The organism is Priestia sp. JSM ZJ58 (assembly GCF_044383985.1).
Lineage (GTDB): Bacteria > Bacillota > Bacilli > Bacillales > Bacillaceae_H > Priestia > Priestia zanthoxyli.
In genome coordinates this window covers 4,019,992-4,135,334 of sequence record NZ_JBISEM010000001.1, presented here as the reverse complement: position 1 = coordinate 4,135,334, position 115,343 = coordinate 4,019,992, and the positions used below count along the sequence as shown (strand labels likewise).

The window sequence follows — 115,343 nt, the reverse complement described above, 5'->3', positions numbered from 1 at the left end:
AACGTTATTAGCAGGTGATTTAGCCGAACAGCCTCTTGAAGAGCAGCAGCATCATGAAGAGCTTTTGAACGCTCTTCAAAAGCATGAGCCAGTTACAGAATCCAGCGATTATAAAGAGGAAGTGTATAGACGCTTAAATTGGTCTTATGATTATCGTGTAGCTTCCGTTCATCGTTCAAAGCAATCTGTTTCTGAACTAAAAAGGCAGCAGCAGCTGACGGATGCAGGTGCAAGCAGTGATCTTGTTCGGGGAGCTAAAGCACCTCTTGAAAACCGTCCGCTGTTTCTTCAAGAGAAATCTCTCACAGGAGCTGAAAGAGGAACAGCTACACATGCCGTTATGCAGCAGCTTCCATTAAATAAAGCTTATACCCTCGAAATGGTTCAAGACTTTATTCAATCAATGGTTACCAAAGAATTGTTGACGCAACAGCAAGCGGATGCCGTTGATGCAAATGATGTAGCAGACTTTTTAGACAGTGACATTGCACAAGATATTCGAACGGCTCGCACGGTTTATAGAGAGATGCCTTTTAGTTTAGGTGTCTCCGCTAAAGAAATCTATGATCATTGGGAGCAGGAAGACGAAACGATTTTAGTACAAGGTATTATTGATTGTTTATATGAAACGGAAGAAGGCCTCGTTTTACTTGATTTTAAAACAGATAATATTTCGGATCGTTTTCAAGGGGATTTTGAACGAGCAAAACCATTTCTAATTGAAAGATACCGCATTCAGTTAGAGCTTTACGCAAAGGCCATTGAGCGGATTGTGAAACAACCTGTTCAGCATCGCTATCTTTACTTTTTAGATGGTGGACATGCTGTTGAAATATAAGAAAAGAAGAAGGCGATGGTCTTCTTCTTTTTCACCAATAAGGAGAGAGTAACATGCGTTTATTACATACAGCGGATTGGCATTTGGGGCGAACGTTAGAAGGTCGAAGTCGTCTAGCTGAGCAAGCACAGTTTTTAGATGAACTGGCAGACATTGTGGAAGAAGAAAAGATAGATGCTATTCTCATGGCGGGAGATGCCTTTGATACGGTGAACCCTCCAGCAGCGGCAGAGCAGCTCTTTTACGAAAGTATGTCTAGATTGAGCAACAATGGAAAACGTCCAATTATTGTTATTGCAGGTAATCATGATAACCCAGATCGGCTGTCGGCGGCTTCTCCATTAGCCGTTCATCAAAATATTACACTTCTTGGTTTGCCTACTACCGATGTAGAAAGCATTCACATTCCTACATCAGATGAAATATTAAAGGTTGCGGCTCTTCCTTACCCATCTGAATCAAGGTTAAAGGAACTGTTAGCAGAAGAAAATGATGAGCTGGCTCTTCGAAATTCATACGATGCCAGAGTAAAAGGTATTTTCGATAAAATGAGTGAGCAGTTCACAGCAGATACCGTTAATATTGCCATGAGTCATATTTACGTAGCTGGCGGAAGTTCAACGGACTCAGAACGTCCAATTGAAGTAGGAGGAGCTTATACGGTGGCGGCGACTAGTTTACCTGCTAATGCTCAATATGTAGCTCTAGGACATTTGCATCGCCCGCAAATGATCAATCGCGCCCACACTCTGGCAAGGTATTCCGGTTCACCTCTTGCTTACAGCTTTTCGGAGTCAGGATACGCAAAGTCGGTTACCATTTTAGATGCTCAGCCAGGAAAAGAGGTTGAAATGACGGAAATTCCATTATCTAGCGGAAAGCCTTTGACGCGTTGGAAAGCGAAAAACGGATTGGCAGAAGTATATACGTGGCTTGATGAACAGAAAGATGCGCAGGCATGGGTTGATTTAGAAGTTCACGTAGAAGATGCACTTTCACTAGAAGAAATCCATCGACTTCGCAAGCTTCATCCAGGCTTTATTCATATTCGTCCGGTATTCAAAGCAGAAGAACTAGCAAATGAAACACGTTCACAGCGCGAAGTGCCAATCGAAGAACTGTTTACAAAGTTCTACAGCAGGCAAACCGGCGGAGGGGCACCTGATGATGAGTTAGTCAAACTGTTTTTAACCTTGATTAACGATGAAGAAGTATCGGGAAAGGAGGATGAAAAATGAAACCTATTAACTTGACCGTTTCGGGGCTTCACAGTTTTAGAGAAAAACAAACTGTCGACTTTGAAGCGCTGTGTTCAGGCGGTGTGTTTGGAATATTTGGTCCTACTGGAAGCGGGAAATCCTCCATTTTGGATGCCATTACACTAGCTTTATACGGAAAAGTAGAGCGTGCAGCCAATAATACACAAGGAATTTTAAATCACGGGGAAAATGAACTGAAAGTATCGTTTACGTTCGAGCTGGAAAACGCTAGTCATAAAAAACGCTATACTGTTGAACGAAGCTTTAAACGGACAGATGAGCTGCGTGTGAAATCAGCTTCCAGTCGATTGATTGAAATTGAAGATGAAACGTACGTATTAGCGGATAAAACAAATGATGTAAACCAGCAGGTACAGGAACTTCTTGGTTTAACAATTGATGATTTTACAAGAGCTGTTGTATTACCACAAGGAAAATTTGCAGAGTTTTTATCATTAAAAGGGACGGAGCGCCGTCAAATGCTTCAGCGTCTTTTTAATCTCGAGCAGTACGGAGATCAGCTTAGTAAGAAAATACGCTATCAAGTTCAGCAGCTAAAAACAGACCTAGATAAAATCACGGCAGAACAAACGGGATTAGGTGAAGCTTCAACAGAGAAAGTAACAGAAGCCGAGCAGCTTGTAAGTGATAGCATTGTACTTTTGGAAAAACGAGAAAAAGAAGCGGCTGATTTGCAGGAACGATACGATCAGCAGGCGTCTCTTTGGAAAGCGCAGCAGGAAAAAACACTGTTAGAAGAAAAACTAGTGCATGCTTCTAAGCAGGAAGAGGAGATTAAACAAAAGCAAGATTTGCTGACGAAAGCGCAGCAGGCAGAGCGTCTTTTTCCTTATTTAGAAACATTTGAACAAGCTGAAAAACAGCAGAAGCTTTATAAAGATAAAGTAGAAAAATTAAAAGTGCAAATTGTTCAGCAAAGTGAGGAATATAAGCGATCCAATAGCTTATATGAGCAGGCTCGCTTACAAAAAAATGAACAGCAGCCCAAATTGGTTGTTCAAAAAGAACAGCTCCAACAAGCTTCTGATCTTCAAAAACAAATTAAAGATGGGCAGCAAGAAGTAAAAGAAGCGGAAGTTTCTCTTCAGCAAAAGCAGCAGGCACTTCAAACGAAAAATGATGAATTAATAGAAGCGGATAAGCGGTATCAGCAAGGTCTGAATCTTCAAAAAGAGTTAAAAGAAGCATTAACAAAAGTGGAGATTCAACCTGATTATCGGCAGGCTGTTCAGCAAGCATTCTACCGTTATCAAGTATGGAATAATGATAAAAAAAATCTAGATGAAGGCCAAAAAACGTATAAAGAAAAAGCGGAACAGCTTCAGCATTTGCATACACAAAAACAAACACACCAAGAGAGATATCAGCAAACAATAGAACGAAGCAAAGAGTTATTTTCAGATATTCAAGGCTTGTATCACACTGTATGTGAGCGGGAAAAAGAGTTTCAGCAGCTTTTTAAACAGGCGGATCATTTAATGAGTGATCTAAAAAGACGCAAGGAAAAAGAATGGTCACATCGTCTGGCTCATCAATTAGCTGAGCAGCTGACTAAAGGAGAGCCTTGCCCAGTTTGTGGCTCTGAGCATCATCCTAACCCCGTGTTAAACCAAAAAGAAGAAAATAGTACAGTAGAATCAGCGGATCAGTTCGAAGATCAAGTCAATCAGTTGCGTGAACAGCGATTTAGCTATTCGTCGCTTAAAATGCAGCTTGAACAGCTAGCTAAACCTCTTGTTGAAAAAATACCTGATTTAGCTGGGTTTATGAATGAAGCTGGCCAAGTCCCTGCTTTAGGAGAAATGAGTACAGATGCCTTTGGCCAGTATGCTAAGAAAATAGAAGTTGAAATCAAATCTCTTGAGCAGGATTATTTGCAGGTAAGTGAAAAACAGCAGGCAATTCTAGGGCAGGTACAAAAGGTCCAGCAAAGTCTTGAAAAGATTGAATTAGAGCTTGCTCATTATCAAAAAGAACAAATTGAATTAGAAGGAAAAGTCAATCAGCAAAAACAAGCGTTACAAGCAGGAAAAGAAGCTTTTCAACAAGATTATCCTTCCTTTGTATTTGAAGAGATGGAAAAAATTAATGAACAGCTAAACGAGCGAGAAAAAGAAGAGCAGACAATAAAGGCTCGAATTGAAAAAAGCAGCGTATTTTTTGAAAATCAGCAAAAGAAAATCGAACGTCTAAAAGAAGAAAAATATGCGGGCGAAAAAGAATTTACAGAATTAAAAGCAATGCTGTCTCATAAACAATCTCTTGTTCACTCGCAAATTGAACGCTTGCGTACGCTTACAGATCAAGAAGATATTGAACAAGCGCTGCAAAAAACAGTTCACTTACTTGCGGAGTTAGAGACGAATGAACAGCAGGCGTATCAACATTGGCAGACTGTTCAAAAAGCGTATCAAACGCTGCAAATGGATGAAAAAGCAGCGAGCGAATCTCTAGAAACAGCTCATATCCAGTATAAAAAAGCAGCTGGAAAATGGGAAGAAGCGATAGGGAGTTCTTTATTCAGCGAAGAAAAAGAAGTTCAGCAAGCTTTGTTATCACATGATGAGATGAAATTGTTGGATGAAACTGTTCAGGCTTATTGGGACAACATAAAACAGATGAAGTCATCAATTGAACAGTTAAATATCCAGCTGAATCAGCAGTCCATAGAAGAGCAGCAATTTGAAGAAACTCAGCAGCTGCTTCATGATATAAAAGCCGCTGTAAAAGAAGCCGTTCAGCTCAAGGGAGCAGCTGAGCAAACGTTAAAAAGCGTCAAAGAACGGCATGAGCGATTTTTAGTGCTTGAACAGGACCGTGAAGAAAAACAAGCGTTATTTGAACAGTATCAAAAGCTTCAAACAGTATTTAAAGGAAATGCTTTCGTCGAATATATTGCTGAAGAACAGCTGATGTCCGTTAGCCGAGATGCTTCAGAGCGTCTGGGTATATTAACACGTCAGCGCTATGCGATTGAAGTTGATTCACAAGGCGGCTTTATCATGAGAGATGATGCAAATGGAGGCGTAAAACGTCCGGTTTCAACTTTATCGGGAGGGGAAACATTTTTAACTTCCCTCGCTCTGGCCCTTTCATTATCTGCACAAATACAGCTAAGAGGAGAATATCCACTGCAGTTTTTCTTTTTAGATGAAGGATTTGGAACGCTTGATGGAGAGCTTCTTGATACCGTGGTTACGGCGCTTGAAAAACTTCAGTCCAATAATTTATCAATTGGAGTCATCAGTCACGTACAAGAACTTCGAGCTCGGCTGCCAAAACGTTTGATTGTTGAGCCGTCCGAGCCTTCTGGCAAAGGAACTAGTGTAAGAGTAGAAACTTTATAGGGAAGGAAATCTATATGAAGAAAAAAGACAGGCGAATAGGAACATGCGAATTATGCGGAAGGCAGGATGTCTTGACGACCGTACATCATTTAACGCCAAAGGAAATGGGCGGAGTGTTTGAACCGACGGCAAACTTATGTATTCCGTGTCATAAACAAATTCATGCGTTATACACAAATGATGAATTAGCCATTCGTCTTAATACGATTTCTTTATTACAAGCTGATTCTAAAATTAGCTCTTTTATTAAATGGATTCGTAAACAGCCTTCTTCTAAATTACCTAAAACCAAAAAATCAAACAGCCGAAAATCTAAGTGAATGAAAAACCCCTTATCTGCTTTAGTAGCAAAGATAAGGGGTTTTTTTAAGCATTTGCCGCTATATTTTGATCGAATAAATCTGGATCTAACGTATTTGTTCCTGAAATGCCGTTATTTGTATTAACAAAGTTACCTGTATTTAAAGAGCCTGAGCCTGAGGCTGTTTTAGCAGCGCTTTTTGGAGAAACATAAAACGTATCTCCAAACGTTACGACACCGCCCCCGACGCTCGTGATACTAACGGGTCCGATTATTGCTGGCATGAGGTTCACACCCTTTTTTTCGTGATATTAGTTTAGTATATGAGCAGTTTCTTAAAAGGTTCACTCACTGCCGCTAGCTTCTGAAGCAGCTTTCTTTGAAGCTCCTGTTTCAGCTTCCTTTGAAGGTTCATCGTTGATCAGTTCACGAATATGCTTAATGCGGGCTTCTGCATACACATTGCAGGTCGAGCCAACATGAATAACTGACGAGAATGAGCACCCTTTTATATCAATTCTGTTAACGCGGATTAAAGGTATTTCATTCCACGTTTGAACGGGAATAGGTTCGTAGTCACCATGGGGAATAGGCTCACTAAAGATAGCATAATCATCAAAATTTCCTTCTCTGCCGTAGAAAAACGGATACTGTCTCCGATCAGCTAACGCTTTATTAAGTAGGTGAATTTCTGTTGAATCTCCAATTTGGCAAAAAGAGCTCGCCGACAAGGAATTAATTTCTATATAATTAACAGAAGATGTGCGTGAAAGCATACATAAGCTCCTTTATGATAACGATAGTGGAACATAAGGACCGATAATCAAAGATTCCGCTGGTGTATCAAATGTTGAAGAGAGAGAGATGTAATTTGCATCACCAATTAAAAAAAGAGAGGAAGAAGATACGCCTGTAATACTAACGTCTCCAACAAGCAATTCACGGTTTACAACGTTAAAGTTCATGAAGGGGGTCCACCTTTCTTTAAGGATTCAGGTAAATACGTTAAAAATGCGTCAATTCCTTTTTTCATATCTTCATAAAGTTTACCGATAATTTGCGGTTTAATTTGTTCAAAATTCCGTTCCATTTCCTCCGGCTGAACTTGCTGTATATAAAAAGTAATCCGCTGCTGCAGCTGCTTTTTAATATCTTCTAAAATAAACTCGTAGTACGATTCATCAATCATCATCGAGCGCTCATCAAGCACATGTTGAACCATAGAAAATCCATATTGATTAAGCTCATTTAAAATCGTTTCATGAATATCAGAGGCCCACTGCTTTTCTAGCTGGCGATTCAATGGTTTTAAGCTGGGATTTTGCGGTCCAGGACCTCCGGGTTGTCCCGGCTGCTCACCTTGAGGCGGCTGCCCTTGTGGCTGAGCTCCTTGCGGAAATGTTACTTCTGGTTTCTCATTAATAATGATATCTTCTAAATTATCGGGTGTAAGAGGATTCAATCCAATATTTAATGTTCCATCTAAAGAATCAATTTTTAACTGTTCAAATTTATATTCAATTTTATCAATTTTAATAGGTGGCTGTTCACCTAACTCTTTTATTTTTTGCTGAAGTTCTTGTACGTTTTTTTCAAGCTGAGCAATGCGTCCTTCTTGCTGCTGAATATACGAAGACATTTGCTGAACATACTGATGAACCTGCTGAATATAGTTCATGTTATCCACCTTCAATCACCTCGATTCCCTTATCTCCCGATAAAGAAAATAGTTATATATATACATATGGCGATGAAGGCTGTAACATGTCAGTCGTTGTCTCGAGCTGGTGGAGTTAGCGACTGTGAAAAAGGTGCTGGGGCTGCTCCTGCGCCTGTTCCGGGAGTAAAGGTAGAGGGAGAAACAGATCCAAGAATGCCTTTTTTTGTTTCGGTAGGTGCAGCGCCTGTAAATCCTCCTGTATTAAAGAGATTTGAGTTCGGTTTAATAACACCTACGCTTCCAATTTGAAGTACCGAAGAGTTACTTACGGCACTGATTTTCATACTTTGAATACAGATACTTTGATTCACGTAAAAGTTCATAAGCATCCTCCTGTATGAGCTTCATTTCTATTATAGATTTCCAGCAACATTTTGGTCATTTACGTCATTGTCTGACGTATTGGTTGAGCTCTGCTGATTCACAACATATAATCCGTCACCTGTATTAAACGAACCTGCGCCAGCATATGTTTTAGCAGTGGAAATAGGGGCTATTGTATAAACATCTCCAATATGAAAGACGCTGGCTGAACCAACACTGTTAAGATTAACAACACCAACAATGGCAGGCATAGGCAAACACCCTTTTAATTTAGTCTAGTAACAGCATATGAAGCCTAGATAAAAAGGTGATTAATGCTTTTTCCTTATCTATATGCAGAGGAGAGGTAAAACATTAAAAAGAGGAATGGAAATAGTAAACATTGAAGAAAAACTTTTGCGTTCGATATAATGTGAAGGCAATAATGAAATCATGTAAGGTGTGAAAGAATGAAACGTTTTAAAATGAATGCAGCTGATAAAGAACAGCGTATTGAAGCGGCGGATGTATTAAAAGGAATTGCGCTTATCGGTATTTTGCTCATAAACATGCCGAATTTTTATTCGCCTGCTTCGTATTACGACAATAATTTGATGAATGGTTCAAGAATGAGTTATGTTGCTAATGGATTAGTTGATATAGTAATAGGACAGACAGGATACGCGCTGCTTGCTATTTTGTTTGGATTTGGTTTTATGAAAATGTTCCAGCGTACATACGAAAGGCAAATAAGCTTTACTCCTTTTTATGTACGAAGAATGACAGCTTTGCTTCTCGTGGGAGCTATTCATGCTGTATTTATTTGGCATGGTGATATGATTGTGATATACAGCTTCTTTGCTTTGATTATGCTGTTTTTTCAAGAAGCAAAGAAAGAAGTGTTATTAGCATGGGGAACCGGAATATTTAGTATTTACGCTGTGATTATGATTGTTATTTTAACGGTAGCGGCTTTTGCTAATGAAGGAGAGACAGCGGCAGGAATTCACCAGCCTATTATTGACCAAGCGCTTCAAGTATATGGACACGGAAATTTTGCGTCAATATTTCATCAGCGCTTGCTGGATTGGTACTACGCTTATAATTTAAATACGGTTCCTTTTCTGTTTTTATCGCTATTTCCACTGTTTTTATTAGGCGGCTTTATAGCAAAAAGCGAATGGTTTAAAGAAATAGAAGAATATATAGTTGAGACAAAGTGGATTTGTCTTATTTCATTCATCGTATATGGAGCATCATCTGTATTGCCTTATGCTTTAGATCACAATGTAGCTACATCTTATATTCACGATACAATTGGAGGAACGGCAGGAGCAATTTTTATTGTAACGTTGGTTACATTAGCTATGCGAAGTGTATCTATTCAAAAAGTCATGCAGCCATTTGCTTTTTTGGGAAGAATGATTTTAACTAATTATATTGTCCAGTCTATTGTATGTACATTTCTTTTTTACTCATATGGATTAGGATACTATGGGCATATTTCAATTGTAGAAGGATTGGCTATTGCGGGGATTATCATTTTTATTCAACTGCTGGGAAGCTGGATATGGATGAGCCTATTTTCAGATGGACCGTTTGAAAAACTCATTCGGTATGCTACATATGGACGCAGCCTCTAAAAATCCTTTTCCTTCCTTATATTATTGGTGAAGGAAAGGTTTTCATGATATGATATTTTCAGAAAGGACGTGAGATGAATGGCTCCACTACATATTCATGTAACGCTTTGGACATTATTGATTATCTCGTTTGTGGTTTCGTTGATTTTACATCGAGCAGGTAAAGCTAAAGGTCAAAAAATCTTACATATGGTGGCGAGACTTCTATACTTATTAGTATTAGTATCAGGTCTGCATATGTTAGCAGCTTGGTACCATTTTCAAGGCGCAGCGCTCATTAAAGGAATTGCCGGAGTGTTAGTGCTTGTGGGAATGGAAATGGTCCTTGTTCGTACTGAAAAAAGAAAACGTACAGGCGTTGCTTGGGCAGTTCTTGTAATTGCGCTTATCTTAGTATTCTATTACGGATATGTCGTACTAGGATAAGAAAAGAGGATAGGGCAAGAGTATTTTAGTTCAAAAAAAATCGAAGTATTAATCAGAATTCTGATTAATACTTCGGTTTTTTTTTCGTTGTCATGGTGAAAGTAAATTTAATGCGTGTAGGTGCTTCTAGCTGTTGATTGGAGGGCAAGGCGAAGACTCCTGCGGGAAAAGTGGCACAGGTGAGACCCCGCAGGAGCGTAAGCGACGAGGAGGCTCATCGGCCGCCCGCGGAAAGCGAAGCCTTGCATGGAAATCAATAGCGGTTTAAAAGCAATCAATACGAACTCATATATCCAATTTTTTCTTTTTAGATTAGGTTGATGAAGTTATGTCTCAAACTCTTTTCTTTTACTTTAATCTAAAAAAAGATTCATTGAACGTTCTCCATCGTTAACGGTATATTCAAATCGGTCTAGGTATTGCGTGCCTCGTTCGAATAAATGCTGAACGGCACAAATTTTTTCCTCATTGTCATAAATGATAAAATTAGCACCTTTTGTATCACCGTCTGTCGGTAAAAAACATAATGTGTTGTGACAGTAAATACAATCATAAAGAGAGAATTTTAATGAATTTAAGTGCTGAGTGAATGATAAAAAGGTCTCTTTCGGTAGTGATTGAAGAAGCTGTTCGTATGCATAAGGTAGCTTTTTAGTCAGTCTTAGCTTATCTCCATTTCGCAATAAATACGTTCCATCGTGAAGCTTTATTTGACGGTCATCAACCATAATGGCTTTTTCCCAGCGTGTATCAATAAGAAGTTCTAATGTCTCATCCATTACTTCATGAAGCATGGAAGCTTCGTCACTTTCATCTTCAAAGAAAATCCACTGTGAATCAACACATTCAACCGTACCAATCACGAAGGAACGCGGCTGATTGTTCATAGCTTGTTGTTTAGAATAATGATTCATAATCAAACCTCCGTGTGAAATTTATCCATATTTTTTTATTGCCTAAAAAAGCTCTCTTTATAACTGAAAAGTAAAAATAAAATATAAGGACAATTCAACTGTAACTACTGCGTGCATACAATGGCATTATTTCATTCATAAACAAGAGCGTGAAAGAAAGGATGATAAACGATGTGTGGTATAACGGGTTGGGTCGATTTAAAGCGATCGCTTTTAAATGAAACAGCAACAATAACAAAAATGGCTGACACTTTATCGAAAAGAGGTCCTGATGACACCAACGTATGGACACAGCAGCATGTTGCTTTTGGGCACAAACGCTTAGTTGTAGTAGATCCTCAAGGCGGAAGACAGCCGATGACGCGAGAAAAAAATGAACAGCTCTACACGCTTTGCTATAATGGAGAGCTTTACAACACGGAAGATATTCGGAAAGAATTACTAAAAAGAGGTTATCAATTTCAGGGACATTCAGATACGGAAGTACTTCTAACATCTTATATAGAATGGAAAGAATCATGCGTAGATCATTTTAACGGTATCTTTGCTTTTTCGATCTGGGATGAAGCCAATGAAAAGTTATTTATAGCACGCGACAGAATGGGAGTGAAGCCCTTATTCTATCGATCTTATGAAGGTGGAATTCAATTTGCATCAGAATTAAAGGCGATATTAGCTCATCCTGAGGTAAAAGCAGAAGTAGGATTAGATGGATTAGCAGAAGTGTTTGGCTTAGGACCTTCTCGTTCTCCCGGCCACGGCGTATTTAAAGAAATAAATGAATTGCGTCCGGCTCACGCGCTCACGCTTACGCGTAACGGGTTGAAGATTTGGCGATACTGGAACGTAAAAAGTGAGCAGCATACAGATAATTTAGCTGAAACAACAGAAAAAGTTAAATTTTTAGTGCAAGACGCGATTGTAAGACAGCTAGTGTCGGATGTCCCGGTTTGTACATTTTTATCAGGTGGAGTGGACTCAAGCGCCATTACAGCAATTGCTGCAAATGCGTTCAAAGAAAGCGGCAAGGGCTCCCTTCATACGTATTCTATCGACTATGAAGACAATGATAAATTTTTTAAAGCAAATGAGTTTCAGCCAAATTCTGATGGAACTTATATCAAGCTCATGTCCGATACGTTTCAAACAAATCATCATCGCTGCATTATTTCAACGGAGGACCTTGTGCAGCATTTAACAGAGGCTGTAGAGGTGAGAGATCTTCCTGGAATGGCTGATGTAGATTCATCGTTGCTTTGGTTTTGCCGTGAAATCAAACAAGATTTTGTCGTGAGCTTATCAGGAGAATGTGCAGATGAAATTTTTGGAGGATATCCGTGGTTTCACCGAAAACACGATTTGTCTTCGGATACTTTCCCGTGGATGCGCTCATTAGATGCTCGAATTGATTTGCTGCAAAGTTCATGGAGAAAGAAATTACAGTTAGAAGATTATGTACGTGCAAGATATGAAGAAACGTTAAAGGAAGTGCCTGAATTAGAAGGTGAATCGTTAGAAGATGCGCAGCGGAGAAAGCTGTTTTATTTAAATCAGGTTTGGTTTATGACAACTTTATTAGATCGTAAAGATCGTATGAGCATGGGAGCGAGCTTAGAAGTACGCGTACCTTTTGCAGATCATCGCCTTGTGGAATATGCATGGAATATTCCATGGGAGATGAAAATGACGGGCAATAAAGAGAAGGGGATTTTACGCAAAGCGCTTGAAGGAATTTTGCCTCATGACGTTCTTTATCGCAAGAAAAGCCCTTACCCTAAAACGCATAACCCAGCTTATACAAAAGCTGTAACTGTATGGCTTCAATCTCTTTTACAAGATAAACAGTCACCTCTTTATGAATTTTTTGATAAGCAGCAGTTAAAGCATATTATTGATACAGGCGGAGAAGGATTTAAAGCGCCGTGGTTTGGTCAATTAATGACAGGGCCTCAGCTGCTAGCTCATCTAGCTCAAATTCACGTCTGGTTTACTCACAATAATATTCAAATTGTTGAATGACAGGACCCTCTCAGTACAGAGGGTTTTTTTATAAAATCAGTCATCCATTTCTCTTTTTTATACGTTTAAGTAGAGAAGAAGACCGCAGTCTATTTTTGTATAACTTTACATAGATATAAAATAAAAGCTTGAAAGCACCGAATAAAGGGAAAGTGTACTGAAACCCTGGAAAAATGGTACAAACGTCATATTTTCATGGTTTAGTTATTGGTAATTTTATGATTCGAATAAAGACAAGCAGTTTATCGTTGTGTTTAATAATAAAGCTTTGTATAATGTTTGTATAACTATTGTATAAGATTAGGAGTGTATGTATGCAAAAAAACGTAATCGTGATTGGAGCAGGTCCAGGAGGACTAGCGGCAGCAATGCTGTTAGCAAGTCATGGCTATAAAGTAGATGTATATGAAAAGCAAGGATACGTGGGCGGGCGAAATTCAGCGATTAAAATGTCAGGTTATACGTTTGATATGGGTCCTACATTTTTGAGCATGCCACAGATTTTTGAAGAATTATTTCAAGCTGCTAATCGCAATGCGCATGACTATATGGACTTAAAACGTCTAAATCTCATGTATGAGCTTATCTTTGATGATGCACAGATTCAGATGACGGATAACCATAAAAAGATGAAAGAAGAAATCGAACGTTTATACCCAGGAAACGGGGAAGGCTATGAGCGCTTTATGAAAGACACCGAAGCAAAGATGGCGGCTTTGCTGCCTTTATTGCAAGGGCAGATGGATCGTTTTCATCACTATTTAAAGCCTGAAGCAATTCGAGCACTGCCGCATTTATCCTTAGGTAAAACGCTCTATGATGTACTTGGCAAGTATTTCACTGATGAGAAATTGAAATTAGCTTTTACTTTTCAATCGAAGTACTTGGGAATGTCCCCTTGGGAATGTCCAGGAGCCTTTTCTATTTTATCGTTTATGGAACATGCCTACGGTATCTTCCATCCGATAGGAGGAGTAAATCAGCTATCTCAAGCAATGGCAAAAGTAGTGGAAGAACATCAAGGGCACATCCACTTAAACCAAGGTGTTCAAAAACTATGGATTGAAAATAAGAGAGTAAAAGGAATTATTCTAGAAAATGGAGAGCGAATAGGGGCAGACGACGTCATTATCAATGGAGATTTTGCTCATGCCATGACGAATTTAATAGATGAAGGTACGCTTAAAAAATATGCAGTTAAAAAACTTGAAAAGAAAAAATACTCTTGTTCCACTTTTATGATTTATCTAGGCATAGACAAACAGTACAAAGATCTGCCTCATCACACGATTGTGTTCGCTGAAGATTATAAAAAAAATGTAGAAGAGATCACAAAAACGTTAGCTCTTTCAGAAGACCCTTCCATCTACATTCAAAACCCAAGTGTAACAGACCCAACTTTAGCACCAGAAGGAAAGTCTGCTCTTTATATTTTAGCGCCGGTTCCAAATAATTTCAGCGGTGTAAACTGGGATGAAAAACAAAAAGCTTTTCGAGATGCAGTATTAAAAATTGTAGAAAAGAAAACGGGTTTCAAAGATTTAGAGAGTCATATTGAAGTTGAAAAAATCATTTCACCAAAGCAGTGGGAAGAAGACGTGCTGGTCTATAAAGGAGCGACATTTAACCTTGGACATCAGCTCACTCAAATGATGGTACTGCGTCCGCATAATAAATTTGAAGAATTAGAAAATTGCTGGCTAGTTGGAGGAGGAACTCATCCAGGGAGCGGTCTACCAACTATTCTGGAATCATCCCGCATTACGACAAAGCTCATCTTAAAAAGAGACGGACAATTACTGAATGAGCCGTTTAAAACCATGAAGGAAATGGAGAGTGCATTATGAGAACAGCAATTGTTGGAGGCGGAATAGGCGGTTTAATTACCGCTTTGTTATTAAGCAAACGAGGTTTTTCTGTTGATATTTTCGAAAAAGAAAACAAGCTGGGCGGCCGGCTGGCGTTTGTAGAAAAAGACGGTTATAAAATTGATGAAGGTCCCACGATTGTCTTGCTGCCTTTAATGCTTGAACGTATTTTAGATGAAGCGGGCATTTCTGCTTCTCAATATGAACTAATACGCTGTGATCCACTTTATGATATTCATTTTCCAGACGGTACGACCTATACAAAAAAAGCGACTGAAAAAGATCAGTTAGAGGAGATTAGCCGTTTGTTTCCAGGCGAAGAGCAAAACTACCGGCGTTTTATGACTGAATTAAAAAAGCGATTTGAACTAGGAAGTAATGCATTTTTGGAAAAAACATTTGTAAATAAACGAGATTTTTGGACATGGCAAAACATTAAGGCATTAAAAAAAATGAATGCAAATAAATCAATGAGAAAATTTGTTTCAACGTATTTCCATGATGAACGTCTAGTAGATGCCTACTCGCTGCAATCTCTCTATATTGGAGGGAATCCTTATTCGGCACCAGCTATTTATTCCCTTGTTCCTTACAGTGAGCATGCTCATGGCATCTATTACGTAAAAGGGGGATACGCAAGTCTTGTGCCACTTCTTGAAAAGGCGCTGATAGAGCAAGGTGTAAGCATTCATTTGAATAAGGTGGTTCAAGAGCTTTCTATATCAGGAGACAAGACAGAAGGGGTTATTGTTGACGAAAAACTTCACCCATTTGATCAAGTGATTTTAAATGGCGACTTTCCTAATATGGCGAAAATTGCTCAAAAAAAAGAAAAGAAGTATGTGCCTTCGTCCAGCTGTCTGCTGCTTTATCTTGGTTTGAAGAGAAAATATGATCATCACAATGTGCATCAATACTTTATGGGCAATGATTTGGCTAAACATATGGAAGCAGTGTTTAAGCATAAAACGATTCCTGAAGATCCCGCTATTTATACATTTAATCCCTCTGTTATTGATCCATCCCTAGCTCCCGAAGGAAAAAGTGTGCTATATGCACTTGTACCGGTTCCATCAGGTGGCCACATTGATTGGAGCAATCAGCAAGATTTTGTTGATGGAATCATTCGAACTTTGGAAGAAAAAGGGTTTGGGGAGCTGCGTAAAGAAATAGAATGGGTAAAAGTACGCACGCCAAATGATGCTCAAGCATTTGGACTTTACGAAGGCGGAAGCTTTGGTATTGCTCCTGAGCTGTTTCAGTCAGGCGTATTCAGACCTCAGTACCAGCCGTACGAATATAAAAATGTTTTTGCGGTGGGAGCATCTATACATCCAGGCGGAGGCGTGCCAATTGTTATGCAAGGAGCAAAAATGTTGGCTGATCATCTTATTGAACAATCGTCTATTCAAACGGTTGCAAAGCTCTCTTAAGATCTTGTGAAGCCATAAGGAAATGATGGTTTATCCTTTAATAGAGAAAGGGGTCCTATATGATGAACATTTCGTTAGACAAAGCGTACACTCAGTGTGAAGAAATTATTAAAGAAAACTCAAAAACGTTTTACAAAGCTTTTTCCATGCTGCCGTCAAAACAAAGAAAGGCAGTATGGGCGGTATATGCATTTTGCCGTCAAGTCGATGATATTGTAGATGAAGGAAGTAATCCTGAAATAGAGCTGCAGCAATTCGAAGGAGAATTTGCTCGGTTTAAAAATGGAGAACTATTAAACGAAAGCGCCATGTGGGTAGCTCTGCGCAATGTATTTGAACAATATGAAATGAATGTTCAAGCATTTGACGATATGATTACCGGTCAGCGAATGGATTTAGTAAAAAAAGAATACGATACGCTTGATGAAGTGAAAACATACTCCTATCATGTAGCGAGTACGGTAGGGTTAATGCTTTTACCGATTTTAGCTCCAACTACTCATAAAGAATTAGAAGAAGAAGCAGTTGCGTTAGGCATTGCGATGCAGCTGACCAACATTTTAAGAGACGTGGGGGAAGACTTAGAGCGAGGGCGCATTTATTTACCGAAAGACCTTATGAATTCTTACGGATATACGCGCACGCTATTAGAGAACCGGTGGGTCACTTCTGAATTTATAGAAATGTGGGAGCACCTGGCCAAAGAAGCAGAAATGTATTATATAAAAGGGCTTCAGTCGATTCATAAATATCCCGTGGCTTCTCGTTTACCTCTTACAGGAGCGGCGCATTTATACCGAGCAATTCTTGATAAAATTCGAAAAGAACATTATGAAGTATTTACAGAAAAGCATTTTGTCACAAGTCAAGTGAAAAAGCAAATTATGACATCTATTTCTACGGGGTAACGCAAAGGAGCTACTTTTCCTTTGCGTTACTTTTTTTTGAAAAGATATGAAAGCGTTAACTATTATGTAAATAAGAAAAAAGTCTCATTTTTATCACATATTAACTTGAATATTCAGAAAATTACCTATATGATAATATACATAACATTAAATGTTAATAAAACTAACATGAAAGAGGGGTTACAATGAAAAAAGTGGAAGCTATCATTCGTCCAGAAAAATTTCAAGCACTGCGCGTAAAATTAGAGGAAGTAGGAATAAACGGATTAACAGTCTCAGAAGTGGCAGGCTGCGGTCAGCAAAAAGGAGAGCAGGGACTGTTCAGGGGACAAAGTTTTGAAATCAAACTAGTACCTAAAGTCAAGGTAGAAATGATTTTAGAAGCAGAACAAGTTCATGAAGTCATTAAGATCATTCAATCAATTTGTTCTACGAACCAAATAGGCGACGGAAAGGTTTTTGTCTATCCGGTAGAGGATGCTGTACGAATTAGAACAGGAGAAGCAGGTGTAGAGGCTATTTTATAAAAAGAGAGTGTTATTTTAATAGAGGGGGAGTTAAGCGTTGAAAAAGAAAATTAGTGCGGTTTTGTTTATTAGTTTGTTGGCGGCAACACGCGTTAATGCAGCTGATCCAACTGTCGAATCAGTCAGTGCATCAATTGACATGATGTGGGTAATGTTTGGGGCAGTGCTTGTGTTTTTAATGCACGCAGGGTTTGCGATGGTTGAAACAGGCTTCACTCGTTCGAAAAATTCGCTTAATATCTTAATGAAAAATATGCTAACGGTAGCTGTATCTTCCGTATTGTATTTTGTGATTGGTTTTGCCCTTATGTTTGGAAATTCAAAAGGAGGATTTATCGGTTCAAGCGGTTTCTTTTTAAATGGAGAAAGCGATCAAATGAGCTTTTTCGTCTTCCAAATTGTTTTCGCAGCAACGTGCGCTACGATTATTTCAGGAGCGGTAGCGGAACGTATGAAACTATCCAGCTATATGATGCTCACGATTGCTATGGTAGCTGTGATTTATCCAGTTGTAGGTCACTGGGTATGGGGAGGAGGGTGGTTGTCCAAACTAGGCTTCGTAGATTTTGCAGGATCGACAGTTGTTCATTTGACCGGGGCTCTTGGTGCGGCTGTAGCAGTTACTTTTCTAGGAGCACGTCTTGGAAAGTATGGAAGCGATGGAAAAGTCAATGCTATTCAAGGGCATAACATTCCGCTTGGCGCATTAGGTGTATTTATCCTCTGGTTTGGCTGGTTTGGATTTAATGGAGGAAGTACATTAGCAGCCGATCCTGCTCTTGTCCCGGGAATCATTGCAACAACATTAATGTCTGGGTCATGCGGAGTCCTGTCTTCTGCTTTATACACAAAGTTTCGCTACAAACGTATTGATGCTAGCTTAACATTAAACGGTGCCTTAGCTGGACTTGTAGGGATTACAGCTGGAACAGCAAACGTATCGATCCCGGGCGCGATCGTCATTGGGCTGATTGCAGGAATTATTCTAGTAGAAGCTGTGCATTTTATCGATAGCAAAATGAAGTTAGACGATCCAGTTGGCGCTATTACTGTTCATGGAATTTGCGGTATTTGGGGGACGTTAGCAGTGGGGCTGTTTGATACAGCTAACGGTTTATTTTATGGTGGCGGCGTACAGCTATTAGGTATTCAAGCTCTTGGAATTATAGCTGTGATGGGCTGGACAATTGGAACGGTTGGGTTATTCTTATTTGTTCTCACGCGTTTTTCTTCCATTCGAGTATCAAGCGAAGAAGAAATTGCTGGTTTAGATTTTGCTGAACACGGTTCATCCGCATACGAATTTCGTGAAAGTTTTGTAGCGACAGGAGACGGCAATCTTCATCCTGAATTTGGTGTTGGATTGATTGATCGATTAAATAAAGTGGGTAAAGTATCGGATAAACCTCATATATCGAACGTAAATGAGACGATATAGCAGTATATAGATAGAAAAAAGTGATTAAAAGTAAAAACTTTTAATCACTTTTTTTGTTTTTATCAACTTATTTAACAATAATGTAAGCGTTAACGTTATAATGGAAACAAAAGTGAGTTTGAAACAGTTCGTCTATAGGAGGGGAATAGATGAAATGGAAAAGGACAAGTATGCTACTTATACTATTATTGCTTTTTGGAAGCAGCGCCTCAGCGCAAGATCATAAAGATATACGTGATGAGGTGATATACTCATTGATGATTAACCGTTTTTATAACGGAAGTGAACAGAATGATCGAAATGTTAACTATGAACGCTCAGATGCCTATTATGGAGGCGATTTACAGGGAGTAGCACAAAAGTTAGACTATATTCAAGAGATGGGATTTACCGCTGTTTTATTGACTCCTTTTATGGAAAATGATGAGACAGGCTATCATGGATATGCGGTGACCGACCATTATAAAATAGACGATCATTTTGGAACGTTAAAAGACTTACAAAATCTTGTGAAGAAAGCACATGAGCGCAATATAAAAATTATGGTCGAATTTCCTTTGACAATCAGTAACAATCATACCTGGATAGCAGATAAAGGAAAACAAACATGGATAAGTAATGAATCCGGTACGGATAACGAAGTAATTAAAGCATTGCCTCACCTTAACTTAAAAGAAAGCGCCGTGCAGAAATACCTTATTAAAAATGCTGCCTGGTGGAGCAAACAAACAGATATTGACGGATATTACGTTAAAGATATCGATCAAGCTCCTTCTGCATTTATTTCATCTTTTTCTCAGACGTTAAAAAGCATGGATCCTTCCTTTCTATTAATAGGAGAAATAAACGGGCATTCATTAAAAAAAAGTGAGCAGGCTGATTCATTAGGAATGGATTTGCTTGTAGATAGAACGCTAGCCGAAGCCACTGCTGCTACGTTTAGCGGTACTAATCGTCCGCAGAAAATGTTGTATGACAAGTGGGAAAAAGGAAGTAATTTGCCTTTAGCCAATTTTTTAGATGATGTTCATAGCACACGTTTTACAGCAAAAGCATTAAAGAGTGAAAACCATCCTGGAGCCCGAACAAAGCAAGGGCTTTCCTACCTTTATACTTCGCCGAGTGTACCGATCGTTTTTTATGGAACAGAAATTGCGCTGAATGGGGGAAAGGGAGCAGAAAATTATGGCATGATGAATTTTTTAGCTAATCCCGATATTATAGATCATTTAAAAAAACTGGCTGAACTTAGAGCAAAATCGCCTTCTCTTCGAAAAGGAAGCTTTACCCTTGTGTCTGAGCAAAAAGGTGTGGCCGTATACAAGAGAAGGTATAAGGACGAAACGACGTTTGTTGTGATTAATAATACAAAGGAAACGTCGGCCATTAATGTACCGCTTAAAAAAGTTGGAAAAGAAAATGAATTAAGAGGGTTAATAACGGAAGGAATTATACGACCAGTTGACGATGTATACAACATTTCATTGGAGCCTGAGACGACAAATGTATATAAAGTAGTGAAAAATTCAGGGGTTAATATTGGATATATCGCAGCGGTTGCCGCTGTTTATACGGGATTCGGCATCTTTTTGTACAAAGCATCGTCAAAAAGAAGAAAAGAAAAGAAAATTTCTCAATCTCATAAAAAGGACAGCGCGTCGTAGTTGTCAAACTATATTGGATAAGTAGTAATGAAGAAAACATAATTAAGAGGTGGAATTATGGGTGTAACAATAAAAGATGTGGCAAATTTAGCAAATGTAGCCCCTTCGACGGTATCTCGCGTCATTGCAGACAGCTCAAGAATTAGTGAAAAAACAAAACAGCGCGTGCGATCGGCTATGAAAGAACTTGGTTATCACCCAAATATTATTGCGCGAAGTCTAGCAAATCAAACGACAGAGGCAGTCGGCCTAGTGATGCCGAGCTCAGCAGACAAGGTGTTTCAAAATCCATTCTTCCCAGAAGTGCTAAGAGGAATCAGCACCGGAGCTCACGAAAACAAAAGAGCGATTTATATGTCCACTGGAGAAACGGAAGAAGAGATTTTTGCAGAAGTTGTTCAAATGGTACAGGGAAGACGAGTGGATGGATTAATTTTGCTGTACTCCAAAGTTGATGATCAAGTACTTTCTTATTTGCAAGAACAGAGCGTTCCGTTTGTAGTTATTGGAAAGCCGTTTAAGCATAGTGAAAGCATCACGTTTGTTGATAACGACAATTTTAAAGCTGGAAAAGAAGCGACGGAATATTTAATTGAATCTGGTCATGAGCGTATTGCTTTTATTGGTGGAAGTCTTGAATTAGTCGTTACCATTGACCGTTTAACAGGCTATGATAAAGCGATTCAAAAAGCAAACATTCCTTACCGGGATGAGTATGTGATTCATGAAGAATTTCTACAGAAGGGAGGAAAAGAAGCTGTTTGCGAACTTTTATCTCTAAAAGAACGTCCAACGGCTCTAGTAGTAGCAGATGACTTAATGGCATTAGGCGTTTTAAATACATTGGATGAAATGGGAATTTCGGTTCCTGAAGACATCTCTATTGTCAGTTTTAATAATGTCTTAATCGCTGAAATGGCTAGACCAGCTCTTACATCAATTGATATTAATATTTTTGAACTTGGTTATCAGGCTGTAAGCTGCTTGATTAAGCAGATTGAAACGCCATATGCTGTTGCAGAACAAGTGCGCGTTCCTCACAAAATGATTAAAAGACAGTCCTGCAAAACCATTCAAATGACGAAAAGATAACGTAATACACAAATAGAAAGAGGCTGAGACAAAAGTAGTGTAGTTGAAGGAAGATCCGAACGAGTTTGATTCTTGATGGAGAATCAAACTCGTTCGGATTTTTTCGTTTTTAGATTGAATTGATTTAGGTATGTCTCAACATCCTCTTTACGCAAAAAAAATTGGCATTTTAAGCGCCAAAAAAATATACATATGCCAATTATTTTTTCTTTTATCAAAAAGAAAGAATGATATTAGTAGTGAAAGCCTTGATGATAAAGAGGCTGTAAAGTTTTATTAAAAGTTGGCACGCTATTTGCATAACTATAAATTAAACAAAGATTTGCATACTAGGAGGCATATATCATGGTAGTTTCTTATTCTCATGAACCATTTACAAATTTTAAGGACGAAAACAATAAACAGGTATTTCAAGAAGCATTAACATATGTGAATACACAGCTTGGCAAGACGTATCCACTTGTAATCAACGGTGAAAAAGTGGAGACCGAAGAGAAAATTACGTCTGTTAACCCAGCAAACATAAAAGAAGTAATTGGATATGTATCTACAGTAAATAAAGATCTAGCAGAGCAAGCAATACAGTCAGCTCTAAAAGCTTTTGAAACGTGGAAAAAGTGGAAAGTAGAACACCGAGCAGATATTCTTTTCCGCGCAGCGGCCATCATTCGTCGAAGAAAGCATGAATTTTCTAGTTATCTTGTAAAAGAAGCAGGAAAGCCTTGGAACGAAGCAGATGCTGATACAGCAGAAGCAATTGATTTTTTAGAGTACTATGCACGTCAAGTCCTGACATTAAAAGACGGTTCCCCAGTACAGAGCCGAGACGGTGAGTATAATCAGTACAATTATATTCCGCTTGGCGTAGGTATTATTATTTCACCATTTAACTTCCCGTTAGCTATTATGGCTGGAACCGCAGTAGCAGCTATTGTAACCGGAAATACGATTTTATTAAAACCAGCTGATGCCACTCCTGTAGTAGCAGCGAAATTTGTAGAAGTAATGGAAGAAGCAGGATTACCAAAAGGCGTATTAAACTTTATTCCTGGTGCTACACCTGAAATTGGTGACTACTTAGTGGAACATCCAAAAACACGCTTTGTTTCATTTACCGGCTCGCGTGCAGTGGGTTGCCGCATTTACGAAAGAGCAGCAAAAGTACAGCCGGGGCAAAAATGGCTAAAACGTGTTATAGCTGAAATGGGCGGAAAAGACACGGTGGTTGTAGACAAAGATGCTGATCTTGATTTAGCAGCTTCTTCAATCGTATATTCTGCATTTGGTTTTGCAGGGCAAAAGTGCTCCGCAGGTTCTCGTGCTGTTGTGCATCAAGATGTATATGATGAAGTGCTTGAAAAAGCAGTTGCGCTAACAAAAACATTAACTGTTGGCAACCCGGAAGAAGTTTCGACTTATATGGGACCTGTTATTCACGAGGCTTCGTACAATAAAGTATTATCGTATATTGAAATTGGAAAAGAAGAAGGGCGTCTCGTTGCGGGAGGAGAAGCAGACAATTCAACTGGATACTTTATTCAGCCAACTATTTTTGCGGATGTAGATGAAAAAGCTCGTCTCATGCAAGAAGAAATTTTTGGTCCGGTAGTAGCATTCTCTAAAGCGCGAGATTTTGATCATATGATGGAGATTGCAAACAATACAGAATATGCATTAACAGGCGCTTTATTATCAAATAACCGCGAGCATATTGAACGCGCCCGTGAAGAGTTCCATGTTGGAAACCTGTATTTTAACAGAGGATGTACAGGAGCGATTGTAGGATACCAGCCTTTTGGCGGATTTAATATGTCAGGAACGGATTCAAAAGCAGGGGGACCGGATTATCTAGTTCTTCACATGCAAGCAAAAACAACATCTGAAACATTTTAATTGGAAAATAAGGAGGAATAAATATGACAACTGAAACACAAAAAACGGTGAAAATTATTGAGCAAACAGAAAAGTTTGGGGCACATAACTATCATCCGCTGCCGATTGTAATTGAAAAAGCAGAAGGCGTATGGGTACACGATCCAGAAAATAATAAATATATGGATATGCTAAGCGCGTATTCCGCTGTTAACCAAGGACATCGTCATCCGAAAATTATTGAAGCATTAAAACGTCAAGCTGATAAAGTAACGTTAACGTCACGAGCGTTTCATAATGATCAGCTTGGTCCATGGTATGAAAAGATTTGTAAATTAACAAATAAAAATATGGCTCTTCCAATGAATACGGGAGCAGAAGCGGTTGAAACAGCCATTAAAGCTGCACGCCGCTGGGCTTACGATGTGAAAGGTGTTGCTGAAAATCAAGCACAAATCATCGCATGTGTGGGCAACTTCCACGGTCGTACAATGACAGCTGTTTCATTATCATCTGAAGCAGAATATCAACGTGGTTTTGGACCGATGCTTCCAGGACTTCAAACGATTCCTTACGGTGATTTAGAAGCGTTAAAAGCTGCTATTACACCGAATACGGCCGCATTTTTAATTGAGCCAATTCAAGGCGAAGCAGGTATCGTTTTACCTCCAGAAGGCTTCTTAAAAGCTGCAGCTGACTTATGTAAAGAAAACAATGTGCTATTTATTGCTGACGAAATCCAAGTCGGCTTAGCGCGTACAGGCAAGATGTTTGCTTGTGATTGGGAAGACGTAGAACCAGATATGCTGATTTTAGGTAAAGCGCTTGGAGGAGGAGTTTTCCCTATTTCTTGCGTAGTCGCTAACGAAGACATTTTAAGTGTCTTTAACCCTGGCTCTCATGGTTCAACATTTGGAGGAAACCCGCTTGCTTGTGCCGTATCATTAGCTGCTTTGGAAGTAATTGAAGATGAAGAACTTCCAGCGCGTTCATTAGAATTAGGTTCTTATTTCAAGCAGAAGCTCCAAAGCTTAAGCAATCCAGTTATTAAAGAAGTGCGCGGCCGAGGCCTGTTCATCGGGGTAGAATTACACGAAGAGGCTCGTCCTTATTGTGAAAAATTAAAAGACCAAGGTTTGCTTTGTAAAGAAACGCATAGTACGGTTATTCGTTTTGCTCCGCCCCTAACGATTTCAAAAGAAGAGTTGGACTGGGCAATTGAACGAATTGAAAAAGTATTTGCTGAGTAATCGGTTTAAAATAAATAAAAATAGTACGATATGTATATATCGTACTATTTTTGTTCATATGCAGCTAAATAACGTTTTTATTTGATAGGCAGGAGGAATAGAAGTGTATACCCAACTCTCACAGCTAAGCATAGAAGAGCAAGTTGAATGTTTAACAAAAGCGTTAGTGAAAATCAAAAGTATCAATGGGACAAGCGGCGAAGTAGAGATTGCTGATTTCATTAAAAACACGCTTCAAAGTTTTCCTTATTTCAAAGAAAATCCCCTTCACGTTTGGGAACAGAAAATTAATGGCGATACGCTAGGTAGAAAAAATGTATTTGCTTTTATTCAAGGCAGCAAAAAAAATGCTCAAACAATGATTTATCACGCTCACTTAGATACGGTTGGCATTGAAGATTTTGGTCCATTAAAAGACATAGCGTTAGATCCAGAAGAACTTCAGCACTATTTCTCTATGCATAACATTAATGAAGATGTACAGCGAGATGCTCGTTCAGGTGAATGGATGTTTGGAAGAGGAGCCGTTGATATGCAAAGTGGAATTGCTGTACATTTAGCCAATGTGCTGCATTTTACTAAGCATCGAGATCAATTAGAAGGAAACGTCCTTTTTATGGTCAACCCAGATGAGGAAAGTCAGCATGCTGGAATTATTTCTGCTGTTTCTGAACTGAACCGTTTGAAAAAAGAGAAAAATCTTTCATATGTAGCAGCGATTAATACCGACTTTATTACACCTCTTTACGATGGAGATTCCACGCGCTATATTTATACAGGAGCTGCTGGGAAACTGCTTCCATGTTTTTATATTTACGGAAGGGAGGTACACGTAGGAGATACGCTTGCTGGTATAGATCCTAATTTGATTGCATCTGAGATTACGGGAAGCATCCATAACAATATTAATCTAGCTGAAAATATTGAAGGAGAGCTGGTACTGCCACCTTCCTGTCTGTATCAACGAGATAATAAAGAGGCTTATAATGTGCAAACCGCCGTAAGCAGTCATTTGTATTTTAACTATTTCATCTATGAACGAACGGCAAAAGAAGTGATGAGTCAATTAATTGGATTATCAATCGAAGCATGTGAAAAAGTAGAGAAAAAACTTTCTGATTATTACGAACTTTTTGCGCGAAGAACGAATTTACCAAAGCGAAACTTGTCTTGGCAAGTGGATGTTGTGAGTTTGGAAGATTATCTGGAAGAATTGGATCAAAAAGGGATAAATGCTCAGGCTTGTATTGAACGAGCTTTCGAACAGTATGCGCATTTAGAACTTAGAACAAGGTGCTTTAAAGTAATTGAAGAACTTCAAAAGTTAGATCCGCATCAAAGTCCGCGCGTAATTGTCTTTTTTGCACCGCCTTATTTGCCTCATAATCACTTGAAGAAAGACGAAAGCAGAGATCAGCAGCTTCTTTATCCTTTACAAGCGGCTGTGGAGAAGGTTGGAAAACAGACGGGAGAGACGTTTCAGTTTAAAAATTTTTTTCCCTACCTAGCGGATGGCAGCTTTTTATCTCTTCATGAGACAGATGAGGAAATCGATGCTTTTACACGTAACTTTCCGGGGTGGGGGATTGCAGGGGCGATTCCTTTCCGTGAAATTCGAGAGTTAAATATTCCGTCCATCAATATAGGAGTATATGGGAAAGACGGACATAAGTGGACAGAGCGAGTGTATAAGCCTTATTCGTTCGGCGTCCTTCCTAAGCTGATTCAAGAAACAACTGTTCAGATGCTAAAAAGTAAGCATGCTTGTACAAACCACATATAAGAAAATGAAGAACGGAGGTACCGATGAATAGACATACAGAACAAAACCAATTACAGAGAACAATGAAAAGCAGACATTTATTTATGATTGCGTTAGGAGGCGTGATTGGAACAGGCCTATTTTTAGGTTCGGGTTTTACTATTAGCCAGGCAGGGCCGGGAGGAGCCATTCTTGCTTATATAATAGGCGGCTTCCTCATGTACTTAGTTATGCTTTGTTTAGGAGAGCTAGCGGTAGCAATGCCGGTTTCAGGTTCCTTTCAAGAATACGCTACAAGGTTTTTAGGACCTTCTACAGGCTTTATGATTGGATGGCTGTACTGGTTCAGCTGGGCAAATACGACAGGGCTTGAATTTACGTCAGCAGGAATTTTAATGCAGAGGTGGTTTCCTGATGTACCTATATGGTCATGGTGCTTGATTTTTGGCGTCATTACGTTTTTAATTAACGCTCTTTCTGCTCGAAGCTATGCTGAAACTGAGTTTTGGTTTTCGAGTATTAAAGTTACGGCTATTATTCTATTTATTTTAATTGGAGGAGCTGCTGTTTTTGGTTTTATTGATTTTAAAGGAGGAGAACCCGCACCGTTTCTTTCACATTTTACCCAAGGCGCAGGTCTTTTTCCAAATGGAATACTGGCAGTTTTATTGACTTTAGTAACGGTTAACTTTTCGTTTCAAGGAACGGAGCTTGTCGGCATTGCAGCAGGAGAAAGTGAAAGTCCTGAGAAAACGTTGCCGAGATCTATTCGAAACGTCATTTGGAGAACGCTGTTTTTCTTTGTGTTAGCTATGTTTGTTTTAGTCTCTATTCTGCCATACAAAACAGCGGGAGTTATTGAAAGTCCGTTTGTTGCCGTATTAGATCAAATTGGAATTCCCTATGCAGCGGATATCATGAACTTTGTCATTTTAACAGCTGTGTTATCCGTGGCGAACTCTGGGGTCTACGCTGCTTCCCGTATGCTTTGGTCATTGTCAAACAGCAATATGGGGCCAAAACCTTTAAAGAAATTATCTTCAAAAGGTGTTCCAATTAACGCGTTAATTGTGACGATGATTATTTCGGGATGCTCGCTGATTACAAGCGTCGTGGCTGCTGAAACCGTATATCTTTGGTTTATTTCGATTTCAGGAATGGTGACCATTATTGTTTGGATGTCCATTTGTGCCTCTCAATTTATGTTCCGCCGTCGTTTTTTAGCGGAAGGAGGAGATGTAAAGGAATTGAAATTTAAAACGCCCCTTTATCCGTTCGTTCCTATTCTAGGTTTTTGTTTGTATGGACTTGTATTAATCAGCTTAATTTTTATTCCGGATCAACGAATTGGTCTTTACTGCGGGGTCCCTTTAATTATTGTACTCTACGTGTATTATCACGTAGGAATCAAGAAAAATATTAATCAAAAACAATCGGATTCACCGGTTTATAAAGCAAAATAAAAAAGAAGTGCACTGTGCACTTCTTTTTTATTTAGAGCGGATGTCTAATCGTTTCATACGATACTGCAAGCTTTGTCTAGTCAGCCCTAGTATCTTAGCACTTTTTGAGATGTTGTGGCTGTGTTGTTCAAGCGTTTGTTTAATACATTCTGCTTCGAACGCTAACAGCTGTTCCTTTAAAGGAAGAGGAGGGTGAAAAGCGCTTGGATAAGAGGGTGCTTCACCGCTTGTTTTATCTTCAAAATGTTCATGCTGCTTTAGCTGGAACTTTGTTCTGTATTGAAAAGGAAGGTGAGAATAGTGAATAACATCTTCATCCATCACCAAGTTCATTGCACCTTCAATAATGTGTTCTAATTCCCGTACGTTTCCTGGCCAGTCATAAGAGAGAAAAGAAGACATGACTTGGTGATCTACGGTTTTTACATTCATCTGAAACAAATCATTGTATTTTTTGATGAAAAACTTTGTTAATTCAATAATATCTTCTTTTCGTTCACGAAGAGGAGGAATAAAAAGCGTCACGACGCCAAGTCGATAATATAAGTCTTTACGTAATCGATTTTCTGCAATCGCATCGATTGGGTCTTCATTCATGTTCGCGATGACTCGAACGTTCACCGGTTTGTCTACTGTATCCCCAATTCTTCGTACGGTTTTTTCTTGCAGTACTCGAAGAAGCTTAGCCTGCAGATTTGGATTCAACGAGTTGATTTCATCTAGCAGTAATGTGCCTCCTTGCGCTTGTTCGAAAAGACCAGGATTATCCATTGCACCTGTAAAAGCTCCGCGTTTCGTACCGAACAAAAGGCTTTCAATTAAATTATCCGGTAGCGCAGCGCAGTTTTGTGAAATAAAAGGAGGGGAAGAGCGGCTGCTGCCATTATGTATGCTTTGGGCAAACAGTTCTTTCCCCGTGCCTGTTTCTCCAATAATTAAGACATAAGAAGGAGTTCTAGTGGCGCGCTTAGCGTCTTCAATAACATCGTGAACGGCTTGACTGCTTCCGATGATGCTATCAAACGTAAAGCGTGTGTTTCCTTTTTGCCTAATGTTTTGCCGGATTAGACGCTCTAGTTTCGTCACGTCTTGAGCAATTTCAACCGCTCCTTGAATGACACCGTTTTTTAAAATAGGGAAGGTATTATTAATCGTCGTGATTTCTTGTCCTTGATTGTTGAAATACGTTTGTTTGACGTTAACCGTTTCTTTTCCTTTTTGCAGCGCCTGTACAAGCGTGCTTTGCTGATTTTCTTTGAACATAAACACATCTAACAAGTTTTTATGTAAAACGTCTTGTTCATCCATCAGCTCCATCTTTGTCATCTTTTCATTGTAAATAATGGTTTTTCCTGTTTCATCGACCGCATGGATACCGGCATCGACTTTATTTAAAATGGTTTCATATATATGTTTAAGAGTGCTTAATGTATCGGTCATTCAAATACTCTCCTTTAGCGGTGTTCATATCTCTATTTAAACAAAAATAGCTGAATTCTGATAGTGTTTCCATAGAAAAATAAATGAATGACCGAAGAGAAATGTTATCCGTTTACAATGGATCCTCCATTAATGTGAAGGACTTGCCCGGACATATAAGAAGAATCAGAGCTTGCCAAATATACATAGGCCGCTCCGAGCTCAGAAGGCTGTCCTGCTCGTTTCATAGGTGTGTTAGACCCAAATGTTGCAACTTGCTGTTCGTCGAACGTAGACGGAATAAGAGGTGTCCAGATGGGTCCTGGAGCTACGCCGTTTACACGAATGCCTTTTGTTGCGAGCGAAGCTGACAAAGAACGTGTGAAAGCCACGATAGCACCCTTGGTTGAAGAGTAGTCAATCAGCTGGTCATGCCCATGATAGGCTGTCACAGACGTTGTATTAATAATAGCGCTTCCTTGTTTTAAATGAGGCAATGCAGCTTTGGTCAAATGGAAAATTGAAAAAATATTCGTTTGAAACGTACGGGTAAGCTGTTCAGTCGTGATATCCGTAATACTTTTTTGAGGGTGCTGTTCAGCTGCATTATTGACTAAGATGTCTATTTTTCCGAAAGTCTGAATGGCCTTTGAGATGACTTCTTGACAAAAATGTTCATCTCCTATGTCACCAGCAAGCAACAAACAAGAAGCTCCCATTCGTTCAACTTGTTTTTTAGTTTCATTTGCATCATCGTGTTCATTAAGATAGGTTACAACAACGTTTGCACCTTCTTTCGCATAATGGTAAGCGACAGAACGCCCAATTCCGCTGTCTCCTCCTGTGATAACGGCTACTTTGTTCTGTAATTTTCCGCTTGCCTTATAGTCTGGAGCGATAGAGGTAGGGATTGGATGCATATCTTTCTCAATACCTGGCTGAGTTTGCTGATGCTGAGGAGGGAAGTTTTGTTTTTGATTTTGATTCATTAGTATACACTCCTTAATTAATATGAGTATGTAAGCGTATACTAGTATTTGTTAAGAGAGTGTATCTATGCATAGGGATAAGCCTAAACGGATAAAAAAGGCTTTGAAAGAAAAAATGAATGCCAGGGGCATCCATTTTTAGCGGTAATTAATAAATTGTACGTCAATAGGTAAATCAGCGCTGCGAATAGCTGAAATAATTTGCTGCAGGTCATCACGATTTTTACCGCTTACGCGAAGCTGATCATCTTGAATTTGGCTTTTTACTTTTAAACCGGTATTTTTAATAATTGTATTTAGCTTTTTAGCGTTGTCTTTGTCGATACCTTGAATTAACTTAGCGCGCTGTCTAACCGTTCCTCCAGAAGCATTTTCAATTTTACCGTAGGAGATATTGCGTGTAGGTACGCCGCGTTTGATGAGCTTAGAAATCAGCACGTCTTTTAACTGTTCAAGCTTAAATTCATCATCAGAAATAAGAACAAGCTCTTCGTTTTCAAGCGAGATTTCGCTTTTACTGCCTTTAAAATCGTAGCGGGTTTTAATTTCTTTTGTTGCCATGGTAATGCCGTTTGTTACCTCTGATAAATCAACTTGTGACACAACGTCAAATGAACTATCTTTAGCCATAATAACCTCCATATGTAAAGAGTTTGTTCTTTTATTATAAATAAAACACAAACTGTATACAACTGATATTGAATAGAGAGCCGGTAATTGATACAATACAAGTTATGCTTTTTGTTGTAAGCTATAGAAGCAGCTTTTTAACAAAACGTATGCATTTAAGTTAATTTGAACTTTAGAATGCTGTTTGATGCAAAGTGAGAAGGTATGTGGTGAAGGAACAATCACTACTAATTTATATAAAGGATGGATAGAACGATGAATGTAGAAGCTGGGATGAAAGCGTATTTAACAGTAAACCGGGAAACGCCGATTGGTTATATGTTAGCAGAAGGCGAAGAAGAAATTTTGCTACATAAAAATGAAACAACAAGAGAGCTTGCTGAAGGGGAAGAAGTAGAAGTTTTTCTATACCTTGATCAGCATGATCGCTTAACGGCAACGATGCACTTACCCCTTGTTGAAGAAGGTGTCTATGAGTGGGTTGAAGTCGTAGATGTTAATCCGGGTTTAGGCGTGTTTGTAAATATCGGCATGAATAAAGATATGTTAATTGGTTCAACAGACTTACCTGCGCTAGAAGAGCTGTGGCCAGAAGTTGGAAACAAAGTTTACTGTACGATGAAGATTTCAAAGCGCGGTAAGATGTACGGGAAAATTGCTACAGACGATGTGATGAAAGCAATGGCTTTAGATGCTCCACCTGAACTTTTTAATCGTGAAGTGAGCGGATATATCTATCGCGTCCTGCGCGTAGGTTCATTTATTATGACAGATGAAGGATATGTTGGATTTATTCACGAAAGCGAAAGACGTAAAGAACCGAAGCTTGGTACGCATGTAACTGGCCGCGTCATTAATGTAAAAGAAGATGGAACGCTAAACGTATCGCTTCTTCCGCGCAAACAAGAAAGCATGGATGAAGATGCACAAGTACTATACGATTACATGGAAAGCCGCGGTGGCGTTATGCCATTTTGGGATAAAAGCTATCCAGAAGATATTCGTGAGCGCTTTAATATGAGTAAAGCTGCGTTCAAACGTGCGCTTGGTAAACTGATGAAAGAAGGAAAAGTTTATCAAGAAGAAGGATGGACATATTTTAAAAAAGAAGAAAACTAAAAGGAGAAGCCGCTGAAAATTCAGCGGCTTCTTTTTATAAGTGATCAGTTTTTTTAGAAAATGAATGTTTTCCAAGCTCACGGTTGTGCTTAGCTTGCAGATTCTTTTCGTGAAGCTTTGCGTTATTATCTTTTGCTTTTTTATCGTTATCGCTCGTTTTTGGCATTGTGATACACCCCTTTTTGATCGTACCTTTAGAATGCCCTGACCTCTTTAAATTATTCGATGGTTTCGTTCAAAAAGAAGACTGCAATCGTCCCTGGGCCAGAATGAGAACCTATGGCTGCACCAATAATATTAATAATAAAATGTTTGGTGCCAAAACGTTCTTGGATCATCTCTTTCAGCTGAAGAGCTGTTTCTAAATCATCTCCATGGCTAATTCCAATGGTTTGAGAAGAGAGATTTTTTCCTCGCTCTTCCATCACGTCAAGCATGCGTTTAAATACTTTTTTACGGCCGCGGATTTTTTCGATTGGAATCAATTTTCCATCTTCCACATGAAGCAGCGGCTTAATATTAAGCAGACCTCCTACAAAAGCAGAAGCTTTGCTCACGCGGCCTCCTTGAGCAAGAAAATCCAAGTCATCAACCGTAAAAATATGCTCCATATGCAGAGCGTATTGCTTTATTTTTTCTGTCATTTCTACTAGCGAGAGGTTTTGGTGTAATAATTGTGCTGCATAATAAGTAACTACTCCCTGGCCAAGAGATGCACATTTCGTATCGATTATTTCTAATTGGAAATCGGGATACTTTTCTAGGAGTTCTTCTCGAATCATCATTGCTGTTTGATATGTACCGGACAATTCCGAAGAAAAAGCTAAATAAATGCACGAATCACCTGATTTAGCTATGTTCTCAAAGACTTCATACATAGTAGTTGGAGCCGCTTGAGACGTTTTCGGCATCTTGCCTTTACGGATGGCTTCGTAGACAGAAGCTGGTTCAATCGTTTGTAGATCTAAAAATTCTTGATTATCCAAGCTTACGCGAAGCGGTAAAAAGCCAACGTTATTTTCTTGAAAAAAGGATAAAGGCAAATCGCTTGCACTATCGGTTAAAAGTTTAATTGACATAAATGTCACCTTCCTAATTGCATTTATAAAATATGAAATGAGTTTGATGTATAAACATTGAAAAGCGTTATATACGACATAGTATTAGTGTATAAGCACTTGGAGGAAAATACAATTTTTGAATAAGTTTTTTTAATTCTGCCAAATCGTACATACTATATGTACTAACTATTTTAAAGATGCTGACTTTATTCATTTTATAAATGGGTATAAGGAAGTAAGAAGTTTTAAAAAGCGGAGGTCGGTCATTTGAATATGTGGCTTGAAACAAAAAAAGCGATAGTCGTCTTAGTAGGAGCATTATTGAATGCGCTTGCGCTCAACTTGTTTTTGATACCTGCTAATGTATATTCGAGCGGCTTTACGGGAGTAGCACAGCTTGTTTCGAGTATCGTGACAGATTACACTCCTTTTACTATTTCCACTGGAGTGCTGCTGTTGTTGTTAAATATTCCTGTAACTATTTTAGGGTGGAAAAAAGTGGGGAAGTCATTTACTGTTTACAGTTTTATCAGCGTTGCTGCAACAACTTTGTTTCTTGGAATTATTCCTATTCAAGCACTTTCTAAGGACATCATCCTTAATGCAGTTTTTGGAGGCGTTATTTTAGCGGTAGGGGTAGGAATTACGTTAAAATTTGGAGCTTCAACTGGTGGGCTCGATATCATTGCCCTGATTTTGTCCCGAGTAAAAGACCGACCAATTGGCACTTATATGTTCATATTAAATGCAATTATTATTGTGCTAGCAGGTCTTTTATATGGTGCTGAGAAGTCACTTTATACGCTTGTGACGCTTTATACGACCACTCGCGTCATTGATGTTATTCATACGCGTCATGTCAAACTCACAGCAATGATCGTAACGAAAAAAGGAGTGGAGCTAAGAAAGGCGATTCATGCCAAACTCGTGCGAGGGATTACGGCGGTACCGGCTAAAGGAGGCTTCACAAACGAAGATAAAGAAATGCTAATGATTGTTTTAACTAGGTATGAATTATTTGACTTGGAACGAGTAATTAAAGAGGTGGATCCTAAGGCATTTACTAATATCGTTCAAACAACGGGAATCTTTGGTTTGTTTCGCAAAGATTAAAAAGAGTCCAGGTATTCATTACCTAGACTCTTTTTTATTAATGTGTGCCTTTTAAGTCATTAGAAAGTTCTTGAAGCTGAGCTTGTTCTTCAGGAGAAGCATTTTGCTGCGCATGAGACAGCATATCAGCTGCAATGTTTTCATCAGAAGCTGCAGACGTATGAGCCTGAGACGTTTGATGATTTTGACCAGCAGCTCCCAATGTATTCTGAAGCTGTTGAAGCTGAGCTTGTTCTTCAGGAGAAGCGCTTTGCTGTGCATGAGACAGCATATCAGCTGCCACGTTTTCACTAGACGTGTGAGCTTCACCGTGAGCGTGAGACTGACCGCCTTCTAAAGTGCTTTGAAGCTGTTCAAGCTGGCTCTTTTCTTCAGGAGAAGCATTTTGCTGTGCATGAGACAATATATCAGCTGCCACGCTTTCACTGGACGTGTGAGCTTCACCGTGAGCGTGAGACTGACCGCCTTCTAAAGTGCTTTGAAGCTGTTCAAGCTGTGCCTTCTCTTCGGAAGAAGCATTCTGAACGATATGAGACAGCGTATCGGACGTAATGTCTGCGCTTTTCTCTTTTGAATGTGATTCTCCATCTGTATCATACGCTTGATGCAATGAGTTTTGGAATTGCTTCAGCTGCTCTTGCTCCTCAGGAGAAGCGTTAGAAGCAATACTATTTAATACGCCTTCTGAAATATCAAGTTCACCGTTGCCATGCTTTTGACGATGAAGCTGATCTTCTGAATGGCCGGATACTGCGTTTCGAATCGCATCTTTTACTTGACCAAAAAGTGAATTTTTCATAAGTTACTGTCCTCCATGAGGAGTTTGGCGCTGGTGAGCTTGAAATGCTTCTGCCTCCGCCATAGTCATATGATAAGGAATTCGTTCATCATGTTTTTGAACTGCGTCTGCACCTTGTTTCACAAAACGTTTTGATCGATTGCCTCTGCCCATCATAAATTCCTCCTCGTAATATAAATAAAACCGACACCTTAAGAAGTGTCGGTTATAGTGTGTGCTAAATAAAAAAAATGATAGCGATAAAAATTTACCTTGCTTTTCAAAAAAAGCTAAGTTATAAATTTAACGTTTTTTCCAAATAATAAGCAATACCATCATTTTCATTAGATTTTGTTACTTCACGCGCTAGCTGCTTTAATTCGCTAATACCATTTTCCATGGCGATACCGTGTCCTGCAAATTTAATCATTTCAAAATCATTGTCTTCATCTCCAAACGCAATAATTCGTTCGCGAGGAATTTGATAATGATTAGCTACGCGCTCAAGACCTACAGCTTTATTAAGTCCTTTTTTTACAATTTCAACGACATGCCAAGGTGCTCCCCAGCGTCTATGTTCTAGTACTTCTGCATGAACATCTGAAAGGTGAGAGCGTATATCTTGTACATGTTCTTCATCTGCGTGAATTAAAATAGACGTTGGATCGTGCTGCAGCGTATGACGCAAATCACCCGTTTGTAATTTAGGATCCCCTAGGCTGAGTACATCCATTAATTTTCGATCTTCAAAATGAAGATACACATCATCTTGTACTTCTGCCATGATATTGTTGATGCGATAGTCTTGCATAGCTGTCACAATGTCATGAACAGTTCGGCGATTTAAAGGTTCGTGATGCGTGCCAAAATCAGGCTGAAGGGGATGATGGACAAGCGCTCCGTTAAAGTTTACGATAGGCGTGGATAAATCTAATTCGCTGTAATACATAGCACTGGAACGATAAGGTCTTCCAGTTGCAATCATTACAATATGTCCGTCTTGTTTGGCTTTTTCTAATACCCGTTTTGTTTTAGGTGAAATGGTTTTTTCATTCGTTAACAATGTTCCATCCAGATCTAAGGCGATTAAGTGTTGATCGTTTCTCATATAGGGCTCCTTTTAAATTGAAGTAGTTATACGATTATATTGAATTCTACTAATATTCATGCTTGTATTCCCATATTTTACACAACTTTTCCTTATGAGCAAAGCAGAACGATTGACATGCAAAAGTTGTCTTGTTACGGTGTAAGACATAGTTATTGATTGCTTACGATAAATTGTTTAAGGGTATATTTAATACGTGAAGATAATTACGGAAGTAAAAGAAAGGAGAATGAATATGGATAAACAGTTAGAAGATAAAATCATGGAATCACTAGAAGAAGTAATTGATCCAGAGCTTGGCGTTGATATCGTAAATTTAGGCTTAGTTTACGGGGTGGAAATGGAAGAAAACAACACGGTTATCGTGACGATGACGTTAACTTCTATTGGGTGCCCGCTAGCGGGTGTGATTGGCGAACAAGTGAAAAAACAATTAATTTCTCTTGAAGAAGTAGAAAATGTAGAAGTGAATATCACATTTAACCCGCCATGGGATAAAGATCGCATGACGCGCTACGCTAAAATTGCATTAGGTGTTCAATAAGAAAAAAAGCCATCAACGATGGCTTTTTTTCTTATTCAATTCTGCACAATTCCACAGGGCAGTCTTCACAGTCTATTTCTTTCTTTAAAAAAGAGAGCTTATGAATGATAATTTTTCCATCTGTCATTGAGATTACTTCATTTTTTCGCAACTCAGCGAGCATACGATTGACCACTTCTCGGGATGTCCCGCATAGATTAGCGATCTCTTGATTTGTCAACGTTACGTTTAATAAAATACCATTTGGCTTCATTATCCCAAAACTATTGGACATGCGAATCAGAGTAGAATAGAGAGCTCCTTTTTTTCCATTTAGAATTAAGTCTCTAAACTTTGTCTGCATTCGCTTAATTTGAAGTCCCATCCACTTCATGTACTCCATGGAAAGAGCAGGGTATTGTGCTAGTTCGTTTTCTAACACCCGTTTTTGAATGCTGATCGCTGTACAAGGTTCAATGGCTTTTGCTTGAAGCATATGGGGAGTAGATCCGCAAAACAGCATAACTTCCCCGATTAAGTCTCCTGAACTTGCCAGCTGAAGCGTCAGTTCGCGTCCTTCCGGCGTCACTTTACTTACTTGTACAGCTCCAGAAGTAATAAAAAATAAATGAGTTGAAGGTGAACCTTCTTGAAAGAGAAAGTCACCTTTTTTAAACGAAATTTTATGATCAAAGTCCATAAAAAATTGCTGCAGCTCATTTGAAAAAGAATCCGTTGTGATGTTCATCATGTTATCACCTTTTACTCAAAATTTTTGCGACTGTTACTTATTAATCTATTAAGTTAGAACAGTCTGTATATCCTGTACGTCCACTAGCCGTATGAAGAAATGTCATACGGATGATTTTTATCGATACTCTTATTATACACAAAAACAACCAGTGTTTTCCAAAACTATCTGTGAACAATTTCTAAACAAAAATAGAAAGATAGTTATAAAAATAAAAACTTATGAATAAATAAAAATGTTTAAAAATATAGAATAAAGTGTTGGTTTTTTTAAATATTCATTTGATTTTATTTTTATACGGTATTATAATGATAAATAATTCAAATAGATACGTGGAAAAAGGAGTTTTAAAATGAAAGAATACAAGGTAGGAATTGTTGGAGCAACAGGGTATGGAGGAGTAGAACTGATTCGTTTGTTAGCGAATCACCCGCATTTTCATGTTTATGCAGTTTATTCATCCTCTCAGGATGGGATGGAACTAGCAGAAGTTTATCCTCACCTTTCTAATACTGTATATACACTGCAAGATATAAACCCTAAGAACATGGCCAAAGAATTAGACTTAGTGTTTACAGCAACTCCGTCCGGTGTTTCTAGCAAACTTGTACCTCAATTAATAGAAGAAGGAATAAAAGTGGTAGATTTATCTGGAGATTTTAGATTAAAAACAGAAGCTCTTTATGAAAAGTGGTACAAAAAGCCTGCTGCAGCCGAAGCGTTTTTACAACAGTCCGTGTATGGGTTAGCGGAATGGTTTGCAGAAGAAGTTGAAAGCAGTACGTTCGTTGCGAACCCGGGTTGTTATCCAACAGCTACACTGCTTGGGCTAGCTCCTCTCGTTAGTAAACAAATGGTGAACTCAAACTCTATTATCATTGATGCAAAGTCCGGAATTTCAGGAGCAGGACGTGGTCTTTCGCAAATGGCTCATTATGCTGAAATCAATGAAAATATGAAAATATACAAAGTTAATCAGCATCAGCATATCCCAGAAATTGAATCTGTTTTAGAAAAGTGGGATGAGGAAATTGGCCATGTTACGTTCAGTACGCACTTAGTTCCAATGACGCGAGGGATTATGAGTACGATATACGCTGAACTTTCTGAAGAGAGCTCAGTACAAGAGCTTCATCAGCTATATGTAGATACATATCAAAACTCCCCATTCGTTCGCGTTCGAAAAGCTGGTGAATTTCCGTCTACTAAAGAAGTAAGTGCATCAAATTATTGCGATATTGGTATTGCATTTGACGAACGAACAAAGCGTGTCACGATTGTTTCTGTCATTGATAACTTAGTTAAAGGGGCAGCCGGTCAGGCCATTCAAAATGCCAATATCATGATGGGATTTGAACAGCAAACGGGTATTGGACTACTGCCTGTCTTCCCATAAAAGCACAGCATCACTAATCACGATAAAAGCAGGAGGGAACGTATAGTGATTACAGTTAAACAAACGAAAGAAAAGATAAAGAAAATAGAGAACGGTACAATTGTAACGCCGCTAGGTTTTTCAGCAGATGGCGTTCACGCTGGTTTACGTTATGCTAAAAAAGATTTAGGAGTTATTGTAAGTGATGTGCCAGCTAATTGCGCAGCTGTTTACACGCTTAATGCCTTCCAAGCAGCGCCTTTAGCTGTTACAAAAGAAAGTGTAGCAGTAGAGCAGAAGCTGCAAGCGATCGTTGTGAACAGCGCATGTGCAAATGCATGTACTGGAGAACAAGGATTAAAAGATGCATACCAAATGCGAAATACATGTGCAGAAAAGCTTAATATTCTACCTCATCATGTAGCGGTAGCTTCTACAGGGGTAATTGGAGAGCTTCTAGATATGGAAAAAATCGTGAAGGGCATTGGGTTATTAAGTCCTTCGTCGAACAAAGAAAAAGCAGAAGAATTTCAAACGGCTATTTTAACAACAGATACCGTAATGAAGTCAGCTTGCTATCAAACAGCCATTGACGGCAAAACGGTTACGATTGGCGGCACAGCGAAAGGATCAGGTATGATTCACCCGAATATGGCTACGATGCTTAGCTTTATCACAACGGATGCTAAGGTTGAAGCTTCAGTACTACAAGATGCGCTGGGTTCTATTACAAATAAAAGCTTTAATCAAATTACAGTAGATGGTGATACGTCTACGAATGATATGGTTGTTGTTTTAGCAAATGGAAAAGCTGATCACCAGTCGCTTACACCAGATCATCCTGAATGGACGTCATTTTATGAAGCACTGCGCTTGACGTGTGAAGATTTAGCCAAACAAATTGCACGCGACGGTGAAGGAGCAACAAAACTAATTGAAGTAAACGTATCTGGTGCTCATACAAACGAAGAGGCAAATGTGATTGCTAAACAAATTGTAGGCTCGAACTTAGTGAAAACGGCCATGTATGGAGCCGATGCCAATTGGGGACGAATTATTTGTTCAGTTGGCTACAGCGGCGTAGCGCTTAATCCAGAAGCAGTGAACGTTTCGTTAGGTGATATCCAAATGCTAAAAAACAGCCAGCCTGTTTCATTTAGTGAAGAAGAAGCAAAAGCTTATTTAGAAAATGATACGGTTGAAGTCTATGTTGACTTGCAGCAGGGAAATGGAATTGGCAAGGCGTGGGGCTGCGATTTGACTTACGATTATGTGAAAATCAACGCCAGTTATCGAACGTAAGGAGAGAGTGAAATGAGCAGTGAAAAAATCGTCGTTGTAAAATGCGGAGGCAGCATTATCAATCAGTTAACAAGCGCTTTTTTTGAAAGTATTCAGCAGTTAAAAGCGAGTGGATATCAGATCATTGTTGTGCACGGAGGCGGGCCTGATATTCAAGATACGCTTACCAAGCTTCACATTGAAACGGAATTTGTAGATGGGCTTCGAAAAACGTCCAAAGAAGCATTAGAAGTTGTGACGATGGTATTAGCAGGCAAAGTTAATAAGCATCTTGTAAAAGAACTACAAAAAGCGAACTTAAAAGCAGTAGGACTATCAGGAATTGATGGATCTTTGCTTAAAGCAGAGGCTATCGATGTTGAACGTCTAGGTTACGTTGGAGAAGTAAAAGGCGTAAACGATACATTATTAAAACAACTAACTGACAGTCAGTACATTCCGGTTATTTCTTCCATTGGAGCCGATGAAGAAGGTAATAGCTATAATATTAATGCTGACGTGGCAGCCGGAGCCGTTGCACAAGCAGTAAATGCTGAAAAGCTGATGTTTGTGACGGATGTAAAAGGTGTATTAAAGGATGGAGCATTGCTTCCTGAACTTACAAAGTCAGAGATTGATGCACTTATTGAAGAAAAAGTAATTTACGGCGGAATGATTCCAAAAGTGACATCAGCGGTAAATGCGTTATCTCCTTTACTTGAAGAAGTTCATATTATTAGCGGAACTGATGGATTTTTAGATAAGGAAGGAAAGCTGATTGGTACAGCAATTAAATATAGTGGAAAAGGTGGAGAAGATAGCGATGAGTTCATTGTTTCCAACATATCAACGGTTTGATATCCATGTGGAAGAGGCGCAAGGAACAAAATTAATAGATAACAAAGGAAATGAGTATTTAGATTTTATTTCAGGTATCGCTGTCTGTAACGTAGGCCATCGTCATCCTGATGTTCAAAAAGCGATCGAAGAGCAGTTAAATAAAGTGTGGCACGTGTCAAATTTATTTCATCAATCGATTCAAGAAGATGTAGCAGGTAAGCTTGTGGAACATTCAAACGGTGATGCAGTATTCTTCTGTAACAGCGGTGCAGAAGCCAACGAAGCGGCGATTAAATTAGCGCGCAAGTACACGCAAAAACATAAAATCATTACCTTTACAAAATCATTTCATGGACGTACATTTGCTACCATGACAGCTACAGGGCAGGCAAAAATTCATGATGGCTTCGGTCCTCTTGTTAATGAGTTTGTTTACGTGCCATACAATGATGAAGAAGCATTAAAACAGGAAATGGACGACAGCGTAGCAGCAATTATGGTTGAAGTCATTCAAGGAGAAGGCGGAGTTGTTCCAGGAACCGAAGCATTTTTATTAACTATTCAAGAGCTGTGTAAAAAGCACGAAGCACTGTTTATAGTCGATGAAGTGCAAACTGGAATCGGCAGAACAGGAAAACCATTTGCCTATCAGCATTTTAATGTGTCACCAGATATTATTACAGCAGCTAAAGGGTTAGGAAGCGGAATGCCGGTTGGTGCGATGATTGGAAAAGGCTATCTCAAAGAAGCGTTTGGACCTGGTACTCACGGAACAACCTTTGGAGGAAATCCAATTGCATTAGCTTCAGCTAAAGCAACTTTAAACATTATTTTTAACGAAGCATTTTTAGCAGAGGTTGCAGAAAAAAGCCTTTATTTTACCAACGCTTTGAAAAATAGCGTAGCAGATTATTCATTTGTAAAAGATGTTCGCGGAAAAGGTTTTATGATTGGAATTGAATGCGGAGAACATCAGTCGGCATTGCTTGCAGCAATGCGTGAAAAAGGATTGCTAGCACTGGGAGCAGGACCGCATGTAGTACGATTGCTGCCGCCTTTAACTGTAACAAAAGAAGAGTTAGACCAAGCGATTCATATCATTGAAGAAGCATTTAGCCAAACAAAAATTACTTCATAATACAAATTTTTTTGAATATGTTTGTATAAAAATTCTGTTTTATAAATAATTATTCGAAGAGGGATGCACAATGAACGGATATTTACACTTAGCAAACGGCGATTCGTTCGCCGGACACATTGAACATACAGCAACGCACCAGGCAGAAGGAGAAATTGTTTTCTTTACTGGAATGACTGGTTATCAAGAAGTTGTGACTGATCCATCTTACAAAGATCAAATTATCGTCTTTACGTACCCTTTGATTGGGAACTATGGTATCAATGAGAAAGATTATGAAAGCAAAAAGCCTCACGTAGCAGGCGTTGTCGTATACGAATGTTCAGATGAAGGGTTCCATTACGAAGCGATGTACAGCTTCAAACAATATTTAAAGAAATGGAACATTCCGCTTATTACACATGTGGATACGAGAGCGGTCGTAAAACGAATTCGAAAAGAAGGTACGATGCAATCTGCCTTTTCGGCATCTGCTGAGCCGCCAGCATTTACTGCTGAATGCGATGGATATGTAGTAAAAGAAGTGTCAACAAAAGAGCCTGTTACTTACGGAAACGGTGAAAAACACGTTGTATTAATGGACTTTGGCTATAAAAAATCAATTTTACAAGAGCTGCTAAATCGAGAGTGCAAAGTAACGGTTGTTCCTTATTCTACAAGCTCTTCAAAAGTAAAAGAGCTGCAGCCGGATGGCATTGTCTTATCAAACGGACCTGGAGATCCAACTCAAGTAAGCAGTCAGCTGGATGAATTAAAAGAAATTATTTCAGCGTATCCAACTTTGGGAATTTGCTTTGGACATCAGTTAATTGGGCTTGCTTTTGGGGCAGAAACCAAAAAGCTGGCGTTCGGTCACCGAGGAGCTAATCAGCCTGTAATTGATTTAACGACTAACAAAGTGTGTATGACGTCTCAAAACCATAGCTATGTCGTAGATGAACAGACGATTACGTCTACGCCATTAAGCGTTCGATTTAAAAATGTGAATGACGGATCGGTTGAAGGTTTAATGCATAAAGACCTTCCTGTTATTTCGGTTCAATATCATCCAGAAGCACATCCTGGACCAAGTGACAGCACGTATATCTTTGATGAATTTATGACGAAAGTACAGCAAGTAGGGAGCGGAAAAGTATATGCCTAAAGACCAAACATTAAAAAAGATTTTAGTAATCGGATCAGGACCAATCGTAATTGGGCAAGCAGCAGAATTTGATTATTCAGGAACTCAGGCATGCTTGTCATTAAAAGAAGAAGGTTATGAAGTTATCTTAATCAATAATAATCCAGCTACGATTATGACGGACACTCACGTAGCAGATCGAATCTATTTTGAACCATTAACAGTAGACTGCGTAGAGAAAATTATTGCAAAAGAAAAGCCGGATGGTTTGTTAGCTACATTAGGCGGACAGACGGGTTTAAACTTAGCCCTTGAGCTTCATGAACAAAATATTTTGCCAAAATACGATGTGAAACTTTTAGGAACACCGATTGAATCAATCAAAAAAGGTGAAAGCCGTGAAGAGTTCCGTGCATTAATGAATGAACTAAATGAACCGGTGCCGGAAAGTGAAGTTGTCACAAAAGTAGAAGAAGCATTAGCTTTTGCCGAGAAAATTGGTTTTCCTGTTATTGTACGTCCTGCTTATACGTTAGGCGGAACGGGCGGAGGAATTGCTCATTCTATGGAAGAACTTGAAAAACTTTCAGCGTCAGGTTTACGTGAAAGTGCTATTACTCAATGCTTAATTGAAAAAAGCATCGCTGGATTTAAAGAGGTTGAGTACGAGGTTATGCGTGACGAGAACAATACGTGCATTACAATTTGTAACATGGAAAATATTGATCCCGTGGGTGTTCATACTGGAGATTCGGTAGTTGTTGCTCCTTCTCAAACGTTAACCGACGTGGAATATCAAATGCTTCGTTCGGCTTCAGTTAAAATTATTTCATCGCTTGGCATTATTGGAGGTTGCAACATTCAGTTTGCGCTTGATCCAAAAAGCAAGCAGTACTATTTAATTGAAGTAAATCCGCGTGTGAGCCGTTCGTCTGCTCTTGCATCAAAAGCAACGGGCTATCCGATTGCTAAAATTGCTGCAAAACTATCAGTAGGCTACACGCTTCATGAGTTATTAAATCCTGTAACAGGAGACACATATGCAAGCTTCGAACCAGCTCTTGACTATGTAGTAGTGAAATTTCCAAGATGGCCGTTTGACAAGTTTTTCTACGCGGAGAGAACGCTTGGCACGCAAATGAAAGCAACTGGAGAAGTAATGGCTATTGACCGTAACTTTACACGTAGCTTCCAAAAGGCACTGTCTTCTTTAGAAATTGATTTACAAGGATTGGAAGTAGAAGAACTGCAAGAACTTTCAACGGATGAATTAAAAAGCAAGCTTGGCGAACAAAGCGATGAGCGTATTTTTGTTATCCTTGAGCTTTTACGTCGCGGTACAACGCCTGAGTATATCCATGAAGTAACGCAAATTGATTATTTCTATTTAACACACTTTACGCAGCTGATTAAAATGGAAGCCTCTTTGAAGGAAGTACGTTTTGATTCCATTACAGCTGAACACTTCAAGCAAGTGAAGGAGCATGGTTTTACAGATGCGTATCTAGCAAGCGTATGGAACGTGCCAGAGCTTGACGTAAGAGCGAAACGTAAAGCACTACATATTACGCCAAGCTACAAAATGGTAGATACATGTGCAGCGGAGTTCGAATCCTCTACGGCTTATTTCTACTCTAGTTATTATGGCGAGAGTGAGATTGAACCATCAACGAATAAAAAAGTTGCGATTATCGGTTCTGGACCGATTCGTATCGGCCAAGGAGTAGAATTTGACTACAGCTCTGTACACGGTGTGTTAGCTCTTGAAAAAGAAGGATACGAAACAATTTTAATTAACAACAATCCAGAAACGGTAAGTACGGATTTTGAAGTAGCAGACCGCTTATATTTTGAACCTGTAACAGTAGAAGATGTGCTAAACGTTCTTGATGCTGAAAATGTGACGGATGTAATTGTTCAATACGGAGGTCAAACGGCTATTTCGCTTGTTAAAGGGCTAGAAGAAGCTGGCGTCAATTTACTAGGGATTACAAATGATGTTATTGATGCACTTGAAGATCGCGACCTGTTTTATAAGCTCTTAGACGACTGTGATATTCCGCATATCCCAGGTGAAATGGCGAAAGATGAGCAAGAACTTGTACAAAAAGCAAAAGCTATGGGATTCCCATTACTTATTCGTCCTTCTTACGTCATTGGCGGAAAAGGAATGCTGACAATTCAAAATGAAACGGAGCTGCAGGCTTGTTTACCAGCTATTAAAGCGTCTCATTTCCCAATGCTTATTGATGCTTACTTCCCTGGAAAAGAAGCAGAAATTGATGTTGTAGCAGACGGAAAAGATGTGTTGATTCCGACAATCGTTGAACATATTGAAAAAGCCGGCGTTCATTCAGGAGACAGCTATGCGCTTTTACCAGCAAAAACAGTAGAAGCAGCACATAAAGAAAAAATGGTGAGCTACGCTCAAAAAATTGTAAACAAACTTCAATATAAAGGGATTATGAATATCCAATATGTTATTTACAACGATGAAGTCTACATGCTGGAAGTTAATCCGCGTGCCAGCCGTACAGTGCCTGTAGTAAGCAAAGTGTGCAACACGCCGCTTGTTTCGCTATCAACTCAAATATTGCTTGGGAAATCATTGTCGGAAATTAGCGAGAAGCTAGGTTTATTGCCGGATCCGGCTTATACAACTATTAAGTTTCCAGTGTTTTCGACAAGTAAATTATCAGGAGTTGATCCGCTTGTTGGACCAGAAATGAAGTCAACTGGTGAAGGAATTGCGATTTCTTCAACGATTGAAGAAGCAGCAAAAAAAGTATTCCATCAGTATGTGTTAAGTAAAAAAGGTGCTGCAGAAGTGTATATTAACGGAGAAGCACAGGGCCTTGAAGAACTTGCGCAAAGCGCGGGATTAACTCTTGTTAAAGATAAAGAAGTTAGTGAATGGGTAAAAACGAAAGAAGCTTTATTATATGTAAGTTTACAGCCTGAAGATAAAGAAAGCCGTATGTCAGCATTAAAACACGGTTTAATGGTTATGACGGAGGCAGAAACGGCTTCGCTATTTTTCCAATCGTTCCAAGTCGATGAATATCACGTTTCATCACTACAAGAATGGTTTCAAAAAACTAAAAAGGAAGTGACAGTATCATGAGTACAGTATCGGTAAATACGAATTTAAAGGGAAAAGATTTGCTTACGCTTAAAGATTTATCATCAGACGATATTATGTCACTTTTAGAAAGCGCCATTGAGCTGAAAGAAAAGCATAAAAATGGTGAAATCGTCACATCGTTAAAAGGAAAAACGCTGGGGCTCATTTTTGAAAAATCTTCAACAAGAACAAGAGTCTCATTTGAAGCGGGAATGATGCAGCTTGGAGGAAACGCCCTCTTTTTAAGCAGCCAGGATTTACAAATTGGACGCGGAGAAACGATTGCTGATACAGCACGCGTACTATCTGAATTCATCGATGCTATCATGATTCGTACGTTTGAACATAGCAAGATCGAAGAGCTTGCAGATTACGCATCCATTCCCGTTATTAATGGTTTGACAGATGATTATCATCCTTGTCAGGCTCTAGCTGATTTATTAACGATTTACGAGCACAAGAAATCATTTGATGGGCTAAAAGTAGCTTATGTTGGAGACGGAAATAATGTAGCGCATTCCTTAATGATTGCATGTGCAAAAATGGGAATAGATATTTCAATTGGATGCCCTGACGGATATGAGCCAAAAGACTTTGTAACAGCTTATGTTAATGAAGTAGCTGCTAAAACGGGTGCGAAGGTTACGATTACAAAAGATCCTGTAGAGGCTGTAAAAAATGCCGATGCTATTTATGCAGACGTGTGGACAAGTATGGGACAGGAAGAAGAAGCACAGCAGCGCTTGAAAATATTTGCTCCTTATCAAGTCAATGAAGAGCTAGCTGCCCATGCGAAGTCAGACTATTTATTTCTCCACTGCTTGCCTGCGCATCGTGAAGAAGAAGTGACAGCAAGCATTATTGACGGACCAAATTCGGTTGTTTTCCAGCAGGCTGGAAATCGTATGCATGTACAAAAGGCCTTGCTTCAAGCAATTTTAGGCTAAGAAAAAAACCTTTCTGAGAATATCAGAAAGGTTTTTTTGTTTAAAGGGAATTAATTGTGGGAACACCAGTTGTATACTAAACAGAACGAAAGGTGATTTATGATGAAAGTATTAGTTGTTGGAGCAAACGGAACAACGGGAAAACAAGTGGTAGAAAAAGTCGCAAACAGCAAGCAGCATGAAGCTTATGCGATGATTCGCGACGAAAAACAAGCAGACGCTTTAAAAAAGCTGGGCGCTAACGTTGTACTTGGTGACTTGGAGCAAGATGTTTCAGATGCTTTAAGAGGTATGGATGCTGTCATATTTGCAGCAGGTTCTGGAGGACATACGGGAGACGAAAAAACAATCGCTGTGGATCAAAACGGTGCTAAAAATATCATTGATGAAGCAAAAAATCAAGGTGTGAAGCGCTTTGTTATGTTAAGTTCAATGGGAACAGATGCACCTGAACAAGGACCAGAAGGCTTACAACTTTACCTGCGTGCTAAAGCGATAGCGGATGAATACTTAAAGCAGTCTAATCTGCAATATACAATTGTACGACCAGGAACTTTATCGAATGATTCAGCTACTGGAAAAATTGATATCAATAATGATATTGAAGATAAATCTCAGACGATTCCTCGAGCAGATGTAGCAACCGTGCTTGTAGAATGCCTAAACGAAGAAGCTACGATAGGAAAAACGTTTGAAATGTTAGCCGGAGAAACTGAAATTGAACAAGCTATTAAATTTACTCATTGATACAAAAGGGCAGATCTAAAGGTCTGCTCTTTTCTGTTCTGTTCCTAATATGAAAACATCTCCATTATGAAACGGAAATCTTAAGGGAATAGTATAGGAGAACATTTCATTTCAGGAATGAGGAGGCAGGACAATGGGACAAAATCGTCATTTCACACCGGGTCAAAAAGCTCCTAATAACGGAGTGTATATTGAAATTGGTGAAACAGGAAGCAACGTAAATAATCCTCAAAAGGTTAAATTAAAAGCAGGAGAGCGTTTTCCAGAGACGGCAAACGATGATCGCCACTGGACATACATGCGCAAGCCTTAAATAGTAAAAAAATAAAGAAGCCATTCTAAATTGAATGGCTTTACTTGTTTTCCCATTGCTGGGTATAATGAAATAAAGGTCAATAAAGGTCAAATGTATCGAAGGAGGATGTTCAATGGACATAAATAAAATGACCCAAAAATTGCAAGAAGGCGTGATGGAAGCGCAGTCCGAAGCTATTAAACGAAATCAGCAGGAAGTGGATATTGCTCATTTGCTTTATACGCTTATTCATCAGCAAGATGGTATTGCTCCTCGCATATTAGATCATTTACATATAGATCATCAATCTTTTCAGCAGCAGGTAAATCAACTGCTTGCGAAAAAACCTGCTGTTACAGGAAGTGGAGCTGAAGCAGGGAAAGTTTATATTACAAATAAACTCCAGCAGCTGTTTGTCAAAGCTCAAGAAGAAGCATCTCGTCTGCAAGATGATTATGTTTCAGTTGAGCACATCTTTTTAGCCTTAGCACAGGAACCGTCTTCTAGTGAATATGGCAAGTTATTTTCAAGTCACGGTATAACAAAAAAAGCTTTGCAAGATGTGCTTACTAGCCTTCGAGGAAATCAGCGAATTACAAGTCAAAATCCGGAAGTTACATATGAAGCGTTAGCTAAATATGGAAGAGACTTAGTGGCAGAAGTACGAGCAGGGAACATTGATCCAGTCATTGGACGAGACGGAGAAATTCGCCGCGTTATCCGCATTTTATCGCGAAAAACAAAAAACAATCCAGTTTTGATTGGAGAACCTGGCGTTGGTAAAACAGCGATTGTTGAAGGTCTAGCACAGCGAATTGTTCGTAGAGATGTGCCTGAAGGATTAAAAGATAAAACCATCTTCTCATTAGATATGGGAGCTTTAGTAGCAGGAGCGAAGTTCAGAGGCGAATTTGAAGAGCGTTTAAAAGCTGTTCTTCAAGAAGTTAAGAAAAGCAACGGTCAAATTCTTTTATTTATTGACGAACTTCATACAATCGTTGGAGCAGGTCGTACGGACGGAGCGATGGATGCAGGGAATATTTTAAAACCAATGCTTGCTAGAGGAGAACTTCACTGTATAGGAGCTACAACTCTTGATGAGTATCGTCAGTATATTGAAAAAGATCCAGCTCTTGAAAGACGCTTTCAACAGGTGCTGGTTGAAGAACCTTCAGTAGAAGATACAATCTCTATCTTACGTGGTTTAAAAGAACGATTTGAAATTCATCACGGTGTAAATATTCATGACCGGGCGATTGTTTCAGCAGCGGTTATGTCGGATCGTTATATCTCAGATCGCTTTTTACCTGATAAAGCAATTGATTTAATTGATGAAGCATGCGCAACTATTCGAACAGAAATTGATTCGATGCCATCAGAATTAGATGAAGTAACGCGACGTGTCATGCAGCTTGAAATTGAAGAAGCGGCATTAAGTAAAGAAACAGATCAAGCAAGCATCACAAGGTTAGAGGCAATTCGAAAAGAAGTCTCTGATTTAAAAGAACGTGCAGATACAATGAAGCTGCAGTGGGAAAAAGAAAAGCAGTCGATTCAAACGGTGCAAGATGTCCGGGAGCAGCTTGAAAAAGCGAAGCGAGACCTAGAAGAAGCTGAAGGGAAATATGATTTAAATAAAGCAGCCGAACTTCGCCACGGACGCATTCCAGCTCTTGAAAAAGAACTAAAACAGCTGGAAGAAACAGCTGCTGAAAAAGCACAAGAAAACCGTTTGTTAAGAGAAGAAGTAACGGAAGAAGAAATTGCTGAAATTGTAGGAAGATGGACGGGAATTCCGGTGTCGAAACTAGTTGAAGGAGAAAGAGAAAAGCTGTTGAAGCTTGAGTCAATTTTACAGCAGCGTGTGATTGGACAGGACGAAGCCGTATCCTTAGTTACAGATGCTGTGATTCGCGCAAGGGCAGGCATTAAAGACCCGAACCGCCCAATTGGATCATTTATTTTCCTAGGACCTACCGGAGTAGGAAAAACGGAGCTAGCCAAAACGTTGGCACATTCGTTATTTGACAGTGAAGAACAAATGGTTCGTATTGATATGTCTGAATACATGGAAAAGCATGCGGTCTCTAGGCTTATAGGAGCGCCTCCTGGCTATGTAGGGTATGAAGAAGGCGGACAGCTAACGGAAGCGGTGAGACGCAAGCCTTATTCAGTCGTTTTGTTAGATGAAATTGAAAAAGCTCATCCTGAAGTATTTAACGTGCTCCTTCAAATACTAGATGATGGAAGAGCAACAGATTCAAAAGGAAAAGTCATTGATTTTAAAAATACGGTCATTATTATGACGTCAAATATTGGTTCTCAATTTCTATTAGATGGTTTAACAAGTGAAGGCGAGATTACTGAAAAAGCCAGAGAGCAAGTGATGGCTCAATTAAGACAGCATTTTCGCCCAGAATTTTTAAATCGAGTAGACGACACGATTTTATTCAAACCGCTAACTGTTCATGAAGTAAAGGGAATTATTGATAAGCTATTGCTTCAGCTTGAAAAGCGTTTATCCGATCGTCATATTTCGTTAATGTTAACAGAAGAAGCAAAAAATCATATTGCGGCCTCCGGGTTTGATCCGGTATACGGAGCGCGCCCTTTAAAAAGGTTTATTCAAAAATATATTGAAACAAAAATTGCCAGAGAATTAATTGCAGGGCAAATTGAAGATTATAGTCAAGTGACAGTTGATGTAAAAGATGATGAGTTTGTTGTCAGCGTATAAGTTTTCTCAAAAGGCCATTCATGATAATTTGAATGGTCTTTTTTTGCTATTAAGAGCAGCATCCCTTTTAAAATAAATAAAAAAAATACGTGAGAGCTAAGCGTAAAAACTTATTCAGTTTTAGGTTGTAGAATATATCTAATTCATTTATGATAATACAAAATGGGCAAAGGAGCATGAATGAGCACATGAAGGACCGTATAGAGCTTATATATGACGAAGCATACGATTTTATAGATCAGGCATTAACTAAAATAAGAGCGCTGGATAAAAATGATCTTCAAGCTGAAAATGAAGAAGTGCAGGAAAAGGCAGAACGGACAGAGTTTGCACTTCAAGCTGCACGAGATATTTTAGAAAATATGATTATCCCGGGTAAAAAATTGACTTTTATTTACGAAAAAGGTTCTGTGGTAGTAGAAATTCCCGATAAAAAATAAAAACGACTTCCTTTTATGGAAGTCGTTTTTATTTTGGTAATGCAAAGTGTTCATCAATGGATGCATCACTTTTTCGATACTGCCCGGGTGTCATATTGGTTGTTTTACGAAATACTTTTGTTAAATAATTGGCATTTGCATAGCCGACGTTTTCAGCAATTTCTTCGATTGAATACTTGGTTTGATGCAATAGCTCGGCCGCTTTTTGAATGCGAAGCTTCGTTAAATATTGAATCGGCGTAATCCCTGTTGTTTGTTTGAATAACCGGCTAAAATGATAGCGAGATAAATGAGCTGCATCTGCCATTTCATCCGGACCGATTTCTTCATGATAATGATTGCGGGCAAATAAAATAGAGCTAATGATACTTTCAGGCCAATCCTCTGTAAAACTGTCCATGCTTTTAATATATTGATACAGCTCCATTACAAAGCGGTAAGATAAGCTTGAGGCATGAAATGGATCTGCTATATGTTTTTCACTTGCCCTCTTATATATCTGAGCAAGCAGCTGAACAGGTGCTGATTCAGGGTGAAATCGAATTACAGGGGAGTGGGTTGACTGAATATAATCCCAGCATTTTTGTACTTCATCTCCGTATAATGTAAGAAAAATAAACTCCCAGTTTTCACTTTCCTTTGGTAAGTAATAGCGATAATTTCCAGGTATATTGACGATGAATGCTTTTCCAGCATCCACTTTATATTCTTGTCCATCTATTTCAATCATCCCGTACCCAGAAACCGTGTATTGAAAAATATATTTTCCTACATCTTTTCGCTGATTTCCGCTCCAGTTATAAAGGGGCGAGAAAACTTCATCCCATCCAACCGACCAGAGCTGCGCAACTTCGTTTGTGCGGGATTCTAAAAACCTGTATGCGTACGTTGAATATTCTTGAGCTTGGAAATGTGAGAGCAAATTTTCACCTTCTTTTTGAAATAAAGTAGTACTTAATTCTTACTTTAACGTAATCGCTTTCATTTTTCTATAATTTTTTGAAAATATCATGATTATTTTTAGTGAATGTCTCTAAATCTATTATTTTCTTATAATTTGCAAGTCAAGGCTCCCATGAAGATAACACCTTTTTGGCGCAAGAGCAGTTCATCATCAATTTAAAAGAATCATTTTTAAAGTGATAAGCAAAAAAGTACCGATTATCGATAGGAATTTTACCATTGAGGCAAGGAAAATTGGACTTTACAATGTACATATGAATCCGTTTCCAAAAAACTACTTAAAATAGGTGATAATAAATGCTGGAAAAATTAATCGAAGAGTTCAAACAAATATTTCATTCGTCAGAAGCTATTCGCTGCTTTTTTGCACCAGGGCGTGTCAATTTAATTGGAGAACATACTGATTATAATGGAGGGCATGTTTTTCCTTGTTCATTGAGTATAGGAACGTATGCGGTAGTACAAAAACGTCATGATCGAAAAATACGTATGTACTCTAAAAACTTCTCTGAAGCAGGCGTTATTGAATCCTCTTTAGAGCAATTAACGTACAAAACCGAGGATGATTGGGCTAATTATCCAAAAGGAGTAATGGACACCTTTAAAAAGCACGGATATGATCTTCCTTTTGGTTTTGATATCTTGTTTTTCGGCAACATTCCTAACGGAGCAGGGCTTTCATCGTCGGCATCAATTGAGTTAGTCACATGCGTACTTTTAAATAAAATTCTTGAATTGAATATTGATATGATGGACCTTGTAAAAATGGCGCAGCAAGCTGAAAATGAATTTATCGGCGTAAGCTGCGGGATTATGGATCAGTTTGCAATTGGAATGGGAAAAGAAAATCAAGCCGTATTGTTAAACTGCCAGACTCTTGAATACCAGTATAGCCCGCTGCAGTTAACAGATGCTGTGCTCGTTATTTCTAACACAAATAAGCGAAGAGGGCTGGCAGATTCAAAATATAATGAGCGCCGTATGGAGTGTGAAAGAGCACTATCAGATTTGCAAACTTCACTTTCCATTGATTCGCTTGGTGATTTAACGAAAGAACAATTTGAAAAGCACAAATCTTTAATACAAAAAGAAGTAGATTGTAAGCGCGCTAAACATGCGGTATATGAAAATGAACGCACAAAAGAAGCGGTTGCTAAATTGCAAAACGGCGATTTAAAAGGATTTGGTCAATTGATGAATGAGTCGCACTGTTCGCTGCGAGATGACTATGAAGTAAGTGGAAAAGAATTAGATGCTCTTGTAGAAGCAGCCTGGTTGCAAGAAGGTGTGATTGGATCACGCATGACGGGTGCAGGCTTTGGCGGCTGTACAATCAGTATCGTAAAAAAAGCACAGGTTGATAGATTTATTGAAGAAGTAAAAGACGCTTATTATAAGCAAACGAGTTTAGAAGCTGAATTTTATGTGGTTACGGTTGGAGAAGGAGCGCGTGAACTCACATTAGAAGCAGTATAAGAGAAAACAGATAGAGAAAGGAACGAGTGTATGTCAGTCAACATTCATGAAGAAATCACCCGACTTATTCAATATGGTTTACAAAAGAATCTAGTAACAAAATGGGATATAGATGTGGTGAGAAATAAACTGCTGGAAGTGTTAGAACTCGACGAATGTATTACGGTAGAAGTTAAAGAAGAACGTTTGGAACATCCAGCTGCTATTTTAGATAACATGCTTGATTGGGCTGCCGAAAACAATCGAATCGCCGATAATTCTATCACATATAGAGATTTATTCGATACCAAAATAATGGGATGCTTTGCAAGCATGCCTTCAGAGGTTAATCGAACCTTTTACGATCACTATCAGCAAAACCCTCAAAAAGCCACAAGCTATTATTATAAGCTGTCAAAAGACATTCACTATATTCGCAGAGATCGAATTGCTAAAAACGAAAGATGGGTAACAAACACTGACTTTGGAGAACTTGAAATTACTATCAACTTATCTAAGCCGGAAAAAGATCCAAAAGCAATTGCAGCAAGCAAATCACTGAAAGAAAGCAACTACCCGCTATGCCTGCTCTGTAAAGAAAATGCTGGCTATGCAGGCCGCATTAACCACCCAGCTCGCCAAAATCACCGGATTATCCCTGTGGAATTGCAGGAAGAGCTGTGGTACATGCAGTTTTCACCTTACGTTTATTATAATGAACATGCCATTGTTTTTGCGAGTGAGCATACACCTATGCATATTTCAAAGCAAACGTTTAAGCGGCTGCTTGCCTTCGTTGAACAATTCCCACATTATTTTTTAGGGTCAAATGCAGATTTACCCATCGTAGGAGGATCTATTTTAACGCATGATCACTTTCAAGGAGGCTATCATGAGTTTCCTATGGCTAAAGCAAGAATAAATAAATTGTTCTCTCTTGAAGCGCATCCAAACGTGAAAGCTGGAATTGTTCATTGGCCAATGTCGGTCGTTCGTCTTCAAAGTTCGCACCTTGCACCATTAGTGGAAGCAGCGGATTTCATTTTGAAGAAATGGAAATCATATAGTGATCAAAGTGCTGGTATTTTAGCTTTTACAGATCAAACTCCTCACAATACGGTCACGCCTATTGCTAGGAAAAGAGGGGATTTGTACGAATTAGATTTAGTACTGCGAAACAATCGAACAAACAGCAAGCATCCAGATGGCATTTATCATCCGCATGCAGAAGTTCATCATATCAAAAAAGAGAACATAGGTTTAATTGAAGTAATGGGGCTTGCGGTTTTACCCGGTCGTTTGAAAGACGAAATGAGTCTAGTGGCCAAAGGGTTAGTTCAGAATAACCTGAGTGAAGTAGCCAGCAGGCATGATCAAGTGAAAAAACACGTGAAGTGGGCTGAACACATCAAGAAAAAATATCCGCATATTGAAGTGGAAAATGTCCAAAGCATTCTTCAACAAGAGCTCGGTTTGATCTTTGCGACTATTTTAGAGCATGCAGGTGTGTTTAAACAAACTGCTGAAGGGCAGCTCGCATTCAGTCGTTTTATGAATTCGTTAAATGAAGCGTAAATCATTAATAAAAACAGGCAGCTCGTAATGAGCTGCCTGTCTTTATACAGTTAGGGCATGCTGTTTTAAAAGGGTATACAGAGCCTGTGTTCCTTTATTATCCTGGCCTTGTTTTTCGAGCTGTTCATAAAGCGATTTTGCTAATTTTAGCCCGGGTGTATACAGCTCCATTTCTTCAGCTGATTCAATGGCAATCTTCATATCTTTAATGAAGTGTTTAATATAAAAGCCTGGTTCGAAGTCTCCTTTAATCATGCGAGGAGCTAAATTGCTTAACGACCAGCTTCCCGCTGCGCCTGTTTCAATACTTTTTAGAACGGTATTCGGATCTAATCCGGCTTTTTCAGCATAAAGTATCGCTTCGCAGACACCCATCATATTAGAGGCAATAGCAATTTGATTGCACATTTTTGTATGTTGACCAGCACCGGCGCTTCCTTGAAGAACGATATTTGTCCCCATTTTTTCAAGAATAGGCGTAACGGCAGAGAATGCTTCAGAATCGCCTCCTACCATAATCGCTAAGGTTGCTTTCTGAGCCCCAATATCTCCTCCTGAAACAGGAGCGTCAAGCGCATGAATGTGCTTCTCTTTTGCTGCTTGATAAATCTCACGAGCAAGTATAGGGCTTGATGTCGTCATATCAATTGTATAGCAGCCTTTCTTTGCATTATGTATAATGCCGTCTTTTCCCAAATAAATCTCTTTTACATCGTGAGGATAGCCTACCATGGTGATAATAACATCAGATTGTTCGGCCACTTCTTGAACGGTTTCTTTCCATTTGGCCCCTTTTTCAAGTAGTGCTTGAGCACGAGTTTTTGTTCGTGTATAAACAAGGACTTCATATCCTGCGTCAATTAAATGCCCGGCCATGCTTTGACCCATAACGCCTGTTCCGATAAAACCAATTTTTTCTTTAGTCACAGCAGTATTCACTCCTAAAGTTAATAGTTTGATTATTCTAAAATTATATAGTTAAAGTTTGGGATAATCAATGATTCCGACTATATATAGATAGAGAAAAGCACTCTCAGTCCTATGTCTTGAATACGAGGTAAGGAAAGAAAGTACTGAGAAGAACCTATGCCAAAAAATAAAAAAAGCGCTGGCTTTACAGCCAACACTTTTTAGTGTTGATTATTTGCTGGTTTATTCGGTACACCCAGTTCTCCAATCAAAATTACAACTAGCGTGAAAACTACTCCAAGGATGGAAGCGGTTGCGAAACTGTAAGTACCGCCCGTCATTGCAGAGATTACGTACACTGCCATATTCATTAGTAAAAAGCCCCAAACAAAAGCCATTACGACACGCATTCTATTCACCTCGTTTACAGTACAGTTTGATTTCATTTTAGCATATAGCAGTCAAATAAGAAATTGAATTTTTTATGAATAAATAAGGGGCGTGCTCCCATGCAGAAACAAAAGAGCAATAAGTCAGAAATAGGCATTATTCTAGTGCGCTTTTTTATGGTTCTATCATACACTGTATGGAACAACTAGTAAGTTACGGAGGAAGAGCTATGATACATCGACGCTTTTTTAGCTTAGATACGCAATGGAATGTCGTACATGTCCCTGAACGACCGAATGGTTTCGGTGTGTTAGTACTGGGTGATAAAGATCATTTTGTTGAAAGTTCAACTAGCTTATGGATTCAGCACGGCGGAAGGTCACAGCTGTTGCAATGTTTACAAGATGAAGGATACACAGTATTTTATTCCAATTTATATGGCCGGCATTGGGGGTCTCCTGAAGCATATCACCTTGCAAAACAACTTTATCATTTAGTAATGAAACAAGAAATTTTAAATAAACGAATTCATATTTTAGCTGAAGGAATGGGGGCTCTGTTAGCGCTGCAGCTAATGGAAAATGACGGGAATACGTTCATTCGATCAGCTGGTTTACTAAATCCGTGTATTGATCTTCATACGCATGCAGAACATGAAAAAAACAATAAATTCTTTTATAAACAATTCACGAAGGACTTGACTCAAGCTTATAAAGTGGAGCGGAAGCAAGTATCAAAGCTAATTAAGGAGTACCCTTCCGTTACGGAATTAAAATCAACGCTGCCCGTGAAGATATGGACCGCGCCTAATGCCTCTACTCATTATCCAATTGCACACAGTAAAAAATATGAACTACATCGTGAAGAACTTCACTCTCCGATTATGCTTTCACTTTATTTGCCTGAAAAAAACTATTTATTTGAACGGTCCCTTCTCCAATTTTATAAACAGCATGAAAAAGTGTTATAAGCAAAGCTTCTATGATTATACATATCATAGGGGCTTTTTGTATAAGAGATAAAAGGAAAAAGAGAGTTCATGATGTTTTTAGGGATGAACTACTTTGAAATAAGGAATGAGTACTCTCTATAACTATAGGGCTTTAAGCTTTTGTTTAATAAATGATGAATGAAGAATTGGAGGAAGCGATATGGGAAATGTAGTAGTAATAGGGGCAAACCGCTTTATTGGTTTTCATTTATGTATGACTTTTTTAGACGAAGGTACAGAAGTAAAAGGATATACACATTCTGCTCATAAAGAAGAAGATGATTTGCAGGAAGAGATGAAATTTTTCTTAGGGCGAAACGCTAATTATGTATCGACTGAAGTAGGCGATTCATTAGATATGATTACCTCAGAAACGGATATTGTCTACTTCACGTATTTCGATGGAGGAGATTTTTATCATCCTGATTTTTTAAGACAAGAAATGCAAAAAGCGCAGCAAGTACTCATTCAAGCACTTAATAAATGCCGTCAATTCAACATTCGATTTGTGTTTGTTTCTACCATGCGCGTATTTGGAGACCAGCAGCGAAAGATTGAAGAAACAACGATTCCAGAACCGGACAGTAGTGAAGGAAGGCTATACGTTCATTTTGAGCGAATGATAGAAAAATATAAAGATGATGGATGGCCCATTATGATTGTCAGAACGCCCACTCTTTACGGACCTTGGCAGCCTTTGTCAATGTGCTATTCTAAAAATATTGCCGGGTACGAGGAAGATTTTACCATTATGGAAGGCACGGATTTTATTATTTATATTGAAGACGCCGTCAGTGCACTCAGACGCTGTAAAACTGGTGCATATTCATATGAAGTGGTTCATTTAGTTGAAGAAAAATTACAGCCTTGGAGCGCTGGAGCAAACATTACTCATATGGAGGTGAAGGAAGAAGCGGCTCAAGAAAAATATGAAATCAGCAGGAAAGCGAAAGAACTGCTACATTTTTCTTCCAAAGTAACGGCTAAAGAAGGCATTTACCTGCAAAAAAAACATATGAGAACATTCTTTTTACCTCTTCATTAAAGGAGAAAGTTGTACTTATAGAATAGATTCGCTAATATAAGGAGGAATAAATGTTTTTAATAAAGGAGATTTCACTATGGAAGAGCAAAATATGCAATTCATGCAAATTGCAATGAAGTACTTGCCAGAAGCAAAGCAGATTTTAGATGAAACAGGCGTTGAGTTATCAATGGAACACGTACAGCCGGTATTGACATTACTGACAAAAGTAATGAACGACGCCTATGAGCTTGGCAAGCAAGATGCATTAGCTGAAAATGAAAACAACTAAAGAAAACAGCTCGGTAGAATCCGAGCTGTTATTTTTGTTTGTAAAATAAATCGACTAAAGGGGCAAACTGTTTAAGAAGAGGAGCTAGTTCTTCAACGGCGAGTACAATTTCATCGATTTGTTTGAATAATCTTTCCCACTCCTCTCGCTCTCTTTCTTCTCTTGATTTTCTGCGCCCAGCTCCAAACATAAAATCAGAAAAAGCTTCATTTCTTTGTCTTCTTGCCATGATACTCATTCCTTTCACTATTTTAATGGTGGGTAAGTTCTTACCTAATGTCCCATACTAGAGTAAGAGGGACCCGTATGATTACTATATGTAGCATGATAGATACCTGAGTAGGACGAACACCCATATAGACAAAAAATAAAAAATGAAGTAAAATTAGTACCAACTCATAATAATTGATTATATAATCGGTAAATGAAATGACAGATATAGGTTTTATAGGAATATAAGCCTTTTATTTAAAGGAGAGGTTGATATGAACGCTGGTGTTCTAGGAATTGGACGTTATGTACCAGAGAAAGTTGTAACAAATTTAGATCTTGAAAAAGTAATGGATACATCAGATGAGTGGATTCGTACGCGCACAGGTATTCAAGAGCGCCGAATTGCAGCCGATAACGAGGACACATCTGATTTAGCTTATAAAGCAGCAGTTGAAGCTTTACATAAAGCTAACGTCGAGGCAGAAGATATTGACATGATCATTGTTGCTACGGTAACGCCAGATCAACCGTTTCCTACAGTATCATGTATGCTGCAAGAAAAATTGGGAGCAAAAAAAGCAGCTTCTTACGATGTGAGTGCAGCATGTGCAGGATTTATGTACGGCATGATTACAGCTAAGCAATTTATTGAAACTAATGCTTACAAGCATATATTAGTGGTCGGTGTAGAAAAGCTTTCTAAGATTACAGATTGGGACGACCGTAACACGGCTGTTTTATTCGGAGACGGAGCAGGTGCAGTTGTAATGGGACCTGTGTCAGAAGGACGAGGTATTTTATCCTTTGAACTAGGATCCGACGGTACAGGAGGCAAGCACTTGTATCAAAACGAGCTTGATCATATTGTCATGAACGGACGTGAAGTATTTAAGTTTGCTGTTCGACAAATGGGGGAATCTGCTGTTAATGTAATTGAAAAAGCAGGTTTAACAAAAGAGGATGTTGATTTTCTTGTACCTCATCAAGCGAATATTCGTATTATGGAAGCTGCAAGACAGCGATTAGACTTGCCTGAAGAAAAAATGTCTAAAACAATCCAATACTACGGCAATACATCAGCAGCATCGATTCCAATTTCAATTGTTCATGAGCTTGAAGCAGGGAAAATTCAAGACGATGATTTAATTGTAATGGTTGGCTTCGGAGGCGGCTTAACATGGGGAGCTATTGCCATTAGATGGGGAAAATAACACTACATTTTTAAAGCAACTGAAGGAGATGAATGTACGATGAATAAAAAACGTGTAGTTGTAACAGGACTTGGTGGGCTTACACCAATTGGAAATGACGTAGAAACAGCTTGGAAAAACGCAGTAGCAGGCGTGTCTGGCGTTGGTCCTTTAACAAGACTAGATGCAGATGAATTTCCTGCTAAAGTAGCGGCTGAAGTAAAAGATTTTAACGTGGAAGATTTTATTGACCGCAAAGAGGCTCGTAAGATGGATCGCTTTACTCAATATGCGATGGTAGCTGCATTGGCGGCTGTTAAAGATGCGAATTTGACTATTACGGAAGAGATTGCTCCAAACGTCGGGGTTTGGATTGGATCTGGAATTGGCGGTATGGAAACGTTTGAAAATCAATATTCAACGTTATTAGAAAAAGGTGCCCGCCGTGTAAGTCCATTCTTTATTCCGATGATGATTCCTGATATGGCAACAGGACAAGTTTCTATTGCTTTAGGGGCGAAAGGCGTGAACTCTTGTACGGTAACGGCGTGTGCAACAGGTACAAACTCTATTGGTGATGCATTTAAAGTCATTCAACGCGGAGATGCAGACGTGATGGTGACGGGCGGTACGGAAGCACCAATCACGCGTTTATCTATTGCTGGTTTCTGTGCGAATAAAGCACTTTCTACAAATCCAGATCCTGCAACAGCATCTCGTCCGTTTGATAAAGACCGCGACGGCTTCGTTATGGGAGAAGGTGCGGGTGTTATTGTGCTTGAAGAGCTTGAACATGCATTAGCACGCGGCGCACGTATTTATGCTGAAATTGTGGGCTATGGTTCAACAGGAGATGCTCATCATATCACAGCGCCAGCTCCAGGAGGAGAAGGCGGCGTTCGTGCAATGCGTCATGCGATTGAAGATGCAGGTCTACAGCCAAGTGATATTGATTACATCAATGCTCACGGTACAAGTACAGGGTACAACGATAAATTTGAAACGATGGCTATTAAAGAAGTATTTGGTGACCACGCTCAAAAAGTAGCAATTAGTTCAACAAAGTCAATGACTGGCCACTTGCTAGGAGCTGCTGGTGGAGTAGAAGCTATTTTTAGTGTGAAAGCAATTCAAGACGGTATTCTTCCTCCAACAATTAACTATCAAACACCCGATGAAGAGTGCGATTTAGACTACATTCCAAACAAAGCGCGTAAGCAAGAAGTAAAAGCGGTGCTAAGCAACTCACTTGGATTTGGCGGTCACAATGCAACAATCATCTTTAAAAAATACGAAGCATAATGAAAAATTCTAGGCTGACGCCTAGAATTTTTTTTATTTTTAATAACCAAAAGAGTAGCTGTGAACATATCATGAAGCAAAAGGATGAAGAAAGAGAGGGGAAAACATGCCGATTGTTTCAACTTCTACTTGGACGGAGCCGAAAGAAATAAGCCGTTATCTTGCGCGCTATTTTAAGAAATTAAAAGAAAAAGAATATATGGAATTACTTTTTAACTATGGAATGTGTCCGCCTTCTTTAATGTTTATAAAAGAATTAGAAGAAATGAAGAAAAGGCAGGTTTGGAAGAAAGTAAAAGCACATTATGAAAAGCTTAAAAAAGCATGGAATGGGCCGGATGTAGCGGTGCTAGTGCTTCCAAGCAATCCTCGAAATCGAAAAATGCAGCGTGAATTTAACGGAAGAGCAGGTGTCGCTTTTACCGATAAATTATTTGTGTTTATGACAAGTCATACATCCGATGAAGAAATGTTAGCGGTGCTTACCCATGAATATCATCACGTTTGCAGGCTAAAAGCCATTAACAAATCTGATGAAACGATTACTTTGTTAGACGCTATGATGATGGAAGGGTTAGCTGAAAGAGCAGTGGAGGAATATTGTGGTAAAAAATATTTAGCCCCTTGGACAAATTATTATACCATTGAAGAAGCTAAAAAAATGTGGGAAAAGCATGTTAAACCTTATTACAATCTGCGCGCTGACGAAAAAAAATATGATCAACTGTTATTCGGCCAAAATTGGTATCCAGAAATGATGGGCTACAATATCGGTTATCATCTTGTTACTTCATGTATGAAGCCTCACACTTTAACTACTACCCAGCTGCTTCCTCTTAGTACCAATACTATCTTAAAAAAATCTGCGTTCCAACTGTAAAAAAATAAGTTCTATATACCTAAAACAAAAAATAGTAAAATTTATCCTGTTTTCAACAAAAAATTAGGAGGTTTATGCGTTAAAGTGCTGAAGAGATATTCAAAAATCATTATTTTAAAAATAAAAAATATAATTAATTTTCAAAATATATTGATTTTGTAATGAAATTGTAATAATATCTTATTCAAATATAACAATTTTTAGAAAAATGAGGTGTGCACTATAAATGGATAAAAAGCCCGTCGAATCAACACCTTTACTAGAAGTGAAAAATTTACAAACTGCTTTTTCCATTAATGATTCCTGGCATAATGCTGTGGACGACGTGTCGTTTCAAGTCGGACGAAAGCGAATTGTAGGAGTTGTAGGAGAATCTGGCTGTGGAAAAAGCGTATTGTCTTTATCCGTTATTGGGCTATTACCTAAAGTAAATAGTCAAATTAGAAGCGGAAGCGTTGTATTTAACGGAAAGAATCTTACGCACTTATCAGAAGATGAGATGAATGATGTTCGGGGAAAAGACATCTCAATGATTTTCCAAGAACCGATGACATCTCTCAATCCTGTTTTAACCATTGGGTATCAGCTGCAGGAAGTATTGTTTAACCATATGAATATATCGAAAGCGGAAGCGCGTGAAAAAAGCATTGCGCTTTTAAAAAGCGTTGGTATTTCGAGATCCGAAAAGCTCATCGATGAATATCCGCATCAGCTATCGGGAGGAATGAGACAGCGCGTCATGATTGCCATGGCGGTAGCTTGTCAGCCTAAACTTTTAATTGCGGATGAGCCGACAACCGCCCTGGATGTTACGGTTCAAGCTCAAATTTTAGAATTGTTAAAAGAAATTCAAGAAAGCAATGATATGTCTATTATTATGATTACTCATGATTTAGGAGTCGTTGCTGAGATGTGTGATGAAGTGATTGTCATGTATGGCGGGAAAATTGTTGAGCATACAGATGTTGATACGTTATTTTATGCCCCAAAACATCCGTACACGAAAGCGCTTCTTCACTCAATTCCACGCATGGAAGATGATGTAGAAGTATTAAATACGATCAAAGGAATTGTGCCTTCTCTTGTAAACATGCCGAGGACAGGCTGTCGTTTCGTTAACCGATGTCCTCATGCAATGGAAGACTGCAGTTCCGTTACGCCTGTTCTTCGCGAGGATTCACAGGGGCATGACGTCGCATGTCTGCTGTATGAAAACAGCTATCCGTCAAAAGGAGTGAAGACAAGCTAATGACTAAAGCAGTGAAAGATGTATTGCTAGAAGTTCAGCATTTAAAAACCTATTATCCTATTCACGGGGGATTTTTTCGAAAGAAAATTGGTGATGTAAAAGCAGTTGACGGTATTTCCTTTGCGATTCGAAAAGGAGAAACGCTCGGTCTGGTAGGAGAATCTGGCTGTGGAAAATCCACGGCAGGAAGGACGATTCTAAGACTGTTGGAACCAACTAGCGGAAAAATTATTTTCGATGGTAAAGATATCACAGAAGCAAGAGGAACTTCTCTCCGTAAAATTAGACAAGATTTCCAAATGGTTTTTCAAGATCCCTATGCTTCCCTCAATCCAATGCAAATGGTTGGAGATGTTATTTCTGAACCAATTCGGAATTTTACAGGAAAATCAACCAATCAATTAAAATCAGAAGTTATGAATCTACTTACAAAAGTAGGGTTACCGGAAGATGCATACTATAAATATCCTCACGAATTTTCCGGTGGGCAGCGTCAGCGTATTGGAATTGCACGTGCACTTGCACTTCGTCCAAAACTTATTATTGCTGATGAACCGGTGTCGGCACTTGACGTTTCTGTCCAATCACAAGTTTTAAACCTTCTTAAAGAACTTCAACAAGAATTCGACCTAACCTTTTTATTTATTGCCCATGATTTGAGTGTTGTTAAACATATGAGTGACCGTATCGGTGTTATGTACCTAGGCGGTTTAGTAGAAATTGCTGATAAGAAAAGCCTATACGCAGAGCCATTGCACCCTTATACGCAAGCGCTTGTATCGGCTATACCTGAACCAGATCCACGAAAGAAAAAACAGCGCATTATTTTACAGGGAGATGTGCCAAGTCCAATTGATCCGCCAAAAGGCTGTGCGTTTCATCCTCGCTGTATACATGCCATGGCAGAGTGCAGCCAAACGAAACCTGCCTTAAAGGAGGTGAGACCTGGCCATCAAGTAGCTTGCCATTTATATAACTCGTAAAAGCTACATACGAACAGATTATTAGTTAAATAGGGGGAACGTCATGATGAAAAAGAAATCGTTTTTATCACTTGTTTCCATTTTGCTTGTGCTATCGCTTTTTCTAGCGGCATGCAGCGGTGGAAGCAGTTCTTCATCTTCTAGTAATAAAGAAGGCGGAGAAGCAAAAACTGAAGGTGCAAAAACAGACAAGCCAAAAGATGGCGGAACGATTACGTATGGGATTGACGGAGCGCCGGAAGGGCTTTTTGAGTACGCATTGTATGGTAGTGCGTATGATAGCCAAATCTTAGAATTTATCAATGAAGGTCTTTTTACTTATGATAAGAAATTAAAAATTAAATCTGACTTAGCTACTTGGGACGTGAGTGGTGATAAACTAACTTACACGTTTAAATTAAAAAAGGGGATTAAGTGGCATAACGGAGATCCATTAACTGCAGATGATTTTAAATATACGTATGAAACGATTGCTGATAAAGACTATACAGGTCCACGCTATGTAAACGTTGAGCATATTAAAGGCGCTCAAGAATATCATGACGGCAAAGCGGATTCTATTTCCGGAGTTGAAGTGGTAGATCCGCAAACATTTAAAGTAACGTTTAAAGAAGTTCGTGTAAATAACTTAGACAATCTATGGCCGTATCCAATGCCGAAAAAGTACTATGAAGGAATTGCTGTAAAAGATCTTGCAGAGTCCAAACAAGTTCGTAAAGAGCCTATTGGTGTTGGACCATTTAAAGTGAAAAAAGTGGTAGCAAGTGAATATGTTCAGATGGAACGCAATGATGACTATTGGAAAGGTAAGCCTCATCTTGATGGCGTTGTTGTAAAAGTACTGGATCCATCTGTTTCCGCCGGAGCATTGAAAAAAGGCGATGTCGACATTATGGATGTTCGCCCAGCTGATTTAGGGCAAGTTGAAAAAGCAGAAAACTTAGACTTTTTGGAAGGGAAATCAACTAGTTATTCGTATATTGGTCTACGATTTGGACATCGTGATAAAAACGCTGGTAAAAACGTAGATGATTATGATAAGTTCAAAGATCTAAAACTTCGTCAAGCATTGCTTTACGCAATAGATAGAAAAGCAATGGTAAAAGCATTTATGAACGACAAAGCGGTTGTTTCTAACACAGTTATTCCCTCTGTATTCTGGATTGCTGCTGACCAAAAAGATTTAACAAAGTACAAGTATAGTCCAGAAAAAGCTAAGAAATTGTTAGCTGAAGCTGGTTATAAAGATAAGAATAATGACGGTTTTGTAGAAGATCCAAACGGAAAACCATTTACGATCTCATTTGGTCACTATGCTGGTCCAGCCAACTTCGAGGGTCGTGCGAAGGCTATTATGCAAGCATGGAATGATATTGGTATTAAAACAAAATTAGCAACGGGTTCACTTGTTGAATTTAACTTGTACAATGAAATGAAAGATAACGACGATAAGGCGTTAGAAGCGTTCTTCGGTTCTTGGGACACTGGTTCAGATCCAGATCCTACAGGATTATGGAGCTCTAATGCTGAATGGAACTATGGCCGTTGGGTAAATAAGGAATCTGATGAAATGCTTAAAGACGGTTTGAGTGAAAAATCATTTGATGATAAACACCGTAAAGATGTATATGTAAAATGGCAAAAATTCTTTAACGAGCAGCTGCCAGCACTTCCTTTATGGGAAAATATCAATATTTATGCTGTGAATAAGCGTGTGAAAAACGTAACTCTAGATCCATCAACGGTAGTTGTAGATCCGGAGAAATGGTCTGTAACGGAATAAGTATTTTATATGTAAAGGAGAGTCAACGATGCTGCAATACTCACTAAGACGTATTTTAGGGATGATTCCAATGTTGATTCTGATCTCCTTTGTTGTGTTTTCCCTGGCAAAAATGATGCCAGGGGACCCTTTTGGGGGAGAAATCAACCCCAGTAATACAGATCCAAAATACATTGAGGAAATGCGTGATAAGCTAGGATATAACGATCCTATCTACGTTCAATATTGGAACTGGGTAAAGGGAGTGGCACAAGGAGATTTAGGAAAGTCAACAACTCATAAGTTACCGACATTAGATATTATTTTAGAGCGTATGCCTAATACGATCTTTTTAGCTTTGACTTCGCTTTTGATTACGTATGTGTTTGCATTTATTTTAGGTATGTATGCAGGAAGAAAACCGTATACCTTAGCAGATAACTTTATTGCAGGATATAATTACTTTGCATTAGCGGTTCCATCGTTTATCGCAGGGATCGTAGGCATTTATTTATTTTCCTTTCAGTTAGGCTGGTTTCCGTTTAGCGGTTCTGTTGAAGTAGGATTAAAAGAGGGATCATGGGAATTTATTCAAAGTAGAATTCATCACGTTATATTACCTGCACTGATTCTTGGCTTGATGTCGACCGCGCAGTATACCCAATTTTTGCGTAATGATATTATTGAAAACAGTCGCAAAGATTTTGTGCGCACAGCCAGAGCAAAAGGAACAAAAGAATCTAAAATTTATAATGTTCATATCTTACGCAACTCAATGATTCCGCTTATTACGTTTTTAGGGTTTGATCTTGTAACAATCATTAGCGGTTCTATCATTACAGAGACAATCTTTACGTATCCAGGAATCGGAAAGTTGTTTGTTGACTCTGTAGCAACTCGTGACTACTCAGTTATGATGTCGCTTACAATGCTGTTTTCAATTTTAACATTGGTTGGGAATCTGGTTGCTGATTTGTTATACGGCGTAGCAGATCCGCGTATTCGTTTGGATTAGGAGGAGAAAGTATGGAAATTGTAACGAAAAAAGATGTACAGCCAGAAGTGAATATGAAAGCTCCTAAAAACCTTTCTCCATGGGCGATTGCGCGAAAGAAGTTTGTAAAAAATAAACTAGCCATGATAAGTTTAGCTTTCATGATTGTGATTACGCTTCTTGCCATTTTTGCACCGCTGCTTACAAAAGCAGATATTACACGTATCGACTATATGGCGATGAATGCAGCGCCTTCCAGTGAGCATTGGTTTGGAACGGATACAAATGGTCGAGACGTATTTGCACGTACATTGTATGGAGGAAGAACTTCGTTACTGATTGGAGTTGCTTGTACAACACTCGTTATTTTAATCGGAACTCTTATTGGTTCGATTGCGGGTTATTACGGAGGCAAAGTGGACCAATTCTTAATGCGTTTTACAGACTTTGTCTTAAACTTTCCGCTCATTGTTTTTGTTGTAGTGTTAAATACAATTCTAATTGGAAAAATCTCAGGCGTTTGGACGCTCATCCTAGTTGTTAGCTTCCTAAGCTGGGGAAGTACGGCCCGGCTGGTGCGAAGCAAAGTCTTGGCTGAAAAAGAAAATGAATATGTGCTTTCAGCTGTTTCCATTGGGTGCAGCCCGTTTAAAATCATCTTCAAACATTTGCTGCCAAATGTGTTTTCAACGATTGTGGTTCAAGCCAGTTTGCAGATGGCCATCCTTATCGTGTTTGAGTCAGCGATTAGCTTTATCGGTTTTGGCGTGCCGGCTGATACGCCGAGCTGGGGGAATATGCTGACAGAAGCAAGGGAATCAGATGTGCTGCAGAATAAGCCTTGGATGTGGGTTCCGCCAGGTTTAGCTATTACATTTACGATCCTGGCTATCAACTTCATTGGTGAAGGATTAAAAGATGCTTTAAATCCAAAATCTCTTCGTTAAAAATCTATCACAAAAGTGTGATAGATTTTTTTAGGTTTGTCAGACCTCCTGACAAACCTATTACTATAGAAGAAACTCGGATTTTTTCTGCTTATAGGGGTGGATATAGTTCATGAAGCCTGTAGCAATCATTAGCACTGGCGTTATGTCTGAGCTTCGAAATAAGTGCATTTGCATAATAACCAAAAACGAAGGTATTTTACAATTAATTTTTAGAAAAATAACATCATTTGGAATAAAAATTCCTTTCTCTGCCTATACTGATGGATAACAAACAGATAGTAAGTGAGGGGTAAATTATGCTATATCTTCATGATGTATGGGTTAATTGGTTTGAAGGCGAAGAAAACGGTTATAATGTGTGTCATTTCCATGAGTGGAGAAAAGACGATTGTGTAGAACTGCTCGATCAAGCACCGTTATTAAAAGTAAATCCGCTTTTATTTCATTACATTGAAAATGATCTTTCCGAGCTACCTCAACAACTACTACAAGATGTCTATCAGAAAGCATACATTCGGAAAAATCATGAGCGCACGCAGGTTGAATATTGTTTTATTGTTACAGATGGAACGAATATTTTAGCAATTGATACGATGGGCTATCATATCCCAATTCGAAAAAGCCGCTTAATTCCAAGACAAGAACAGTTAGTTTATGAGATGATTGCGGATCAAGAAGAGCTAGAATATAAGTTCAGTGAAGACGAGCTAACTAAAAAAGAGCATCATATTCTTTCGCCGTCTCCTGAAACGATGAGAGGGCTAACACGTAAAGAACGTCAGCTAAAACAGCTGTTATTTATGGCACTTGATCAGCTACATACAACAAAAAATACAGCTCAAATCCGCTACTGGTACACAGAGTGGAATCCAACGAAATACGAAGACATTCAAGAGATGCCGTTTCAAGACGTATGGAATCAGCTATACGATGAAACGAAGTCAGGGTGGTCACCGAAACATAAATTATTATGCGAGCGCTTAGTAAAAGGACAACCTTTCTTTGAAAAACTTTGGGAAATTGAACAAGAGCCAAAAGTGAATTAAAAAAACGACTGCATAGCAGTCGTTTTTTTTTAACGTTTACGGCCAATTCCCATTGCGTTTCGCATTTTGCGAAGCATTTTATTAGCCGTTGCATTTGCTTTATCGGCACCTTGATCTAAAATATCATCTAACTCGCTAGAATCAACTAATTCATAATATCTTTCTTGAATTGGAGCAAGTGCTTCAGCTACTACTTTAGCTGTGTCAGCTTTAAAGTCACCATAACCTTTGCCTTCGTACATTGCTTCAATGTCTTCGATTGATTTATTTGCTAGGATTGAATAAATGCTTAATAAGTTTGAAATACCTGGCTTATTTTCTTTATCGTAGCGAACAATACCTTCTGAATCCGTTACGGCACTTTTGATTTTCTTTTCAATCGTTTTAGCGTCATCCAAGAGCGTAATAAAAGCTTTTTGGTTTGGATCGGACTTGCTCATTTTTTTCGTAGGATCTTGAAGAGACATGACGCGTGCGCCCACTTTTGGAATACGTACTTCAGGAATAGTGAAGATATCATTGTATTTTTTGTTAAAGCGCTCAGCTAAGTCACGCGTTAATTCTAAATGCTGCTTTTGATCTTCACCAACTGGCACCAAATCGGTGTTGTATAAAAGAATATCAGCTGCCATTAGTGGAGGATAAGTTAATAATCCTGCTGATACTGCTTCTTTTCCAGCGGACTTATCTTTAAACTGAGTCATACGCTCAAGTTCACCGATATACGCTACGCACTGTAACATCCATCCTGCTTCCGTGTGGGCGGGCACTTCTGATTGAATAAATAAAGTTGATTTTGCTGGATCAATTCCTACTGCTACATACAGAGCAGCAAGGCTGCGAATGTTTTTACGAAGTGCTAAACGGTCTTGAGGCGCTGTAATTGCATGCTGATCTACAATACAAAAATGACAGTTATAGTCATGTTGAAGTTCAACAAATTGCTTCATCGCTCCAATGTAGTTGCCTAAAGTGATTGTACCGCTTGGTTGAATACCTGAAAAAATTGTTTTCATCAAATCTTCCTTTCATCTGCACATATATGATGCTAGTTTACGTATACAACATAAAAAGGCCCATCCGCTCCTAGCATAAGCTAGGGGCGAATGGACCGCGTTGCCACCCTAATTAGCACACATTATTGTGAACTATCTTTATTCATGTAACGTTGAGATCAACGTTCAAGCTTTGCACTTGAAAGCTCCAAAGTCCATTCTGCAGGTTTCAATGTTTGTTCTCACCAGCCACAAACTCTCTAAAAATGAAAATTCTGCATACTACTCTTTTTCACAGCTTTAATTATATAGTTATTCATTATTATAACGCGAAAAAGCAGGAATTTAAACATCTTATCGCTAAAAAGGTTTATAAGACAATTTACTGGAATTTTTCTTCGGCAAAAAAAGACAAGAACCTTTTAATTAAAGCATTTCTTAATGAAAATTTGGTGGAGGATTTGGTAAAAATCTTTTATTTAGTATTTCTAATGCCTTTGTAATACTATTGTAATACCTATACTACAAAAAAGATTTTAGACGTCTGACAAGTAGGCACAATCCTTATAAGATAAGGTTTTTTCCCTCATGACAAAAAAATACCATTAAATAATAGTATTGCAATAAATTTTTAAAATATTTATAATAGGCGTAACAAACATATTTTTTACAAAGGTATTACAATTTCTTAATTTTTCAGAAAAAACAAAATAGCCAATGTTTTGTTTCAATTAGCGAATTTTGTAATGAATGAGTCTTCTACATATTAAGCGCATACATTGGATTTACAGCATGTAAACAATTGATGACAGTTTCATAGGGTAGAAGAATAATTTTGCAGTGAGGTCTTTAGCACTCTACTACGCGAAAAAATAACTGATTATTTTGTATTGAAAGAGGATTAAGAAATTAGTGCATATCAAAAAAATATGGTTGCCACACAAACAAAATTTAATAGGGGGTAACACGCAATGAAGAAAAGGTTGTCAATTCTTTTCAGTTTGCTGCTTGTAATGAGCTTGTTTTTAGCTGCATGTGGATTTAACAAAGAATCTGGTGGCAGTGAAAATGCTAGCAGTGATGGCGGCGACAAGAAAAAAGAGCAAGAGCTTCGCGTAAACATTAAAACTGAGCCTTTCTCACTGAACCCAGGCTTAGCTAATGATTCAACGTCATCAAACGTATTATTACAAACATTTGAAGGTTTAACTCGTATTGGTAAAGATGGAAAACCTGAAAATGCCATGGCGAAAGATGTAAAGGTCAGCGATGATCAAACTAAATATACGTTTACGATTCGCGACGATGCAAAATGGTCAAATGGTGACCCTGTAACAGCAAAAGATTTCGAATATGCATGGAAATGGGCGTTAGATCCTAAAAACGAATCTCAATATGCATATCAATTATACTATGTTAAAAATGCACAGGCTGCTAATGAAGGAAAAGGTTCATTAGATGATGTTGCCGTTAAAGCAACAGATGATAAAACGCTTGAGGTAACATTAGAAAACCCAACGCCATATTTCTTAGAATTAACAGCTTTCTATACGTACTTCCCAGTGAATACGAAAATTGCTGAATCAAATGAAAAATGGTACACAAATGCAGGCGAAAACTATACGTCAAACGGTCCTTTCAAGCTTAAAACTTGGAAACATAACGACAAAATTGAGTTAGTTCCTAATGAAAACTATTGGGATAAAGATGCTGTAAAACTTAAAAAAGTTGAAATGTACATGATCAATGATAACAACACTGAACTTTCAATGTTCAAAAACGGTGAATTAGACTGGGCGGGTATGCCTACCGGTCAATTACCAGCTGATGCACTTCCTGAATTAAAGAAAGACGGTTCATTAAACATTCAAGAGATTGCAGGTACTTACTGGTACAAGTTTAATACAGAACAAAAACCTTTAGACAATGTGAACATTCGTAAAGCATTAGCTTATGCAATTGATCGTAAAGGTATTACAGAACAAATTACAAAAGACGGTTCAGTTCCAGCGATGGCGGCTGTACCACCAACAATGTTTGAAGATAACAAAAAAGGCTACTTCAAAGACAATGATGTGAAAAAAGCAAAAGAATATTTAGAAAAAGGCTTGAAAGAAATGGGCCTTAAAGATGCTTCAGAACTACCAGCAATTAAGGTGTCATACAACACGGATGAAAAACATGCAAAAATTGCACAAGCTGTTCAAGATATGTGGAAGAAAAACCTTGGTATTAAAGTACAGTTAGACAACTCTGAGTGGGCTGTTTACATTGAAAAGTTACACCAAGGAGATTATCAAGTTGGGCGTATGGGCTGGTTAGGAGACTTTAACGATCCAATCAACTTCCTAGAGTTATTCCGTGACAAAAAAGGCGGAAATAATGATACAAACTGGGAAAATCCAGAATATAAAAAGTTATTAATTGACTCTCAAAAAGAAACAGATCCTAAAAAACGTCAGGCAATGTTGAAAAAAGCAGAAGGTATCTTCATGGATGAAATGCCAGTGGCACCAATCTACTTCTACACAAATGCTTGGGTACAAGACAAGCAGCTGAAAGATGTTGTGATGTCTGGTCTTGGAGACATTCAGATTAAGTGGGCTCATTTTGAGTAAGTAACATCAATTATGACAAAGGGTATATGGGGCCTGGTGCTCCATATACTTTTCTTTCTTGTGCGCGAATTTTGTAAAAATATGGAGGTGTGTCAGGGTGTTCAAATATATAGGAAAACGACTTATTTATATGTTTCTATCATTATGGCTGATCGTAACAGCGACCTTTTTCTTAATGCGTGCTGTTCCAGGAGGTCCATTCACATCAGAAAAGCAGCTTCCCCCTGAAATTCAAAAAAATCTAAATCAGTATTACGGTTTAGATCAGCCTTGGTACCATCAGTACTTTGATTACTTAACATCAATTTTAAAGTGGGATTTTGGTCCATCTTTCAAATATAAAGGCCAAACGGTAAATGATTTGATTAACGGCGGATTCCCTGTTTCATTCATGCTAGGGATGGAAGCTATTTTAATAGCAATTGCTATTGGCGTAGTACTAGGTGTTATTGCTGCTTTAAAACATAATAAATGGCAAGATTACACGGCGATGGTTATTGCAGTTCTAGGAATCTCAGTTCCAAGTTTTATCATGGCAGCGGTATTACAATACGTTCTGGCTATGAAACTACAAATTTTTCCGGTTGCACGCTGGGAATCTTGGGCACACACGGTGTTACCAGCTCTCGCGCTTGCTTCAACCCCTATGGCGTTTATCGCACGATTAACTCGGTCGAGTATGCTTGAAGTATTAAGCAATGATTATATTCGTACAGCGAAAGCAAAAGGTTTAAGCAGAGGCGTTATTACAGTTAAGCACGCCATGCGAAATGCGATGCTTCCAGTCGTATCCTATATGGGACCTTTAGTAGCAGGGATTTTAACGGGTAGCTTTGTTATTGAAAAAATATTTGGTATCCCTGGATTAGGTTCACACTTTGTACTCAGTATCTCAAACCGAGATTATACAACGATTATGGGCGTAACGGTGTTCTACAGTATTTTACTACTTGTATGTATCCTGCTTGTAGATATTGCATACGGCTTTATTGATCCTCGAATTAAACTTACAGGTGCTAAGAAAGGAGAGTAACTATGCAGCAACTTCCGAAAATTCCTAAAGAAATGTTTGAAACAGCAGGGATTGACCATGCTCAAGCAGAAAAGATTGAAAAACCGAGTCTTTCGTTCTGGCAAGATGTTTTTATTCGTTTTCGCAAAAATAAGCTTGCTATGTTTGGTGTAGTACTAATGGTTCTCCTTGTTTTTATGGCGATATTTGGTCCATTGATGGTGAAATACGATTATGCAACCAATGATTTATTGAATGCCAATCAGGCACCATCTTCTGAGCACTGGTTCGGCACAGATGAATTAGGGCGCGATGTGTTTGCTCGTACGTGGGAAGGCGCTCGTATTTCATTATTTATCGGGTTAGCAGCAGCTTTAATTGATTTATTCATCGGCGTAGTTTGGGGAAGCATCTCTGGATACCGCGGCGGCCGTACGGATGAAACAATGATGCGTGTTGCGGATATCTTATATGGTGTTCCTTACCTTTTACTGGTTATTATTTTAATGGTTATGCTTGGCCAAGGGTTAGGCACGATGATCTTGGCGATGACCATTACCGGCTGGATTAACATGGCCCGTATTGTACGTGGACAAGTATTGCAGTTGAAAAACCAAGAGTACGTAATGGCTTCACAAACATTAGGAGCAACAACAAAGCGTATTTTATTTAAACATCTTATTCCGAATGCAACAGGTCCAATTTTAGTAACAATGACACTAACGATTCCTTCAGCAATCTTTACAGAAGCATTTTTAAGCTACTTGGGACTAGGCGTTCCGGCACCGCTTGCAAGCTGGGGAACAATGGCTTCAGAAGGCTTACCTGCTTTGGAATACTATCCTTGGCGCTTATTTTTCCCAGGTTTGTTTATCTGTTTAACAATCTTAGCGTTCAACGTAATTGGTGATGGATTACGAGATGCGTTAGATCCAAAACTACGTAAGTAAGGAAGTGAACTCATATGTCACGTTTATTAGAAGTAAAAAATTTAGCTGTATCATTTAAAACATATGGCGGAGAAGTTCAAGCTGTTCGCGGCGTTAACTTCCACTTAAATAAAGGTGAAACGCTAGCAATTGTTGGTGAGTCAGGATCTGGTAAAAGTGTAACTTCACAAACAATCATGCGCCTTATCCCGATGCCTCCTGGCCGAATTAAAAGCGGTGAAATGCTGTTTGACGGCATTGATTTAGCAAAGAAAACGGATAAAGAAATGGAAGCTATTCGCGGTAAGGATATCGGTATGATTTTCCAAGATCCGATGACTTCTTTAAATCCAACAATGAAAGTTGGAGCTCAAATTGGTGAAGTCGTAATCAAGCATTCCAAAGTATCTAAAGCGGAAGCGAAAAAACGTGCAGTCGAGTTATTAACGCTTGTAGGCATTCCTTTTCCAGAACAGCGTGTGAATCAATATCCGCATGAATTCAGCGGAGGGATGAGACAGCGTGTTGTCATTGCGATGGCTCTTGCTTCTAATCCGAAATTACTGATTGCTGATGAACCAACAACGGCGCTTGATGTAACAATTCAAGCTCAAATTTTAGAGTTGATGAAAGACATTCAGAAAAAAACGGATACATCTATTATCTTTATCACCCATGATCTTGGTGTAGTAGCAAATGTAGCAGATCGAGTAGCCGTTATGTACGCTGGTCAAATTGTTGAAACGGGCACAGTGGATGAAGTGTTTTACGACCCAAAACATCCGTATACGTGGGGACTCCTAGCTTCTATGCCAAGCTTAGATAACGAGGCGGAAGAAGAGCTGGCTGCTATTCCTGGAACGCCGCCAGATTTAACGAATCCTCCAAAGGGAGATGCATTTGCAGCGCGAAATCCGTACGCAATGAAAATTGATTTTGAGCAAGAACCTCCAATGTTCAAAATATCGGATACGCACTATGCAAAAACATGGCTCTTACATCCGGATGCACCAAAAGTAGAGCCGCCTGCTTCAGTTCAGCGCCGCATGCGTAAAGTTGATAATGTATACAGTACACCTGTACTCGTAGCGAAGGATGGTGAATAACATGACAGATAAATTATTAGAGATTAAAGGCTTAAAGCAACATTTTTTCACAAGTAAAGGAACAATTAAAGCGGTTGATGGTCTGACGTTTGACATCTTCCGCGGAGAGACGTTAGGTCTTGTAGGTGAATCTGGTTGCGGAAAGTCAACGACAGGCAGAACGATTATTCGTTTATATGACGCTACTAGCGGTGAGGTGCTATTTAATGGCGAAAATGTACATGGTCGCAAATCTCGCTCGGAGCTTAAAAAATTCAATCGTAAAATGCAAATGATTTTCCAAGATCCATATGCGTCACTTAACCCTCGTATGACCGTAGCAGATATCATAGCAGAAGGCATTGACATCCACGGTTTAGCTAAGACGAGAAAAGAGCGTATGGCAAAGGTTCACGAGCTTCTTGAAACAGTGGGGCTCAACAAAGAACATGCAAATCGCTATCCACATGAGTTTAGTGGCGGCCAGCGTCAGCGTATCGGTATCGCAAGAGCACTGGCAGTAGAACCTGATTTTATCATCGCAGATGAACCAATCTCAGCTTTGGATGTATCTATACAAGCTCAAGTTGTTAACTTAATGAAGAAGTTACAGCGTGAACGTGGACTAACCTATTTATTTATCGCCCATGATTTGTCAATGGTAAAATACATTAGTGACCGCATCGGCGTTATGTACAGAGGTAAGATTGTAGAGCTTGCACCAAGTGATGAACTTTATCGAAACCCTGTTCATCCATATACAAAAGCGTTGCTTTCAGCTATTCCGCTTCCCGATCCTGACAGTGAAAAAACGCGTCAGCGCAAAATTTATGATCCAAGTATCCATGATTATAACGGTGAAGAACCGGAGCTTAGAGAAGTATCTCCAGGTCACTACGTGTCTTGTTCTCAAGCAGAGTTTGCCGCATATACAACCTAACAAAAACGATCTCACAACGAGGTCGTTTTTTATTTAGTTATCAAAGAACGCTAAACTTTAAATTGGAAAAAACATGTAAGAACAAGTGACATTAGCGCTTTACAGGTATTATACAATACAGGATTAGAAAATACTATTAAAAATTTTCAGAATTTTATATTTAAGACAAAATATCTATGTTAAAACCTTATAACTAAAGGAATATAAGTGATTAATAATGTTGTTTGTTGAATAATAATTCAAAAATATAAAAGAAGGTAGACGTATGCCTACCTTCTTTTTATAAATCTGCTAAGATATCGCCGTCTTTACGATTTTTGTCAATTTTTAATACTTGATCTGCCGGCTGATAAGACGCACCATATATTTCTTTGTCTTTGTAAGTATGAATTAACTCGTACGTTTTTTTCATTTTATTTAAAATGCTTTCCTCTGTTTCAGAGGTAGGAGACCAGTATAGAATTTCCATCTGATTAACTTCATTTGTAGCTAATGAGCGGCGGTTATAGCCGATTGTTTGAGCATGCTTAAAGTCTGCACGTTTATAAAAATGCAGTCTTTTTGCTGAGTCTGAATCTTTATAGTCTATAGGCTCTACTTCTAGGATAATTGGTTTGTTATGTTGTTTTAACTCATCAATTAATTTACCGCCAAGCCCTTGACCTCTAGCGTCTTTTGAAACAAAGAGGTAATCAATAAAGATAAATTGGTCTGTTTCCACGTACATTAATACGTGATGAGGTCCTTCATTTTTATGATAAATATCGCTGCGTTCTTGTAAAAGCGTTTCGATATGCTTCTTTGATTTCATTTCTTCAATGGGAAAATATTGACTTAGTTTTTCATACCAATTCATAGCACCCTCCTACTGATCTTTTCATGATGATGTTCATAATAGTGTTTAAACAGTTATCTTATCTTTACCCTTTTTAGGGAAAAATAAGCATCTATAATTGAAAATAAGGAAAAATAATAGATTTATTATTCTTAATAGTTAGAAAATTATAGCGGAATAAGAACATATAATGTAAAAAATGGTTTTTATTATATTTTTATTGTAAGTTTATTTGTGAAAATCACAAAAAACTATCGCATTTTTTGTGATTTTTGATAAAATGAACAAAGTGAAGTTTTTTTAATATTGTATTTTATAGATGTGATAGCGGTAAAAATGCAGGTGTGGAACTTGCAATATCAGATTTTTAGTACATACAATGCCTAGAATTATTTGTTTGAAAAATAAGTTAATTAGCCGCTATTAAATGAAATGGACATGTTAGGAGAGAGAATTATGCAAGGGAACACGCAAGAAAAAGAATTAAGCCGTGGACTTGAGGAAAGACATATTAGCTTAATGTCTTTAGGCGCAGCTATCGGAGTTGGACTGTTTTTAGGTTCTGCATCCGCTATTCGGTTAGCAGGTCCTGGTATTCTTATCATGTATGGAATCAGTGGTCTTATTATGTTTTTTATTATGAGAGCGTTAGGTGAAATGGCAGTACAAAATCCAGTAGCCGGTTCTTTTAGTAAGTATGCTAACGATTATTTGGGACCACTCGCTGGTTATTTAACAGGCTGGAACTACTGGTTTATGTGGATTATTACATGTATGGCTGAAATTACAGCCGTTGGAGTATATATGGATTTTTGGTTCCCGGGTGTGCCCCAGTGGATATGGGCACTTGCAGCGCTCGTTATCATGACAGGCGTTAACTTTTTAGCTGTAAAAGCATATGGTGAACTAGAGTTTTGGTTTTCTCTTATTAAAGTAGTAACGATTATCCTTATGATTGTGCTTGGTCTAGGCATGATTATCTTTGGAATTGGAAATGGCGGCATTGCAACAGGAATCAGTAATTTATGGAATCACGGTGGCTTTTTCCCGAATGGTATGAAAGGTGTTCTTCTATCACTTCAAATGGTTATGTTTGCTTACCTCGGTATTGAAATGATTGGGGTAACAGCAGGAGAGGTGAAAAATCCGGAAAAGACGTTAACAAAAGCAATTGATAATGTACTGTGGAGAATTTTGATTTTTTACATCGGAGCTTTGTTTGTTATTATGTCTATTTATCCTTGGCCAGAGATCGGAACACAAGGAAGCCCATTTGTTTTAACATTTGATAAAGCTGGAATTCCCGCTGCAGCAGGGATTATAAACTTTGTAGTGTTAACAGCGGCTTTATCTTCTTGTAACAGTGGGATTTTTAGTACAGGCCGTATGTTATTTAATTTAGCTCAGCACGGGGAAGCACCAAAACGCTATGCCAATTTAACAAAAGGCGGCGTGCCTGGTGCAGCAGTTATTGCTTCAGCTGTTGTACTGCTACTCGGAGTTGGCTTAAACTATGTTGTTCCTGATAAGGTGTTCACGTGGGTGACAAGTATCGCTACTATTGGAGCGATTTGGACATGGGGAATTATTTTACTTTCTCAAATTCGCTTCCGCAGAGGATTAAGTGATCAGCAGGTAAGTGATTTAAAATATAAGCTTCCGTTCTTCCCGTATACGTCGTATCTCGCTCTTGCTTTCTTAGCGGGGGTAGTAGTGGTGATGGGTTTCTCCTCTGATACAAGAATAGCCCTTATTGTAGGTCCGATATGGTTTATTTTGTTGGTTATTATTTACTATTCAAAAGGTTTTCATAAAAGATAAAAAATAAGGCTGAGACAAACCTATTTTTGTTGAAGGGAAATCCGAACGCGTTGAATTCTTGATTAAGAATCTAACGCGTTCGGATTTTTTTGTTTGTAGGGTGAACGTAGGTTTACTGTATGTAGGGGCTTCTAGCTGTTGATTGGAGGACAAGGCGAAGACTTCTGCGGGAAAAGCGAGACAGGCTCACCGCCCGCCCGCGGAAGGCGAAGTCTTGCATGGAAATGAACAGCGGTGTCACAAGCGCAATCCACACGAGCTCATATATCCCGTCTGTTCATCTATAGATGAATGGAGTTATGTCTCAGCCGCATTTTTTTCCAAAAGAAAATGAAGGATTTATTATTTCACTTTTTGCTTTAGTGTGCTAATATATTATATTGTTAAACAAATGAAGAAATAAATAATTTCTATGTTTTAATAGATTAGCATCGAGCTTTCTATGTCAAAAGTTTAAGCTTTTAGAAAGCAAAAGGAGACACAGCAAATGAAAGACAAAAAATGGGGACTTTGGTTTTTAACAGCCTTTGTAGTTGGTAATATGGTAGGCGGCGGAGTATTTATGCTTCCTTCTAATTTAGCAAACGTATCAAGTCCAATTGGTTCAACACTTGCTTGGATTGCAACAGGTCTTGGCGTGTTCATGATTGCTCTTGTGTTCGGGAACTTAGTTATGAGAAAGCCTGAATTAAAAGGAGGGCCTCAAAGTTATGCAGCGAACCTTTTTTCATCGCCTAAAGCAGGTAAAGTAGCTGGGTATAGTATGGCTTGGGGTTATTGGGCAGCAAACTGGGCTGCAACAGCATCTGTCATCATATCGTTTGCGGGATATTTAACAACGTTCTTTCCAGTAATGGAGAGTAAGGATATTTTATTTTCAGTCGGAGATTTTCAATTAGAAGCTGGGAAATTTATTACGTTTTTAGTATGTTCTGTTGTATTATGGGGAATTCAAGCTATTTTGCAGCGAGATATCAATAGCGCCGGTAATATTAACTTTATCACAACGGCAGCTAAAATTATTGGATTCGGTTTATTTATTGTTGTGGCGCTATCGCTATTTAGCGCATCCAACCTCGTCAGTACAGAATTTGTTAATTCAAAGGGTATAAATGTAGGATTAGGAAGTCAGGTCAATGGAGCAGCCATTGCTACGCTGTGGGCATTTATCGGAATTGAATCAGCTGTACTGTTATCTAATCGTGCAAAATCACAAAAAGTAGTAAAGAAAGCAACGCTGCTTGGATTATTAATCTCAATGGTTATCTATGTGGGGATTACACTTCTAGCTATGGGGATTCTTTCGACAGCTCAGCTTCAGCAGTCTCAAAAGCCTTTGGTAGATACGTTAGAAATGGTTATTGGACATAAAGGTGCTTACGTAATGGCCATTTTAGCACTTATATCTTTATTAGGTTCTACTGTTGGATGGATTGTTGTTAGTGCAGAAGTTCCTTATCAAGCAGCAAAATCAGGGTTGTTTCCACAGTGGTTTGCTAAAACTAATCAGAACAATAGTCCAGCCCGCTCACTAACATTAACAAATGGCTTAACACAGTTGTTTTTGTTTGCGACTATTTCAGGCACAGTTTCGCAAGCCTATAATTTCGCTATCGTTGTAGCTACTCTCGCCTATTTAGTTCCTTATTTCGTGACGACAGTTTATCAATTAAAGCTTATTGTGACGGGTGAGACGTACGACACGATTAAAGGATCGCGAGTAAAAGACGGAATTATTGCTTCGTTAGCACTTATTTATTCGCTATGGGTGATTAAGACAGGGACAGCTGATTTAAAAACATTTTTCCTAGGTATTGGCTTATTTTTAATCGGGCTTTTACTGTATCCTATCTTAATGAGACGAGGAAAAAGCACATCAGCTATTAAATAAATAAGAGATTATCTTAAAAGCTTTGCAGAAACGTCATTTCTTCTGCAAGGCTTTTTTAGTGACTGAAAAGTTCGAGGAATTTGTGAAAGAAAAAAATAATAAAAAAAATGAAACTAATCTACAGGTTTATTCGTAATAGTAGTGTGGTAAATAAATAATGAAGAAAATCGGTAATGAAAATAATGACAGTGAAGGAACGAACTAATGTACTAGTTCACTTTAAAAAGTATATCATTCCGATGAAGTTTATAGTATAATGCAAATAGATATTATTTTTTAAAAGTAATTATAAAGTAGTATCGATTTTCATTATCAGTCATTAAATATTTACACTCGTTGAAGTTTGTATAAAACAACATGATTTACAGTTCATGTTTTGAATGTTATGACCGATTATGATAGAAGGAGTGAAGGAGTAAATGGTTACATTATATACATCACCAAGTTGTACATCTTGTCGTAAAGCGAAAGCTTGGTTAGAGGAAAATGATATTGGATATACAGAGCGTAATATCTTTTCAGAGCCGTTATCAATCGATGAGATTAAAGAAATTTTACGTATGACAGAAGATGGAACAGATGAAATCATTTCAACACGTTCGAAAACTTTCCAAAAACTAGACGTTCAGGTAGACGCTATGCCTTTACAAGATTTGTATGAATTAATTCAGCAAAATCCTGGCTTATTGCGCCGTCCGATTATCATTGATGAAAAACGTCTACAAGTTGGTTATAATGAAGACGAGATCCGTCGTTTCTTACCACGTAAAGTGCGTACTTTCCAACTTCGCGAAGCTCAAAGACTTGTGAATGGTTAATTTTTATATTTGTCTGTTTAAGATTTAAATACGAAACCAACCAAGTAACGTTTGCTTGAAGTTGGTATATAAAAAATAAGCAGCAGGGAGCCAAATGGCCTCTGCTGCTTATTTTTTGTCGAAATAGCAGGGAAAATGAAGTATATATGTAATTAATAAAGAAAGAGAGTAATTAAACATATAAAAGTGGTGGTGAACGGATTGGAGCTTTTACAGCTAAAATATTTCCAAGTAGTTGCTAGACTAGAACATATCAGCAAAGCGGCTGAAGAGCTATACGTATCTCAGCCTGCGCTCAGCAAAACGATTTCACAGTTGGAAAAAGAGCTAGGCATTCGTTTGTTTGATCGAAACGGTAAATACATTAAATTAAATCGGTACGGTAAAGCGTTCTGTTCCAAAGTAGAACGTGCTTTAAAAACATTAGAAGACGCAAAGCATGAGCTAAAGGATATGTCGAACGATCCATGTGAAGAAATTCGTCTTGTTGTGTTAGCTAGTTCACATTTACTTCCAGAGCTATTAAGCAGGTTTCGTGAGCAATATCCTCAGGTGCGTTTTCGGCTAATGCAGCATTTGACTAATAGCTATTCACAGCCTGATTTTGATTTATGTATTTCAGCTTTTCCATTAACAACCCGTCAGATCGAACATACTCCTTTACTTCGTGAATCGATTTTGCTTGCAGTCCCTCTTGATCATCATTTAGCCAAGCAATCACGTGTAAAGTTAAATGAACTTAAAAATGAGAAATTCATTGTGCTAAAGAAAGGGAAAGAGCTAAGAAAAATAACGGATGCGATTTGTAAGGAACAGAATTTTGTACCTCAAATTACGTTTGAAAGCGATGATCCAGCAACAGTGAGAGGTTTGATTAGAGCGAAGCAAGGAATAGGTTTTATTCCTGAAGTGACGTGGGGAGGTTCTACAGGAAAAGATGTAAAACTGCTAAAAATTGAAGAAGAAACATTTGAACGTACAATCTTTTTAGCTTGGAACAATGGAGGCTACGTGACGGATTTACAACAAATCTTCAGGCAGTTTGTGATTGATTATTTTAAACATTTACCCTCCGATATGCCTCATGAATACATATAAGAATCATGACTAAATGTCATGATTTTTATTTCTTTTTCGAATAAATCTAAAATGAACAGTAGAGAAAACTGCATTATGTCATTTTTGATATAAGTATATAACTAAAAATGCATAGGTTATTCAACTTTTTTCCTTTACACTATTTTTAAACCATAAAGTAAACGCTTTCAATGATAGGTTGGGGAGGAAGTAATATGATAATCTTCGGTGTAGCGCTGCTGTCTATTTGCATGTTGATAGGAGTAATTGTAGGGGACGCATTAGGAGGGCTAATGGGAGTAGAAGCCAACGTTGGGGGAGTAGGGGTATCCATGCTTCTTCTTGTACTAGCGGTGGATTATTTAAAGAAGAAAAATAAGCTCCAAGTAAAATCCGAAGAAGGCATTGCTTTTTGGGGAGGAATTTATATTCCTATCGTGGTAGCGATGTCTGCACAGCAAAATGTTGTAGCTGCTCTTGATGGAGGAGGCATGGCGATTCTTGCAGGGGTGGTAGTAGTCGTAGTAGGCTTTTTATCCATACCATTTATCAGCAGAATAGGAGAGAAAGCGAAGGTGAAGGAACAAGAAATAGAGCTTTCTATTTTACCTAAGGAGCAGATAAAATGATGAATATGATTAAAGAAGGGTTAGAAAATAACGGACTGATTACGGCATTTGCTATTATTGGGATTGTCATGTATATTGCCTATTTTTTATCAGATAAATTAACAAAAGGAAGAGTTCACGGATCTGCTATTGCTATTATGTTTGGATTAATTCTTGCTTATATAGGTGGAGTGAATACAGGAGGAGAAAAAGGGATTTCTGATATACAGTTATTTTCAGGAATTGGCTTAATGGGCGGGGGGATGCTGCGAGACTTTGCCATTATTGCTACTGCGTTCGGTGCCAATTTTAGCGAAGTCAAAAAAACGGGAATCAGCGGGATTACGGCCTTGTTTTTTGGGGTTTTCTATTCCTTTGTACTAGGTGTAATTATTGCTCTTTGTTTTGGATATAGAGATCCCGTTGCTTTGACTACAATCGGAGGAGGAGCCGTGACCTATATTGTGGGGCCGGTTTCTGGAACTGCGATTGGAGCCTCTTCTGATATTATCGCGTTAAGTATAGCTGTAGGATTAATTAAATCCATTTCAGTTATGATTTTGACACCGGTATTTGCTAAGAAAATCAAATTAAACAACCCTCGTACAGCAATGATCTATGGAGGAGTTATGGGGACGACGAGCGGTGTGGCAGCTGGTTTAGCTGCGACAGATGTAAAACTTGTACCTTACGGAGCCATGACAGCTACATTTTATACAGGTCTTGGTTGCTTGCTCGTACCATCTATTCTTTTTTTACTCACAGAGATTATTTTTTAAGTGTACAAAGTGTTTTATGAATAAAAGACTGCTGTGCTCATTAAACTAAAGAAAAGGCCATACTAAATAAAAATGTTTAGTATGGCCTTTTCTTTATCATTTAGTTGAACGAAAGCTATTAACAGCCATGCCGCTTATCAGCACAACAGCAATTGTTATAAACGGAATAAATGTTCCTAGAGATGTATGGTCTGCAAAGAATGAATGTAAGTTCTTTTCATGTCCAATCATATTTCCAGCAGTATAAGCTAAAATAGCTGCTCCGCCGTAAACAAGCAGGGGAAACCGTTCCATCAAATACAAAATGAGCTTGCTTCCCCAAACAATAATAGGGACGGATACGAGTAGTCCCGTGACAACCAAGATAATATTTCCATGAGCTGCGCCTGCCACAGCTATTACATTATCTAGTCCCATTACAATATCAGCAAATACAATCGTTCTCACAGCGGCGCCTAACGTCACACCTGCACGAATTGAAGATGCATCGTCACCTTCTGATACAAGCAGCTTAAAGGCAATGATCACTAATAAAAAACCGCCGATGAGCTGCAAGTAAGGAATAGTTAGTAAATAAACAGCTAAAATAGTAAGTACAATGCGAACGATCACAGCTAAGCCAGTCCCTAAAAAAATAGCTTTATTTCGTTGATGTTCAGGTAAATTGCGGCTTGCTAAGGCAATAACAATAGCGTTGTCTCCACCTAATACAATATCGATACCGATAATAAGAAGAATGGAGGTTATTAATTCTAAATCCAATAGTCTTCCCTCCCAATATGTAAGGATAAGTAGCTCATATTGCTTTATCTGTGTTCATTTTTAACAAAAAGCGTTCATAGGGTAAAGAGATTATGTATATAACAAAGTAAGGTGTAAGGTGGCTATGAGTTGTCAGAGTATTTTTTATTTCCTTTCTTTCGCATTTTGTCATAAAATAGATATACAAGGTTCACTCAAATAGTGTATGCTTGTATATCCCAAGTTAGAATGCTTTACAAAGTGAGAAAGTACATGTAATATTGCTTTAACACGGGGGTAAAATAGTCCCTTCATCGTTTAGGGGTAATGTTCGAAATGGCCGGATTACCTTCACTGATTTTTCCGAAGGGAGAGATGATAATGGAAATCGAACGCATTAATGAAAACACAGTAAAATTCTTTGTCACTTACGTAGATATTGAAGAACGTGGATTTGATCGCAATGAAATTTGGTTTAGCCGTGAGCGCAGTGAAGAGCTATTCTGGGAGATGATGGACGAAATTCATCAAGAAGAAGAGTTTGTAGCGGAAGGTCCTCTTTGGATTCAAGTACATGCGCTTGAGAAGGGGCTAGAGGTTATCGTAACAAGAGCACAAGTTTCAAAAGACGGTCAAAAGTTCGAAGTACCTGTTGGTGAAAATGATAAAATCGATATCCCTGTAGATGGAAAAATTGAAGCGTTGCTTGATCATCAAGCGAATCAAAATAAAAAAGCTGATTTTGAAGAAGAAATTATAGAAGACGAAGGGCTACAGTTCGTCGCACGCTTTCAAGACTTAGAACATTTAATTTCCTTAAGTCACCATTTAGAGTTAGATGATATCATCAACAGCATGTACGTGTTTGAAGGGAAATATTATTTATACGTTGAGTTTACAGATGATGAAGACTTTGTAGCTGAAATTGATAACATTTTAAGTATCATTTTAGAATATGCAAATGAATCAAATGTAACAGTTCATCGTTTAATGGAATATGGAAAAGAATTAATCAGTGAAAATGCACTTGAACAAGTAAAACAGTATTTTCCTTTACGATAATAGCAGCCGATTTCATGTATATGAAATCGGTCTTTGTTTTGTCCTCTTTTTTGGAAAAGCTCTCCGCTCATATCGAACAGTATAGGTAGAAAAAGCAGGCGGCTGGTTCCTACACGGGAAAGTGTAGTGTTAAAATACCAAGTTTGAGGATAATAACAGTATAGAGACCTGTTATGAATGATGAAAGATTGGTTTTAGGATAGGTGAAAACAAGTTGAAAAATAGATTACAGCTTTTAATTTTTGTTGTTGGTATTATTGCCTTGCTTTATTTTACAAAAGGGTATTGGGACGGTAAATTTATTGGCGTGCTAAGTATCTTAATTACGATTAGTGTTGTTTTCATCGGTCTTGTTATTTCATTAGAAAACCGTCATCCAACTCAAACGCTAACGTGGCTCGTAGTATTAGGCGGTTTTCCAGTAATAGGGTTCTTTTTTTATTTGTTATTTGGACGCAATACGCGAAAACGGCGTTTATTTGCTAAAAAAGCAAAGCTGGATGAACAGGTGCTTTTAAAGATGGAAAGAGATTCTGGTATATTAGAAAATCACTTTGAACAGTTGGGCACCAGTAGGAAGCAAATGCTGAAGCTAGCCGTGAGGCTTGGCAAGAGTCCCATTTCTTTTTCTTCAGATACGCGCGCATTGACGAATGGAAAAGAGACATTTCACGAAATTATGGAATCTTTAAAGCATGCAAGGCATCATATCCATTTAGAGTATTACATCGTACGACATGATCACTTAGGAGAACAAATTAAAGATATTTTAATTCAGAAAGTACAAGAAGGAGTTTATGTACGTTTCTTGTATGATGCCGTGGGCAGTTTTCAGCTTTCACCGCATTATATTCACGAGTTAAGAAACGCGGGCGTAGAAATGATTCCGTTCTTGCCGGTGAGACTTCCATTTCTCAATAATAAAATCAACTTCCGTAATCATCGTAAAATTGTAGTCATTGATGGAACAATTGGATTTGTAGGAGGTTTGAACATTGGTGATGAATATCTCGGAAAAAGTCGGCATTTTGGCTTTTGGAGAGATACTCATTTGATGGTGAAGGGTGAGGCAGTCCGTTCATTACAGCTTATTTTCTTACAAGACTGGTATTATATGACAGGACAGACAATGCTTACTCAAACATATCTATCGCCGGATTTAATTGACATTGATATGGAAAAGTGCGGCGGTGTTCAAATGATTGCCGGCGGACCAGACCGTGAGTGGGAAATTATTAAACACTTATTTTTTTCGATGATTACGTCTGCGAAAGAGTCCATTTGGATTGCTTCTCCTTACTTCATACCTGATGAAGATATTTTTACTTCTCTCAAAGTAGCTGCTTTAAGCGGTATAGATGTAAGGCTTCTTGTACCTCAGAAGCCCGATAAAAAAATTGTTTTTCATGCATCACGCTCTTATTTTCCTGAGCTGCTAGAAGCAGGTGTGAAAATTTACGAGTATAAAAAAGGATTTATGCACAGCAAGATTGTGATTGTTGATAGAGAAATTGCCTCTATTGGAACAGCTAACATGGATATGAGAAGCTTTCATCTTAATTTTGAAGTAAATGCTTTTTTATATCGCACAGCTAGTACCCAAAAGCTCGTATATGAATATATGCAAGATTTAGAAGAAACGAGTGAGCTTCACTTTAAAGACTTTGAAAAGCGGCCATTTATACAGCGGCTGTTTGAATCAACAGCTCGTTTGCTTTCACCGCTATTATAATCGCTGTAAACCACATTGCGTATGCTGCAATGTGGTTTTTTTTTGAAAGAAAAGGGTTTAGTAGAAAGATGTCGAATACAAGGGTATAGCTCGCTACTATAGGAAGGAGAAATGTACGATTGTTAGTTGCCCGAACAGAAGAAGGCCTCATTTCACTAGCTCAGCGCTTTTCGCTTGAACAGCTTAAGCTGTGGAAAAAAGAAAAGCAGTTCTACTGTCCCTCTTGTCAATCCCCTGTACAGTTAAAGGTAGGTACAAAAAAAATCCCTCATTTTGCTCACCTGAAAAAAACGTGCGTCGCTCAGCATGAAGGTGAAACAGATTATCATCTTGACGGAAAGCGAAAGCTGTTTCACTGGTTTAGTTCTCATCTTGAAGTCGAGTTAGAAAGTTACCTTCCTGCCATTATGCAGCGTCCAGATCTTCTTATAGGTACCCCTTCACAAAAATATGCAATCGAATTTCAATGTGCGTCCTTATCTTCCTCAGTGCTAACCAAACGTTCTATTCACTATGAGAAAGGAAATTATATGCCTCTTTGGATTATGGGGGCAAAAAGAATGAAACGCTTATCCACTTATATGTATCAACTTTCTTTTCAAGAGTGGCAGTTTCTCACTCTTTCCGATTATACGCCCACACTTCTTTATTTTTCACCTTCTACTAATCAGCTGTTGAAACTTGAACATCTTATGCCTTTTTCATCTCAAATTTGTTATGCACAGCTTGTCGTGCTCTCTCCTCACGAGCATACCTTTCATGATCTTTTTTCTACACATACACAGCCTCAATTTTTCTCTTCATGGGTAAAGAAAAAGAAGGCATGGAGAACGCATTATATCCTCTATCCTAATCAGAAGCTTCAGCCTTTTTTACACGCTCTTTATGAAAACAATATTCCTCCTTCTCATATTCCAGCAGAAGCGGGCATGCCGCTGCCTTCTTTATACATGATTGAAACGTCTGCTACTATATGGCAAACGTGGCTGCTTCTTGATTTAATGCAGCAGAAGCAGGTAGGGGATTTAGTTACAGAAAAAGAGTTATGCAGGCTATGGCTCTACAGAATTCATCAGAGGCATATTGTGTTTCGGTCTTTGCCGATGGCCCCTGTTGTTGTGGAACAGCCCTTGTTTGAGTATATAGAGGTATTATGCCGGTTAGGGATACTAACGTCTATAACTTCTGGGTTATACAAAATCAGAAGGCCTTATACGATTCCAAAGCAAACATCCGATGCTTTTTTAGAAGATGGACAGATGATGAAAAAGTGGTTAAATCAAGCAAAAGAAGTGACATAACCACTGAAAATCAGTACGCTTAAGAAAGAATCCTTTTTTCAAAAGCGTACTGACTTTTGATTAATTCTTTTAAAACAACATACAATAACGAAAGAAATAAAAAGGATTCGCCTTAGAAAAAGCGAACAGTTATAGACAGGTAGAAAAAGATGGAGGGATGACCATGAGTGAACAATCAAAAGTAAAAAAGTTACCAAGTAGAAGCGAGATAAAAGTAGAAGATACGTGGAAACTAGAAGATATTTTTGCTTCAGATGACGCATGGGAAAAAGAATTTGAAGAAGTAAAAGCTCTTATTCCAAAAATGGAAAAATTCAAAGGGAAACTTGGAGAGTCCGCTCAAACTTTATACGACGCTCTTCAAGAGCAAGACGAGCTCACAATGCGCGTTAGTAAACTTTATACATATGCTCATATGCGCTACGATCAAGATACCACTAATTCTTTTTATCAAGGGTTAAATGATCGCATCAAAACACTTTATACTCAAATTGCAAGTGCACTATCTTATGTAACACCAGAAATTTTGTCTATTGAAGAATCAAAAATTAAACAATACATGGCGGAACATAAAGAGCTAACGTTATATGCTCATGCATTAGATGAAATTACTCGCGAGCGTCCGCACATTTTATCAGAAAGCGAAGAAGCGCTTCTGGCTCAGGCTTCTGAAGTATTAGGATCTTCAAGCAACACGTTTGGAATGTTAAACAACGCGGATTTAGAATTTCCTTCTATTAAAGACGAAAATGGAGAAGAAGTAGAAATTACGCACGGACGATATATTCGTTTTTTAGAAAGCAGCGATCGCCGCGTACGAGAAGAAGCGTTTAAAGCGGTGTACGAAACGTACGGTAAATTTAAAAATACGTTTGCAAGTACATTAAGCGGCACGGTGAAGAAAGATAATTTTAGCGCCCGCGTTCGTCACTATAATTCAGCTCGTCACTCAGCTCTTAGCACAAATAATATCCCAGAAGAAGTATACGATAACTTAGTTAAAACAGTGAACGATAATTTGCATTTATTGCATCGATATATTGATTTACGTAAGAAAGTATTGGGAATTGAAGAGCTTCATATGTATGATCTCTATACGCCTTTAGTAAAAGACGTAAAAATGGAAGTAACGTATGAAGAAGCAAAAGATTATATTTTAAAAGGTCTGAAACCACTAGGTGAAGACTACCTTAATGTGTTAAAAGAAGGATTTGAAAATCGTTGGGTAGATGTTCATGAGAACAAAGGCAAGCGAAGCGGTGCTTATTCTTCAGGAACGTACGGCACCAATCCTTATATCTTAATGAACTGGCAGGATAATGTAAATAACTTGTTTACACTAGCCCATGAATTTGGCCATTCTGTACACAGTTATTACACAAGAAAAACGCAGCCATATCCTTACGGAGATTATTCAATCTTTGTGGCAGAAGTAGCTTCCACATGTAATGAAGCGCTTCTAAACGATTATTTACTAAAAACGATTGATGATGAAAAGCAGCGTTTGTACTTGCTTAACCATTATTTAGAAGGATTCCGCGGTACGGTATTCCGTCAAACGATGTTTGCTGAATTTGAGCACGATGTGCACGTGCGTGCTCAAAACGGAGAGCCGCTTACACCTGAATTATTAACAAAATTATATTATGACTTAAATAAAAAATATTTTGGAGACAACTTAGTAATTGACGAAGAGATTGGGTTAGAATGGGCTCGTATTCCGCATTTCTACTACAATTACTACGTTTATCAATATGCTACAGGATTCAGTGCAGCAGCGGCATTAAGCAAGCAAATCCTTGAAGAAGGAGATGCAGCTGTTGAGCGCTATGTAGGTTTCTTAAAGTCAGGAAGCTCTGATTATCCAATTGAAGTGTTGAAAAAAGCAGGAGTGGACATGACAACATCTCAGCCTATCGAAGAAGCGCTAGCCGTATTTGAAGAGAAGTTAACGGAAATGGAACGTTTATTAAATCAATAAAATTAAAATGAAGCAGGAGCTGTATCCTGCTTCATTTTTTAAATCCCCGAAATTTGTTGTGATTGTTAAGCAATGTAAAAATAATAAGAATAGCTAAAAATAAGAGAGGGCCTGCGATAATGAGAGGAACAAGCTGCATAAGAGATAAAATATAGAATAAAAAAGAAAACAAAAGAATCACAACCCCTAGAGTAATTCCAGCAATTTTCATAGTTAACACCTCTATTAAAAGCATAATTGGTTGTACTATATGAGTGAATCTGGCTGTTTATGAAGTTTTTTTATAAAAAAGTGAATAAAATTGAAAAAAGGGGTTGCCAAAAGTCGACATAATTTGCTATAGTATTAATCGTGAAGTTTATCACAAAACAAACATATACCCCTTTGTTTGACCGTGAAAAATTTCTCCCATCCCCTTGTTGTCTTAAGACAAACGAAAAGACTTGGCGAAAGCCAAGTCTTTTTTGTGTAGTTGATGCTTAGGATAAGCATCAACATTTAATAATTAACAGCTCTTTTCAGTACTTCTCCAAAAGGTTCCATATTTGACAGGAACTCTTTCAACAACTTGCTGAAGCTGAAGTTTTTTCAATTCTTTTTCAGCCTCTTCTAATGATAAACCATACACAACTGCAACTTCTTTTGAAGCAACAAATTGAAAATAGCTTAAAAATGAACGAAGAGGCGGAAGACAAGCTGGATCTGGGTCAATTTCTAACATCTCTTTAATGATGTGTACATATGTTTCGTACGAATAGTATCCTGATATCTTAATGCCTTCTTCTTCAACTTTTTCGTTAAAGAACACAAGAGTTGGAATCTCATCGACATCCATTTCCGATGTGATTTTTAAATCACATTGAAAAGCCTTCGCAGCGTAATCTGAATGCAAATCTTTTACAAATTCATTAACATCTAGCCCCACATGTTTTGCACATTGTATTAAGACAGATTCTTCTGTAACATTTTGTTTTTCTAAAAATACTACTTCTTGAAGTCTTCTCAAAAAGCGAATGCCCTGTTTCTTTCCTTGCAGCCCGGCCGCTTTAATTGCAATTGATGCAGCGTAAGGAGTATCGATGGGGTTTTCAAGCCACAGGTTGCCGTCACATGACATGCCGGAGCGGCTTCCAGTTTTCTCCCACGATTTTGCAATATGTTCAAATCTCTGCTGTGCTCCAATATTTAATTGCTGCAAGTTTCCGCCAAGCACATGCTTGAGGGATAACAGCTGACCATATTCTATTTGTAACTTCTTTAGAATAGGCTCGAGTGCCCAGCACTCTGGACAAAGAGGGTCAACAAATACATAGATTTCAAGCGGTTTTTTATTTGAACCTTGACAAAGCTGATGCAAGGATGGGTATTGGCTGTTTAGATTACTCAATGTGAAAATCCTTTCTCATCTGTCTGTTCCGGTGAATTAATCATGTGTTGGGCAGTTAAAATAAGACGATGATAAAGTTCATCTCTCTCAGGGCCTTCTAAATTAATTTCGTCCATTGCTTCATGCATACACGTCAGCCAGGCTTTGGCTCTTGACGGTGTAATTTCAAAAGGAAGATGCCTAGCTCTCAGCATAGGGTGACCATGCTCTTCAGTGTATAGCGAAGGCCCTCCTAAATATTGTGTCAGAAATTGCTTTTGCTTTCGTGCTGTTTCTGTTAAATCATCAGGAAAAATTGGCGCGAGCTCAGGATGTTGTCCAACGCGTGTATAAAAAGCATCAACAAGTTTTGAAATCGTATGTTCACCGCCTAATAATTCGTAAGGGGAGTGGATTTTTTCTCTCATGTTGATAACTCCTTTGTTATAAGAAATATACGTCTTAACTCTTTGGTGTTTTTTACTTTCCTTAATTTTAGCAGTGTCATTTCGTTAACTCAAACTATCCGCTTACTTCTTCTACTGGAAAAGAGATAAAGTGGAATTTTACATAAGAAAAGTCTATGATGCTGTGGCGAATCACTTAGTATCAGAAACAAAGGAATCCTTTCACAAACGTTTCCTTCTATTTATATAGTGTAACCTCGACAAACTACAGTCATTCCATGGTCGAGTCGCGAATGATTGGACTCTTTTACACGAGATAAGAAGACATAATTTTATTTACATATTTTTGCGTTTCTTGAAAAGGAGGTACTCCGCCGTATTTATCGACATTACCTGGTCCAGCATTGTAGGCTGCCAACGCTAATTTCACGTTCCCGTCGTATTTATCTAACATTTGTCGAAGATATTTGGCTCCTCCAAATACATTTTGCTTGGAGTCATACGGATCTTCTACACCAAGAGCTTTAGCGGTTGCTGGCATTAGCTGCATAAGCCCGGCCGCTCCGACAGAACTTTTGGCAGAGGGATTAAAATTTGACTCTTGTTTAATAACAGAACGAATAAGTTTAGGATCCAGCTGGTAGCGTGCAGCTGCTTCATTAATTATCGTTTGTACATCATGAGAACTGGCCTTTGCCATTTCGTTTTTTTGTGCAGGTAAGGCAGCAGTTGAAGCGGCTGCCTTATCTGAAGAAGAAACAGATGGCTGGGATTGCGTTTGAACCGCTGTAGCTGGAAACATCTGCGCTGCCTGCAAGTAAAGGTTGGTACTCATTTGAGGCTCTTGATTGACGTAGTCTTGAAAAAGCTGAGCAAATACAGAGAGTAAAGTTGTACCAAGCATCACGTTAGCTGTTGGCAGCTGGTTGTTAACTGAAAATGGCTGAGTTCCAGGAAATTGAACGGAAGACATGTAATGGTTAATATTCATGCTCATGAATTTACTCTCCATCCATCAACGTATACTTTCGCTTGTAAAACCGTCGAATTTTGTTTTCCGTTGGTTTCTTTTTAATATCAAGCTCCGTAAGCAATTGCTCAAAATATTTTGCCCCTTCATTGGCATCGGTTACTTCGTATTCGAGTTCATAGTCCTCAGCACCTAGATAAAAGCTATGATCGAGTACAAGTAACCCGTTCTTATATGGAATTTCTGCTCGACTTGTACGCAAAGTGCCAAAATAAGTTAGCGCATGGCTATCGACTTGTAAATCAGTAATAAGCTGTTGAATTGTTGACGGAATCTTGGCGCTGCCATCTAGCAATTCTTTAGCTTGTTCATTTGTTAATGCTTCATGTGTTTCTAAAAGGCCCTCTTGATGAGGCTGTTTTAGCGTGAGAACGGATTTATTTTTTTTGCTTCGAATTCGCAGGGCAGCTCCGCAGTCTTTCAATGAGAAAGCAGGTGTATCAAAATAGTGGTTTTCTTGAGAAATAAACTGATCTTCAGTTAATTGAAAGTGTGAGCGGAGACGATCAAACTCTTCTTTCGTTACTATATTTTTAAATTCAATTTCAATTTCTTGTTTCAATGAAATCATCCTTTTAATTTAGGTCTTTTGGTAAGGCACTTTCCATCTTAATTTATCACACTTTTTGAGACAGTAAAACTACATTTCCTAACAGGAATATCCATATGGGGAACTTGGAAAATGAAGAAATACGGATTGTTTAGGTTTTACCTTTATTAAACGTTCCTGGAATGTGTTAAAATAGTAACGAATTGTATAGTTGGAAGGAGTTTATTTATGCACAATCGAATTGACATCACTACCTGTGTGATGAAATCAAATGAATTACATTTAAAAGCAGACCCTATTGAGACGGAAATTGAACAATTGGAAGATACAAAACAAATGCTTGTTGACTCAGATAACATGTCATTTGTATATGTTGTAGATATTAATGATCAATTTATGTATGTTGGCCTTAGTGATAATATTTGGGCGAATTTAAAGCACGTCTTACATAAAGATATGAAAGTATTTTTAGAAATTAATAAGGAAGTAATTGAGCTATCAGCCGTTAAAGAAGAGCTGTCTTATCTCATCAGTAACATCGAAGGAAACGTGAATTATGGAGACGAGATGGTAGCAAGAGTAGAGGAAGTTTTTTTAGATAAAGAAAATAAGTAACAGAGAGAAAAAAGGGGGGTGTTATTAATGATCAGGCATTGGGATTTATTTTTAGCACCGTATAAACAAGCCGTTGAAGAACTTAAGGTGAAATTAAAAGGAATTCGTTCACAGTATGATATGAAGTCTACGCATTCACCTATTGAATTCGTGACGGGACGAGTAAAGCCTATCGCCAGTATTTTGGATAAAGCGACTCGAAAAGGAATTTCTCTCGATCGCTTAGAGGAAGAGATGCAGGACATTGCGGGACTCCGTATGATGTGTCAATTTACGGACGATATTAAAGCGGTCGTAGAGCTCCTTCGTCAGCGCACAGACTTTGAATTGATTGAAGAAAGAGACTATATTCTTCATAAAAAAGAAAGCGGCTATCGTTCATATCATGTGGTCGTATGTTATCCTGTTCAGACAATTAAAGGTGAAAAGAAAATTTTAGTGGAAATTCAAATTCGTACACTGGCTATGAATTTTTGGGCTACAATTGAGCATTCTTTAAATTATAAGTACAGCGGGAAATTTCCTGAGAATATCAAAAAGCGACTTCAGCGTGCTTCTGAAGCGGCTACTCAGCTCGATGAAGAAATGTCTCAAATACGAGGTGAGATTCAAGAAGCCCAGGCTATTTTCTCACGAAAAAAAGAATCGGCGGAAGAATCTTAGGTATGACTCAGCAACAGCTTTGTACACTGGATGGATAGGGGGAGAGAATTAGGTGGAGAAAATAAAATTTGCTATTACATCAAAAGGCAACCAAATATCAAATACGCTTATGCAAAAAATGAAAACGTATTTATTAGATTTTCATTTAGAATATGATGAAAACCAGCCTGATATTGTAGTGTCAGTAGGGGGGGATGGAACGCTTCTCTACGCGTTTCACCGCTATCGAAACCGACTTGACAAGACGGCTTTTATTGGGGTTCATACCGGTCATTTAGGCTTTTACGCAGATTGGACGCCTGATGAGATTGAGAAGCTGGTGATTGCTATTGCAAAGACACCCTACCAGACTGTAGAGTATCCACTGCTCGAAGTGATTATCCGCTATACGAACGGTGGACGCGAAGCTCGATATTTAGCTCTGAATGAATGTACGGTGAAAAGTGTAGAAGGCTCTTTAGTAATGGATGTGGAAATTAAAGGGCAGCGATTTGAGACATTCCGAGGAGACGGCCTTTGCGTATCCACTCCCTCGGGAAGTACAGCTTATAACAAATCCCTTGGAGGCGCGATTTTACATCCTTCGCTTCAAGCTATTCAAATTGCTGAAATGGCTTCTATTAACAATCGAGTGTTCCGTACGATAGGTTCTCCATTGGTTCTTCCTGGACATCATACAGCGCTGTTAAAGCCTGTTAACGACGCAGACTTTCAAATTACCATTGATCATTTAACTCTTTTACATAAAGATGTAAAGTCGATTCAATTTCGGGTAGCAAGCGAAAAAATTCGATTTGCTCGCTTTCGCGCGTTTCCTTTCTGGCAGCGTGTCAGAGACTCTTTTGTATGTGATGATTAAAGGCAGGGAAGAGAATGAAACAAGTTTTTACGTTGAGTTGGACCGTAGATCATTCTTTCGAGGGTGTAGCGGTTCGTGAATTTTTAAAAGAACATGATATTTCCAAAGCTTCGCTGACGGACATTAAGTTCAGAGGAGGAGCGATTGAAGTAAATGGAAAGCATGCAACGGTTCGATATATTCTGCAAAAAGGTGACGAAATCAAGGTGGCGTTTCCACCAGAAAAAGCAAGTGAAAGTCTTCTTCCTAAAGCTATACCTTTGGATATTGTATACGAAGATGAGTATATATTAGTTTTGAATAAGCAGCCAAACATGCCAAGTATACCTTCTCGAGAACATCTAACGTGGTCACTAAGTAATGCTGTGCTCTATTATTATGAGAAAAATAACATTAACTCGACTGTTCATCTTGTGAACAGGTTAGACCGAGACACATCTGGGCTGCTTATTGTGGCTAAGCATAGGCACGTTCATTACTTATTCTCTAAAGCACAAAAAGAACATGAAATTAAACGCGTGTACCGAGCTTTTGTTCATGGTAAGCTTGTTGGCAAGGAAACGATAGAGGCACCGATTGGCCGAAAAGAGTCAAGTATCATCGAACGGGAAGTAAGAGAAGATGGGCAGTTTGCTATTACACACTATACGGCGCTTCGTCCGTATTCTTCTTTTACAGAAGTTGCTCTTTCGCTTGAGACGGGGAGAACTCACCAAATTCGTGTTCATATGGCTTATAAAGGATATCCACTGCTTGGAGATACCCTATATGGCGGAACGAATCATCTTATTTCTCGTCAAGCTCTCCACAGCTATGAGCTCACTTTTTTTCATCCTTTTTTACAAAAAACGTTGTCTTTTACAGCACCTTTGCCGCCAGATATGCAGAAACTTCAAATCGTAAGATAAAAGTCGCTTTTTAAATGAAAAGCGACTTTCTTTTTACGCGAAGTGATTAAATTTTTCCTCTACATAAGGCATAGATGAAGGCACCGATATAATATTCCCTTCAGGATACTGAAACGCCGTTAAAGCCCCTCCAAAAACTGCGCCCGTATCAATATTAATGGTATTATGAATTTTTCTGGCTTTTACTACGGGTGTATGCCCATACACGATAAAAGGTTTTCCATTATAATGTTGGGCCCAATCCCGTCGGACAGGCATACCGTTTAGATGTTTTTCACCCGTAATGTCTCCGTATAGCACAAAGGTTTTAACTTTTTTATCTGTTCTGCCGATGTATTTAGCTTTAAGGCCGGCGTGAGCAATAATTAATTGATTTTGATCAAGCTGCACATATAGAGGTGATTGCTCATAAAGCTCAATAAACTTTTTTTTAATGAATTTCTGTTCTCTTGAAGGCAAGGCTTCGTACTCAGCAACGGTCGTTTCTAACCCATGAGTAATTTCCACTTTGTTACCGCAAAAGAAGCGATATAGCTTATTACAGTGATTGCCTGGACAGTAGTAAGCTTGCTGATGCTTGATCACAAGTGACCATACGAGCTCAATCACTTTTAGTGAATGAGGTCCTCGGTCTGTTAAATCACCTACAAATCCAAGGCGCCGTCCGTCAGAGTGGACAGGAATTCCGTCTTGCCACTCATACCCAAGTTTTTCTGTTAACGCTTTTAATTCATCATAGCATCCATGGATATCGCCTATTATATCTACTTTCATCTTTTATCCACATCCTTAAAAGGTTTTTCCTTTGACGATATAAAATTACCCTTATATGGAGCAAACTATGTGTAGAACTTATATATTATTGGGAAAAGAGTAAAGAGCTATGAGTTGAAAAAAAACAAAATTCATCATAAAGTTAAATGAGTTTTGTGCGACAGGGAGGTTGAAGACATGACAGATTCAATTGAAAAAGAAGAAAAAGCATGGTTCGCCGAACATTTATTATCACTTCTAGAAAAAAATGAAATCGATGCATTTCGTGAAGAATTTTTACATATGCATACGTATGACCAAGCTCAATTTTTTGAAGAATTAGATGAGCCTTCTAGGTTTGCGCTGTACGAGATGTTATCTCCGGAAGAAATGGCGGATATCTTTGAAAATGTAGAGATACGAGAAGAAGATTATCAAGAAATTCTCTCAGAAATGCATCCCAATTTTGCAGCAGACATGCTGTCGGAAATGTCGGCGGATGATGCCGTTGACGTATTAAATGAATTGGATAAAGAACAAGTGGCGAGCTATTTAACGATTATGGATGAAGAAGCAGCCGATGAAATTAAAGAGCTGCTTCATTACGAGGAATATACCGCTGGAAGTATTATGACTACTGAGTTTGTGGCCATTCGTGAAAATCAAACCGTACATTCAGCTATGCACATTCTACGCAGGGAAGCTCCAGAAGCGGAAACGATTTATTATGTATTTGTTATTGATGAACAAAAGCATCTAGCAGGTGTTATTTCTCTTCGTGATTTAATTATAGCAGATGAAGATACGATGATAAGCGAAGTTATGAATGAACGAGTTGTATCCGTGTCAGTAGCAGAAGACCAAGAAGAAGTTGCGCGCATTATGCGCGATTACAACTTTCTTGCGCTTCCAGTTGTTGATTTTCAGCAGCATCTTCTAGGGATTATTACGGTTGATGATGTGATGGATGTTCTTGATGAAGAGGCATCGGATGACTATTCTAAATTAGCCGGTATTAGTGATGTAGATGATACGATTGACCACAATCCCTTAGTAGCGGCCAAAAAGAGGCTGCCTTGGCTGATTATTTTGCTGTTTTTAGGAATGATGACAGCGAGTTTAATTGGACGTTTTGAAGATACGTTGAATCAAGTAGCTATTTTAGCTGTATTTATACCTTTAATTGGCGGTATGGCTGGTAATACAGGAACACAGGCACTAGCCGTTGCGGTTCGCGGACTGGCGACGGGAGAAATCGAAGAAGAAAGCAAATTTAAGCTGTTAATCCGAGAAGCAGCTACCGGAATGATTACGGGCGCATCATGTGGACTTTTAGTTGTATTAATTGTTTATATTTGGCAGGGAGATCTGGTTTTAGGCGCTTTGGTAGGCGTCTCTGTATTTTCAACATTGATTGTGGCTACACTAGCAGGAGCGTTTATCCCGCTTCTCATGCACAGATTCAAAATTGACCCTGCAGTCGCATCAGGACCATTTATTACAACGATCAATGATCTTATCAGTATTTTAATTTACTTCGGTCTAGCCACAACATTTATGAGTTATTTAAAATAATGAAGGGACTTTGGAATTCGACATGAGTAATCATGTCGGATTTTCATTATCAGTTCATATAGTTGACAGAGAACCTTCAAGCTTTTATGATTAACCTTTAATTTTGAATACTAACGTCTTCGTTTTATAAATAGCGAAGGTAAAAGGAGGGGAATCTAATGGAACAGCACGCGTCCTTTACATCACTTGTTATCGTCATTAGTTTGGCCTTTTTAACGCCTATACTGTTGCATCGGTTTAAACTCAACATTATACCTGTAGTCGTAGCTGAAATTATTATGGGATTAATTATAGGGAAAAGTGGTTTTGACCTTGTGGAGCAGGATATGTGGCTTGAAACACTTTCCACTTTAGGCTTTATCTTTTTGATGTTTTTAAGTGGTTTGGAAATTGATTTTTCTGCTTTTGCTGGAGGAAATTCAAAAGACAAAAAGGCATCAGGAGCGAAGGTGCCGAATGCTTTTTCCATTTCTATACTAGTGTTTGCAGCTATCTTTGCGGTTTCACTATTTTTGTCCTATGTTTTTGTATGGACCGGTTTTATTGATAATGCCTTTTTGATGACGCTTATTATTTCTACCATTTCACTAGGAGTAGTAGTGCCGACTTTAAAAGATGCACAGATTATGAAAAAGCCAATTGGACAAACCATTTTATTGATTGCGGTTATTGCGGACTTAGTCACGATGATTTTACTAGCCGTATTTGCTTCCGTCTATGATAAATCAGGAAATAGCAATACATGGTTGATTTTAATTTTATTTGGAGTAGGAGTGATTTTATACTTCATAGGGAAGCAGTTTAAAAACCGATCGTTTCTTGAGACAATGTCTAAAGGTACAATTCAAATTGACACGCGCGCCGTATTTGCACTCATTATCATTCTAGTGGGCCTTTCGGAGTCAATTGGTGTTGAAAACATTTTAGGCGCTTTTTTAGCGGGATCACTCGTTTCTCTTCTTGCGCCTAATAAAAACTTAGTTCATAAATTAGATTCGTTTGGCTACGGTTTTTTAATTCCTATCTTTTTTGTGATGGTAGGAGTGAAGCTTGACGTTTGGTCATTGTTCAGTGATAAAAAAGTGCTGATTTTAATGCCTTTATTATTCATTGCATTATTAATATCCAAGCTAGTTCCAGCGTTAATCTTAAGAAAATGGTATGATATGAAAACCGTTTTGGCATCGGGTTTTCTTTTAACATCGACTTTATCACTCGTTATTGCGGCAGCAACGGTTGGTGAAAATATTGGTGTGATTGATTCACAAATGTCCGGTGCGCTGATTTTGGTGGCGATTATTACATGTATTATTACACCTATTATCTTTAGAAAGCTGTTTCCAAAGCCAGAAATCAGTGATAGAAAGCTGAAGGTCAATATGCTTGGTGCAAATCAATTTACACTCCCGGTTATTCGAGAAATGGATCTTGATTTATATGATGTGACGATTTATCATCCTACTCAGGACAAAATTGAAAACCGTACGTCGGATTCCATTTTTAATATCGTCGACATCGATGGATATAGTAAGGAAACGTTAAGAAGTATGGGGATTTTAGATGCGGATGTATTAGTTGTAACAACAGGGGAAGAAGAAAGAAATAGCGACATTGCTCTATTTGCAAAAGAGTATGGTACAGAACGGGTTATTGCCCGCGTAGAAAGTCCTGTCTTAGATGAAAAGATGAAAGAAAATAACATTGAAGTTTTTTCTGTGCTGTTATCTACAACGGCATTGCTAAAAGCTTTAATCGAATCGCCAAATATTTTAAATATCTTAACGAATCAAGAAACAGCACTTTATCAAATTAATATGCGTAACCCTAAATACGAGGGGGTAGAGCTTCGTAAGTTCCCGTTTACAGGAGATGTGATTTTTGTTCGAATCTTCAGAGGGAAAGATTCTATTGTACCTCATGGCGATACAGAGCTTGAATTTGATGATCGTTTGATTGTAACGGGGTCTCGTTCGTATGTGAATGAATTGCGTATGCTTCTTGAGTATAAAATTAGATAAAGGTATTTAGCTGGATTTAGTTTTCTACCTGATTGAATGAGAGGAAGAGACTGAGACAAAAGTATTTTAGCTCAAGTGAAAAACGAACCACTGATCAACATGTTTGATTAGTGGTTCGTTTTTTTTTGTTGTTTTGAAAATAAGTTTCATCTGTTTAGCTCTTTCTAGCAGTTGATTGGAGGGCAAGACGAAGACTCCTGCGGGAAAAGTGGAAGGGGTGAGACCCCGCAGGAGCGCAAGCGACGAGGAGGCTCATTGGCCGCCCGCGGAAAGCGAAGTCTTGCACGGAAATCAACGGCGGTGTAACAAGCGTTCAGCTCATGTATCCTATTTATGCGTCTTTAGATTGAATTAATTTAGTTATATCTCAACTTCTTTTGTGGTATTTTCCTAAATTATATAAAAAAGTATAGTGCTGCTTTTATTTCTAAAAAGGCTGCCGCAAAAAAATAAACAAGTTTTTCCGTGTGCAAGCATACATTTTTAAAAGAACGATAACAAGCAATTGGAGGTATGCTTCATGACTAACTCAAAATCTAAGTCAGAAGAAAATGAGCCGCTAATGTACATTGTCCAGCCAAACGCTACGCAAAACCAGCGTTCTATGCAATATTATTTTAGTTCAAAACAGCAAGACAATAAAGGAATAGAGAAAGAGCATGTGTTAAAAGAAGAGCCCAGCTTTTCTTCTATTCAAGAAGTCAAAGAGCCTGACGTAGAAAAAGTGGAAGAGATTAAGAATGAAAAAAAGGAAGAGCGTTCAATTGTTCCCGTGGATATACCGCAATCAGAGAATAAAAAGCCAAATAAAATGTTTCAGTCTATGACGATTAAAGAAAAAGTTGAATTTCTATGCAGCTTCCCGCCTCATATGTCTCAGCCAATTTGTGAAATTACGTGCCAAAATCAAAAATATATAGGAACAATTTTAGAATTAAAAGAAGGAAGTTTATACGTAAGCGTTCCTCCTAATAAAGAGAAAACAGTATTGACATTTCATGATATTCAAACCATATCTATCGTTAAAATTTAAGTAATTTTAAAAGCTAACAGTGAAGAAGCACGTTAGCTTTTATTTTCATAAGTTTGTGAATGTACGGAGGAATGAAGATGACATGGATTTATCTAACGCTATTTATCTTTGCAACGTTTCGACTTACTCGTCTAATTGTTTTTGATAAAATTACGGCTTTTATTCGGAAGCCGTTTCACAAAATTGTAGAAGATCAAGATGAACAAGGAAATACGGTAACGTACCTGGAGATAAAAGGGAAGGGGCTGCAAAGGTGGATTGGAGAACTGCTCAGCTGCTATTGGTGTACAGGCATATGGTGTGCAGTAGGAATTTATTTTAGTTATGTAGCGATCCCGCACATTGCTATTCCTGTTATTACGATCTTAGCTATTGCAGGGTGTGCAGGAATTATAGAATCTTTTATGAAATAAATGGACGAGTTAAAAGACATATTGATCGTCAATATGTCTTTTAATGATTAAGGGAAATTTAGCACAACTTTATTTAAAAAAGGAATACCTTCCTGCCACTCTTCACTATAGAAAAAGCCTTCTAGAATAAACGAAGTCGTATCAGTGGAGAGAGGAATGACTACTTGAAAAGAGTCAAATAATAATTTGCCTTTGGGCTTTAATACTGTTTGCTTAATGGGTTTAATCCAATATTCACCGTCATTTTGAATTTTTTCGTTCCATTTTGGATGAGCGTAGCGCCATTCTAAAGAAGAAGAGGGGACACTAGAAGCTTCAATATCTTTTTCATCAATGAGCTTCCCGCTTAACATAGCAGAAGCTGTAGGCTTCATTTTTAAGCAAAGTGTTGGAGAGTATAAAGTACTGCTCGTTTGATTTTGAATAATTACGTTGCCGAACATCATCAGCTCGCTTTCATCTTGTTCTGGCAGCAGTATGGAATGTTGGAAGAAACAGAGGATATCGCTTTTTTCGAACCTTTCTATGGGTTTTTCTACAATCTTTTCAATTACTTTCTCCACGATTTTTTCTTCAATAACGGGCTGTTTCCTTGAAGCTTTTTCTCGAAACGCTTCGGCAATAATTTTTTGTTCGGAAAGCTCGTTTCTCAGTAGATCCAGTTCTTTTTCTAATTCTTCAATTTCTACTTCTTTTTCAGATGTAGAAAGCGTCTCAGCGTGTTTCTTTTTCCAAAACGATGTATTTTCTTTTTCTCGCTCTAAAGCTCGTTCATAGCTTTTTAGTTGGTTTTGCACGTTTCGAATTTCTGATTTATAGTGTATGAGCTTTTGTTTTAATTGAGTTAGATCATCTTTAGGGGAAGGGGAGTTACGACTCATCTAGTAGTCTCCTTTCCTGCTGAGCTATAAATTAATCTGGTCGTTAGAGCTGCCCATAGCAGTTTTATTTATATGTATGCAGAAAGCGCGTAAAGGATGAAAAAAGAGGAGAAATATTCTCCTCTGGCTTTTTATCTTGTTAATCAAATTCGTGATGGTCGAAGCCTGACTCTACATCGTCTCCATCAAAATCATCGTGATGTGGTCTTCCAGGGAAAATAGCATCACATTGAGGTGGATATTCAATAGGTGAGCAGCTGCTTGTAGAAATGATTTCAGGGCGAGGGTAGCAGAAGCTTCCTTCTACTTCAACTTTAACATCTTTTTCAATTTGAACACTTAGGCATAACATAAGATCAAAGCTTAATTGCTGTAAGTGACAATCTGATAATCTGAGAGAACCGTCAGTTCCTTCAAAAGATTCAAGGTGGACAACAGGTTCTGTTCCTTCCGGGGCGCATAAATAGAATGTTTGATGTATTTTCCAAGGAATAACGCTAGATTCAACCTCATCGTGTTTGTGATGTCCATTCAATTCAATTAACTTAACTCGGTAAAAGCCGCTAATTGATAATTTTACTTCATGAAGAACAACAACTTCTCCATCTGGTAACACAATTTTTTTAGGTCTGCGACCACCGTGCGGCACAAGCTCAATCACGTTATCAAGTGCGTCTTCATCTGAAGGATCTACAGGGTGACCTTCACTATCTGTTAAAACAATTTCCACTTCTACGTCATGGCCTAAATCTTTAAGTGCTTCTTCTTCAAATAATGAAGTGTCGTTCGTAAAGATTTGTGGTAAAACAACTTGACGTCTAACCCAGTCGTACACTTTAGGTACGCGGATACATAATGATTCAAAAAGTTCTGCCATTTTTAAACCTCCTAATTGTAATTGTCCTTCCTTTACGCTTTTTGTTACTAGGTATCGGACTACTATAGTGTATGAATGACCTGCTTTTATGTTCCTTAGTAAAAGCGGAATTTATCGGAATAAATCCTAGTTGGAGCGAGCATAAAAAATGAAGGAAATAATAAACTCAATTACAGCATATTCATGTTAATAAAAAGTGTTATTCATCTTTAACTGATTTTTTAGAAGCTGTGGGTTATTTATAATGGAGGAGTGAAGGGCATGAGCGAGGAAAAAACAAAACAATATATTGCTTCATTGAAGTCGGAGTTGGCTTTTTATAAAGAAGAATATCAAAAATTCAAGCACCAAGAATTTGAATATGAAGATATGAAGGAAGAGTTATTGGAATTACAGCAAAAGCATGAAGAAGAAAAAAAGAAGCTAGAGGAAAAAATAGATTGGCTTAAAGCATGCGTCAATGAACAAAAATCAAAAACCGAACAGTCTATTGTACAGTACAATCATCAAGCTCAAGGGACAATTCAAGAACTGCAAAATCGGCTGCGTGAAGTGACAGAGCAAAAGGGAGGAGAAAGACCGAGAGTGAGGAAACAAAAAAACAGCACGGATTTATTTTTGTCCCTGCAGCGCAAAATGGACAAATAAGATAGAACGTCTTTCTTTAGTCCTGAATATAATGTTATAGATAGGATGCTGTGAAAAGGAGGGAAACATGATGTATTATCATTATAATTATAATCCTAATCAATACCCTCAGCCCCTGCCTTATCATCCACAACCAATGACAAAACAATCGGTGAAGAAAGGGCATGCCATTCCTAAGCCAGTCCAGTACCCTTCTCCAAAACAAGGTGGTTGCGGCTGCGGTTCAAAGTTACCAAAGCGATAAGCAATAGAAGCATTGTCACTCGGACAATGCTTTTTTACATGGAGTGGAGAGAGGTGTAGAGATGCCAGATTTTTTCGATGAATTTGAACGGTTTTTTGAACAGCATATGATGGGAGAACATCGAAAGAGAATGAAAGAAGTAGAAAAAGCAGAAAATCAGATGGAACAGCAAGAGAGGAAACTGCAGCAAAATGTAAAAAGACTTGATGAGCAAGATGCTGAAGATCCGTTTGGACAATGAAATTTAATGTACACAGTTGAAAAGCCCATACAAAATCATATTATTGAACATACAGTATAGAGAGTAAAACAGAGGGGGTGTAATATTATGGGCTGCGGATTTGGCTACGGTGGTTGTGGTTACGGTGGTGGCTACGGCGGTGGTTTTGCGTTAATCGTTGTATTATTCATTCTATTAATTATTGTTGGTTGTGTTTGTTTTTACAATTAATCCCTTCTATGAATAAGGCACCGAAAAGTGCGGGTGAAGTTTCACTCGCACTTTATTTTTTTATTAAATGTAAAGGGCACCATCTAGGCACATGGTGCATACGATGAAGTATAAATAAAGGAGGTCATGCAAAATGGATAATAATATGTTTAAAAATATAGAAAAGAAAACAGGCGTTAATATGAAGGATATTTTTGAACTTGCGAATTCTGTACAAAATGCTAATTTTAAAGATGAGCAAACGGTGCGTAATATTGTGAAGCGAGTAGCACAAATTGCGAATAAGCCAATTTCAAAACAAAAAGAAGAACAAATTGTTAAGGCGATTGCAAACAATAATCAATCCATTGATTTTGCGACCATCGCTAAAATGCTAAATGAGAAAAAATAATTTAATATTTTTATATAAAGCCCTGAGGTGTCAGGGCTTTTTTCCATTTAGGCAATTTCATTTGTTTGAAATGCGTTAGAATCAAGATCAAACAGTTCGGGATGCTGTGCTAAGTAATTAATTTCTTTAATACGATGAGCGATAGGAGGGTGAGTTGAAGTAGCTTGATTCAACCACATAAAAAAACCTTTTTCCTGTGAGTGCGTATGAACAAATTCTTCCTGATTTACTTTTTTATTTAGACAATGACCAACCGCAAGTATAGTGAGTGCTTGAGTGGCAGCTTTTGCATCACCAATCGCAACGGAAGCTATGCGATCACATGTATATTCACAGGCCCTAGAGTAAGCTTTTCCTAAAAAAGGAACCCAAAGAGCAGGTAGAATAAGTGAGTGGTAGAGTGTGTGCTTACGTTTGATATGAACTAATTCGTGGGCAATGATAAAAGAAAGTTCTTTTTCTTGATTATCTTCAATCATTTCAACAATGTCGGAGTATAAAACGACAAAGTGACGTCCAAAAAAACGTGTAGCAAACGCGTTTAATAAGCCGCCTGATTGAACAATATAAATATCGGGCAGCTCTAAATCCAGCTCTGAAGATAAATGTTTTGCCTGATGATAAGTATGCGGGAACTGCTTCTCTGTCAATCTAACTCCATTATTGCGAATTTGAGCAATAGAGAAACCGTGTAGCATAAATGTAATGAAAAAACCGATTGCAATGTAGAGAATGCCGACGAGTGAAATAATTAAAAACAAATAGGTTAATAAGCTGATAACCATACACAAAATGAAAAAAATCTTTTCATTTTCATGAATAAGCTTTGCGTTCAATAATGGAACCTCCTAAAATATAGTAATGCAGTACATAACGTAGTGTAACGCATCTACTTATGAATATCTACCTCTTAGTGGAATGTTTGGTTAATAATAGAGGTTGAAACGTAACGAAATCAATCCAATCTAAAGAGGAGAAAATTGGATACATGAGCTCCTACGGGGTCTCATCCCTTCCGCTTTTCCCCAAAGAGCCCTCCAATCAACAGCTAGAAGCAACTAAATATATTAACTCTACATGTACATGACAATAAAAAGTACGAACGGTTAATCAATAATTTTGATTAACCGTTCGTACTTCAATTTGACTAAAATACTTTTGTCCCAGCCTTTTTTGCTTTATACTTTTTTTATAAAAGACTTCAGAAATCTTGAAGGATAAGCGGTTTTACCTCTTCTAGTTTGCGGAACAGATAAGTAAAGTGAATTCTGTGCACGCGTCATGGCTACATATAAAAGGCGGCGTTCTTCTTGAAGCGGCACATCATCTCCGCCTCGATAAGCTTCGAGTGCATAATCATGAGGCAATCCTCCGTCTACGCTGCTCAGTACGTATACATGCTTATATTCAAGACCCTTTGCTCGGTGAATGGTGGTTAGCTGAATACTTTCATTAAATTGCTTGCTTAAAGCTTTCATCTCTGTGTTCATGGCAATCATATGATCCACATGCTCTAACAGTTCAGGTACGGTTTTGAATTTACGTGCTACAACTTTTAAATCCCGCACGTCATCCGAACCTTTTTCCATCATATTTCCTTCATTTCCGCGTTTTTTGACAAAATCATCGAATCCCATATCCTTAGAAATCGTCTCAAGTGCCAAAGAAGGAGACATTGATTTTAGCGACTTGAATAAAGGAATTACTTTCTTGAGCTTTTTTTGCTGAAACGGTTTTAAATCTTGAAGATATTCAAGCGCATCAATAAATGTACCATCATGAAGAATACTTGCTGCTTTTAAGTCATTGACTGCTGTTTTCTTTAAAAAGAGTGCGTTCACTAAATCTTGTAGCGAACTTGCGTCATTTGGATTCACGCTCAAGCGTAGAAATGAAAGTAAACTTCGAACCATTCTTCTTTTATAAAACGAATCCGCATCTTGTTCGATTGAAAATGGCAGGTTTGACTGCGATAAACGTTCAAAGATGGCGCGTGAAGAAGCGTGAGTTCGGTACAAGACCGCGAAGTCAGTTGGAGAAGCTCCTTGCTTAATCTTTTCTTTCATATCCGTTACAATCATTGTTGCTTCTTCTTCTTCGTCGTATGGAAAGAAGAAGGTAGGTCTTAACTCATTATCAAACTGGGCAGCCATTTCTTTTTGTCGGCGCGCTGTATTTCGTGCAATTACTTTATTAGCGGAAGAAACGATGGCGTGAGCTGAACGATAATTTTGGTTTAACGTAATAACAGTTGTATGAGCAAAATCTTTTTCAAAGTTTAAGATGAACGAAGGGTCGCTTCCGCGGAAAGCGTAAATTGATTGATCATCATCTCCTACGACACACAAGTTTTTAGAGTCTTCACTTAGCATTTTCATAATTTTATATTGAACTTTATTGATATCTTGAAATTCGTCAATTAAAAAATAGCGAAATCTTTTTTGATAACGAGTTAGCAAATCGGGATTTTGTTTTAGCATTTCATAACATCCATACAGCATGTCATCAAAATCGAATAGCTGTTTTTGCTTTTTGACTTCTTCATAGCGACGATATAAAAAGTGCACATCTTGTTCCCATTTGTCTTTTGGGCGAACATCTTTCACGCCAACAAGCGTGTTTTTCCAATAGCCGATTTGCTGAAGTGCCTGATCAAACGGGAAATCTTTTTCATCCACGTGGAGCTCTCTTGCTGCTTCTTTCACGATCTGTTCTTTTTGCCAATCCCATTTCAGCAGGCGATCCATTTGCCACGCTTGAGGATTGTGATGAACAATCATACGTAAGAAAATGCTGTGAAAAGTTCCAACTAGCATTTGACGAAGATGTAAGCCGGACATCTTTGGATATGTAGCCAATCGTTCTTTCATTTCTTTAGCTGATTTAGCCGTGAAAGTCACCAGCATAATGGATTTTGGATCAATTTGTTTTTCTTGTATCATATATGCGGTGCGAGCTGTTAATACACGCGTTTTTCCGCTTCCTGCACCGGCTAGAATAAGAAGAGGTCCTTCTGAATGTGTAACAGCTTTCCATTGGTTCGAATCTAATTCAATACCGCTCTCTTTAAATTCATTTAAATAAGTAGAGTCAGAGTGTTTAGGAACAGGTGGTTTTGAGCGAAAAGCAGGAACACTTGAAAAAGGCGCGGAAGACCTCCATGTCGCTTTCTCTTTTACAGTTGAATTTTTCTCACCAATAGCTCGTCCTTTAGGAATACGAAATCCATTGGTTTCTCTGTATTCAGCCGGAGTTTCTTTTATTTGTTGTACAGCTGTTGTTTCTGATAGTGTGTCTGAACACTCTTCTCTTTCATGAGGAACTTGAGCATGATAAAAGTAAGGAGAATGTTCAATCCCCAGATATAATTTAACTGGTTCTCCGCAGTGAGCACATGTTATTTCTCCTCGGAGACTAGCTTCATATAAATATTGAAATCGGTCTCTAGCCGTTATAGCAAGATTAAGTATCTGTTTTTGATAAAGTGCACGTTGCAAAAAACATGGCCTCCTTTGTAAAACATGAACAATCAATAGTAAATAAGAGGGAGTTAAAGCAAGAAGCCGCTCTTGTTCTACATCGATATAGATGTGTATATACGCACAGTTTTTATTCTATAATCAAAGTCTATCATATCAAAATCATCTTTTTTTAAAAAGAGTACGGATATTTTTGGAGGGATACGATATAAAAAAGGGTATATATTGAGTAAGAGATCACATATGTTCAAAAAAAGGAGGTATAGATACAAAGTGCTATCTGTTTTGAACAAGTCTAGAAGAGGGCGTAAGTGAGCTGTTTCAATGTCGATACTTCTTGCGAAAAATACTGAGGTCTGGGAGTAGAAGGTATCTTGAAAAAGAGGAGGGTTCATATGGGATATATACTGCCCGTCACGCCTTATCAGTCTATTCAATATGCAAATCGCCTTCAAAAAAATAATGCTTCTTTTTCAAATCGTATTTGGCCTGTCCAGAAAAAAAGCTTTGACGAAGAGTTTGAATCGCGTTCTCACTCATTGGAATTGACGCCAAGTTCAGTACAAAAGCGAAAAAAGCTTCAAGCAGCAGAGCGTGTATACAGCAAGCTAACAAATAAGGGCCTAGTGATTAATACACGGGTATAATAGAAAAAATCGTGAACGCAGCAGAATGAATGCGCTCACGATTTTTAACAAAGTAATGAACAAGTAAAAAACACCTTAGTAAGATTCAATAAAAAGTGTACGGCCCTGCTGCCATTCAGCATAAAGCACCTGTTTATAATCGGTAAATCCCTGTTTTTTTAATTGTTTCTTTAGCCAGTCTTCATCAAAGCCTGACTGAATTAAGTTTTTCAAAAGCAAACGTCCATCACTGACGAAGGCGATAGATAAAACAGGTTCAGAAGGAGGCAGCTGCAGATCGCTTCTTGTTGGCTTAGCATAATCAGATTTTGGCAATACGCTTAGCGAGCCATCTGTTTCTAAAATCGCATATTCAACTTCACGAATGGAAAATATGTCTTTTGAACGCAGCATATGAAGAAGCTGATCGATATCTAATCGATTTTTGCTAAGTTCTTTGTACGAAATTTTCCCTTTTCGAATAATAATAGATGGCCGTCCTTCTAAAAACAAGCGCAGGCGAATATTTTTTTGAGTAATAACTTCGGTGACATAAATAAGCGCTCCCCAAAAGATAACAGCAAATAAAATTTTGCCTATGCCTACTTCTGAGTCATATAACGCATTTCCTACTAACTCTCCTAATACAAGAGCAGAGATAAAATCAAAAGTGGTAAGCTGAGTGATCGTCGCTCTGCCTAAAAATTTAGTTAAGATAAACAAGCAGATAAATCCGATAAAGAGTTCTAGTGCAATTCCGATAAGTTCATCCATATTTTCACCTAATTCACATGATTAGGTATTAGTATAAGCAAAGCAAAGGTTCTTATCCTTTAAAAAAGCAAAAACACCAGGTTCAATTCCTAGTGTTTTTTACTTAGTTTCTTTACCATCTCTACATGTGGAATTCCAGCATCCATAAATTCACCTGAAACCGTTACGTAGCCTAGCTTTTTATAAAATCCTTCCGCATGCGTTTGAGCATGCAGCTTAATCTTTTCAATCTCATGCTCTGCTGCGATCTCTTCTAGCTTATCCATCAAAAGCTTTCCTACACCGTCTTTTCGATAAGAAGAAAGAACGCAGATTCGTTCGGCTTTTCCATAGTCCTCTACCATACGGAAGCGTCCTGCCCCAATTGGTGCATTTCCTTTGTATACAACTAAATGCAGGGCTTCGGAATCGTATTCATCGATTTCTTGCTCTACATCAACCTGCTGTTCTTCTACAAATACTTTTTGACGTACGAAGTAAGCATCAGAAGGATCTTGTTTGTTCGTTAGTACTTTGATGTTCACGTATCTTATCCCTTTCCAAGACGAAATGTTTCAAACACAGTCCATGTTTCATTTTCAAGCTGGTACATTAAATGAAAGCGATCAACTGTTTCTTCATGAGCGACATCTACAAGCTTCAACTGGCTATACACATCTAAGTGCTCATCATCTGAAAGTCGTTGACCAATTGTAATATGTGGAATAAATGAATACTCAGTTGGTTGTTCGAGATTGCCTTCATGAAGTTTATTGTAAAGTGACGTCAGTTCTGGCTTTTGTTCCACTTTTAAGTAAATAACGTTATTGGCTGGTGAAAATGAGCTTACTTTCGTTACATTTAATGTAAATGGATTTGTTTCTTCGGCAATTTTACGCAAATTAGCCGCAATTTCGTCAATTTGGTCTTCTGTAGCTTCAAAGACTTCTTTTAATGTAAGATGAGGCGGAATTAATGAATAGTGAGAATCATAGCGCTTTCGATAAGAATTCGCTACATCTTGCAATTTTTTAGATGGAAAAAGTACAACGCCAAATTTCATAAAAAATCCCTCCAAAGTAAGATCATAAAATATGTATAAAGCGAGCTTATTATAACAAATTTTCAAAAAATATGATATCTTTCTACTTCAACATATATTGAAGCGACCGCTTTACGTCTTTTTGCCAGTATTTCCACGTATGATTTCCATTAAATTCTTCGTAGAAAACAGAATATCCACGCTGCTTCATTTGTTCGTGCAACAGGCGGTTAGGCTCAATAAAGTTCAATATACCGTCTTGTGTTGTTTTGACATCCGTTTCTTCCGTTCCAATAACATGATACAAATCCAGAAGTGAAGGAGAAGCAAATGAGTTGACCGTTTGTAATACAGCATCGTTCACGAAAGGAGAATGCATAATTACTTTCCCGAACGTGTGAGGATACGCAATGGCCGTCAGCAGTGAAACTGTAGCAGCAAGCGAATCACCAATTAGAACACGCGATTTTCCCATTTGATATGTAGGATATGTTTTATCCAAAAATGGCACAAGTTCATGTGCTAAAAAGCGAATGTAAGCATCTACCTGCTTTCCTTCTGGATGATACTTATCGCGTCTGTCTTCCACGCTTTTATATGGAATTCCAACAAAAATAGTACGATCGATTTCTGACTCGTTCATTAAATCATCGATTAAACGAGGTGTACGTCCGTACATAACATAATCTTTTCCGTCTTGGGCGATAAGTAGAGAATACTTATAGAGCGTAGAATAGTTTGACGGCAAATAGACTAGTAACGTGACATCTTCTTGCAGAGCGTCACTATAAAAAGAAATTTCTTCTAACTTCCGCTTACTTTCTGACATGAATAATCGACTCCTATGCATTTGAATGAAAGCGTTACCTTTATTGTAACACATTTTCTAAAAATCGTTCTTTATTTTATTGTAACGAATTTTTTAGCGAATGACGAGAAAGAGGCATGCGTTGCTAAAAAAAGAGGTTGGGACGTAACGAAATGAATTTCATCCAAACATGAACAATCTGGATATATAATCTGGGCAGCTTGCTCGGCCGCAGTTGATTTCCGTGCAAGACTCCGCTTTCCGCGGGCGGCCGGTGAGCCTCCTCGTCGCTTGTGCTCCTGCGGGGTCTCACCTGTTCCGCTGTTTCCGCAGGAGTCTTCGACTTGCCCTCCAATCAACTGCTAGAAGGAATGAAACAGATAAAACCTGCGTCCACTTTAACAAAAAAAAACGAATCATCAATCAAACAGTTTGATTGATGATTCGTTTTTTTGTTAATCTAATTTTTTCATCTTTTTAAACATATCTTTTTCTGCTTGAGTGGCTTTTTCTAGCGGTTTTTTCGTATATTCCTCTTCTTTTTCATCAATCGAAACCAATTCTGTGTCATTTTTTACATAACTTCGGATATTGCGAGCACCGAAATAGCCGTTTACATCTTTCAAAATAGGCTTGTTTTCTTTTTGATCATAAAGAGTATATGAATTCTCTTCTTTAACGATAGCATAGTGATTTCCTGCGAGCAGAGCCACTGCTTCTTTTTCGCTTTTTCCAAAAGTAGACATGAGAAACAGAACGATTAAGATGATAAAGAAAAGGGCTGTTGCGCCAATGAAAAATAATAATAAGCCTCTGCTAAATTTACTTTGTTTTTCTTCCACAGTAGACAAACCTCCTGATTCGATAATTTTATTATAGCAAGTAAATGTAATGAGCGCCTAAAGAGATATGTGACGAGTTTATGAACTCAGGCGGATGAACAAAAAAGGTTTT

At 38.4% G+C, this 115,343-nt stretch carries 117 protein-coding genes and 1 other annotated feature (1 of these 118 running past the window's edge); of the genes, 78 read left to right on the top strand and 39 right to left on the bottom strand.

The features are described 5' to 3' along the window. The 4 genes in view from addA to ACH6EI_RS21275 are tightly spaced (at most 53 nt apart) and all read left to right on the top strand, a layout consistent with a single transcriptional unit that may run on beyond the window. On the top strand, positions 1-838 hold the 3' end of the coding sequence (addA, locus tag ACH6EI_RS21290) for a helicase-exonuclease AddAB subunit AddA (protein ID WP_028412417.1). 2,900 nt of this gene lie to the left of the window's left edge; 838 of the gene's 3,738 nt are visible here — the last part of the coding sequence; the start codon falls outside the window, past its left edge; the stop codon is at positions 836-838. A 53-nt stretch (positions 839-891) separates the two neighbouring features. Beyond that, complete coding sequence (locus ACH6EI_RS21285) at positions 892-2,076, top strand: exonuclease SbcCD subunit D (protein ID WP_028412416.1); 1,185 nt, start codon at positions 892-894, stop codon at positions 2,074-2,076. Further along, a complete protein-coding gene (locus ACH6EI_RS21280) occupies positions 2,073-5,465 on the top strand; it encodes an SbcC/MukB-like Walker B domain-containing protein (protein ID WP_108674389.1) in 3,393 nt (1,130 codons plus the stop codon). Before ACH6EI_RS21285 ends, ACH6EI_RS21280 begins: the two co-directional genes overlap by 4 nt. Before the next feature lie 14 nt (positions 5,466-5,479). Further along, entirely contained in the window at positions 5,480-5,785 is a 306-nt protein-coding gene (locus ACH6EI_RS21275) for an HNH endonuclease (RefSeq protein ID WP_028412414.1), read from the top strand. A gap of 46 nt (positions 5,786-5,831) precedes the next feature. Here ACH6EI_RS21275 and ACH6EI_RS21270 read toward each other — a convergent pair whose 3' ends face one another. The 6 genes from ACH6EI_RS21270 to ACH6EI_RS21245 form a co-directional block, all read right to left on the bottom strand. After that, positions 5,832-6,050 (bottom strand): spore germination protein, encoded by a 219-nt coding sequence (locus tag ACH6EI_RS21270; RefSeq protein ID WP_013055353.1) that lies wholly within the window; start codon positions 6,048-6,050, stop codon positions 5,832-5,834. 60 nt (positions 6,051-6,110) lie between these two features. Next, positions 6,111-6,542, bottom strand: a complete 432-nt coding sequence (locus ACH6EI_RS21265; protein WP_028412413.1) for a spore germination protein GerPE — start codon at positions 6,540-6,542, stop codon at positions 6,111-6,113. A gap of 12 nt (positions 6,543-6,554) precedes the next feature. After that, positions 6,555-6,731, bottom strand: a complete 177-nt coding sequence (locus ACH6EI_RS21260; RefSeq protein ID WP_013055355.1) for a hypothetical protein — start codon at positions 6,729-6,731, stop codon at positions 6,555-6,557. Beyond that, positions 6,728-7,444, bottom strand: a complete 717-nt coding sequence (gerPC, locus tag ACH6EI_RS21255; protein ID WP_028412412.1) for a spore germination protein GerPC — start codon at positions 7,442-7,444, stop codon at positions 6,728-6,730. Before gerPC ends, ACH6EI_RS21260 begins: the two co-directional genes overlap by 4 nt. An 89-nt stretch (positions 7,445-7,533) precedes the next feature. Further along, positions 7,534-7,809: a spore germination protein GerPB gene (locus ACH6EI_RS21250; RefSeq protein WP_014461637.1), complete on the bottom strand. Its 276-nt coding sequence runs from the start codon at positions 7,807-7,809 to the stop codon at positions 7,534-7,536. A 30-nt stretch (positions 7,810-7,839) separates the two neighbouring features. Continuing rightward, positions 7,840-8,061 carry a spore germination protein gene (locus tag ACH6EI_RS21245; protein WP_028412411.1) on the bottom strand — a complete coding sequence of 74 codons (222 nt, stop codon included), beginning with the start codon at positions 8,059-8,061 and terminating at the stop codon, positions 7,840-7,842. A gap of 198 nt (positions 8,062-8,259) precedes the next feature. On the opposite strand from ACH6EI_RS21245, the gene ACH6EI_RS21240 reads away from it, so the two are divergent. The 3 genes from ACH6EI_RS21240 (at position 8,260) to ACH6EI_RS21230 (ending at position 10,126) form a co-directional block, all read left to right on the top strand. Next, complete coding sequence (locus ACH6EI_RS21240) at positions 8,260-9,432, top strand: DUF418 domain-containing protein (RefSeq protein ID WP_394530537.1); 1,173 nt, start codon at positions 8,260-8,262, stop codon at positions 9,430-9,432. 78 nt (positions 9,433-9,510) lie between these two features. Then, positions 9,511-9,858 (top strand): DUF1516 family protein, encoded by a 348-nt coding sequence (locus ACH6EI_RS21235; RefSeq protein ID WP_013055360.1) that lies wholly within the window; start codon positions 9,511-9,513, stop codon positions 9,856-9,858. Positions 9,859-9,991: 133 nt separating this feature from the next. Continuing rightward, positions 9,992-10,126 (top strand): hypothetical protein, encoded by a 135-nt coding sequence (locus ACH6EI_RS21230; RefSeq protein WP_255256919.1) that lies wholly within the window; start codon positions 9,992-9,994, stop codon positions 10,124-10,126. Between the two features lie 85 nt (positions 10,127-10,211). Here ACH6EI_RS21230 and ACH6EI_RS21225 read toward each other — a convergent pair whose 3' ends face one another. Beyond that, the gene (locus ACH6EI_RS21225) at positions 10,212-10,772 is read right to left on the bottom strand and encodes a DUF2777 domain-containing protein (protein WP_028412409.1); all 561 of its coding nucleotides are present in this window, start codon (positions 10,770-10,772) and stop codon (positions 10,212-10,214) included. 171 nt (positions 10,773-10,943) lie between these two features. On the opposite strand from ACH6EI_RS21225, the gene asnB reads away from it, so the two are divergent. The 12 genes from asnB (at position 10,944) to ACH6EI_RS21165 (ending at position 28,068) form a co-directional block, all read left to right on the top strand. Beyond that, positions 10,944-12,791: an asparagine synthase (glutamine-hydrolyzing) gene (gene asnB / locus ACH6EI_RS21220; RefSeq protein WP_098113554.1), complete on the top strand. Its 1,848-nt coding sequence runs from the start codon at positions 10,944-10,946 to the stop codon at positions 12,789-12,791. Positions 12,792-13,105: 314 nt separating this feature from the next. Next, positions 13,106-14,638 (top strand): phytoene desaturase family protein, encoded by a 1,533-nt coding sequence (locus ACH6EI_RS21215; RefSeq protein WP_034267744.1) that lies wholly within the window; start codon positions 13,106-13,108, stop codon positions 14,636-14,638. After that, complete coding sequence (locus ACH6EI_RS21210; RefSeq protein ID WP_028412406.1) at positions 14,635-16,092, top strand: phytoene desaturase family protein; 1,458 nt, start codon at positions 14,635-14,637, stop codon at positions 16,090-16,092. Before ACH6EI_RS21215 ends, ACH6EI_RS21210 begins: the two co-directional genes overlap by 4 nt. Before the next feature lie 59 nt (positions 16,093-16,151). After that, on the top strand, positions 16,152-17,000 hold the full coding sequence (locus tag ACH6EI_RS21205) for a phytoene/squalene synthase family protein (RefSeq protein WP_034267741.1): 849 nt from the start codon (positions 16,152-16,154) through the stop codon (positions 16,998-17,000). A gap of 185 nt (positions 17,001-17,185) precedes the next feature. Further along, the gene (locus ACH6EI_RS21200) at positions 17,186-17,527 is read left to right on the top strand and encodes a P-II family nitrogen regulator (protein WP_098113552.1); all 342 of its coding nucleotides are present in this window, start codon (positions 17,186-17,188) and stop codon (positions 17,525-17,527) included. Positions 17,528-17,564: 37 nt separating this feature from the next. Beyond that, on the top strand, positions 17,565-18,965 hold the full coding sequence (locus ACH6EI_RS21195) for an ammonium transporter (RefSeq protein WP_034327384.1): 1,401 nt from the start codon (positions 17,565-17,567) through the stop codon (positions 18,963-18,965). 149 nt (positions 18,966-19,114) lie between these two features. After that, positions 19,115-20,629, top strand: a complete 1,515-nt coding sequence (locus ACH6EI_RS21190) for an alpha-amylase family glycosyl hydrolase (RefSeq protein ID WP_098113550.1) — start codon at positions 19,115-19,117, stop codon at positions 20,627-20,629. Between the two features lie 57 nt (positions 20,630-20,686). Further along, the gene (locus ACH6EI_RS21185) at positions 20,687-21,721 is read left to right on the top strand and encodes a LacI family DNA-binding transcriptional regulator (RefSeq protein WP_028412401.1); all 1,035 of its coding nucleotides are present in this window, start codon (positions 20,687-20,689) and stop codon (positions 21,719-21,721) included. A gap of 345 nt (positions 21,722-22,066) precedes the next feature. Further along, on the top strand, positions 22,067-23,614 hold the full coding sequence (pruA, locus tag ACH6EI_RS21180) for an L-glutamate gamma-semialdehyde dehydrogenase (protein WP_098113549.1): 1,548 nt from the start codon (positions 22,067-22,069) through the stop codon (positions 23,612-23,614). 23 nt (positions 23,615-23,637) lie between these two features. After that, entirely contained in the window at positions 23,638-24,843 is a 1,206-nt protein-coding gene (locus tag ACH6EI_RS21175; RefSeq protein WP_098113548.1) for an ornithine--oxo-acid transaminase, read from the top strand. A 103-nt stretch (positions 24,844-24,946) separates the two neighbouring features. Further along, complete coding sequence (locus ACH6EI_RS21170) at positions 24,947-26,626, top strand: M20/M25/M40 family metallo-hydrolase (protein WP_098113547.1); 1,680 nt, start codon at positions 24,947-24,949, stop codon at positions 26,624-26,626. 23 nt (positions 26,627-26,649) lie between these two features. Continuing rightward, the gene (locus tag ACH6EI_RS21165; protein ID WP_098113546.1) at positions 26,650-28,068 is read left to right on the top strand and encodes an amino acid permease; all 1,419 of its coding nucleotides are present in this window, start codon (positions 26,650-26,652) and stop codon (positions 28,066-28,068) included. Between the two features lie 27 nt (positions 28,069-28,095). On the opposite strand, the gene ACH6EI_RS21160 is transcribed toward ACH6EI_RS21165, so the two are convergent. The 3 genes from ACH6EI_RS21160 to ACH6EI_RS21150 all read right to left on the bottom strand — a co-directional run bounded on the left by ACH6EI_RS21160 (position 28,096) and on the right by ACH6EI_RS21150 (position 31,106). Beyond that, positions 28,096-29,508, bottom strand: a complete 1,413-nt coding sequence (locus ACH6EI_RS21160; RefSeq protein WP_397377954.1) for a sigma-54 interaction domain-containing protein — start codon at positions 29,506-29,508, stop codon at positions 28,096-28,098. Positions 29,509-29,612: 104 nt separating this feature from the next. Continuing rightward, a complete protein-coding gene (locus ACH6EI_RS21155) occupies positions 29,613-30,476 on the bottom strand; it encodes an SDR family oxidoreductase (protein WP_014461619.1) in 864 nt (287 codons plus the stop codon). A gap of 138 nt (positions 30,477-30,614) precedes the next feature. Further along, on the bottom strand, positions 30,615-31,106 hold the full coding sequence (locus ACH6EI_RS21150; RefSeq protein WP_014461618.1) for a YajQ family cyclic di-GMP-binding protein: 492 nt from the start codon (positions 31,104-31,106) through the stop codon (positions 30,615-30,617). 255 nt (positions 31,107-31,361) lie between these two features. On the opposite strand from ACH6EI_RS21150, the gene ACH6EI_RS21145 reads away from it, so the two are divergent. Continuing rightward, positions 31,362-32,225: a CvfB family protein gene (locus ACH6EI_RS21145; protein ID WP_028412394.1), complete on the top strand. Its 864-nt coding sequence runs from the start codon at positions 31,362-31,364 to the stop codon at positions 32,223-32,225. A 34-nt stretch (positions 32,226-32,259) separates the two neighbouring features. Here the strand turns inward: ACH6EI_RS21145 and ACH6EI_RS21140 are convergent, their stop codons facing one another. Both ACH6EI_RS21140 and ACH6EI_RS21135 read right to left on the bottom strand, forming a co-directional pair. Continuing rightward, positions 32,260-32,391, bottom strand: coding sequence for a DUF3941 domain-containing protein (locus tag ACH6EI_RS21140; RefSeq protein ID WP_013055378.1), 132 nt, complete (start codon positions 32,389-32,391; stop codon positions 32,260-32,262). A gap of 52 nt (positions 32,392-32,443) precedes the next feature. Next, positions 32,444-33,304 (bottom strand): DegV family protein, encoded by an 861-nt coding sequence (locus ACH6EI_RS21135; protein ID WP_028412393.1) that lies wholly within the window; start codon positions 33,302-33,304, stop codon positions 32,444-32,446. Between the two features lie 255 nt (positions 33,305-33,559). Here ACH6EI_RS21135 and ACH6EI_RS21130 point away from each other — a divergent pair, with 255 nt between their 5' ends. Continuing rightward, positions 33,560-34,399, top strand: coding sequence for a YitT family protein (locus tag ACH6EI_RS21130; protein WP_025749916.1), 840 nt, complete (start codon positions 33,560-33,562; stop codon positions 34,397-34,399). Between the two features lie 37 nt (positions 34,400-34,436). Here the strand turns inward: ACH6EI_RS21130 and ACH6EI_RS21125 are convergent, their stop codons facing one another. From ACH6EI_RS21125 to ACH6EI_RS21115, 3 genes are all read right to left on the bottom strand, one after another. Beyond that, positions 34,437-35,198, bottom strand: a complete 762-nt coding sequence (locus tag ACH6EI_RS21125; protein ID WP_028412392.1) for a DUF3813 family protein — start codon at positions 35,196-35,198, stop codon at positions 34,437-34,439. A 3-nt stretch (positions 35,199-35,201) separates the two neighbouring features. After that, complete coding sequence (locus ACH6EI_RS21120; RefSeq protein WP_162200718.1) at positions 35,202-35,351, bottom strand: hypothetical protein; 150 nt, start codon at positions 35,349-35,351, stop codon at positions 35,202-35,204. A 121-nt stretch (positions 35,352-35,472) separates the two neighbouring features. Then, positions 35,473-36,285 carry a Cof-type HAD-IIB family hydrolase gene (locus ACH6EI_RS21115; protein WP_028412391.1) on the bottom strand — a complete coding sequence of 271 codons (813 nt, stop codon included), beginning with the start codon at positions 36,283-36,285 and terminating at the stop codon, positions 35,473-35,475. 235 nt (positions 36,286-36,520) lie between these two features. On the opposite strand from ACH6EI_RS21115, the gene ACH6EI_RS21110 reads away from it, so the two are divergent. Beyond that, positions 36,521-36,829: a metal-sulfur cluster assembly factor gene (locus ACH6EI_RS21110; protein WP_013055384.1), complete on the top strand. Its 309-nt coding sequence runs from the start codon at positions 36,521-36,523 to the stop codon at positions 36,827-36,829. A gap of 31 nt (positions 36,830-36,860) precedes the next feature. Here the strand turns inward: ACH6EI_RS21110 and ACH6EI_RS21105 are convergent, their stop codons facing one another. Continuing rightward, positions 36,861-37,559 carry a Crp/Fnr family transcriptional regulator gene (locus ACH6EI_RS21105; RefSeq protein ID WP_028412390.1) on the bottom strand — a complete coding sequence of 233 codons (699 nt, stop codon included), beginning with the start codon at positions 37,557-37,559 and terminating at the stop codon, positions 36,861-36,863. A gap of 352 nt (positions 37,560-37,911) precedes the next feature. Between ACH6EI_RS21105 and argC the strand changes: the two genes are divergently transcribed. From argC to ACH6EI_RS21050, 11 genes are all read left to right on the top strand, one after another. Continuing rightward, on the top strand, positions 37,912-38,955 hold the full coding sequence (argC, locus tag ACH6EI_RS21100; protein WP_098113544.1) for an N-acetyl-gamma-glutamyl-phosphate reductase: 1,044 nt from the start codon (positions 37,912-37,914) through the stop codon (positions 38,953-38,955). 45 nt (positions 38,956-39,000) lie between these two features. Then, positions 39,001-40,236, top strand: coding sequence for a bifunctional ornithine acetyltransferase/N-acetylglutamate synthase (gene argJ / locus ACH6EI_RS21095; protein ID WP_033578034.1), 1,236 nt, complete (start codon positions 39,001-39,003; stop codon positions 40,234-40,236). Between the two features lie 12 nt (positions 40,237-40,248). Further along, a complete protein-coding gene (gene argB / locus ACH6EI_RS21090) occupies positions 40,249-41,073 on the top strand; it encodes an acetylglutamate kinase (protein ID WP_033578035.1) in 825 nt (274 codons plus the stop codon). Next, the gene (locus ACH6EI_RS21085; RefSeq protein WP_028412386.1) at positions 41,039-42,193 is read left to right on the top strand and encodes an acetylornithine transaminase; all 1,155 of its coding nucleotides are present in this window, start codon (positions 41,039-41,041) and stop codon (positions 42,191-42,193) included. Before argB ends, ACH6EI_RS21085 begins: the two co-directional genes overlap by 35 nt. Before the next feature lie 70 nt (positions 42,194-42,263). Further along, positions 42,264-43,337 carry a carbamoyl phosphate synthase small subunit gene (locus ACH6EI_RS21080; RefSeq protein WP_028412385.1) on the top strand — a complete coding sequence of 358 codons (1,074 nt, stop codon included), beginning with the start codon at positions 42,264-42,266 and terminating at the stop codon, positions 43,335-43,337. Beyond that, positions 43,330-46,440 (top strand): carbamoyl-phosphate synthase (glutamine-hydrolyzing) large subunit, encoded by a 3,111-nt coding sequence (locus ACH6EI_RS21075; RefSeq protein WP_098113543.1) that lies wholly within the window; start codon positions 43,330-43,332, stop codon positions 46,438-46,440. The genes ACH6EI_RS21080 and ACH6EI_RS21075 overlap by 8 nt, the downstream gene beginning before the upstream one ends. Further along, positions 46,437-47,387 carry an ornithine carbamoyltransferase gene (argF, locus tag ACH6EI_RS21070; protein WP_028412383.1) on the top strand — a complete coding sequence of 317 codons (951 nt, stop codon included), beginning with the start codon at positions 46,437-46,439 and terminating at the stop codon, positions 47,385-47,387. Before ACH6EI_RS21075 ends, argF begins: the two co-directional genes overlap by 4 nt. Positions 47,388-47,489: 102 nt before the next feature. Beyond that, entirely contained in the window at positions 47,490-48,134 is a 645-nt protein-coding gene (locus ACH6EI_RS21065; protein WP_028412382.1) for an SDR family oxidoreductase, read from the top strand. A gap of 133 nt (positions 48,135-48,267) precedes the next feature. After that, positions 48,268-48,447, top strand: a complete 180-nt coding sequence (locus ACH6EI_RS21060) for a YjzC family protein (RefSeq protein ID WP_013055394.1) — start codon at positions 48,268-48,270, stop codon at positions 48,445-48,447. Between the two features lie 115 nt (positions 48,448-48,562). Further along, positions 48,563-51,166, top strand: coding sequence for an ATP-dependent chaperone ClpB (gene clpB, locus ACH6EI_RS21055; protein WP_098113542.1), 2,604 nt, complete (start codon positions 48,563-48,565; stop codon positions 51,164-51,166). Between the two features lie 188 nt (positions 51,167-51,354). Then, the gene (locus ACH6EI_RS21050) at positions 51,355-51,606 is read left to right on the top strand and encodes a hypothetical protein (RefSeq protein WP_014461601.1); all 252 of its coding nucleotides are present in this window, start codon (positions 51,355-51,357) and stop codon (positions 51,604-51,606) included. A gap of 28 nt (positions 51,607-51,634) precedes the next feature. Here the strand turns inward: ACH6EI_RS21050 and ACH6EI_RS21045 are convergent, their stop codons facing one another. Beyond that, positions 51,635-52,528, bottom strand: a complete 894-nt coding sequence (locus ACH6EI_RS21045) for a helix-turn-helix domain-containing protein (protein WP_013081740.1) — start codon at positions 52,526-52,528, stop codon at positions 51,635-51,637. Between the two features lie 338 nt (positions 52,529-52,866). Between ACH6EI_RS21045 and ACH6EI_RS21040 the strand changes: the two genes are divergently transcribed. Then, the gene (locus ACH6EI_RS21040; protein ID WP_098113541.1) at positions 52,867-54,045 is read left to right on the top strand and encodes a galactokinase; all 1,179 of its coding nucleotides are present in this window, start codon (positions 52,867-52,869) and stop codon (positions 54,043-54,045) included. Positions 54,046-54,075: 30 nt separating this feature from the next. Next, a complete protein-coding gene (galT, locus tag ACH6EI_RS21035) occupies positions 54,076-55,599 on the top strand; it encodes a UDP-glucose--hexose-1-phosphate uridylyltransferase (RefSeq protein ID WP_033578040.1) in 1,524 nt (507 codons plus the stop codon). A 42-nt stretch (positions 55,600-55,641) separates the two neighbouring features. Here the strand turns inward: galT and ACH6EI_RS21030 are convergent, their stop codons facing one another. Together ACH6EI_RS21030 and ACH6EI_RS21025 are read right to left on the bottom strand one after the other, a co-directional pair. Next, positions 55,642-56,526: an NAD(P)-dependent oxidoreductase gene (locus ACH6EI_RS21030; RefSeq protein WP_033578041.1), complete on the bottom strand. Its 885-nt coding sequence runs from the start codon at positions 56,524-56,526 to the stop codon at positions 55,642-55,644. 203 nt (positions 56,527-56,729) lie between these two features. Then, entirely contained in the window at positions 56,730-56,918 is a 189-nt protein-coding gene (locus ACH6EI_RS21025) for a YjzD family protein (RefSeq protein WP_028412377.1), read from the bottom strand. Between the two features lie 209 nt (positions 56,919-57,127). Here ACH6EI_RS21025 and ACH6EI_RS21020 point away from each other — a divergent pair, with 209 nt between their 5' ends. The 3 genes from ACH6EI_RS21020 (at position 57,128) to ACH6EI_RS21010 (ending at position 59,205) form a co-directional block, all read left to right on the top strand. Then, the gene (locus ACH6EI_RS21020) at positions 57,128-57,868 is read left to right on the top strand and encodes a hypothetical protein (RefSeq protein ID WP_013055401.1); all 741 of its coding nucleotides are present in this window, start codon (positions 57,128-57,130) and stop codon (positions 57,866-57,868) included. A 181-nt stretch (positions 57,869-58,049) separates the two neighbouring features. Next, complete coding sequence (locus ACH6EI_RS21015) at positions 58,050-58,934, top strand: NAD-dependent epimerase/dehydratase family protein (protein WP_028412376.1); 885 nt, start codon at positions 58,050-58,052, stop codon at positions 58,932-58,934. A 76-nt stretch (positions 58,935-59,010) separates the two neighbouring features. Next, complete coding sequence (locus ACH6EI_RS21010; protein WP_013081746.1) at positions 59,011-59,205, top strand: ComZ family protein; 195 nt, start codon at positions 59,011-59,013, stop codon at positions 59,203-59,205. Between the two features lie 28 nt (positions 59,206-59,233). Here ACH6EI_RS21010 and ACH6EI_RS21005 read toward each other — a convergent pair whose 3' ends face one another. Then, a complete protein-coding gene (locus tag ACH6EI_RS21005) occupies positions 59,234-59,434 on the bottom strand; it encodes a hypothetical protein (RefSeq protein WP_028412375.1) in 201 nt (66 codons plus the stop codon). A gap of 256 nt (positions 59,435-59,690) precedes the next feature. Between ACH6EI_RS21005 and ACH6EI_RS21000 the strand changes: the two genes are divergently transcribed. The 10 genes from ACH6EI_RS21000 (at position 59,691) to ACH6EI_RS20955 (ending at position 69,774) form a co-directional block, all read left to right on the top strand. After that, the gene (locus ACH6EI_RS21000) at positions 59,691-60,629 is read left to right on the top strand and encodes a beta-ketoacyl-ACP synthase III (RefSeq protein WP_013081747.1); all 939 of its coding nucleotides are present in this window, start codon (positions 59,691-59,693) and stop codon (positions 60,627-60,629) included. A gap of 39 nt (positions 60,630-60,668) precedes the next feature. Further along, positions 60,669-61,910, top strand: coding sequence for a beta-ketoacyl-ACP synthase II (fabF, locus tag ACH6EI_RS20995; RefSeq protein WP_028412374.1), 1,242 nt, complete (start codon positions 60,669-60,671; stop codon positions 61,908-61,910). A 106-nt stretch (positions 61,911-62,016) separates the two neighbouring features. After that, positions 62,017-62,790: a DUF2268 domain-containing putative Zn-dependent protease gene (locus tag ACH6EI_RS20990; RefSeq protein WP_016763040.1), complete on the top strand. Its 774-nt coding sequence runs from the start codon at positions 62,017-62,019 to the stop codon at positions 62,788-62,790. 226 nt (positions 62,791-63,016) lie between these two features. Further along, positions 63,017-64,039, top strand: coding sequence for an ABC transporter ATP-binding protein (locus ACH6EI_RS20985; protein WP_028412372.1), 1,023 nt, complete (start codon positions 63,017-63,019; stop codon positions 64,037-64,039). Then, complete coding sequence (locus ACH6EI_RS20980) at positions 64,039-65,022, top strand: ABC transporter ATP-binding protein (protein ID WP_028412371.1); 984 nt, start codon at positions 64,039-64,041, stop codon at positions 65,020-65,022. Before ACH6EI_RS20985 ends, ACH6EI_RS20980 begins: the two co-directional genes overlap by 1 nt. A 43-nt stretch (positions 65,023-65,065) precedes the next feature. Continuing rightward, entirely contained in the window at positions 65,066-66,805 is a 1,740-nt protein-coding gene (gene opp4A / locus ACH6EI_RS20975) for an oligopeptide ABC transporter substrate-binding protein (protein ID WP_034267675.1), read from the top strand. Positions 66,806-66,833: 28 nt separating this feature from the next. Further along, complete coding sequence (gene opp4B, locus ACH6EI_RS20970; protein WP_013055410.1) at positions 66,834-67,799, top strand: oligopeptide ABC transporter permease; 966 nt, start codon at positions 66,834-66,836, stop codon at positions 67,797-67,799. A gap of 11 nt (positions 67,800-67,810) precedes the next feature. Beyond that, the gene (gene opp4C, locus ACH6EI_RS20965) at positions 67,811-68,725 is read left to right on the top strand and encodes an oligopeptide ABC transporter permease (RefSeq protein ID WP_013081753.1); all 915 of its coding nucleotides are present in this window, start codon (positions 67,811-67,813) and stop codon (positions 68,723-68,725) included. A 112-nt stretch (positions 68,726-68,837) separates the two neighbouring features. Next, a complete protein-coding gene (locus ACH6EI_RS20960) occupies positions 68,838-68,996 on the top strand; it encodes a hypothetical protein (protein WP_155017005.1) in 159 nt (52 codons plus the stop codon). Positions 68,997-69,024: 28 nt separating this feature from the next. Beyond that, on the top strand, positions 69,025-69,774 hold the full coding sequence (locus ACH6EI_RS20955; protein WP_028412368.1) for a YjbA family protein: 750 nt from the start codon (positions 69,025-69,027) through the stop codon (positions 69,772-69,774). Positions 69,775-69,803: 29 nt separating this feature from the next. On the opposite strand, the gene trpS is transcribed toward ACH6EI_RS20955, so the two are convergent. After that, positions 69,804-70,793, bottom strand: a complete 990-nt coding sequence (trpS, locus tag ACH6EI_RS20950; RefSeq protein WP_028412367.1) for a tryptophan--tRNA ligase — start codon at positions 70,791-70,793, stop codon at positions 69,804-69,806. A 76-nt stretch (positions 70,794-70,869) separates the two neighbouring features. Then, positions 70,870-71,074 (bottom strand) — a binding site (T-box leader). A 666-nt stretch (positions 71,075-71,740) separates the two neighbouring features. Here trpS and ACH6EI_RS20945 point away from each other — a divergent pair. From ACH6EI_RS20945 to ACH6EI_RS20925, 5 genes are all read left to right on the top strand, one after another. Further along, a complete protein-coding gene (locus ACH6EI_RS20945) occupies positions 71,741-73,387 on the top strand; it encodes a peptide ABC transporter substrate-binding protein (protein ID WP_014461587.1) in 1,647 nt (548 codons plus the stop codon). Positions 73,388-73,484: 97 nt separating this feature from the next. Continuing rightward, entirely contained in the window at positions 73,485-74,420 is a 936-nt protein-coding gene (locus ACH6EI_RS20940; protein ID WP_028412365.1) for an ABC transporter permease, read from the top strand. A gap of 2 nt (positions 74,421-74,422) precedes the next feature. Beyond that, positions 74,423-75,349, top strand: coding sequence for an ABC transporter permease (locus ACH6EI_RS20935; RefSeq protein WP_014461585.1), 927 nt, complete (start codon positions 74,423-74,425; stop codon positions 75,347-75,349). Positions 75,350-75,363: 14 nt separating this feature from the next. Continuing rightward, positions 75,364-76,434 carry an ABC transporter ATP-binding protein gene (locus ACH6EI_RS20930; RefSeq protein ID WP_028407470.1) on the top strand — a complete coding sequence of 357 codons (1,071 nt, stop codon included), beginning with the start codon at positions 75,364-75,366 and terminating at the stop codon, positions 76,432-76,434. Between the two features lies 1 nt (position 76,435). Continuing rightward, a complete protein-coding gene (locus ACH6EI_RS20925; protein ID WP_028412364.1) occupies positions 76,436-77,353 on the top strand; it encodes an ABC transporter ATP-binding protein in 918 nt (305 codons plus the stop codon). A gap of 280 nt (positions 77,354-77,633) precedes the next feature. On the opposite strand, the gene ACH6EI_RS20920 is transcribed toward ACH6EI_RS20925, so the two are convergent. Further along, complete coding sequence (locus ACH6EI_RS20920; protein ID WP_028412363.1) at positions 77,634-78,209, bottom strand: GNAT family N-acetyltransferase; 576 nt, start codon at positions 78,207-78,209, stop codon at positions 77,634-77,636. A 435-nt stretch (positions 78,210-78,644) separates the two neighbouring features. Here ACH6EI_RS20920 and ACH6EI_RS20915 point away from each other — a divergent pair, with 435 nt between their 5' ends. The 6 genes from ACH6EI_RS20915 to madM all read left to right on the top strand — a co-directional run bounded on the left by ACH6EI_RS20915 (position 78,645) and on the right by madM (position 85,182). Continuing rightward, on the top strand, positions 78,645-80,009 hold the full coding sequence (locus ACH6EI_RS20915) for an amino acid permease (protein ID WP_028412362.1): 1,365 nt from the start codon (positions 78,645-78,647) through the stop codon (positions 80,007-80,009). A gap of 487 nt (positions 80,010-80,496) precedes the next feature. Then, the gene (locus ACH6EI_RS20910; RefSeq protein WP_098113538.1) at positions 80,497-81,900 is read left to right on the top strand and encodes an amino acid permease; all 1,404 of its coding nucleotides are present in this window, start codon (positions 80,497-80,499) and stop codon (positions 81,898-81,900) included. Between the two features lie 419 nt (positions 81,901-82,319). Further along, positions 82,320-82,718: a transcriptional regulator SpxA gene (gene spxA, locus ACH6EI_RS20905; RefSeq protein WP_013055422.1), complete on the top strand. Its 399-nt coding sequence runs from the start codon at positions 82,320-82,322 to the stop codon at positions 82,716-82,718. A 201-nt stretch (positions 82,719-82,919) separates the two neighbouring features. Then, a complete protein-coding gene (locus ACH6EI_RS20900; protein ID WP_028412360.1) occupies positions 82,920-83,816 on the top strand; it encodes a LysR family transcriptional regulator in 897 nt (298 codons plus the stop codon). 194 nt (positions 83,817-84,010) lie between these two features. Continuing rightward, positions 84,011-84,424, top strand: a complete 414-nt coding sequence (gene madL / locus ACH6EI_RS20895) for a malonate transporter subunit MadL (protein WP_028412359.1) — start codon at positions 84,011-84,013, stop codon at positions 84,422-84,424. Next, complete coding sequence (gene madM / locus ACH6EI_RS20890; protein WP_028412358.1) at positions 84,421-85,182, top strand: malonate transporter subunit MadM; 762 nt, start codon at positions 84,421-84,423, stop codon at positions 85,180-85,182. Before madL ends, madM begins: the two co-directional genes overlap by 4 nt. A gap of 96 nt (positions 85,183-85,278) precedes the next feature. Here madM and ACH6EI_RS20885 read toward each other — a convergent pair whose 3' ends face one another. Continuing rightward, a complete protein-coding gene (locus tag ACH6EI_RS20885; protein ID WP_028412357.1) occupies positions 85,279-85,944 on the bottom strand; it encodes a TerC family protein in 666 nt (221 codons plus the stop codon). Positions 85,945-86,304: 360 nt separating this feature from the next. On the opposite strand from ACH6EI_RS20885, the gene mecA reads away from it, so the two are divergent. From mecA to pepF, 4 genes are all read left to right on the top strand, one after another. Beyond that, positions 86,305-86,985 (top strand): adaptor protein MecA, encoded by a 681-nt coding sequence (gene mecA, locus ACH6EI_RS20880; RefSeq protein WP_013055427.1) that lies wholly within the window; start codon positions 86,305-86,307, stop codon positions 86,983-86,985. Between the two features lie 214 nt (positions 86,986-87,199). Further along, positions 87,200-88,717 (top strand): cardiolipin synthase, encoded by a 1,518-nt coding sequence (gene cls / locus ACH6EI_RS20875; RefSeq protein WP_025749882.1) that lies wholly within the window; start codon positions 87,200-87,202, stop codon positions 88,715-88,717. A gap of 119 nt (positions 88,718-88,836) precedes the next feature. Next, positions 88,837-90,018, top strand: a complete 1,182-nt coding sequence (locus tag ACH6EI_RS20870; protein WP_098999223.1) for a competence protein CoiA — start codon at positions 88,837-88,839, stop codon at positions 90,016-90,018. 163 nt (positions 90,019-90,181) lie between these two features. Then, positions 90,182-91,999, top strand: coding sequence for an oligoendopeptidase F (pepF, locus tag ACH6EI_RS20865; RefSeq protein WP_028412355.1), 1,818 nt, complete (start codon positions 90,182-90,184; stop codon positions 91,997-91,999). Positions 92,000-92,030: 31 nt separating this feature from the next. Here pepF and ACH6EI_RS20860 read toward each other — a convergent pair whose 3' ends face one another. From ACH6EI_RS20860 to ACH6EI_RS20840, 5 genes are all read right to left on the bottom strand, one after another. Beyond that, positions 92,031-92,210 carry a hypothetical protein gene (locus ACH6EI_RS20860; RefSeq protein WP_014461572.1) on the bottom strand — a complete coding sequence of 60 codons (180 nt, stop codon included), beginning with the start codon at positions 92,208-92,210 and terminating at the stop codon, positions 92,031-92,033. A gap of 294 nt (positions 92,211-92,504) precedes the next feature. Next, complete coding sequence (locus ACH6EI_RS20855; protein WP_028412354.1) at positions 92,505-93,356, bottom strand: ClpXP adapter SpxH family protein; 852 nt, start codon at positions 93,354-93,356, stop codon at positions 92,505-92,507. A 26-nt stretch (positions 93,357-93,382) separates the two neighbouring features. Next, positions 93,383-93,793, bottom strand: coding sequence for a globin domain-containing protein (locus ACH6EI_RS20850; RefSeq protein ID WP_013055433.1), 411 nt, complete (start codon positions 93,791-93,793; stop codon positions 93,383-93,385). Positions 93,794-94,079: 286 nt separating this feature from the next. After that, on the bottom strand, positions 94,080-94,769 hold the full coding sequence (locus ACH6EI_RS20845) for a lytic transglycosylase domain-containing protein (RefSeq protein ID WP_028412353.1): 690 nt from the start codon (positions 94,767-94,769) through the stop codon (positions 94,080-94,082). 4 nt (positions 94,770-94,773) lie between these two features. Next, positions 94,774-95,364, bottom strand: coding sequence for a CYTH domain-containing protein (locus ACH6EI_RS20840; RefSeq protein WP_028412352.1), 591 nt, complete (start codon positions 95,362-95,364; stop codon positions 94,774-94,776). 216 nt (positions 95,365-95,580) lie between these two features. Between ACH6EI_RS20840 and ACH6EI_RS20835 the strand changes: the two genes are divergently transcribed. From ACH6EI_RS20835 to ACH6EI_RS20820, 4 genes are all read left to right on the top strand, one after another. Continuing rightward, on the top strand, positions 95,581-95,967 hold the full coding sequence (locus ACH6EI_RS20835) for a UPF0738 family protein (RefSeq protein ID WP_014461567.1): 387 nt from the start codon (positions 95,581-95,583) through the stop codon (positions 95,965-95,967). 27 nt (positions 95,968-95,994) lie between these two features. Further along, entirely contained in the window at positions 95,995-96,630 is a 636-nt protein-coding gene (gene yjbM / locus ACH6EI_RS20830) for a GTP diphosphokinase (RefSeq protein ID WP_014461566.1), read from the top strand. Between the two features lie 61 nt (positions 96,631-96,691). Then, positions 96,692-97,489, top strand: a complete 798-nt coding sequence (locus ACH6EI_RS20825; RefSeq protein ID WP_025749877.1) for an NAD kinase — start codon at positions 96,692-96,694, stop codon at positions 97,487-97,489. A 14-nt stretch (positions 97,490-97,503) separates the two neighbouring features. Continuing rightward, positions 97,504-98,397 carry an RluA family pseudouridine synthase gene (locus ACH6EI_RS20820; RefSeq protein WP_028412351.1) on the top strand — a complete coding sequence of 298 codons (894 nt, stop codon included), beginning with the start codon at positions 97,504-97,506 and terminating at the stop codon, positions 98,395-98,397. Positions 98,398-98,430: 33 nt separating this feature from the next. On the opposite strand, the gene prpE is transcribed toward ACH6EI_RS20820, so the two are convergent. Then, positions 98,431-99,171 (bottom strand): bis(5'-nucleosyl)-tetraphosphatase PrpE, encoded by a 741-nt coding sequence (prpE, locus tag ACH6EI_RS20815; RefSeq protein WP_028412350.1) that lies wholly within the window; start codon positions 99,169-99,171, stop codon positions 98,431-98,433. Between the two features lie 177 nt (positions 99,172-99,348). Here prpE and mgtE point away from each other — a divergent pair, with 177 nt between their 5' ends. The 5 genes from mgtE to ACH6EI_RS20790 all read left to right on the top strand — a co-directional run bounded on the left by mgtE (position 99,349) and on the right by ACH6EI_RS20790 (position 104,189). Beyond that, on the top strand, positions 99,349-100,725 hold the full coding sequence (mgtE, locus tag ACH6EI_RS20810) for a magnesium transporter (protein WP_028412349.1): 1,377 nt from the start codon (positions 99,349-99,351) through the stop codon (positions 100,723-100,725). Between the two features lie 158 nt (positions 100,726-100,883). After that, positions 100,884-102,743, top strand: coding sequence for a monovalent cation:proton antiporter family protein (locus ACH6EI_RS20805; protein ID WP_028412348.1), 1,860 nt, complete (start codon positions 100,884-100,886; stop codon positions 102,741-102,743). A 171-nt stretch (positions 102,744-102,914) separates the two neighbouring features. Further along, the gene (locus ACH6EI_RS20800) at positions 102,915-103,049 is read left to right on the top strand and encodes a hypothetical protein (RefSeq protein WP_255256918.1); all 135 of its coding nucleotides are present in this window, start codon (positions 102,915-102,917) and stop codon (positions 103,047-103,049) included. 214 nt (positions 103,050-103,263) lie between these two features. Continuing rightward, on the top strand, positions 103,264-103,776 hold the full coding sequence (locus ACH6EI_RS20795) for a CotO family spore coat protein (RefSeq protein ID WP_033578056.1): 513 nt from the start codon (positions 103,264-103,266) through the stop codon (positions 103,774-103,776). Positions 103,777-103,853: 77 nt separating this feature from the next. Next, positions 103,854-104,189 (top strand): DUF1360 domain-containing protein, encoded by a 336-nt coding sequence (locus ACH6EI_RS20790; protein WP_098113532.1) that lies wholly within the window; start codon positions 103,854-103,856, stop codon positions 104,187-104,189. Positions 104,190-104,236: 47 nt separating this feature from the next. On the opposite strand, the gene ACH6EI_RS20785 is transcribed toward ACH6EI_RS20790, so the two are convergent. Together ACH6EI_RS20785 and ACH6EI_RS20780 are read right to left on the bottom strand one after the other, a co-directional pair. Then, complete coding sequence (locus ACH6EI_RS20785; protein WP_098113531.1) at positions 104,237-105,070, bottom strand: hypothetical protein; 834 nt, start codon at positions 105,068-105,070, stop codon at positions 104,237-104,239. Between the two features lie 139 nt (positions 105,071-105,209). Continuing rightward, on the bottom strand, positions 105,210-105,947 hold the full coding sequence (locus ACH6EI_RS20780) for a BMQ_0737 family morphogenetic spore coat protein (protein ID WP_028412344.1): 738 nt from the start codon (positions 105,945-105,947) through the stop codon (positions 105,210-105,212). A gap of 261 nt (positions 105,948-106,208) precedes the next feature. On the opposite strand from ACH6EI_RS20780, the gene ACH6EI_RS20775 reads away from it, so the two are divergent. The 5 genes from ACH6EI_RS20775 (at position 106,209) to spoVIF (ending at position 107,681) form a co-directional block, all read left to right on the top strand. After that, positions 106,209-106,595 (top strand): hypothetical protein, encoded by a 387-nt coding sequence (locus ACH6EI_RS20775; RefSeq protein WP_028412343.1) that lies wholly within the window; start codon positions 106,209-106,211, stop codon positions 106,593-106,595. A 67-nt stretch (positions 106,596-106,662) separates the two neighbouring features. Then, complete coding sequence (locus ACH6EI_RS20770; protein ID WP_167387307.1) at positions 106,663-106,839, top strand: hypothetical protein; 177 nt, start codon at positions 106,663-106,665, stop codon at positions 106,837-106,839. 61 nt (positions 106,840-106,900) lie between these two features. Then, the gene (locus ACH6EI_RS20765; protein WP_014461555.1) at positions 106,901-107,080 is read left to right on the top strand and encodes a hypothetical protein; all 180 of its coding nucleotides are present in this window, start codon (positions 106,901-106,903) and stop codon (positions 107,078-107,080) included. An 87-nt stretch (positions 107,081-107,167) separates the two neighbouring features. Next, positions 107,168-107,290 (top strand): YjcZ family sporulation protein, encoded by a 123-nt coding sequence (locus ACH6EI_RS20760; protein WP_013055448.1) that lies wholly within the window; start codon positions 107,168-107,170, stop codon positions 107,288-107,290. Positions 107,291-107,423: 133 nt separating this feature from the next. Beyond that, positions 107,424-107,681: a sporulation-specific transcription regulator SpoVIF gene (gene spoVIF, locus ACH6EI_RS20755; RefSeq protein ID WP_013055449.1), complete on the top strand. Its 258-nt coding sequence runs from the start codon at positions 107,424-107,426 to the stop codon at positions 107,679-107,681. 47 nt (positions 107,682-107,728) lie between these two features. Here spoVIF and ACH6EI_RS20750 read toward each other — a convergent pair whose 3' ends face one another. Together ACH6EI_RS20750 and ACH6EI_RS20745 are read right to left on the bottom strand one after the other, a co-directional pair. Continuing rightward, entirely contained in the window at positions 107,729-108,517 is a 789-nt protein-coding gene (locus tag ACH6EI_RS20750; protein WP_028412342.1) for a M48 family metallopeptidase, read from the bottom strand. A gap of 342 nt (positions 108,518-108,859) precedes the next feature. After that, complete coding sequence (locus ACH6EI_RS20745) at positions 108,860-111,178, bottom strand: ATP-dependent helicase (protein WP_098113530.1); 2,319 nt, start codon at positions 111,176-111,178, stop codon at positions 108,860-108,862. A 377-nt stretch (positions 111,179-111,555) separates the two neighbouring features. Between ACH6EI_RS20745 and ACH6EI_RS20740 the strand changes: the two genes are divergently transcribed. Then, positions 111,556-111,807, top strand: a complete 252-nt coding sequence (locus ACH6EI_RS20740; protein WP_033578061.1) for a hypothetical protein — start codon at positions 111,556-111,558, stop codon at positions 111,805-111,807. 75 nt (positions 111,808-111,882) lie between these two features. Here the strand turns inward: ACH6EI_RS20740 and ACH6EI_RS20735 are convergent, their stop codons facing one another. From ACH6EI_RS20735 to ACH6EI_RS20710, 6 genes are all read right to left on the bottom strand, one after another. After that, positions 111,883-112,560: a DUF421 domain-containing protein gene (locus ACH6EI_RS20735; protein WP_028412339.1), complete on the bottom strand. Its 678-nt coding sequence runs from the start codon at positions 112,558-112,560 to the stop codon at positions 111,883-111,885. An 89-nt stretch (positions 112,561-112,649) separates the two neighbouring features. After that, positions 112,650-113,084 (bottom strand): GNAT family N-acetyltransferase, encoded by a 435-nt coding sequence (locus ACH6EI_RS20730; RefSeq protein WP_028412338.1) that lies wholly within the window; start codon positions 113,082-113,084, stop codon positions 112,650-112,652. Between the two features lie 5 nt (positions 113,085-113,089). Beyond that, a complete protein-coding gene (locus ACH6EI_RS20725) occupies positions 113,090-113,602 on the bottom strand; it encodes a YjcG family protein (protein ID WP_013055455.1) in 513 nt (170 codons plus the stop codon). A gap of 82 nt (positions 113,603-113,684) precedes the next feature. Further along, the gene (locus ACH6EI_RS20720) at positions 113,685-114,410 is read right to left on the bottom strand and encodes an alpha/beta hydrolase (protein WP_028412337.1); all 726 of its coding nucleotides are present in this window, start codon (positions 114,408-114,410) and stop codon (positions 113,685-113,687) included. Positions 114,411-114,481: 71 nt separating this feature from the next. Further along, on the bottom strand, positions 114,482-114,748 hold the full coding sequence (locus ACH6EI_RS20715; RefSeq protein WP_099000632.1) for a hypothetical protein: 267 nt from the start codon (positions 114,746-114,748) through the stop codon (positions 114,482-114,484). 96 nt (positions 114,749-114,844) lie between these two features. Continuing rightward, entirely contained in the window at positions 114,845-115,231 is a 387-nt protein-coding gene (locus tag ACH6EI_RS20710; protein WP_028412336.1) for a hypothetical protein, read from the bottom strand. Positions 115,232-115,343: the final 112 nt, after the last annotated feature.

What these genes read in the sequence shown, in the direction of transcription:
- spoVIF (WP_013055449.1), top strand. Translation starts at nt 107,424, where the DNA reads ATGGATAATAATATGTTTAAAAATATAGAAAAGAAAACAGGCGTTAAT.
- argF (WP_028412383.1), top strand. Translation starts at nt 46,437, where the DNA reads ATGAGTACAGTATCGGTAAATACGAATTTAAAGGGAAAAGATTTGCTT.
- prpE (WP_028412350.1), bottom strand. Translation starts at nt 99,171, where the DNA reads ATGAAAGTAGATATAATAGGCGATATCCATGGATGCTATGATGAATTA.
- fabF (WP_028412374.1), top strand. Translation starts at nt 60,669, where the DNA reads ATGAATAAAAAACGTGTAGTTGTAACAGGACTTGGTGGGCTTACACCA.
- ACH6EI_RS20910 (WP_098113538.1), top strand. Translation starts at nt 80,497, where the DNA reads ATGAAAGACAAAAAATGGGGACTTTGGTTTTTAACAGCCTTTGTAGTT.
- ACH6EI_RS21025 (WP_028412377.1), bottom strand. Translation starts at nt 56,918, where the DNA reads ATGCGTGTCGTAATGGCTTTTGTTTGGGGCTTTTTACTAATGAATATG.
- ACH6EI_RS21155 (WP_014461619.1), bottom strand. Translation starts at nt 30,476, where the DNA reads ATGAATCAAAATCAAAAACAAAACTTCCCTCCTCAGCATCAGCAAACT.
- ACH6EI_RS20770 (WP_167387307.1), top strand. Translation starts at nt 106,663, where the DNA reads ATGATGTATTATCATTATAATTATAATCCTAATCAATACCCTCAGCCC.
- ACH6EI_RS20805 (WP_028412348.1), top strand. Translation starts at nt 100,884, where the DNA reads ATGGAACAGCACGCGTCCTTTACATCACTTGTTATCGTCATTAGTTTG.
- ACH6EI_RS21135 (WP_028412393.1), bottom strand. Translation starts at nt 33,304, where the DNA reads ATGTCAATTAAACTTTTAACCGATAGTGCAAGCGATTTGCCTTTATCC.
- ACH6EI_RS21000 (WP_013081747.1), top strand. Translation starts at nt 59,691, where the DNA reads ATGAACGCTGGTGTTCTAGGAATTGGACGTTATGTACCAGAGAAAGTT.
- ACH6EI_RS21105 (WP_028412390.1), bottom strand. Translation starts at nt 37,559, where the DNA reads ATGATGAACATCACAACGGATTCTTTTTCAAATGAGCTGCAGCAATTT.
- ACH6EI_RS20735 (WP_028412339.1), bottom strand. Translation starts at nt 112,560, where the DNA reads ATGGATGAACTTATCGGAATTGCACTAGAACTCTTTATCGGATTTATC.
- ACH6EI_RS20850 (WP_013055433.1), bottom strand. Translation starts at nt 93,793, where the DNA reads ATGAGAGAAAAAATCCACTCCCCTTACGAATTATTAGGCGGTGAACAT.
- ACH6EI_RS21060 (WP_013055394.1), top strand. Translation starts at nt 48,268, where the DNA reads ATGGGACAAAATCGTCATTTCACACCGGGTCAAAAAGCTCCTAATAAC.
- ACH6EI_RS20845 (WP_028412353.1), bottom strand. Translation starts at nt 94,769, where the DNA reads ATGAGCATGAATATTAACCATTACATGTCTTCCGTTCAATTTCCTGGA.
- ACH6EI_RS21175 (WP_098113548.1), top strand. Translation starts at nt 23,638, where the DNA reads ATGACAACTGAAACACAAAAAACGGTGAAAATTATTGAGCAAACAGAA.
- ACH6EI_RS21215 (WP_034267744.1), top strand. Translation starts at nt 13,106, where the DNA reads ATGCAAAAAAACGTAATCGTGATTGGAGCAGGTCCAGGAGGACTAGCG.
- ACH6EI_RS21110 (WP_013055384.1), top strand. Translation starts at nt 36,521, where the DNA reads ATGGATAAACAGTTAGAAGATAAAATCATGGAATCACTAGAAGAAGTA.
- ACH6EI_RS21280 (WP_108674389.1), top strand. Translation starts at nt 2,073, where the DNA reads ATGAAACCTATTAACTTGACCGTTTCGGGGCTTCACAGTTTTAGAGAA.
- ACH6EI_RS21270 (WP_013055353.1), bottom strand. Translation starts at nt 6,050, where the DNA reads ATGCCAGCAATAATCGGACCCGTTAGTATCACGAGCGTCGGGGGCGGT.
- ACH6EI_RS21160 (WP_397377954.1), bottom strand. Translation starts at nt 29,508, where the DNA reads ATGACCGATACATTAAGCACTCTTAAACATATATATGAAACCATTTTA.
- ACH6EI_RS21250 (WP_014461637.1), bottom strand. Translation starts at nt 7,809, where the DNA reads ATGAACTTTTACGTGAATCAAAGTATCTGTATTCAAAGTATGAAAATC.
- asnB (WP_098113554.1), top strand. Translation starts at nt 10,944, where the DNA reads ATGTGTGGTATAACGGGTTGGGTCGATTTAAAGCGATCGCTTTTAAAT.
- ACH6EI_RS21125 (WP_028412392.1), bottom strand. Translation starts at nt 35,198, where the DNA reads ATGAAAAATTCACTTTTTGGTCAAGTAAAAGATGCGATTCGAAACGCA.
- ACH6EI_RS21010 (WP_013081746.1), top strand. Translation starts at nt 59,011, where the DNA reads ATGGAAGAGCAAAATATGCAATTCATGCAAATTGCAATGAAGTACTTG.
- ACH6EI_RS20775 (WP_028412343.1), top strand. Translation starts at nt 106,209, where the DNA reads ATGAGCGAGGAAAAAACAAAACAATATATTGCTTCATTGAAGTCGGAG.
- ACH6EI_RS20860 (WP_014461572.1), bottom strand. Translation starts at nt 92,210, where the DNA reads ATGAAAATTGCTGGAATTACTCTAGGGGTTGTGATTCTTTTGTTTTCT.
- ACH6EI_RS20795 (WP_033578056.1), top strand. Translation starts at nt 103,264, where the DNA reads ATGACTAACTCAAAATCTAAGTCAGAAGAAAATGAGCCGCTAATGTAC.
- ACH6EI_RS21190 (WP_098113550.1), top strand. Translation starts at nt 19,115, where the DNA reads ATGAAATGGAAAAGGACAAGTATGCTACTTATACTATTATTGCTTTTT.
- ACH6EI_RS21285 (WP_028412416.1), top strand. Translation starts at nt 892, where the DNA reads ATGCGTTTATTACATACAGCGGATTGGCATTTGGGGCGAACGTTAGAA.
- opp4B (WP_013055410.1), top strand. Translation starts at nt 66,834, where the DNA reads ATGCTGCAATACTCACTAAGACGTATTTTAGGGATGATTCCAATGTTG.
- ACH6EI_RS21245 (WP_028412411.1), bottom strand. Translation starts at nt 8,061, where the DNA reads ATGCCTGCCATTGTTGGTGTTGTTAATCTTAACAGTGTTGGTTCAGCC.
- ACH6EI_RS21130 (WP_025749916.1), top strand. Translation starts at nt 33,560, where the DNA reads ATGTGGCTTGAAACAAAAAAAGCGATAGTCGTCTTAGTAGGAGCATTA.
- argC (WP_098113544.1), top strand. Translation starts at nt 37,912, where the DNA reads ATGAAAGAATACAAGGTAGGAATTGTTGGAGCAACAGGGTATGGAGGA.
- ACH6EI_RS20980 (WP_028412371.1), top strand. Translation starts at nt 64,039, where the DNA reads ATGACTAAAGCAGTGAAAGATGTATTGCTAGAAGTTCAGCATTTAAAA.
- ACH6EI_RS20765 (WP_014461555.1), top strand. Translation starts at nt 106,901, where the DNA reads ATGCCAGATTTTTTCGATGAATTTGAACGGTTTTTTGAACAGCATATG.
- ACH6EI_RS21040 (WP_098113541.1), top strand. Translation starts at nt 52,867, where the DNA reads ATGCTGGAAAAATTAATCGAAGAGTTCAAACAAATATTTCATTCGTCA.
- ACH6EI_RS21240 (WP_394530537.1), top strand. Translation starts at nt 8,260, where the DNA reads ATGAAACGTTTTAAAATGAATGCAGCTGATAAAGAACAGCGTATTGAA.
- ACH6EI_RS20760 (WP_013055448.1), top strand. Translation starts at nt 107,168, where the DNA reads ATGGGCTGCGGATTTGGCTACGGTGGTTGTGGTTACGGTGGTGGCTAC.
- ACH6EI_RS21005 (WP_028412375.1), bottom strand. Translation starts at nt 59,434, where the DNA reads ATGGCAAGAAGACAAAGAAATGAAGCTTTTTCTGATTTTATGTTTGGA.
- ACH6EI_RS20835 (WP_014461567.1), top strand. Translation starts at nt 95,581, where the DNA reads ATGCACAATCGAATTGACATCACTACCTGTGTGATGAAATCAAATGAA.
- ACH6EI_RS20915 (WP_028412362.1), top strand. Translation starts at nt 78,645, where the DNA reads ATGCAAGGGAACACGCAAGAAAAAGAATTAAGCCGTGGACTTGAGGAA.
- ACH6EI_RS20925 (WP_028412364.1), top strand. Translation starts at nt 76,436, where the DNA reads ATGACAGATAAATTATTAGAGATTAAAGGCTTAAAGCAACATTTTTTC.
- madM (WP_028412358.1), top strand. Translation starts at nt 84,421, where the DNA reads ATGATGAATATGATTAAAGAAGGGTTAGAAAATAACGGACTGATTACG.
- ACH6EI_RS21275 (WP_028412414.1), top strand. Translation starts at nt 5,480, where the DNA reads ATGAAGAAAAAAGACAGGCGAATAGGAACATGCGAATTATGCGGAAGG.
- ACH6EI_RS20820 (WP_028412351.1), top strand. Translation starts at nt 97,504, where the DNA reads ATGAAACAAGTTTTTACGTTGAGTTGGACCGTAGATCATTCTTTCGAG.
- ACH6EI_RS21115 (WP_028412391.1), bottom strand. Translation starts at nt 36,285, where the DNA reads ATGAGAAACGATCAACACTTAATCGCCTTAGATCTGGATGGAACATTG.
- ACH6EI_RS20945 (WP_014461587.1), top strand. Translation starts at nt 71,741, where the DNA reads ATGAAGAAAAGGTTGTCAATTCTTTTCAGTTTGCTGCTTGTAATGAGC.
- ACH6EI_RS21020 (WP_013055401.1), top strand. Translation starts at nt 57,128, where the DNA reads ATGATACATCGACGCTTTTTTAGCTTAGATACGCAATGGAATGTCGTA.
- ACH6EI_RS20990 (WP_016763040.1), top strand. Translation starts at nt 62,017, where the DNA reads ATGCCGATTGTTTCAACTTCTACTTGGACGGAGCCGAAAGAAATAAGC.
- gerPC (WP_028412412.1), bottom strand. Translation starts at nt 7,444, where the DNA reads ATGAACTATATTCAGCAGGTTCATCAGTATGTTCAGCAAATGTCTTCG.
- ACH6EI_RS20960 (WP_155017005.1), top strand. Translation starts at nt 68,838, where the DNA reads ATGAAGCCTGTAGCAATCATTAGCACTGGCGTTATGTCTGAGCTTCGA.
- ACH6EI_RS21200 (WP_098113552.1), top strand. Translation starts at nt 17,186, where the DNA reads ATGAAAAAAGTGGAAGCTATCATTCGTCCAGAAAAATTTCAAGCACTG.
- pepF (WP_028412355.1), top strand. Translation starts at nt 90,182, where the DNA reads ATGAGTGAACAATCAAAAGTAAAAAAGTTACCAAGTAGAAGCGAGATA.
- ACH6EI_RS21165 (WP_098113546.1), top strand. Translation starts at nt 26,650, where the DNA reads ATGAATAGACATACAGAACAAAACCAATTACAGAGAACAATGAAAAGC.
- ACH6EI_RS21050 (WP_014461601.1), top strand. Translation starts at nt 51,355, where the DNA reads ATGAAGGACCGTATAGAGCTTATATATGACGAAGCATACGATTTTATA.
- ACH6EI_RS20740 (WP_033578061.1), top strand. Translation starts at nt 111,556, where the DNA reads ATGGGATATATACTGCCCGTCACGCCTTATCAGTCTATTCAATATGCA.
- ACH6EI_RS20725 (WP_013055455.1), bottom strand. Translation starts at nt 113,602, where the DNA reads ATGAAATTTGGCGTTGTACTTTTTCCATCTAAAAAATTGCAAGATGTA.
- mecA (WP_013055427.1), top strand. Translation starts at nt 86,305, where the DNA reads ATGGAAATCGAACGCATTAATGAAAACACAGTAAAATTCTTTGTCACT.
- ACH6EI_RS21120 (WP_162200718.1), bottom strand. Translation starts at nt 35,351, where the DNA reads ATGGGCAGAGGCAATCGATCAAAACGTTTTGTGAAACAAGGTGCAGAC.
- ACH6EI_RS20930 (WP_028407470.1), top strand. Translation starts at nt 75,364, where the DNA reads ATGTCACGTTTATTAGAAGTAAAAAATTTAGCTGTATCATTTAAAACA.
- ACH6EI_RS21210 (WP_028412406.1), top strand. Translation starts at nt 14,635, where the DNA reads ATGAGAACAGCAATTGTTGGAGGCGGAATAGGCGGTTTAATTACCGCT.
- ACH6EI_RS20955 (WP_028412368.1), top strand. Translation starts at nt 69,025, where the DNA reads ATGCTATATCTTCATGATGTATGGGTTAATTGGTTTGAAGGCGAAGAA.
- ACH6EI_RS21145 (WP_028412394.1), top strand. Translation starts at nt 31,362, where the DNA reads ATGAATGTAGAAGCTGGGATGAAAGCGTATTTAACAGTAAACCGGGAA.
- pruA (WP_098113549.1), top strand. Translation starts at nt 22,067, where the DNA reads ATGGTAGTTTCTTATTCTCATGAACCATTTACAAATTTTAAGGACGAA.
- ACH6EI_RS21205 (WP_034267741.1), top strand. Translation starts at nt 16,152, where the DNA reads ATGATGAACATTTCGTTAGACAAAGCGTACACTCAGTGTGAAGAAATT.
- ACH6EI_RS21260 (WP_013055355.1), bottom strand. Translation starts at nt 6,731, where the DNA reads ATGAACTTTAACGTTGTAAACCGTGAATTGCTTGTTGGAGACGTTAGT.
- argB (WP_033578035.1), top strand. Translation starts at nt 40,249, where the DNA reads ATGAGCAGTGAAAAAATCGTCGTTGTAAAATGCGGAGGCAGCATTATC.
- mgtE (WP_028412349.1), top strand. Translation starts at nt 99,349, where the DNA reads ATGACAGATTCAATTGAAAAAGAAGAAAAAGCATGGTTCGCCGAACAT.
- madL (WP_028412359.1), top strand. Translation starts at nt 84,011, where the DNA reads ATGATAATCTTCGGTGTAGCGCTGCTGTCTATTTGCATGTTGATAGGA.
- ACH6EI_RS20785 (WP_098113531.1), bottom strand. Translation starts at nt 105,070, where the DNA reads ATGAGTCGTAACTCCCCTTCCCCTAAAGATGATCTAACTCAATTAAAA.
- ACH6EI_RS21065 (WP_028412382.1), top strand. Translation starts at nt 47,490, where the DNA reads ATGAAAGTATTAGTTGTTGGAGCAAACGGAACAACGGGAAAACAAGTG.
- ACH6EI_RS21185 (WP_028412401.1), top strand. Translation starts at nt 20,687, where the DNA reads ATGGGTGTAACAATAAAAGATGTGGCAAATTTAGCAAATGTAGCCCCT.
- ACH6EI_RS21265 (WP_028412413.1), bottom strand. Translation starts at nt 6,542, where the DNA reads ATGCTTTCACGCACATCTTCTGTTAATTATATAGAAATTAATTCCTTG.
- galT (WP_033578040.1), top strand. Translation starts at nt 54,076, where the DNA reads ATGTCAGTCAACATTCATGAAGAAATCACCCGACTTATTCAATATGGT.
- ACH6EI_RS21225 (WP_028412409.1), bottom strand. Translation starts at nt 10,772, where the DNA reads ATGAATCATTATTCTAAACAACAAGCTATGAACAATCAGCCGCGTTCC.
- ACH6EI_RS20720 (WP_028412337.1), bottom strand. Translation starts at nt 114,410, where the DNA reads ATGTCAGAAAGTAAGCGGAAGTTAGAAGAAATTTCTTTTTATAGTGAC.
- ACH6EI_RS21150 (WP_014461618.1), bottom strand. Translation starts at nt 31,106, where the DNA reads ATGGCTAAAGATAGTTCATTTGACGTTGTGTCACAAGTTGATTTATCA.
- ACH6EI_RS20920 (WP_028412363.1), bottom strand. Translation starts at nt 78,209, where the DNA reads ATGAATTGGTATGAAAAACTAAGTCAATATTTTCCCATTGAAGAAATG.
- ACH6EI_RS20790 (WP_098113532.1), top strand. Translation starts at nt 103,854, where the DNA reads ATGACATGGATTTATCTAACGCTATTTATCTTTGCAACGTTTCGACTT.
- clpB (WP_098113542.1), top strand. Translation starts at nt 48,563, where the DNA reads ATGGACATAAATAAAATGACCCAAAAATTGCAAGAAGGCGTGATGGAA.
- ACH6EI_RS21085 (WP_028412386.1), top strand. Translation starts at nt 41,039, where the DNA reads ATGAGTTCATTGTTTCCAACATATCAACGGTTTGATATCCATGTGGAA.
- opp4A (WP_034267675.1), top strand. Translation starts at nt 65,066, where the DNA reads ATGATGAAAAAGAAATCGTTTTTATCACTTGTTTCCATTTTGCTTGTG.
- ACH6EI_RS21075 (WP_098113543.1), top strand. Translation starts at nt 43,330, where the DNA reads ATGCCTAAAGACCAAACATTAAAAAAGATTTTAGTAATCGGATCAGGA.
- spxA (WP_013055422.1), top strand. Translation starts at nt 82,320, where the DNA reads ATGGTTACATTATATACATCACCAAGTTGTACATCTTGTCGTAAAGCG.
- ACH6EI_RS21080 (WP_028412385.1), top strand. Translation starts at nt 42,264, where the DNA reads ATGAACGGATATTTACACTTAGCAAACGGCGATTCGTTCGCCGGACAC.
- ACH6EI_RS21140 (WP_013055378.1), bottom strand. Translation starts at nt 32,391, where the DNA reads ATGCCAAAAACGAGCGATAACGATAAAAAAGCAAAAGATAATAACGCA.
- opp4C (WP_013081753.1), top strand. Translation starts at nt 67,811, where the DNA reads ATGGAAATTGTAACGAAAAAAGATGTACAGCCAGAAGTGAATATGAAA.
- yjbM (WP_014461566.1), top strand. Translation starts at nt 95,995, where the DNA reads ATGATCAGGCATTGGGATTTATTTTTAGCACCGTATAAACAAGCCGTT.
- ACH6EI_RS20780 (WP_028412344.1), bottom strand. Translation starts at nt 105,947, where the DNA reads ATGGCAGAACTTTTTGAATCATTATGTATCCGCGTACCTAAAGTGTAC.
- ACH6EI_RS20935 (WP_014461585.1), top strand. Translation starts at nt 74,423, where the DNA reads ATGCAGCAACTTCCGAAAATTCCTAAAGAAATGTTTGAAACAGCAGGG.
- ACH6EI_RS21015 (WP_028412376.1), top strand. Translation starts at nt 58,050, where the DNA reads ATGGGAAATGTAGTAGTAATAGGGGCAAACCGCTTTATTGGTTTTCAT.
- ACH6EI_RS21235 (WP_013055360.1), top strand. Translation starts at nt 9,511, where the DNA reads ATGGCTCCACTACATATTCATGTAACGCTTTGGACATTATTGATTATC.
- ACH6EI_RS20985 (WP_028412372.1), top strand. Translation starts at nt 63,017, where the DNA reads ATGGATAAAAAGCCCGTCGAATCAACACCTTTACTAGAAGTGAAAAAT.